The 85,569-nt window shown below is 63.8% G+C and carries 83 protein-coding genes, 1 tRNA gene and 3 pseudogenes; 34 read left to right on the top strand and 53 right to left on the bottom strand.

What is annotated here, in order from left to right; all coding sequences use genetic code 11:
- Nucleotides 1-48: 48 nt before the first annotated feature.
- The 4 genes from D1Y85_RS16930 to D1Y85_RS16945 form a co-directional block, all read right to left on the bottom strand.
- Nucleotides 49-465, bottom strand: a complete 417-nt coding sequence (locus D1Y85_RS16930; RefSeq protein WP_124152235.1) for a hypothetical protein — start codon at nucleotides 463-465, stop codon at nucleotides 49-51.
- Complete coding sequence (locus D1Y85_RS16935; protein WP_185219024.1) at nucleotides 458-1,654, bottom strand: site-specific integrase; 1,197 nt, start codon at nucleotides 1,652-1,654, stop codon at nucleotides 458-460. Before D1Y85_RS16935 ends, D1Y85_RS16930 begins: the two co-directional genes overlap by 8 nt.
- Before the next feature lie 158 nt (nucleotides 1,655-1,812).
- Nucleotides 1,813-2,337, bottom strand: a complete 525-nt coding sequence (locus D1Y85_RS16940; protein ID WP_124152237.1) for a single-stranded DNA-binding protein — start codon at nucleotides 2,335-2,337, stop codon at nucleotides 1,813-1,815.
- A gap of 106 nt (nucleotides 2,338-2,443) precedes the next feature.
- Nucleotides 2,444-3,601: an MFS transporter gene (locus D1Y85_RS16945; RefSeq protein WP_185219029.1), complete on the bottom strand. Its 1,158-nt coding sequence runs from the start codon at nucleotides 3,599-3,601 to the stop codon at nucleotides 2,444-2,446.
- Nucleotides 3,602-4,057: 456 nt separating this feature from the next.
- Between D1Y85_RS16945 and uvrA the strand changes: the two genes are divergently transcribed.
- Nucleotides 4,058-6,949 carry an excinuclease ABC subunit UvrA gene (gene uvrA / locus D1Y85_RS16950; protein ID WP_124152239.1) on the top strand — a complete coding sequence of 964 codons (2,892 nt, stop codon included), beginning with the start codon at nucleotides 4,058-4,060 and terminating at the stop codon, nucleotides 6,947-6,949.
- Nucleotides 6,950-7,056: 107 nt separating this feature from the next.
- The gene (locus D1Y85_RS16955; protein WP_124152240.1) at nucleotides 7,057-8,142 is read left to right on the top strand and encodes an AI-2E family transporter; all 1,086 of its coding nucleotides are present in this window, start codon (nucleotides 7,057-7,059) and stop codon (nucleotides 8,140-8,142) included.
- Between the two features lie 80 nt (nucleotides 8,143-8,222).
- Here D1Y85_RS16955 and purU read toward each other — a convergent pair whose 3' ends face one another.
- From purU to D1Y85_RS16980, 5 genes are all read right to left on the bottom strand, one after another.
- The gene (purU, locus tag D1Y85_RS16960) at nucleotides 8,223-9,092 is read right to left on the bottom strand and encodes a formyltetrahydrofolate deformylase (RefSeq protein WP_124152241.1); all 870 of its coding nucleotides are present in this window, start codon (nucleotides 9,090-9,092) and stop codon (nucleotides 8,223-8,225) included.
- A gap of 70 nt (nucleotides 9,093-9,162) precedes the next feature.
- Nucleotides 9,163-10,020 carry an NUDIX hydrolase gene (locus D1Y85_RS16965; protein WP_124152242.1) on the bottom strand — a complete coding sequence of 286 codons (858 nt, stop codon included), beginning with the start codon at nucleotides 10,018-10,020 and terminating at the stop codon, nucleotides 9,163-9,165.
- Nucleotides 10,021-10,044: 24 nt separating this feature from the next.
- Nucleotides 10,045-10,659 carry a LysE family translocator gene (locus D1Y85_RS16970; protein WP_124152243.1) on the bottom strand — a complete coding sequence of 205 codons (615 nt, stop codon included), beginning with the start codon at nucleotides 10,657-10,659 and terminating at the stop codon, nucleotides 10,045-10,047.
- Between the two features lie 10 nt (nucleotides 10,660-10,669).
- Nucleotides 10,670-11,236, bottom strand: a complete 567-nt coding sequence (locus tag D1Y85_RS16975) for an adenine phosphoribosyltransferase (RefSeq protein ID WP_124152244.1) — start codon at nucleotides 11,234-11,236, stop codon at nucleotides 10,670-10,672.
- Nucleotides 11,237-11,299: 63 nt separating this feature from the next.
- Nucleotides 11,300-13,339 carry a monovalent cation:proton antiporter family protein gene (locus tag D1Y85_RS16980; RefSeq protein ID WP_124152245.1) on the bottom strand — a complete coding sequence of 680 codons (2,040 nt, stop codon included), beginning with the start codon at nucleotides 13,337-13,339 and terminating at the stop codon, nucleotides 11,300-11,302.
- Between the two features lie 289 nt (nucleotides 13,340-13,628).
- On the opposite strand from D1Y85_RS16980, the gene kdsD reads away from it, so the two are divergent.
- From kdsD to D1Y85_RS17035, 11 genes are all read left to right on the top strand, one after another.
- Nucleotides 13,629-14,612, top strand: coding sequence for an arabinose 5-phosphate isomerase KdsD (gene kdsD / locus D1Y85_RS16985; protein ID WP_124152246.1), 984 nt, complete (start codon nucleotides 13,629-13,631; stop codon nucleotides 14,610-14,612).
- Nucleotides 14,613-14,614: 2 nt separating this feature from the next.
- Nucleotides 14,615-15,166 carry a KdsC family phosphatase gene (locus D1Y85_RS16990; protein ID WP_124152247.1) on the top strand — a complete coding sequence of 184 codons (552 nt, stop codon included), beginning with the start codon at nucleotides 14,615-14,617 and terminating at the stop codon, nucleotides 15,164-15,166.
- Nucleotides 15,166-15,768 (top strand): LPS export ABC transporter periplasmic protein LptC, encoded by a 603-nt coding sequence (gene lptC, locus D1Y85_RS16995; protein WP_124152248.1) that lies wholly within the window; start codon nucleotides 15,166-15,168, stop codon nucleotides 15,766-15,768. The genes D1Y85_RS16990 and lptC overlap by 1 nt, the downstream gene beginning before the upstream one ends.
- A 31-nt stretch (nucleotides 15,769-15,799) precedes the next feature.
- Nucleotides 15,800-16,519, top strand: a complete 720-nt coding sequence (gene lptA, locus D1Y85_RS17000) for a lipopolysaccharide transport periplasmic protein LptA (RefSeq protein WP_124152249.1) — start codon at nucleotides 15,800-15,802, stop codon at nucleotides 16,517-16,519.
- A complete protein-coding gene (lptB, locus tag D1Y85_RS17005; RefSeq protein ID WP_124152250.1) occupies nucleotides 16,516-17,307 on the top strand; it encodes an LPS export ABC transporter ATP-binding protein in 792 nt (263 codons plus the stop codon). Before lptA ends, lptB begins: the two co-directional genes overlap by 4 nt.
- A gap of 342 nt (nucleotides 17,308-17,649) precedes the next feature.
- On the top strand, nucleotides 17,650-19,170 hold the full coding sequence (locus D1Y85_RS17010) for an RNA polymerase factor sigma-54 (RefSeq protein ID WP_124152251.1): 1,521 nt from the start codon (nucleotides 17,650-17,652) through the stop codon (nucleotides 19,168-19,170).
- A gap of 175 nt (nucleotides 19,171-19,345) precedes the next feature.
- The gene (gene hpf / locus D1Y85_RS17015) at nucleotides 19,346-19,705 is read left to right on the top strand and encodes a ribosome hibernation-promoting factor, HPF/YfiA family (RefSeq protein ID WP_124152252.1); all 360 of its coding nucleotides are present in this window, start codon (nucleotides 19,346-19,348) and stop codon (nucleotides 19,703-19,705) included.
- Nucleotides 19,706-20,049: 344 nt separating this feature from the next.
- The gene (gene ptsN, locus D1Y85_RS17020; protein WP_124152409.1) at nucleotides 20,050-20,505 is read left to right on the top strand and encodes a PTS IIA-like nitrogen regulatory protein PtsN; all 456 of its coding nucleotides are present in this window, start codon (nucleotides 20,050-20,052) and stop codon (nucleotides 20,503-20,505) included.
- Nucleotides 20,506-20,665: 160 nt separating this feature from the next.
- Nucleotides 20,666-21,634 (top strand): HPr(Ser) kinase/phosphatase, encoded by a 969-nt coding sequence (hprK, locus tag D1Y85_RS17025; protein ID WP_124152253.1) that lies wholly within the window; start codon nucleotides 20,666-20,668, stop codon nucleotides 21,632-21,634.
- A gap of 159 nt (nucleotides 21,635-21,793) precedes the next feature.
- Nucleotides 21,794-22,687, top strand: a complete 894-nt coding sequence (rapZ, locus tag D1Y85_RS17030; protein WP_124152254.1) for an RNase adapter RapZ — start codon at nucleotides 21,794-21,796, stop codon at nucleotides 22,685-22,687.
- A gap of 39 nt (nucleotides 22,688-22,726) precedes the next feature.
- Nucleotides 22,727-23,362, top strand: a complete 636-nt coding sequence (locus D1Y85_RS17035) for an LON peptidase substrate-binding domain-containing protein (RefSeq protein WP_124152255.1) — start codon at nucleotides 22,727-22,729, stop codon at nucleotides 23,360-23,362.
- A 19-nt stretch (nucleotides 23,363-23,381) separates the two neighbouring features.
- On the opposite strand, the gene mutY is transcribed toward D1Y85_RS17035, so the two are convergent.
- Together mutY and mutM are read right to left on the bottom strand one after the other, a co-directional pair.
- The gene (gene mutY / locus D1Y85_RS17040; RefSeq protein ID WP_124152256.1) at nucleotides 23,382-24,524 is read right to left on the bottom strand and encodes an A/G-specific adenine glycosylase; all 1,143 of its coding nucleotides are present in this window, start codon (nucleotides 24,522-24,524) and stop codon (nucleotides 23,382-23,384) included.
- Between the two features lie 14 nt (nucleotides 24,525-24,538).
- Complete coding sequence (gene mutM / locus D1Y85_RS17045) at nucleotides 24,539-25,369, bottom strand: bifunctional DNA-formamidopyrimidine glycosylase/DNA-(apurinic or apyrimidinic site) lyase (RefSeq protein ID WP_124152257.1); 831 nt, start codon at nucleotides 25,367-25,369, stop codon at nucleotides 24,539-24,541.
- 111 nt (nucleotides 25,370-25,480) lie between these two features.
- On the opposite strand from mutM, the gene D1Y85_RS17050 reads away from it, so the two are divergent.
- From D1Y85_RS17050 to hisC, 8 genes are all read left to right on the top strand, one after another.
- Entirely contained in the window at nucleotides 25,481-27,325 is a 1,845-nt protein-coding gene (locus D1Y85_RS17050) for a tetratricopeptide repeat protein (protein WP_124152258.1), read from the top strand.
- 10 nt (nucleotides 27,326-27,335) lie between these two features.
- Nucleotides 27,336-27,992, top strand: coding sequence for a lipoprotein insertase outer membrane protein LolB (gene lolB / locus D1Y85_RS17055; RefSeq protein WP_124152259.1), 657 nt, complete (start codon nucleotides 27,336-27,338; stop codon nucleotides 27,990-27,992).
- A gap of 28 nt (nucleotides 27,993-28,020) precedes the next feature.
- Nucleotides 28,021-28,914: a 4-(cytidine 5'-diphospho)-2-C-methyl-D-erythritol kinase gene (ispE, locus tag D1Y85_RS17060; protein WP_124152260.1), complete on the top strand. Its 894-nt coding sequence runs from the start codon at nucleotides 28,021-28,023 to the stop codon at nucleotides 28,912-28,914.
- A gap of 53 nt (nucleotides 28,915-28,967) precedes the next feature.
- A tRNA-Gln gene (locus D1Y85_RS17065) sits at nucleotides 28,968-29,044 on the top strand.
- 83 nt (nucleotides 29,045-29,127) lie between these two features.
- The gene (locus D1Y85_RS17070) at nucleotides 29,128-30,084 is read left to right on the top strand and encodes a ribose-phosphate pyrophosphokinase (protein WP_124152410.1); all 957 of its coding nucleotides are present in this window, start codon (nucleotides 29,128-29,130) and stop codon (nucleotides 30,082-30,084) included.
- A 163-nt stretch (nucleotides 30,085-30,247) separates the two neighbouring features.
- Nucleotides 30,248-30,853 (top strand): 50S ribosomal protein L25/general stress protein Ctc, encoded by a 606-nt coding sequence (locus D1Y85_RS17075; RefSeq protein WP_124152261.1) that lies wholly within the window; start codon nucleotides 30,248-30,250, stop codon nucleotides 30,851-30,853.
- 154 nt (nucleotides 30,854-31,007) lie between these two features.
- Nucleotides 31,008-31,610 carry an aminoacyl-tRNA hydrolase gene (gene pth / locus D1Y85_RS17080; protein ID WP_124152262.1) on the top strand — a complete coding sequence of 201 codons (603 nt, stop codon included), beginning with the start codon at nucleotides 31,008-31,010 and terminating at the stop codon, nucleotides 31,608-31,610.
- Between the two features lie 12 nt (nucleotides 31,611-31,622).
- Nucleotides 31,623-32,690 (top strand): histidinol-phosphate transaminase, encoded by a 1,068-nt coding sequence (gene hisC / locus D1Y85_RS17085; RefSeq protein WP_124152263.1) that lies wholly within the window; start codon nucleotides 31,623-31,625, stop codon nucleotides 32,688-32,690.
- Between the two features lie 75 nt (nucleotides 32,691-32,765).
- On the opposite strand, the gene D1Y85_RS17090 is transcribed toward hisC, so the two are convergent.
- The 3 genes from D1Y85_RS17090 to rsmD form a co-directional block, all read right to left on the bottom strand.
- Nucleotides 32,766-33,023, bottom strand: coding sequence for a YfhL family 4Fe-4S dicluster ferredoxin (locus tag D1Y85_RS17090; RefSeq protein ID WP_124152264.1), 258 nt, complete (start codon nucleotides 33,021-33,023; stop codon nucleotides 32,766-32,768).
- An 88-nt stretch (nucleotides 33,024-33,111) separates the two neighbouring features.
- On the bottom strand, nucleotides 33,112-33,606 hold the full coding sequence (coaD, locus tag D1Y85_RS17095) for a pantetheine-phosphate adenylyltransferase (RefSeq protein WP_124152265.1): 495 nt from the start codon (nucleotides 33,604-33,606) through the stop codon (nucleotides 33,112-33,114).
- Between the two features lie 137 nt (nucleotides 33,607-33,743).
- Nucleotides 33,744-34,388: a 16S rRNA (guanine(966)-N(2))-methyltransferase RsmD gene (gene rsmD, locus D1Y85_RS17100; protein WP_124152266.1), complete on the bottom strand. Its 645-nt coding sequence runs from the start codon at nucleotides 34,386-34,388 to the stop codon at nucleotides 33,744-33,746.
- 226 nt (nucleotides 34,389-34,614) lie between these two features.
- Between rsmD and ftsY the strand changes: the two genes are divergently transcribed.
- Nucleotides 34,615-35,748 (top strand): signal recognition particle-docking protein FtsY, encoded by a 1,134-nt coding sequence (gene ftsY, locus D1Y85_RS17105; RefSeq protein ID WP_124152267.1) that lies wholly within the window; start codon nucleotides 34,615-34,617, stop codon nucleotides 35,746-35,748.
- Between the two features lie 86 nt (nucleotides 35,749-35,834).
- On the opposite strand, the gene maiA is transcribed toward ftsY, so the two are convergent.
- Nucleotides 35,835-36,482, bottom strand: a complete 648-nt coding sequence (gene maiA, locus D1Y85_RS17110; RefSeq protein ID WP_124152268.1) for a maleylacetoacetate isomerase — start codon at nucleotides 36,480-36,482, stop codon at nucleotides 35,835-35,837.
- Nucleotides 36,483-36,519: 37 nt separating this feature from the next.
- The gene (locus D1Y85_RS17115; protein WP_124152269.1) at nucleotides 36,520-37,218 is read right to left on the bottom strand and encodes a fumarylacetoacetate hydrolase family protein; all 699 of its coding nucleotides are present in this window, start codon (nucleotides 37,216-37,218) and stop codon (nucleotides 36,520-36,522) included.
- Between the two features lie 364 nt (nucleotides 37,219-37,582).
- Between D1Y85_RS17115 and ybiB the strand changes: the two genes are divergently transcribed.
- Both ybiB and leuA read left to right on the top strand, forming a co-directional pair.
- The gene (gene ybiB / locus D1Y85_RS17120) at nucleotides 37,583-38,545 is read left to right on the top strand and encodes a DNA-binding protein YbiB (RefSeq protein ID WP_124152270.1); all 963 of its coding nucleotides are present in this window, start codon (nucleotides 37,583-37,585) and stop codon (nucleotides 38,543-38,545) included.
- Nucleotides 38,546-39,082: 537 nt separating this feature from the next.
- A complete protein-coding gene (leuA, locus tag D1Y85_RS17125) occupies nucleotides 39,083-40,729 on the top strand; it encodes a 2-isopropylmalate synthase (protein ID WP_124152271.1) in 1,647 nt (548 codons plus the stop codon).
- A gap of 171 nt (nucleotides 40,730-40,900) precedes the next feature.
- Here leuA and D1Y85_RS17130 read toward each other — a convergent pair whose 3' ends face one another.
- Nucleotides 40,901-41,284 (bottom strand): nuclear transport factor 2 family protein, encoded by a 384-nt coding sequence (locus D1Y85_RS17130; RefSeq protein ID WP_124152272.1) that lies wholly within the window; start codon nucleotides 41,282-41,284, stop codon nucleotides 40,901-40,903.
- Between the two features lie 595 nt (nucleotides 41,285-41,879).
- Between D1Y85_RS17130 and rpoH the strand changes: the two genes are divergently transcribed.
- Nucleotides 41,880-42,809, top strand: a complete 930-nt coding sequence (gene rpoH, locus D1Y85_RS17135) for an RNA polymerase sigma factor RpoH (RefSeq protein ID WP_373322176.1) — start codon at nucleotides 41,880-41,882, stop codon at nucleotides 42,807-42,809.
- A 225-nt stretch (nucleotides 42,810-43,034) separates the two neighbouring features.
- Here rpoH and D1Y85_RS17140 read toward each other — a convergent pair whose 3' ends face one another.
- From D1Y85_RS17140 to D1Y85_RS17205, 14 genes and pseudogenes are all read right to left on the bottom strand, one after another.
- Nucleotides 43,035-43,340 carry an NIPSNAP family protein gene (locus tag D1Y85_RS17140; RefSeq protein WP_124152274.1) on the bottom strand — a complete coding sequence of 102 codons (306 nt, stop codon included), beginning with the start codon at nucleotides 43,338-43,340 and terminating at the stop codon, nucleotides 43,035-43,037.
- A gap of 323 nt (nucleotides 43,341-43,663) precedes the next feature.
- Nucleotides 43,664-46,258, bottom strand: a complete 2,595-nt coding sequence (gene ptsP / locus D1Y85_RS17145; RefSeq protein WP_124152275.1) for a phosphoenolpyruvate--protein phosphotransferase — start codon at nucleotides 46,256-46,258, stop codon at nucleotides 43,664-43,666.
- 38 nt (nucleotides 46,259-46,296) lie between these two features.
- Nucleotides 46,297-47,304, bottom strand: a complete 1,008-nt coding sequence (locus tag D1Y85_RS17150) for an SIS domain-containing protein (protein ID WP_124152411.1) — start codon at nucleotides 47,302-47,304, stop codon at nucleotides 46,297-46,299.
- Nucleotides 47,297-48,400 carry an N-acetylglucosamine-6-phosphate deacetylase gene (nagA, locus tag D1Y85_RS17155; RefSeq protein WP_124152276.1) on the bottom strand — a complete coding sequence of 368 codons (1,104 nt, stop codon included), beginning with the start codon at nucleotides 48,398-48,400 and terminating at the stop codon, nucleotides 47,297-47,299. Before nagA ends, D1Y85_RS17150 begins: the two co-directional genes overlap by 8 nt.
- Before the next feature lie 96 nt (nucleotides 48,401-48,496).
- Nucleotides 48,497-49,231, bottom strand: a complete 735-nt coding sequence (locus D1Y85_RS17160) for a GntR family transcriptional regulator (protein ID WP_124152277.1) — start codon at nucleotides 49,229-49,231, stop codon at nucleotides 48,497-48,499.
- 612 nt (nucleotides 49,232-49,843) lie between these two features.
- The gene (locus D1Y85_RS17165; RefSeq protein ID WP_124152278.1) at nucleotides 49,844-50,395 is read right to left on the bottom strand and encodes a hypothetical protein; all 552 of its coding nucleotides are present in this window, start codon (nucleotides 50,393-50,395) and stop codon (nucleotides 49,844-49,846) included.
- Nucleotides 50,396-50,576: 181 nt separating this feature from the next.
- Nucleotides 50,577-50,708 (bottom strand): annotated as a pseudogene (locus tag D1Y85_RS27675) (DUF3363 domain-containing protein); the annotation flags it as partial.
- Nucleotides 50,709-51,040, bottom strand: a pseudogene (locus D1Y85_RS27680) (Arm DNA-binding domain-containing protein); the annotation flags it as partial.
- A gap of 256 nt (nucleotides 51,041-51,296) precedes the next feature.
- Nucleotides 51,297-52,109 carry a MetQ/NlpA family ABC transporter substrate-binding protein gene (locus D1Y85_RS17180; RefSeq protein ID WP_124152280.1) on the bottom strand — a complete coding sequence of 271 codons (813 nt, stop codon included), beginning with the start codon at nucleotides 52,107-52,109 and terminating at the stop codon, nucleotides 51,297-51,299.
- Nucleotides 52,110-52,251: 142 nt separating this feature from the next.
- Complete coding sequence (locus D1Y85_RS17185) at nucleotides 52,252-52,878, bottom strand: SCO family protein (protein ID WP_124152281.1); 627 nt, start codon at nucleotides 52,876-52,878, stop codon at nucleotides 52,252-52,254.
- An 11-nt stretch (nucleotides 52,879-52,889) separates the two neighbouring features.
- Nucleotides 52,890-53,795, bottom strand: coding sequence for a heme o synthase (cyoE, locus tag D1Y85_RS17190; RefSeq protein WP_124152282.1), 906 nt, complete (start codon nucleotides 53,793-53,795; stop codon nucleotides 52,890-52,892).
- 10 nt (nucleotides 53,796-53,805) lie between these two features.
- Entirely contained in the window at nucleotides 53,806-54,915 is a 1,110-nt protein-coding gene (locus tag D1Y85_RS17195) for a COX15/CtaA family protein (RefSeq protein WP_124152283.1), read from the bottom strand.
- Between the two features lie 38 nt (nucleotides 54,916-54,953).
- Nucleotides 54,954-55,616: an SCO family protein gene (locus D1Y85_RS17200; protein WP_124152284.1), complete on the bottom strand. Its 663-nt coding sequence runs from the start codon at nucleotides 55,614-55,616 to the stop codon at nucleotides 54,954-54,956.
- Between the two features lie 118 nt (nucleotides 55,617-55,734).
- Nucleotides 55,735-56,475 (bottom strand): SURF1 family protein, encoded by a 741-nt coding sequence (locus D1Y85_RS17205; RefSeq protein ID WP_124152285.1) that lies wholly within the window; start codon nucleotides 56,473-56,475, stop codon nucleotides 55,735-55,737.
- A gap of 105 nt (nucleotides 56,476-56,580) precedes the next feature.
- Here D1Y85_RS17205 and D1Y85_RS17210 point away from each other — a divergent pair, with 105 nt between their 5' ends.
- Nucleotides 56,581-56,790, top strand: coding sequence for a twin transmembrane helix small protein (locus D1Y85_RS17210; protein WP_124152412.1), 210 nt, complete (start codon nucleotides 56,581-56,583; stop codon nucleotides 56,788-56,790).
- A gap of 142 nt (nucleotides 56,791-56,932) precedes the next feature.
- Here the strand turns inward: D1Y85_RS17210 and D1Y85_RS17215 are convergent, their stop codons facing one another.
- From D1Y85_RS17215 to D1Y85_RS17245, 8 genes are all read right to left on the bottom strand, one after another.
- The gene (locus D1Y85_RS17215) at nucleotides 56,933-57,790 is read right to left on the bottom strand and encodes a cytochrome c oxidase subunit 3 (RefSeq protein ID WP_124152286.1); all 858 of its coding nucleotides are present in this window, start codon (nucleotides 57,788-57,790) and stop codon (nucleotides 56,933-56,935) included.
- Nucleotides 57,791-57,857: 67 nt separating this feature from the next.
- Nucleotides 57,858-58,085, bottom strand: coding sequence for a DUF2970 domain-containing protein (locus D1Y85_RS17220; protein WP_124152287.1), 228 nt, complete (start codon nucleotides 58,083-58,085; stop codon nucleotides 57,858-57,860).
- Between the two features lie 53 nt (nucleotides 58,086-58,138).
- Complete coding sequence (locus D1Y85_RS17225; protein ID WP_124152288.1) at nucleotides 58,139-58,726, bottom strand: cytochrome c oxidase assembly protein; 588 nt, start codon at nucleotides 58,724-58,726, stop codon at nucleotides 58,139-58,141.
- A gap of 45 nt (nucleotides 58,727-58,771) precedes the next feature.
- Complete coding sequence (locus D1Y85_RS27105) at nucleotides 58,772-58,912, bottom strand: cytochrome oxidase small assembly protein (protein ID WP_185219025.1); 141 nt, start codon at nucleotides 58,910-58,912, stop codon at nucleotides 58,772-58,774.
- Between the two features lie 126 nt (nucleotides 58,913-59,038).
- On the bottom strand, nucleotides 59,039-60,655 hold the full coding sequence (ctaD, locus tag D1Y85_RS17230; RefSeq protein ID WP_124152289.1) for a cytochrome c oxidase subunit I: 1,617 nt from the start codon (nucleotides 60,653-60,655) through the stop codon (nucleotides 59,039-59,041).
- 354 nt (nucleotides 60,656-61,009) lie between these two features.
- Nucleotides 61,010-62,617: a cytochrome c oxidase subunit II gene (gene coxB / locus D1Y85_RS17235; RefSeq protein WP_124152290.1), complete on the bottom strand. Its 1,608-nt coding sequence runs from the start codon at nucleotides 62,615-62,617 to the stop codon at nucleotides 61,010-61,012.
- A gap of 85 nt (nucleotides 62,618-62,702) precedes the next feature.
- Nucleotides 62,703-63,179, bottom strand: a complete 477-nt coding sequence (locus D1Y85_RS17240; RefSeq protein WP_124152291.1) for a DUF2244 domain-containing protein — start codon at nucleotides 63,177-63,179, stop codon at nucleotides 62,703-62,705.
- 282 nt (nucleotides 63,180-63,461) lie between these two features.
- Nucleotides 63,462-64,439: a methyltransferase domain-containing protein gene (locus tag D1Y85_RS17245; protein WP_124152292.1), complete on the bottom strand. Its 978-nt coding sequence runs from the start codon at nucleotides 64,437-64,439 to the stop codon at nucleotides 63,462-63,464.
- Nucleotides 64,440-64,560: 121 nt separating this feature from the next.
- Between D1Y85_RS17245 and D1Y85_RS17250 the strand changes: the two genes are divergently transcribed.
- Together D1Y85_RS17250 and trmL are read left to right on the top strand one after the other, a co-directional pair.
- Nucleotides 64,561-65,346, top strand: a complete 786-nt coding sequence (locus D1Y85_RS17250) for a ComF family protein (protein WP_124152293.1) — start codon at nucleotides 64,561-64,563, stop codon at nucleotides 65,344-65,346.
- 70 nt (nucleotides 65,347-65,416) lie between these two features.
- A complete protein-coding gene (trmL, locus tag D1Y85_RS17255) occupies nucleotides 65,417-65,887 on the top strand; it encodes a tRNA (uridine(34)/cytosine(34)/5-carboxymethylaminomethyluridine(34)-2'-O)-methyltransferase TrmL (protein WP_124152294.1) in 471 nt (156 codons plus the stop codon).
- 18 nt (nucleotides 65,888-65,905) lie between these two features.
- On the opposite strand, the gene D1Y85_RS17260 is transcribed toward trmL, so the two are convergent.
- From D1Y85_RS17260 to D1Y85_RS17280, 5 genes are all read right to left on the bottom strand, one after another.
- The gene (locus tag D1Y85_RS17260) at nucleotides 65,906-66,442 is read right to left on the bottom strand and encodes an O-acetyl-ADP-ribose deacetylase (RefSeq protein WP_124152295.1); all 537 of its coding nucleotides are present in this window, start codon (nucleotides 66,440-66,442) and stop codon (nucleotides 65,906-65,908) included.
- 54 nt (nucleotides 66,443-66,496) lie between these two features.
- Nucleotides 66,497-67,498, bottom strand: a complete 1,002-nt coding sequence (locus tag D1Y85_RS17265; RefSeq protein WP_124152296.1) for an NAD(P)H-dependent glycerol-3-phosphate dehydrogenase — start codon at nucleotides 67,496-67,498, stop codon at nucleotides 66,497-66,499.
- 26 nt (nucleotides 67,499-67,524) lie between these two features.
- Nucleotides 67,525-67,992: a protein-export chaperone SecB gene (gene secB, locus D1Y85_RS17270; RefSeq protein ID WP_124152297.1), complete on the bottom strand. Its 468-nt coding sequence runs from the start codon at nucleotides 67,990-67,992 to the stop codon at nucleotides 67,525-67,527.
- A gap of 200 nt (nucleotides 67,993-68,192) precedes the next feature.
- Nucleotides 68,193-68,456 carry a glutaredoxin 3 gene (gene grxC / locus D1Y85_RS17275; RefSeq protein WP_124152298.1) on the bottom strand — a complete coding sequence of 88 codons (264 nt, stop codon included), beginning with the start codon at nucleotides 68,454-68,456 and terminating at the stop codon, nucleotides 68,193-68,195.
- Nucleotides 68,453-68,878: a rhodanese-like domain-containing protein gene (locus D1Y85_RS17280; RefSeq protein ID WP_124152299.1), complete on the bottom strand. Its 426-nt coding sequence runs from the start codon at nucleotides 68,876-68,878 to the stop codon at nucleotides 68,453-68,455. Before D1Y85_RS17280 ends, grxC begins: the two co-directional genes overlap by 4 nt.
- A gap of 233 nt (nucleotides 68,879-69,111) precedes the next feature.
- On the opposite strand from D1Y85_RS17280, the gene gpmA reads away from it, so the two are divergent.
- From gpmA to D1Y85_RS17295, 3 genes are all read left to right on the top strand, one after another.
- On the top strand, nucleotides 69,112-69,858 hold the full coding sequence (gpmA, locus tag D1Y85_RS17285; RefSeq protein ID WP_124152300.1) for a 2,3-diphosphoglycerate-dependent phosphoglycerate mutase: 747 nt from the start codon (nucleotides 69,112-69,114) through the stop codon (nucleotides 69,856-69,858).
- 407 nt (nucleotides 69,859-70,265) lie between these two features.
- Nucleotides 70,266-71,831: a S41 family peptidase gene (locus D1Y85_RS17290; protein ID WP_124152301.1), complete on the top strand. Its 1,566-nt coding sequence runs from the start codon at nucleotides 70,266-70,268 to the stop codon at nucleotides 71,829-71,831.
- 153 nt (nucleotides 71,832-71,984) lie between these two features.
- Nucleotides 71,985-72,740 (top strand): HesA/MoeB/ThiF family protein, encoded by a 756-nt coding sequence (locus D1Y85_RS17295; protein WP_124152302.1) that lies wholly within the window; start codon nucleotides 71,985-71,987, stop codon nucleotides 72,738-72,740.
- Between the two features lie 66 nt (nucleotides 72,741-72,806).
- Here the strand turns inward: D1Y85_RS17295 and ptsP (D1Y85_RS17300) are convergent, their stop codons facing one another.
- The 7 genes from ptsP (D1Y85_RS17300) to D1Y85_RS17330 all read right to left on the bottom strand — a co-directional run bounded on the left by ptsP (D1Y85_RS17300) (nucleotide 72,807) and on the right by D1Y85_RS17330 (nucleotide 80,600).
- Nucleotides 72,807-74,546 (bottom strand): phosphoenolpyruvate--protein phosphotransferase, encoded by a 1,740-nt coding sequence (gene ptsP, locus D1Y85_RS17300; RefSeq protein WP_124152303.1) that lies wholly within the window; start codon nucleotides 74,544-74,546, stop codon nucleotides 72,807-72,809.
- A gap of 214 nt (nucleotides 74,547-74,760) precedes the next feature.
- Nucleotides 74,761-75,030 (bottom strand): HPr family phosphocarrier protein, encoded by a 270-nt coding sequence (locus tag D1Y85_RS17305; RefSeq protein WP_124152304.1) that lies wholly within the window; start codon nucleotides 75,028-75,030, stop codon nucleotides 74,761-74,763.
- 78 nt (nucleotides 75,031-75,108) lie between these two features.
- Nucleotides 75,109-75,582: a PTS sugar transporter subunit IIA gene (locus D1Y85_RS17310; RefSeq protein WP_124152305.1), complete on the bottom strand. Its 474-nt coding sequence runs from the start codon at nucleotides 75,580-75,582 to the stop codon at nucleotides 75,109-75,111.
- Between the two features lie 437 nt (nucleotides 75,583-76,019).
- Nucleotides 76,020-76,973, bottom strand: a complete 954-nt coding sequence (gene gshB, locus D1Y85_RS17315) for a glutathione synthase (RefSeq protein ID WP_124152306.1) — start codon at nucleotides 76,971-76,973, stop codon at nucleotides 76,020-76,022.
- A 105-nt stretch (nucleotides 76,974-77,078) separates the two neighbouring features.
- Entirely contained in the window at nucleotides 77,079-78,368 is a 1,290-nt protein-coding gene (gene gshA / locus D1Y85_RS17320) for a glutamate--cysteine ligase (RefSeq protein ID WP_124152307.1), read from the bottom strand.
- 290 nt (nucleotides 78,369-78,658) lie between these two features.
- The gene (locus D1Y85_RS17325) at nucleotides 78,659-80,134 is read right to left on the bottom strand and encodes an ammonium transporter (protein ID WP_124152308.1); all 1,476 of its coding nucleotides are present in this window, start codon (nucleotides 80,132-80,134) and stop codon (nucleotides 78,659-78,661) included.
- Nucleotides 80,135-80,261: 127 nt separating this feature from the next.
- Nucleotides 80,262-80,600: a P-II family nitrogen regulator gene (locus tag D1Y85_RS17330; protein ID WP_124152309.1), complete on the bottom strand. Its 339-nt coding sequence runs from the start codon at nucleotides 80,598-80,600 to the stop codon at nucleotides 80,262-80,264.
- A gap of 545 nt (nucleotides 80,601-81,145) precedes the next feature.
- Here D1Y85_RS17330 and D1Y85_RS17335 point away from each other — a divergent pair.
- Nucleotides 81,146-81,403 carry an accessory factor UbiK family protein gene (locus tag D1Y85_RS17335; RefSeq protein ID WP_028227733.1) on the top strand — a complete coding sequence of 86 codons (258 nt, stop codon included), beginning with the start codon at nucleotides 81,146-81,148 and terminating at the stop codon, nucleotides 81,401-81,403.
- A gap of 130 nt (nucleotides 81,404-81,533) precedes the next feature.
- Entirely contained in the window at nucleotides 81,534-83,078 is a 1,545-nt protein-coding gene (locus D1Y85_RS17340; protein ID WP_124152310.1) for a YifB family Mg chelatase-like AAA ATPase, read from the top strand.
- Between the two features lie 347 nt (nucleotides 83,079-83,425).
- Here D1Y85_RS17340 and D1Y85_RS17345 read toward each other — a convergent pair whose 3' ends face one another.
- The gene (locus D1Y85_RS17345) at nucleotides 83,426-84,058 is read right to left on the bottom strand and encodes a hypothetical protein (RefSeq protein ID WP_246024951.1); all 633 of its coding nucleotides are present in this window, start codon (nucleotides 84,056-84,058) and stop codon (nucleotides 83,426-83,428) included.
- Between the two features lie 139 nt (nucleotides 84,059-84,197).
- Between D1Y85_RS17345 and D1Y85_RS17350 the strand changes: the two genes are divergently transcribed.
- The gene (locus D1Y85_RS17350) at nucleotides 84,198-84,743 is read left to right on the top strand and encodes a redoxin family protein (protein WP_124152311.1); all 546 of its coding nucleotides are present in this window, start codon (nucleotides 84,198-84,200) and stop codon (nucleotides 84,741-84,743) included.
- Nucleotides 84,744-85,257: 514 nt separating this feature from the next.
- Here D1Y85_RS17350 and D1Y85_RS27320 read toward each other — a convergent pair.
- Nucleotides 85,258-85,569: pseudogene (locus tag D1Y85_RS27320) on the bottom strand (hypothetical protein); the annotation flags it as partial.

Here is an 85,569-nt window from a genome sequence, read left to right on the forward strand (position 1 = left end):
CCATCGCTTGATGTCTTCTTCCATCTTCACGCTCATCGCCACGTTCCTTCAATTATGACTTGAGCAGGTTTTCACTGGGTCAATACATACCGTTGATGCAGCATATCGGCCCTGCAACAGCGAGCGTACTTTCAGGAAGAGCGCCAAATCAAGCTTCTCTAACCTCGAGCGATCAACACCTCCATCAAATGCCGTCCGAAAGAACTGACACAAAGCATTGAATTCGGCAAGGATGGACGTCGGAGCCCAGGCTGACCTTACGTTCCAAAGGCGTGCGCGCAATGGACGCTCCACGTCACGCCCTACTGGAGGCAAGCGTGCCCAATTTATAAGACTATCTGCATCGAGCCGCCATTGATCTTCATTGATGGAAGCCGATGCGAATTCCTCCGCGCTGGAGATTTGGTCGGTATCAGAAAGGTCTACCTCGTTATCGATCCAATCTAGCTGTTTGCTTTTATTCATTTATCGGATCCTTGTCCTGAAGCGCGAGGATGCGTTTATTCGCCGATTTCGCGATTGCCCGCTTGCCGTAGACCATCGGCATATTCGACTGGTGCGACCAGCCCATCGCATATCGTTGCTGATTTTCCGCTTTCGCCGAGTTGCCCCCGGTGCTTTCGACTAGATCGACCCAGCGGTCATTCCAGTCATGTCGTAACACGTGATGACACAAACTGGTTAGTGAGGGGTATACAGCCCGCAGCCTTTCCACAATCTTTCGATAGCCACGGCCTTCGATCGCATCGCCGTATCTGTTTACGAACACATAAGGATGTCGATGTGCGCGCACCCATTTTTTGCGGTCTTTTCTGTCGATCAACCAGGCACCCATCGCGGCCGCCAATTCTGGGTCTAGATGAAGCAAACGCCCATTCGTTTTTGCCGCAGCAGGATCCAGCCGACGGTCATCCTTATCGTGATATCGCGGGACAATGCACAGTTCTGGCTGCCCGGTGTCGAGATCGATGTCAATCTTCTTCAGGCCACGTATTTCGCCGGACCTTGCACCCAGTTTGTACGCAGTCAAAAGCACGGCGTAATTACGAACCTGATTTCGGGGACTGAACGGATTTCCAGGATCCCCCGGACGAATTACCGTGAGAAACATTTCCCTCTGACCGTCCGTGAGCCCATGCCGCTCGCCATCCACATGGGAATCGTGTCCCCGGCGCTGCGGTGCAACTGTGCGCGCTCGCTTCAGAAAGCGCTCAAAGCTAGTGTTTGCTGATGCTCGTTGGCGGGGATCCGTGATGCGCGATATGACGGGTTCAGCCACCCAACTGACGTAATCCAGGGCGGTCGAATAGCGGACATAGGCGTAATTTGCGCTGACTACAGGTCGGCTGTGATTGGCGCGGGACGGCTCGCGGCAGCGATCGGCCAGTGCAACGAGTTCAGCCTGCGAAAGAAAGTCGTGGCTTGCAGTACGTGCGATCAGGTCAATGTTGCGGCTCGCAAAGAACTGCAGCGCGTGGCCTAAAGCATCGACGCGTTGCCGCATGGAGGTGGGACGCAGACCACGAGCGCGCAATTTCGTCAGACTGTATTCCGTCGTCCCGCGAACCGGAAGGCCGAGCGGATCATCGTGGGTGAGGATTGGGAGCCGCTCACCGTCCTCGAGTTGAACTTCACGGATTGAATAGGGTTTCAATTTGGGCTCCATATCTGGACGCCCTATTTTTGACGGAACACTCAAGTTCCGCTCAGCTTTTTCTCTAACAAAAAAAAATGCCCCGAATATCCACCACCAACCTATTGAATTGATGGAGAAATTCGGGGCAATCTTTACATCCAGTCCTAATATTCCTCCTAGAACGGAATATCGTCGTCCATTTCGTCAAATCCGCCGCCGGCCGGCGCGTTCGAACGTCCACCGCCGCCACCACCGCCGCTGCTCGCGCGCGGCGCACCGCCACCGCCCGACGCACGGCCGCCGCCGCGCTGTTCAGCCGGCTCGCGGCTGTAGCCGCCGTCGTCGCCGCCCATCGACGCGCCGCCGCTGCGGCCGCCTAGCATCTGCATCTGGTCAGCAACGATTTCCGTCGAGTAGCGATCGGTGCCGTCCTGCGCCTGCCACTTGCGCGTGCGGATACGGCCCTCGATGTACACCGACGAACCCTTCTTCAAATACTCCGACACGATCTCGGCCAGGCGGCCGAAGAACGACACGCGGTGCCATTCGGTCATTTCCTTGAAGTCACCTGACGCCTTGTCCTTGTAGCGATCGGTCGTGGCGAGGCGGATATTCGCCACCGCATCGCCGCTCGGCAGATAGCGCACTTCCGGATCGGCACCGAGGTTGCCGACGAGAATGACCTTGTTCACGGATGCCATGAATTTCTCCTGTTGATTCCGTTGCGAGGAGCGGCCGCGCGGCGCACGCATGGCGACTGTCGCCGCTCGCGCGCGGACCGCCTCCGCGAATACTGTTCGACCGATTTCAGGCGCGCTTCGGCGGCGCCTTCATATAGGCCGCGATTATAAGCCAGCACAAGACAAGCCCAGAGCACGTATAGAAGACCGTGCTCGGACCGCCGTGCTTGAGCAGCCAGCCGCCGACCACACCGCCGAGTGCAAGGCCGATCGACTGCGTCGTGTTGTACACGCCCGTCGCAGCGCCCTTGCGCGCACCCGGCGCGAGCTTCGAGACCAGCGACGGTTGCGACGCTTCCAGAATATTGAAACCGAGGAAATAGATGAAGAGCACTGACGCCACGATCGTAAGTGTATGCGACAGCGAGCCGAGCAAAAGCTGGCCAATAAGGATAAGACCGATCGCAGAAACCAGCACCGCCTTCATCTTGCCCCGCTTTTCGGCGGCGATGATGGCCGGGACCATCAGGACGAAGGCGAGGCCCATCACCGGCAGGTAGATCATCCAGTGCGACCTGACCGGGAGGCCCGCATCGACGAGCAGGCGTGGCACGACGAGGAAGAGCGCCGTCTGCGTCGCGTGCAGCACCAGTACGCCGAAATTCAGGCGCAGCAGTTCGACGTTGTGCAGCACCTCAGCGAATGGCGCGCGCACGTGCACGGGCTTCGGTGCGTCGGGCACAACCCAGAGCACGACGCCCACGGCGAGGATCGAGAACACGCCGACGAGCGTGAAGAGTCCGCTCATGCCGACCCAGTGGAACACGACCGGCGCACCCACGATCGCCACTGCGAACGAGACGCCGATCGAGCCGCCGACCATCGCCATGGCCTTGGTGCGGTGCTCTTCGGCGGTGAGGTCGGCGATGAAGGCGAGCACGGCCGACGACACCGCCCCCATGCCCTGAATCACCCGCCCGACGATGATCCACGTGATGTCGTGCCCGAACGCGGCCACGAAGCTGCCGATGGCAAAAATGACGAGGCCCGCGGCGATGACCGGCTTGCGGCCGACCTTGTCGGAAAGCCAGCCGTAGAAGATGTAGAGGAGCGATTGCGTGACGCCATAGGCGCCGAGCGCGACGCCAACGAGCAGCAGGTTGTCACCGCCGGGAATCGTTTTCGCGTAGACCGAAAACACCGGCATGATCATGAAGAGACCCAGCATGCGCAGCGCGAAGATCGCGGCGAGCGACACGGTCGCGCGCAATTCGGGCGCGCTCATGCGTGAGGAAGTGGCGGACGGAATGGACATCGGGAACGTGTTCTGATTGCGCCGCCGCTGTCCGCAGAAGTGGAAGCAGATGAAGGCGGACTTCGTTATTGCCGTAATGGCTTCGTGCTTGACGATCCTGCGACTGTGGCGCCCCCGCGGCCCCGGCGCAACGCGCCTGATAACGCTGGCGCATCCCCGGTACCGTCTTGCAACTGCGCGCGAACGCCCCATCTACGATGCTGGACGGGCAGCCGGCCCTCGCACGCGCTCCGGCCGGCGGCGCATCATCCCCGCAGTGGTCCGCGCAGTGATTCGTGCAATGGCCCGCAGTCGTCCGGCCCAGTGGCCTGAATTCTGCCCGTGGTATGCCTTTCGAGGACCTTCACGGACCGTCAGCAACCCGTAACGGCGGTCTGGAAAAGTCGTTATAGTAGCAGGTTTAGCCTCCCTTTCTCCCGCAGGTTCATGGAACAAATCCGTATCCGTGGGGCCCGAACCCACAACCTGAAAAACGTCAATCTGGACTTGCCGCGCCATAAGCTCGTGGTGATCACCGGGCTGTCGGGTTCGGGCAAGTCCTCGCTGGCGTTCGACACCCTCTATGCAGAGGGCCAGCGGCGCTATGTGGAGAGCCTGTCGGCTTACGCACGCCAGTTTCTGCAACTGATGGAAAAGCCGGACGTCGACCTGATCGAGGGTCTGTCACCCGCTATTTCCATCGAGCAAAAGGCGACGTCGCACAATCCGCGCTCGACGGTCGGCACGGTCACGGAGATTCACGACTACCTGCGTCTTTTGTACGCGCGCGTCGGCACGCCGTACTGCCCCGATCACGAAATCGCGCTCGCTGCACAAAGCGTCTCGCAGATGGTGGACGCCGCGCTAGCGCTGCCCGAAGAGACCAAGCTGATGATCCTCGCCCCCGTGGTCGTAGACCGCAAGGGCGAGCACGCCGAACTCTTCGACGACATGCAGGCCCAGGGCTTCGTGCGCTTCCGGGTGCGCTCGGGCGGCGGCACGGCCAACGAAGGCGCGGCGAAGATCTACGAGGTCGAGTCGCTGCCGAAGCTCAAGAAGAGCGAGCGGCACACCATCGACGTGGTCGTGGATCGCCTGAAAGTGCGCCCCGACATGAAGCAGCGGCTCGCCGAGTCGTTCGAAACGGCGTTGCGTCTCGCGGAAGGCCGCGCGATCGCGCTCGAAATGGATACGGACAAGGAGCACCTCTTCAGTTCGAAGTTCGCGTGCCCGATCTGCTCGTACTCGATCCCGGAACTGGAGCCGCGTCTTTTCTCGTTCAACAACCCGATGGGCGCGTGCCCGGAATGCGACGGCCTCGGCCAGATCACGTTCTTCGATCCGAAGCGCGTGGTCGCGCACCCGTCGCTGTCGCTCGCGGCGGGCGCGGTGAAGGGCTGGGACCGGCGCAACCAGTTCTACTTCCAGATGCTGCAAAGTCTGGCGGTGTTCTACGACTTCGACATCGACACCGCATTCGAGGACCTGCCCGAGAAGGTGCGCAAGATCCTGCTTTACGGCTCGGGCAAGGAGCAGATTCCGTTCTCGTACATGAACGAGCGCGGCCGGACTTCGGTGCGCGAGCACGTGTTCGAAGGGATCATCCCGAACCTCGAGCGCCGCTACCGCGAAACCGATTCGGTTGCCGTGCGCGAGGAGCTCTCGAAGTACCAGAACAATCAGGCCTGCCCGCACTGCGAAGGCACGCGTCTGCGCCGCGAAGCGCGTTTCGTGCGCATCGGCGCGGACGAGCAGGCGCGCGCCATCTACGAGGTGAGCGGCTGGCCGCTGCGCGACACGCTCGGCTACTTCCAGACGCTGCGGCTCGAAGGCTCGAAGCGCGAGATCGCCGACAAGGTGGTCAAGGAGATCGTCGCGCGCCTGATGTTCCTGAACAACGTGGGCCTCGACTATCTCTCGCTCGAACGCAGCGCCGAAACGCTCTCGGGCGGCGAAGCACAGCGCATTCGCCTCGCTTCGCAGATCGGCTCGGGACTGACGGGCGTGATGTACGTGCTCGACGAGCCGTCCATCGGGCTGCATCAGCGCGACAACGACCGGCTCATCGGCACGCTCAAGCATCTGCGCGACCTCGGCAATTCGGTGATCGTCGTCGAACACGACGAGGACATGATCCGCATGGCCGATTATGTCGTCGACATGGGCCCGGGCGCCGGCGTGCACGGCGGCATGGTGATCGCCCAGGGGACGCCGGACGAAGTCGAGCACGATCCGGCGTCTATGACCGGGCAGTACCTCTCGGGCTCGCGTCGCATCGATTACCCTGATGAGCGCAAGGAACCCGACGAGCGCCGCCTGCGCATCGTCGAAGCCCACGGCAACAACCTCAAGCACGTGACCCTCGACCTGCCGGTGGGCCTGCTCACCTGCGTAACGGGCGTCTCGGGCTCGGGCAAGTCCACGCTCATCAACGACACGCTCTACCACGCCGTCGCGCAACATCTGTACGGCTCGTCGGCCCAGCCCGCGCCGTTCGAGGCGATCGAGGGGCTGGATCACTTCGACAAGGTCATCAGCGTCGACCAGTCGCCGATCGGCCGCACGCCGCGCTCGAATCCGGCCACCTACACCGGTCTTTTCACGCCGATCCGCGAGTTGTTCGCGGGCGTGCCGGCAGCCAAGGAGCGCGGCTACGAGTCGGGCCGCTTTTCGTTCAACGTGAAGGGCGGCCGCTGCGAGACCTGCCAGGGCGACGGCGTGCTGAAGGTGGAAATGCACTTTCTGCCGGACGTGTACGTTCCGTGCGACGTCTGCCACGGCAAGCGCTACAACCGCGAGACGCTGGAAGTGCAGTACAAGGGCAAAAATATCAGCGAGGTGCTCGACATGACCGTCGAGCAGGCCTACGAGTTCTTCAAGGCGGTGCCGGTGGTGGCGCGCAAACTGAAGACGCTGCTGGACGTGGGTCTTGGCTATATCCGGCTCGGTCAGTCGGCCACGACGCTCTCAGGCGGCGAGGCACAGCGCGTGAAGCTCTCGCTCGAGCTTTCCAAGCGTGACACCGGCCGCACGCTGTATATACTCGACGAGCCAACGACCGGACTGCATTTCCACGACATCGCGCTCCTGCTGGAGGTGATCCACCGGCTCCGCGATCAGGGCAATACCGTAGTGATCATCGAGCATAATCTCGATGTAATCAAAACCGCCGACTGGATCGTGGACATGGGCCCCGAAGGCGGTGCCGGCGGCGGCCAGATTGTCGCCCAGGGCACGCCGGAGCAGGTCGTGAAGTCGAAGGCGAGCTTTACGGGACGGTATCTGGCGCCGCTGCTCCGGCGGCAGGCGGATGCGCTGGCGGCATCGGCGGGGCAATAAGGCGGTCGCCCGGGGGAACGCGGCAACGCGTGCGGGCAGCATCAGCAATGCAATAAATCTACGGGGAACAGACGTTTCCCCGGGTCTGAATACGGAATACACCTATCATGGTCAAGCGCAGCGAAGCGACCGACGAAAAAGATGTGCGCGACCTCCCGCCGCGGCCGGTCCGGCTGACGAGCAACACGAGTCTGCCGAAACTCCCGGCCGTCGAGATCGGCAGCTACCTGGTAGCCGCCAGCGCGCTATTGGCCGTCCTGTACCTGAACCTGCTCGGCGCACTCCTCGCGGGGATGCTCGTCTACCAGCTAGTCCATATCATCGCGCCGTACATCGAGCGGAGCATGTCGAGCCAGCGTGCGCGGTGGGCGTCCGTCGTGCTGGTATCGATCGTGATCGTGGGGGTGCTGACGGGTCTCACGGTCGGCGTCATCGAGCACTTCGAGGACGACGTGCCGAGCGTCCAGAAGGTCATGTCCCAGATGATGGTGTTCGTCGACCAGGCGCGCGGACACATTCCCGCGGCCGTCGCGGCCTACCTGCCGGTAGACGTCGACCAGTTGAAGGTGAAAGTCGTCGCGCTCATGCACGAGCACGCCGACCAGTTGGGCCAGGGCGGCAAGAACGCCGCGCGCATCTTCGGGCGGATCGTGATCGGCATGATCATCGGCGCCATCGTCGCCATCAGCATGCAGAAGAACGCGCGGCGCCTGCCGCTTTCCAACGCGCTCGTCACGCGCGTGGCGCGATTTGCCGATGCGTTCCGCCGCATCGTCTTCGCCCAGGTGAAAATTTCGGCCATCAACACGGCGTTCACCGGCATCTTCCTCCTGCTCATCCTGCCCATCTTTCACTCGCCGCTGCCGCTCGCGAAGATGCTCGTCGCGGTGACGTTCATAGTTGGCCTGTTGCCCGTGATCGGCAACCTGATCTCGAACACGCTGATCGTCGCCGTGGCTCTCACGGTCGGCCTGCCCGCCGCGATCACCGCGCTCGTCTTCCTCATCGTGATCCACAAGCTCGAATACTTTCTGAATGCGCGGATCGTCGGCGGCCAGATCGAGGCGCGCACGTGGGAGCTGCTCGTCGCAATGCTCGTCATGGAGTCCGCATTCGGCATTCAAGGCGTGATCGCCGCGCCCATCTTCTACGCGTATATCAAGCGGGAGCTGATTTATCTGCGGCTGGTTTGAATGCCGGCACAACAAAAAACCGGCGCCCTTGCGGGAAGCCGGTTTTTTTACGTCTTCAACTTCAACGCAGGGCGCGCGGTCTAGCGGAACACCACCGTCTTGCTGCCGTTGAGCACGATGCGATGCTCGACATGCCACTTCACCGCGCGCGCGAGCGTCACGCACTCCACGTCCCGGCCGATCGCCGTCAGTTGCTCCGGCGTCATGCTGTGGTCGACGCGCTCCACTTCCTGCTCGATGATCGGGCCTTCGTCGAGGTGCGTCGTCACGTAATGCGCGGTCGCGCCGATCAGCTTCACGCCACGGTCGAACGCCTGGTAGTAGGGTTTCGCGCCCTTGAAGCTCGGCAGGAACGAGTGATGGATGTTGATCGCCCGACCTTCGAGCGCGTCGCACAGTTGCGGCGAAAGGATCTGCATGTAGCGCGCGAGCACCACGAGATCGGCGCGCTCGTTATTCACCACTTCGAGTACGCGCGCTTCCTGCGCGGCCTTGTCCGCCGCCGTGCCGCCGAGCAGCGGGAAATGGTGGAACGGAATGTTGTAGCTCGCGGCGAGCTGATAGAAGTCCTTGTGATTCGAAATGATCGCAGGGATCTCGATCGGCAGTTGGCCCGTGCGGTAGCGGAACAGCAGATCGTTCAGGCAGTGCCCGATCTTCGAGACCATGATGACGACGCGCGGTTTCACGTTCGCGTCGTGCAACTCCCAGCGCATGCCGAACGCCTGCGCGAGCGGCGCGAACGCCGCGCGCAACGCTTCGAGACCCGGATCGCCGCCTACCTGCTGGAAGTCGACCCGCATGAAGAACTCGCCCGTATGGCTGTCGCCGAACTGCGCCGAGTCGAGAATGTTGGCGCCGCGCTCGAACAGGAAGCCCGACACGGCATGCACGATGCCCGGACGATCGGCGCACGACAGTTTGAGAATAAAGCTGTGTTCGGTCGACATGACCTTGGTAACTCCCTTCAAATCCCTGGTGTTTCAGTCAGTGGCATTGCTGCGCAAAACCAGCGCCCTTTCACAGCGCAGGCGGTTCGAAAATCTCGCCGATGCCCTCGCACGCATCTTCGTCGATCCAGCGTCGACGCAGCAGACAATCCAGTGTGGCGAGGCTCGCATCCACGGTCATCGCGCCATCTTCGATCCAGCGCGCGACTTCGTCGATGCGCGCGAGCCGGTGCTCGCCGACTTCGCCGTCCTGATTATGCGGAACGAAATCCTCGGGCAACGCGAGATCGTAGACGAAGACCTGCTCGGCCTGCGTGCCCTCGGGCAACGATTGCAGCACGTGCACCGTGCGGCCGGCCTGGGCGTGCTGCGCGATGTCGGCCGGGATACCGGCCTCCTCCCAGCACTCCTTGACGATCGTGGCCTCGATGCCGAAGCCCCAGCCGATGCCGCCCGCGACGACATTGTCGAGCATGCCCGGGTCGGTGGCCTTGGTCTCGCTGCGGCGCGCGATCCATAGCTGCGGCGCGCGAGGCGACGCAGAACGCGCATAGTCTACGACGCCGTTCAGATGCACCGCCCAGGTCATCGTCCCGAAGAAACGCGATGCGGCCCGCTCGATATAGGCGAGCGGCGGCGCATCGAAGGCGTTGCGGATCGCGTAGGTCTCATCGCGCCAGCCCGGAATGCGGCCCTCGGCCGCCAACGCGCCGATCACGGCGCCGAGCGCCGCGCTGCGCGAGGTCAGGTTATCGAACGTGTCGGACATGGCGACGCGCGTTGCCTCGACTTCGAACACGTCGGGCCAGCGCGCAAGCAGCGCCGCGTCGGCCAGGCGGATCCAGCCAACGCGCTCGCCGCCGATCCAGAAGGGCAGATGGGCGCGCACGTCGAATCGGCGCGCGGCGCTGATGCAAGGCAAGGTCATCGTGCAAGGCTCCCGCGAATCCGCTCAGTCGCGCAGCGCGACACGAATGCCGATGGCGATGAACGTGAGGCCCGCGAGGCGGTCGAGCCATACGCCCGCGCGCGGACGGCGCTTGAGCCAGCCGCCGATGGTGCCCGCACACAGGCCGAAGATCGAGAACACCACAACGGTCTGCAGCATGAAGATCAGCCCGAGTTCGAGCATCTGCAGCGTCACGCCCTGCGCGCCGCGCGGATCGACGAACTGCGGCAGGAAGACGACGAAAAAGAGCGTCACCTTCGGGTTCATCATGTTGCCGAGCACGCTCTGGCGAAAAATCGTCCGGAGCGGCTGGCGCTCCCGTTCGCCCGCTGCGGCGAGTCCCTGGCTTCTCAGCGCCTTGATGCCGATCCAGACGAGGTACGCAGCACCCGCGAGCTTCAGGATCTGGAACGCGACGGGCGACGAGCGCAGCAGCGCGGCGATGCCGAGCGCGGCGAGCGTCGTGTGGAATGTCACGCCGGCCGCGAAGCCGAGCGCGGCGACAAGCCCCGCCGCACGGCCTTGCGAAATTCCGCGCGCGAGCACCTGGAGGTTGTCGGGGCCGGGCGCGAAGGTGATGGCGAGCGACGTCGCGAGAAAGAGGGCGAAATTCGGCATGGCGCTAGTATCAGTGGCCGCCGAACGACGTGATCGTGAAAAGCGGCAGGCCCGCATCGGTGAGCAGCTTCGAGCCACCGAGGTCCGGCAGGTCGATGATCGCCGCGCCCTCGACCACCGTCGCGCCAACGCGCTCCAGCAGCAGCTTGCCGGCGAGCATCGTGCCGCCCGTGGCGATCAGGTCATCGACGATCACGACGCGATCGCCCTTGCCGCAGGCGTCTTCGTGAATCTCGACGGTCGATTCGCCGTATTCGAGCTTGTAGGTCTCGGAGACCGTCTTGTAGGGCAGCTTGCCGATCTTGCGGATCGGAATGAAGCCCACGTTCAGCTCATACGCAACGATCGGCCCGATGATGAAGCCGCGCGCATCGAGCCCGGCGATGTAGTCGAGCTTCGCATCGACGTAACGCTCCACGAACAGGTCGATCAATACGCGCAGGCCTTTCGCGTCGCCGATGAGCGGCGTGATGTCGCGGAACTGCACTCCCGGCTGAGGCCAGTCGGGCACCGTACGGATCAGGTTCTTCACGAACTGCGCAGGTTCGGCGCTCGCGTTCGCAGGTGCGTTGGACATGATTTCTCCGGGTGATATCTGGGGTGACTAACTACAAGAAGCGAACGAAAAGCGGCAAAAAAATCAGGTTGCCGGGCCGCCCGGCTCCGGACGCCCGGCCCCCGCTCCGGCCCCGGCACCCGCCTTGCGGTGCCGCGAAAGCCGTTCTTCGGCCTCGGCGAGCTGCTCGGGCAGGCCGCGCAACACGAGAATGTCGTCCTCGCGCAGCTTCGTCGACGGGTCCGGCTCGACGCCGCGAATGCCGTGCCGGCGGATCGCGGTCACCTCGACGCCGAGGTCGTACAGCCCCAGTTCGGCCAGCGTGCGGCCCACGGCGTCGGCGCGCGCGTCGACCGGTACGGATTGTAGCCGCACCTGCTCGTGGCCGTCCTCGTCGACATCGTCGGTGCCGCGGAAGTAGCCGCGCAGCAGGCTGTAGCGTTCATCGCGCAGCTCCTCCACACGCCGCACCACGCGCCGCATCGGCACGCCCATCAGCACCAGCATGTGCGAGGCGAGCATCAGGCTGCCTTCAACGATCTCCGGAATCACCTCGGTCGCGCCCGCCGCCAGCAGGCGTTCGAGATCGGCGTCGTCGACGGTGCGCACGAGCGTCGGCAGCGTCGGTTTCAGTTCGTGGACGTGGTGCAGCACGCGCGTGGCCGATGGCGTGTTTGCGTAAGTGACCGCCACCGCCGCCGCCCGGTGGATACCCGCCGCGACGAGCGACTCGCGCCGCGCCGCGTCGCCGAATACCACCGACTCGCCCGCCGCCGCAGCCGCCGCCACGCGGTCCGGGTCGAGGTCGAGCGCCACGTACGAGAGTCCCTCGTGTTCGAGCATGCGCGCGAGGTTCTGCCCGGCGCGCCCATACCCGCAGATGATCACGTGGCCGCTCTGCTTGATGCTCTGCGTAGCGATGCGCGTCATCTGCAGCGACTGCTGCATCCATTCAGTCGACGACAGGCGCAGCACGATGCGGTCGGCGTTCTGGATCAGGAACGGCGCGGCGAGCATCGAAAGCAGCATCGAAGCGAGGATCACCTGCAGCAGCGTCTGATCGACGAGATGCTCGCTGAGGATGAGGTTCAACAGCACGAAGCCGAATTCGCCGGCCTGCGCGAGGCCTAGACCTGTGCGCATCGAGACGCCCGGCGACGCACCGAAAAGGCGCGTGAGTGCGGTGATCATGACGGCCTTGAGCACGACCGGCCCGATCAGAAACCCCGCCACGAGGAACGGGTGCTGCCAGATCACGTGTGGATCGAGCAGCATGCCCGTGGTCACGAAGAAGAGGCCGAGCAGCACGTCGCGAAACGGCTTGATGTCCTCTTCCACCTGATGCTTGTACGGCGTTTCGGCGATGAGCATGCCCGCGATGAATGCGCCGAGCGCGAGCGAGAGACCGAATTTATCGGTGATGAACGCGGAGCCGATCGTGATGAGCAGCACGTTCAGCACGAACAGTTCCTGAGAGCGGCGCCGTGCGACGACGTGGAGCCAGCGCGTCATGAATTTCTGCCCGACGATCAGCAGCAACGCAAGCGCGACCACGATCTTCACGCCCGCGTAACCGAGCGACTCCACGAGCGACGTCGACGTACCGCCAAATGCCGCAATCACGATGAGCAGCGGCACAACGGCGAGATCCTGGAACAGCAGCACGCCGAGAATGTTGCGGCCGTGCTCCGATTCGAGTTCGAGGCGCTCGGCGAGCATCTTGGTGACGATGGCCGTCGACGACATGGCGAGCGCCCCGCCGAGCGCGACGCACGCCTGCCACGTGATATGCACCCACCGTTCGAGCACGACCCCGAGCAGGAGCGCGATGGCGATGGTTCCGATCACCTGCGACAGCCCGAGCCCGAACACGGCATGCCGCATGGCGCGCAGCTTCGAGAGCGAAAACTCGAGGCCGATCGAGAACATCAGGAACACAACGCCGAACTCGGCCAGATGCTGCGCTCCGTGCGTGTCCGGCACGACGCCGAGCGCGTGCGGCCCGACAAGAATACCGACGGTCAGATAGCCGAGCATCGGCGGCAGATTCAGGGAACGAAACAGCACAACGCCGACCACCGACGCGAGCAGCAGAAACAAGGTCATTTCCAGCGGGGAGATCATCGTGTGAAGCGTCCTCGTGTGTTGCGTTGTATCTGTGGCTGGAGGTTTCTATCGCTGAACCTGAAGGAAACCGGGGTTTGAAACCGGTATGTGAAGCGCAGTATGTGAACCGGTCTCCCGCGTGAGCCGGGTCCATGATCGGCGCGAGGCGAGACAAATGGGAGATGACGGGGAAGCACGGCGAGACCGGGCGGCCTTCGCGCGAACTGTCCGGACGAGCGGTCCGCCGCGGCGCTGCCCGGCTGGGCGCACCGGCGCGGCAAACAAACGCCTTTGCTATACTCCGCGAATGATAGCGAAAATCAATGGCGACCGGGCACTGAAGCTCGCTCGCGACGTGCTCGACATCGAAGCTGACGCCGTGCGCGGGCTTCGCGACCGGCTCGACGACAGCTTCGTCGGCGCGGTCGATCTCATCCTCGGATGCCGCGGCCGTGTGGTCGTATCCGGCATAGGCAAATCGGGCCACATTGGCCGCAAGCTGGCCGCCACACTGGCCTCCACCGGCACTCCCGCGTTCTTCGTCCACCCTGCCGAAGCCAGCCACGGCGACCTCGGCATGGTCACCGCCGACGACGTGTTCGTCGCGCTCTCGAACTCCGGCGAATCGGAGGAGCTGGTCGCGATCCTGCCGCTCGTGAAGCGCATCGGCGCGAAGCTCGTCGCCATGACGGGCCGCCCGCAGTCGACGCTCGGACAGCTCGCGGATGTGCACCTGAATTCCGGTGTCGCGAAGGAAGCTTGCCCGCTGAACCTCGCGCCCACCGCCAGCACGACGGCGGCGCTCGCGCTCGGCGACGCGCTCGCGATCGCGGTGCTCGATGCGCGCGGTTTTGGCGCAGACGACTTCGCACGTTCGCACCCGGGCGGCGCACTCGGCCGACGCCTCTTGACCTATGTGCGCGACGTTATGCGCACGGGCGACCAGGTCCCGGTGGTGCAGGACGACGCAACCGTCCGCGACGCATTGTTCCAGCTCACCGCGAAGCGCATGGGCATGACGGCGATCGCCGACGCCGAGGGCCGCGTGATGGGCATCTTCACCGACGGCGACCTGCGCCGCGTGCTGGAGCGCGACGGCGACTTCCGCGACCTGTCGATCGGATCGGTCATGACGAAGGGTCCGCGCACGATCGGGCCCGATCACCTTGCGATCGAAGCGGTGGAACTGATGGAGCGCCACAGGATCAATCAGATGTTGGTCGTCGATGAAGCGCGCAAACTGATTGGCGCGCTGAACATGCACGACCTCTTTGCGAAGAAGGTGATCTGATTATGGCGGTACCCCAACCCGAAGCGTCCGCACGCGCAACACGCGTGCGACTGATGATTTTCGACGTCGACGGCGTGCTGACCGACGGTGGACTGATGTTCACCGGCTCGGGCGACACGATGAAAGTGTTCAACTCGCTCGACGGCCACGGCGCGAAGCTCCTGCGCGAAGCCGGCATCGACACGGCCATCATCACGGGCCGGCGCTCGGAGATCGTCGCCGTGCGCGCGAAGGAACTGCGCATCACGCATCTGTACCAGGGCGTGGAAGACAAGCGCGTCGCATTCGCGCAGTTGCTCGCCGAAACGGGCACGACGGCCGACGAGTGCGGCTACATGGGCGACGACTGGCCCGACCTCGCGGTGATGCTCCAGTGCGGCTTCGCGGCCGCGCCGGCGAACGCGCATCCCGATGTGCTCGAGCGCGCCCACTGGGTCGCCAGCGCGCGCGGCGGCCATGGCGCCGTGCGCGAAGTCACTGATCTGATCCTGCGTGCGCAGGGCCGCTACGACGCGTTGCTCGCGGCGGCCTGTGCGCCGCATGCGGGGCAGTGATGAACGAGCCGAAGTTCCGCCTGACGTCGCTTGTACCGCTGGTCTGCATGGCCGCACTTGCGGGCTTCACCTGGTGGCTGCTGCAGGCGATCCAGCCGCACGAGAAAGAGGCGCCGCAGCATCAGATTACGCACACGCCGGACTACTTCGCGGACGCCTTTTCGGTATCCGAGCTCGACCAGTCCGGCGCGACACAATACCGCCTCACGGCCACGCACATGGTCCACTACGAGGATGACTCGAGCAGCGAGCTGACGATGCCGGCGGTGCGGGCATTCCAGCCCGGCAAGCCGACCGTGACGGCCACGGGCCTGCGCGGCAAGGTGAACGCCGACGCCTCGATCGTCGATCTCTACGACACCGCTCGCATCGTGCGCGCGGCCGGCGACGGCAACCCCGAGATGCAGGCCGATTCCGAGCATTTCCGCGTGCTCGTGAACGACGACGTGATCGAGACCGAAAAGCCGGTTAAACTTCGTCGCGGCCAGTCGGTCATGACAGCCACCGACGGCATGAATTACAACAACGTGAGCCGGGTCATCCAGCTCCACGGTAACGTCCGTGGCGCGATTGCCCCGGCTGATTCCGGCGGCTCTTCCTGAGCCCCGGGCCGCCCACGCAAGGCTCGATTGCATGAACGAATCGCTTCCCCGTCCTCTGTCCGGCGTGTTGCGCGCGCATTTAGCCGCACCCTTGGCCGCACCACGCGCGAGGCGCGTGCGCGGTGCCCTGCTCGGCGCACTGATCGCGCTCGCGGCGGCGCTGCCGCTTGCCGGCTTCGCGCCCGCCGCGCACGCCGAACGCGCCGACAAGGACAAGCCGCTCAACATTGAAGCGGACAACATGACCTACGACGATCTGAAGCAGCAGACCGTCTTCACCGGCCACGTCGTCGCCACGAAGGGCACGATCCTGATCAAGGCCGACAAGCTCGTCGTCACCCAGGACCCGCAGGGCTACCAGTTTGCGACCGGCACGGTATCGCCCGGCGCCACCACGCTCGCCTTCTTCCGCCAGAAGCGTGAAGGCCTCGACGAATACATCGACGGCACCGCAGAGCGCATCGACTACGACGGCAAACAGGATCTCACCACGCTCACGACGCGCGCCACGGTGCGCCGACTGCAAGGGCTCTCGACCGTGATGGATCAGGTCCACGGCAGCGTCATCACATACGACGGCCAGAACGACTTCTATACGGCGAAATCGGGCATGGACGTCGCGGGCCCCGGCAATCCGGCTGGTCGCGTGCGCGCGATGCTCTCTCCGCGCAGCGGTGGCGGACAGCCGCTCACCGGCGCCCCGGCTACGCTCGCGCCATCGGCCACGCTGAAGGAAGCGCCGCAACAATGAACACCGTGACCCTTCCCCAAAGCCACGGCCGGCAACTCGCTGGCAAGACCAGTTCGCTCGTCGTGCGCAACCTGAAGAAGCGCTACGGCTCGCGCACTGTCGTCAAGGACGTCTCGCTCGACGTGAAGAGTGGCGAAGTGGTCGGATTGCTCGGCCCGAACGGCGCGGGCAAAACCACATCGTTTTACATGATCGTGGGCCTCATTCCGCTCGACGCAGGCGAAATCGACCTCGACGGCCAGTCGATCAGCCTCCTGCCGATCCACAAGCGCGCATCACTCGGGCTTTCGTATCTGCCGCAGGAAGCGTCGGTGTTCCGCAAGCTCACGGTCGAAGAGAACATCCGCGCGGTGCTGGAACTGCAGGTGGACGGTGACGGCAAACGTCTGTCGAAAGACGTCATGACCGAACGCGCCGAAGCGCTGCTCGACGAACTGCAGATCGCGCATCTGCGCGAGAACCCGGCGCTCTCGCTGTCGGGCGGTGAGCGGCGCCGCGTCGAAATCGCACGAGCCCTCGCCACCGACCCGAGCTTCATTCTGCTCGACGAACCGTTCGCGGGCGTCGACCCGATCGCCGTGCTGGAAATCCAGAAGATCGTGAAGTTCCTGAAGCAGCGCAACATCGGCGTCCTGATCACGGACCACAACGTGCGCGAGACGCTCGGCATCTGCGACCACGCGTACATCATCAGCGACGGTTCCGTGCTCGCGGCCGGCGCACCGGGCGACATCATCGAAAACGAAAACGTGCGTCGCGTCTATCTCGGCGAACACTTCCGCATGTAAGTCTCACCCGGGCGCGTCACGCGCGCCCGGGCAGTGCGGCCTGGTGCCGCGCGCTTCTGCTTCTCCCCTTATCGTCTTCTCACCGGCCAGACCAGGCGGTCCGGCCATGCGTCCGCTTGTAGCAGGGTGGTTGGGAGCTCGTCGTGGCTTGTGGCAAATGCCCGCGAAGCGTCGCAAAACGTCCTGAAAACACCGTTGCTGGCGTACCGCCTCGCGGCTCCATTCGGGTGCAGATCTGCACGTCAATTTGAGGGCCGCACCAGCGCTGGGCACGCGCTTTTTTGCCTGGGCGGCGTGGTATCGCGCGCGTGGCAAACTCTTTACAATGAATCGCAGACCGCCATGAAAGCCAGCCTCCAACTCCGCCTCTCGCAGCATCTTGCGCTGACACCACAACTGCAACAGTCCATCCGGCTGCTGCAGTTGTCGACGCTTGAACTGCAGCAGGAGGTTGCGACGGCGATCGCCCAGAATCCGCTGCTCGAGAACGAGGACGACTGGATCGCGAGCCCGTTGCGCGTTGCCGCCGACGGCTCACTGATCGCGCAGCCGCCGCAGCCTTCCAGCGAGTCGATCCAGGGTTCGGGCGCGAGCACGGCGCCGACATCGTCTTCGAACGGCAGCGAGGGGGGCGACGGCGAGCCGCAGAGCGCCGACGAATACGACGGCCTCAGTGCCGAAGCGAACGGCGACGCGAGCCAGTGGAACCTCGAGGACTACGGCCGCCCCGGCGGCGCCTCCGACGACGACGACCTGCCGCCGCTTCAGATCCACGAATCCACCACCACGCTGCGCGATCACCTGATGGCGCAATTGTGCGTGACGCAGGCGAGCCCGCGCGATCGCGCGCTCATCACGTTCCTGATCGAATCGCTCGACGACGACGGCTACCTGAGCGCGACCAGCGACGAAATTCTTGCCGATATCCCCGAAGAGTTCGAAGTCGACGCCGACGAACTGAACGCCGCGCTCGCGCTGCTGCATAGCTTCGATCCGGCGGGCGTCGGCGCGCGCTCGGCGTCGGAGTGCCTGAAGCTCCAGTTGATGCGCGTCAATTCGTCGCCAACTCGCACGCTCGCGCTGGAGATCGTGTCAAAGCATCTGGAGTTGCTCGCTGCACGCGATTTCACGCGGTTGCGCAAGCAACTGAAAACGGGTGACGACGAACTGCGCGAAGCGCATGCGCTGATCCGCTCGCTGGAACCCTTTCCGGGTGCTGCCTACGGCAAGGCCGAGGCGGACTACGTGGTGCCGGACATCATCGTCAAGAAGACGGGACAGAGCTGGCACGCGGAACTCAACCCCGAGGTGGTGCCGAAGCTGCGTATCAACCATCTGTACGCGAACATCCTGCGCAACAACCGCGGGGATCCGGGCAGTGGGTCGCTGCGTCAGCAACTGCAGGAAGCGCGCTGGTTGATCAAGAACATCCAGCAACGTTTCGAAACGATCCTGCGTGTGGCACAGGCTATTGTCGAGCGGCAGAAGAACTTTTTTGTGCACGGCGAAATCGCCATGCGCCCCTTGGTTTTGAGGGAGATTGCTGATACGCTGGGCCTACACGAATCAACTGTCTCGCGTGTGACAACCGGTAAATACATGCTGACTCCATTCGGGACACTTGAATTTAAGTACTTCTTCGGATCGCACGTATCAACCGACACAGGAGGCGCGGCGTCATCAACAGCCATCCGCGCACTCATCAAACAACTGATAGGAGTCGAGAACCCCAAATCTCCTCTTTCAGACAGCCGCATAGCCGAACTGCTGGCGGAACAGGGCTTCGTAGTTGCGCGACGTACCGTCGCCAAGTACCGCGAGGCGCTGAAGATTCCGGCAGTCAATCTGCGCAAGTCTCTTTAGCCTTTTGCCGGGTGTGCCGGCATGGGCGTTTTCCGGCCGCGGCGCCAGTTGGCGGCGATGGCCGGCCGAGGTAGTCCGCCGCGCCGGCCTTTCGGGGAAGCTGCACGCGGTCCAACCAGTCGACCGGCATCACCGCTCTTCACGCGCCAGGCGGCCAATAGCCTGGAGAAGCACTATGAATCTTAAGATCAGTGGACACCATCTCGAAGTAACGCCTGCTTTGCGAGAATACGTGATCACCAAACTGGACAGGGTGCTAAGACATTTCGATCAGGTAATCGATGGCAATGTGGTCCTCTCGGTCGACAACTACAAGGAAAAGGATAAGAGACAGAAGGTTGAAGTGAACCTTCATCTGAAAGGCAAGGACATTTTTGTGGAAAGCGCGAACGGCGACATGTACGCGGCAATCGACCTCCTCGTCGACAAGCTCGACCGCCAGGTCGTCCGCCACAAGGACAGGGTGCAAGGTCATCAGCACGATGCGCTGAAACACCAACCCGCTCCCATTGTCGAAGAAGTCCCGCCGCAATGATGTCCGCGGTCCTCACGCGGTTCTGATGAAGGACCGGTGATCGGACCCTCAGAACAAGCCGCCCTACCCCGGGCGGCTTTTTTCAGACCCGCGAGAACATCGAATCGGTCAACCCGGTGCACCCGGGCGACAAAACGGTGCATTCATGCATGGCGCATCGCACCATCGGCCCGTACGCATGTTCTATAATGGTCCAGTCGTATTCGGGGCGTGACGCCCCCACGGCCCCGGCGCCGGCTTCGTCGCGAGAAGCATATCTGCCAGAAGCGGCACGCGGCAGGGCGTCGGATTTCGCGTCACTTGCCGGGGTGAGGAGCATTCAGGCCACGTTTTCGCCTGCCAATATGAATCGTTTAGCCAAAATACTTCCCATCGAGAACGTGGTCGTCGGCCTGTCCGTTACCAGCAAGAAACGCGTCTTCGAACAAGCTGGCCTGATCTTCGAAAACCAGAACGGCATTGCCCGCAGCACCGTCACCGACAATCTTTTCGCGCGCGAACGTCTAGGCTCCACGGGCCTCGGCGAAGGGGTCGCTATTCCGCACGGCCGCATCAAAGGCCTGAAGCAACCGCTGGCCGCCTTCGTGCGCCTGGCCGAGCCAATCCCGTTCGAAGCGCCCGACGGTCAGCCCGTCTCGCTCCTCATCTTTCTGCTGGTGCCCGAGCAGGCCACGCAACAGCACCTTGAAATCCTGTCCGAGATCGCACAACTGCTGTCAGACCGCGAAACGCGCGAGCGTCTGCACACGGAACAGGACGGTGAAACGTTGCATCGCCTGCTTACACAGTGGCAACCTTGATCTAACGCGCTGCCCTCTGGCGTTGCCTCGCGTGAGACGCGCCCAGGTGGCGCTTTCGCAGGCCATGCCGGCGAGCGTGCGGCAGTCGCGCCCGAACAGCGGCCGCGTCGGCTGAAGCCGTCGCGGACCATAACGGAGTCACTCGCGGAGTCACCGACTCATGGACACTTCCAGCATCAACGCCCAAAGCATCTTCGACGACAACGCCACCACGCTGAAGCTCAGCTGGCTGACGGGGCACGAAGGCTGGGAACGCGGCTTTTCCGCCGAGACCGTGGCGACGGCCACGGCGAGCGCGGACCTCGTCGGCCACCTGAACCTGATTCACCCGAACCGTATCCAGGTGCTGGGCGAAGCCGAAGTCCAGTACTACCAGCGCCAGACCGACGAAGACCGCTCGCGGCACATGGCCGAGCTGATCGCCCTCGAACCGCCGTTTCTCGTCGTCGCCGACGGCATGGCCGCGCCGCCCGAACTCGTCCTGCGCTGTACGCGCTCATCCACGCCGCTCTTCACGACGCCGATGTCGGCGGCAACCGTCATCGACAGCCTGCGCCTCTACATGTCACGCATCCTCGCGCCGCGCGCGACGCTGCACGGCGTGTTCCTCGATATCCTCGGCATGGGCGTGCTGCTCACCGGCGACTCGGGTCTCGGCAAGAGCGAACTGGGCCTTGAGCTCATCAGTCGCGGCCACGGCCTCGTCGCGGACGACGCCGTCGATTTCGTGCGCCTCGGGCCCGATTTCGTCGAGGGCCGCTGCCCACCGCTGTTGCAGAACCTCCTCGAAGTGCGCGGCCTCGGTCTGCTCGACATCAAGACGATCTTCGGTGAGACCGCCGTGCGGCGGAAGATGAAGCTCAAGCTCATCGTGCAACTTGTGCGCCGCCCGGACGGCGAATTCCAGCGCCTGCCGCTCGAAAGCCAGACGGTAGACGTGCTCGGACTGCCGATCAGCAAGGTCACGATCCAGGTGGCGGCGGGCCGCAACCTCGCAGTGCTCGTCGAAGCCGCTGTGCGCAACACGATCCTGCAACTGCGCGGCATCGACACGTTGCGCGACTTCATGGACCGCCAGCGCCTCGCGATGCAGGACCCCGATAGCCAGTTTCCCGGCAAGCTGATCTGACGCACGACGCGTCACGGCGCGCTCGCGTTTCGGGCCGTCCGGCACGCTTCTGGCGTGCATCCGCTGCGCTTATGGCGCTACACACGATACGTCCGGTGTGCCATCATCGCCGGGTGGGTCCAATGCTATGATGACCTAATCGGATCTATCTGCCTCTCCATGCGAATCATCCTGATTTCTGGCATCTCGGGTTCTGGCAAGTCCGTAGCGCTCAACGCGCTCGAAGACGTCGGCTACTTCTGCGTCGACAACCTGCCGCCGCGCTTTCTGCCGCAACTCGCGCAATATCTCACCGACGACGGCTACGAACGCCTCGCCGTCGCGATCGATGTGCGCTCGAGCGCGTCGTTCGACGACATACCGCAGATGATCCGCGACCTCGCGCGTGAGCACGACGTGCGCCTGCTGTTCCTCAACGCGAGCACGCCGTCGCTGATCCAGCGCTTCTCGGAGACGCGCCGTCGCCACCCGCTCTCCGGCTCCGCGGCGCACGACGCAAACGTTGGCATGCTGAAGTCGCTCGAAGAGGCCATCGAACACGAACGCGAACTCGTGTCGAATCTCGCCGAGTTCGGCCACCAGATCGACACGAGCAATCTGAGCGCGAATGCGCTGCGCGCGTGGGTGAAGGCGTTCGTCGAAGGCGAGCGCGGCTCGCTCACGCTCACGTTCGAATCGTTCGGCTTCAAGCGCGGCGTGCCGCTCGACGCGGACTTCGTGTTCGACGTGCGCACGCTGCCCAATCCGCACTACGACAGCCGTCTGCGCCCGCTGACGGGCCTCGACCAACCCGTGATCGACTTCCTTCGCGCGCAACCGGCCGTCCATGAAATGATCGACGACATCTACACGTTCGTGGCCAAGTGGCTGCCGCATTTCCGCGCGGACAACCGCAGCTATCTCACCGTCGCGATCGGCTGCACCGGCGGTCAGCATCGCTCGGTCCATATCGCCCAGACGCTCGCGACGCGCTTCACGGGCGAATCGAACGTGATCGTGCGTCACCGCGATGCACCGCTCGACGTCGGAGAGTCAGCCCGGCTAATCGCCTAACCGGCCGCATCGCGCGGCCTTAACCGAAAGCGTTGCGCCATGTCCTCGTCTCCTGCCGTGCTCTCCGGTTTGCCGCTCTTTCCGTTGCATACCGTGCTCTTTCCGGGCGGCCTCCTGCCGCTGAAGATCTTCGAAGCGCGTTACCTGGACATGGCAAGCGAATGCTTGCGCGAAAAAACGCCGTTCGGCGTGTGCCTGCTCAAGAGCGGCGCCGAAGTCGTGCAACACGACGAACCGGCTGTGCCCGAGACCATCGGCTGTCTCGCGGAGATCGAGCAATGTGACGTCGAGGCATTCGGCATGATGCTGATCCGCGCGCACGGTACGCGGCGCTTCAGGTTACTTTCGCATCACGTTGAAGCCGACGGCCTGCTCGTCGGCGTAGCCGAGCTGCTGCCCGACGATATTCCGCTCGAAGGCGGCGAGCGGCTCGCGCGATTCGGCGCATGTTCGGAGGTGCTGGAGCGCATCATCGCGACGATCCGCGAACGCGATCCGGCCAGCGTGCCGTTCGGAGAGCCGTTCCGCTTCGACGATCCCTCGTGGGTGTCGAACCGCCTCGCGGAAGTCCTGCCGATTGCGCTGCGCGCCCGCCAGAAGCTCATGGAGTTGCCCGACGCGGGCGCGCGCCTCGACGTCGTGCATCACTACATGCAGCAGCATCAACTGCTGTGATTCGTTCTACCCGCGCGCATCAGATCAGCGAACCGCGCAACCCGTCGAGCAACTTGCGCACCGGCGCAGGCACACCATAAGCGTCGATCTCGCGCAGCGCGACCCACGCGGTTTCCCCGTCGGCCAGTTCGAGTGCAGGCGTTGCGTTGACCGCGCGTGCGACTTCGATCACGCGTGGCTCGATATCGAGCTTGAAGTGCGTGAACGTATGCGAGAACGGCGCCAGCGGCAAGACAGCGCCGCTAGCACCGAATGACTGTGCCCGATCCACGACTGCCGCTTCGTCGGTGGCTTCGGGCAGGCTCCAGAGCCCTCCCCAGATACCGGTCGGCGGGCGCTTTTCCAGCATGACTGCGTCGCCGTCGAGCAGCACGAGCATCCACGTGCGGCGCGTGGGCACCGCCTTCTTCGGGCGCGCTGCGGGCAGTTCGCGCTGGCGGCCCGTCGTGTTCGCGACGCAGTCCGCCGCGAACGGACAGCGAGCGCAATCGGGCTTGCCGCGCACGCATAAGGTCGCGCCGAGATCCATCAGTCCTTGCGTATAGCCGCTCACGTCCGCATCGCTTGCGCTCGCGTCGGGCACGATCGATCCGGCAAGCGCCCACATCGCGTTCTCCACGCGCTTCTCGCCCGGGAAGCCTTCCACGCCGAACACTCGCGCAAGCACGCGCTTCACGTTGCCGTCGAGGATCGTCGCGCGCGCACCGAACGCGAACGACGCAATCGCCGCCGCAGTCGAACGGCCGATCCCGGGCAGTTCCGCAAGCGCGTCGACTGTCGACGGGAATCGCCCGCCGTGCTCATTCGCAACGACCTGGGCACAACGATGCAGATTGCGTGCGCGCGTGTAGTAGCCGAGCCCTGCCCAGAGCGCCATCACGTCGTCGAGCGGCGCGGCTGCGAGGGCCTCGACGGTGGGAAAGCGCTCGAGAAAGCGCGCGTAATACGGAATCACGGTGCTGACCTGCGTCTGCTGCAACATGATCTCCGAAAGCCAGATGCGATAGGCATCGCGCGTGTTCTGCCAGGGCAGATCGTGGCGGCCGTGCTCGCGTTGCCACTCGATGAGACGTGGTGCGAAGCTCGCGAGCAGCTCGGTTGCGTAGGTGCCGGAAAGCGCGCCGTCGGGTAACGCGCCGGTGGTAGGCGAAGAGACGTACATGGAGATACCGGTAATCAGCGCTGGCAGCGCGGACAGAAATAAGTGGATCGTTGGCCCTGCACGATCTGCCTGATCGGCGTACCGCACACACGGCACGGTTGACCCGCACGGTCGTACACGAAATATTCGAGCTGAAAATAGCCGCTCTCGCCATTACTGCCGACGAAGTCGCGCAACGTGCTGCCGCCCTTCTCGATCGCCGACGCGAGCACGGCGCGCACGGCATCGGCCAGCAGTTCGTAACGCGCGAGCGACACGCGGCCCGCCGCGGTGGTCGGACGAATACCCGCGCGAAAAAGGCTCTCCGACGCATAAATATTGCCCACGCCCACCACGATATCGCCCGCCAGCAGCGCCTGTTTGACGGAGACCTTGCGGCCGCGCGTCTCGCGGTAGAACAGCGCGCCGTCGAAGGCGGGTGCGAACGGCTCGATGCCCAGATTCGCGAGCAACGGATGGCCGAGAACGTCGCCCGCCTCGCGCGGATGCCAGAGCACTGCACCGAAGCGGCGCGGGTCGCGAAAGCGCAGCGTGAAGTCGTCGAAGAGCCAGTCGACGTGATCGTGCTTCTGGGCGGCAGGCGGCTTCGGGACATTACGTAGCACACGCAACGTCCCGGTCATGCCGAGGTGCACGATGAACCAGCCCTCGTCGACCTCGAACAGCAGGTATTTCCCACGGCGACCCACCGAACGGATGGTCCGGCCGCGCAGCGTGCGCGCGAGCGCTTCCGGAACGGGCCAGCGCAACGCCGGGTTGCGCACGTCCACGCGCTCGACGCGACGGCCCGCAACCCAGGGCTCGATACCCCGGCGGGTGACCTCAACTTCTGGCAGTTCTGGCATGTCTGACGCCTTGAACGGGGCGTAATCGGGGTTGGTTTGAAACTTGCGTCCTCGTTGTGCGCGTATTGTAGCCAGCGCGTTACAATCGACCGAAACATTCGACGGAATTCCATGGAACTGTCTTTCGTAAAGCTCTCTGCGAACCGCCCGCACGCCGCCGCACGGCGCCTGCCTGGTGCCACCGGCGCCCGTCGTCTCATCGGCGCGGCGGTGCTCGCGGCCTGGGCGTTGACCACGTCGAGCGCGTATGCGCAGGATCCGGCCCTCGATACGGACGACACTTCCGTCTCGATGCCGGATGCATTCGGCCCCGCGACCGCGGACGAGAAGAAAGATGTGCCCAACATCGCGCTGTCGAGCCAGATCGTCTATCAGGTGCTCGCTGCCGAGATCGCGCTGCAGCGGGACCAGCCAGCGCCCGCTTTTCAGACGTACCTCGAACTGGCGCGCGACACGCACGATCCTCGCATGGCACAGCGCGCGACCGAAATCGCGCTTGCCGCGCAGAGCCCGTCCGATGCACTGAACGCCGTCCAGCTCTGGCAGCAGTACGCACCCGATTCGGACCGCGCCGCGCAACTCGATGCGTCTCTGCTCATACTGTCCGGCCGCCCCGAAGACGCCCAGCCGCTGCTCGCGCGCGAACTGGCGAACGTTCCGGCGGAAAACCGCGGCGGAGCGATCGTTTCGCTGCAATTGCTGGTCTCGCGCGGCCCGAATCGCGCTGGCGGCCTGACGGTGTTGAAGGATCTGCTGAAGGACGACATGGAGCGCCCCGAGGCGCAACTCGCGATCGGCCGTCAGCAACTGCTCGCCGACGATCTGCCCGGCGCGCGCAAGTCGTTTGAAAAGGCGCTCTCGCTCAAGCCAGACTACCTGCCCGCAGCCCTGATGCTCACGCAGATGGGTCCGGATGAGCGCAAAGAAGGCATCGCAGCGATCGAAAGTTATGTGCAGCGGAACCCGAAGTCGCGCGAAGGGCGACTCGCGCTCGCGCAGACGTACCTCGCGACCGAACGCCTCGACGACGCACAAAAGCAGTTCGAGGTCTTGCACAAGGACAATCCGGGCGACCTGATGCCGCTGATGGCGCTCGCGCTCATCGGCGTGCAGCAGAAGAAGTACGACGTCGCGCAGAAGTATCTGGTGCAGTACACGCAGCTCGCGGACAAGACGCCGGGCGCGGACCCGGGCCAGGGCTACATCTACCTCGCGCAACTCGCGATCGAACAAAAGGACGACGCCGCGGCGCAGAAGTGGCTCGACAAGATCGGCCCGAACAGCCAGCAGTACGTTCCGGCCCAGATCACGCACGCGCAGATGCTCGACAAGTCGGGTAAAACCGACGACGCGCGTCGTCTGCTGGCCAGCATCCAGACCGACGATCCGCGCGACCAGGCGGCGATCGCCCGCACGGACGCCTCGATCCTGTTCGACGCGAAGCGCTTTCCGGAGGCGGAAACGCGGCTCGCGAAGGCAGTAAGCGACTTCCCCGACGACCCCGACCTCACCTACGACTACGCGATGGCGGCTGAAAAGAACAGCCACTTCGACGTCATGGAAACGCAACTGCGCAAGCTCATCCAGACGCAACCCGACAATCCGCAGGCCTACAACGCACTCGGTTATTCGCTCGCGGACCGCAATCTGCGCCTGCAGGAAGCGGACAAGCTGGTGGAGAAGGCATCGTCGCTCGCACCCAACGACGCGTTCATCATGGACAGCGTGGGCTGGGTGAAGTACCGCCTCGGCAACAATGCCGACGCGATCAAGCTGCTGCGCAAGGCGTACAGCATGCAGCCGAACGCCGAAATTGGAGCGCACCTCGGCGAGGTGTTGTGGAAGAACGGCGATCAGGACGCCGCACGTGCGGCGTGGCGTGAGGCGCGCAAGCTCGAACCCGACAATGACACGCTCCTGAAGACGCTCAAGCGCCTCCAGGTAAACGATCTCTGATGTCCCGTTGATGCCTGATTACCGTCAGATTTTGCGTCCCGCCGCTCCGGCTTCTCGTTGCGAGCACCTCGTGTGGCGCACGGCACTCGGCGTGGCGACGGCCGCACTGTTCGCGCTTGCGGGTTGCGCGACGCAGCCGCCACACGAGCCGTCCACTTCGAACGCCACGACTTCCCTCACCACGCAGACGACCCGCGCCTATCATGGCCGTTTCGCCGTGCAGTACGTCGACCGGTACGGCCAGGAGCGCAATGCTTACGGCAACTTCGACTGGCGCGAAACCGGCTCGACAGTGACGCTGCAACTGCTCAATCCGCTCGGGCAGACGCTCGCGATCGTGACGTCTTCGCCCGCGCAAGCGACGCTCGAATTGCCGAACCGGCAGCCGCTCACCGCCGACAACGTGTCGACGCTGATGCAGCAGGCGCTCGGTTTCGCGTTGCCGGTCGAGGGTCTGCGTTACTGGCTTCAGCCGTCTGTCGCGCCCACTTCCAGCGCGCAAACGACGGACGATCCGCAGAATCCGTCGCGTCTCGCGCAGATCGAACAGGATGGCTGGACCATCCACTACACGGCCTACGCCGACGCGCCCGCAACCGGCGTCAGGCTCCTCAACCTCAAGCGCGAAGACCCGCCGCTCCAGATCAAGCTCGTGCTCGACCAATGAACGGGTCGGGTACGTCACACGCATCATGATGACCGAAACTCAAGACTCGCTGCGCGGCTGCCTCGCGCCCGCGAAACTCAATCTTTTTCTGCACATCACGGGCCGCCGCGCCGACGGCTACCACAACCTGCAGACCGTGTTCCAACTGCTCGACTGGGGCGACACGCTGCACTTCAAGCGTCGCAACGATGGTCGCATCACGCGCACGACTGCGGTCGAAGGTGTCAGCGCCGAACAGGACCTCACCGTTCGCGCGGCAACGCTGCTCAAGCAGCACACCGGCACGCAGGAGGGCGTCGAAATCGACATCGAAAAGCGTCTGCCGATGGGTGCGGGTCTCGGCGGCGGCAGTTCCGACGCGGCAACGACGCTGCTTGCGCTCAACCGCCTGTGGAAACTTCACCTCACGCGCGACGAACTGCAGTCGCTCGCGCTGAAACTTGGCGCCGACGTACCGTTCTTCGTGTTCGGGAAAAATGCGTTTGCGGAGGGTGTCGGAGAAGCGCTCGAGGCTGTACAATTGCCCCCGCGTCATTTTCTGGTGGTGACGCCGCAGGTACATGTTCCAACCGCCGCGGTTTTTTGCGAAAAATCGTTGACAAGGGACACGAAGCCCTGCACAATTGCAGTCTTTCTTGCGCAGCAAGCAACGCAGAAGGGTTGGCCGGAAAGCTTCGGTCAAAACGACATGCAAGCGGTTGTCGCAGAGAAATACGCGGAAGTAGCGCAGGTGCTTCGATGGTTTGACCAGAATGTCGAATGCGTCGTGCCAGCGCGGATGACCGGATCGGGCGCGAGTGTTTTTGCAGCGTTTTCGAGTCGGGCCGAAGCAGAAGCGGCGCAAGCCAAACTGCCGGAGTCCTGGCGAAGCGCAGTGACATCGAGTCTGGATACCCATCCACTCTTCGCTTTCGCGGCATAGTTTTAGCGTCGCTGGACGGCCCTACCCGGACAGCTGCGCACAAAGTTGAGTGTAGGGGAGTCGCCAAGTTGGTTAAGGCACCGGATTTTGATTCCGGCATGCGAGGGTTCGAGTCCTTCCTCCCCTGCCAAAGATTTCTGCAGAAACGCCTGCAGTAATTCTCGTAGTTACTCTTGTAGTTCCTCTCGTCCCCAAGTCCGCAGCAGGTGCATGATGAGCAGCCATGACGGCCTGATGGTTTTTACTGGCAACGCAAATCCCGCGCTTGCACAGGAAGTCGTCAAGATCCTCGGTATTCCCCTCGGCAAGGCTATGGTTAGCCGTTTCTCCGACGGTGAAATCCAGGTCGAAATCCAGGAAAACGTGCGCGGCAAGGACGTCTTCGTCCTGCAATCGACGTGCGCGCCGACCAACGACAACCTGATGGAACTGATGATCATGGTCGATGCGCTCAAGCGCGCATCCGCAGGCCGGATCACCGCCGCCATCCCCTACTTCGGCTACGCCCGTCAGGACCGCCGCCCGCGTTCGGCGCGCGTCGCCATCTCGGCGAAGGTCGTGGCGAACATGCTGGAAATCGCCGGCGTCGAGCGGATCATCACGATGGATCTGCACGCCGACCAGATTCAGGGCTTCTTCGACATCCCCGTCGACAACATCTACGCCACGCCTGTGCTGCTCGGCGATCTGCGCAAGCAGAACTACGAGAACCTGCTGGTCGTGTCGCCGGACGTTGGCGGCGTGGTGCGCGCACGTGCGCTCGCCAAGCAACTCAACTGCGATCTCGCGATCATCGACAAGCGTCGTCCGAAGGCGAACGTCGCCGAAGTGATGAACATCATCGGTGAAGTCGAAGGCCGCACCTGCGTGATCATGGACGACATGGTCGACACCGCCGGCACGCTCTGCAAAGCCGCGCAAGTGCTGAAAGAACGCGGCGCGAAGAAGGTGTTCGCTTACGCCACGCACCCGGTTCTCTCGGGTGGCGCGGGCGAGCGTATCGCCGCTTCGGCGCTCGACGAACTCGTCGTCACCGACACCATTCCGCTCGGCTCCGAGGCACGTTCGTGCGCGAAGATCCGCTCGCTGTCGAGCGCCGGACTGCTGGCCGAAACGTTCTCGCGTATCCGTCGCGGTGACTCGGTGATGTCGCTCTTCGCAGAAAGCTAAAGAGATTCGCGCCTGGGCGCGGCATTCGCAAGGATGCCGCGCCCAGGCGCAATTAGCGCAAACGAACGAAGGTTTGCGCTCTATCGCAGGGGGCCTTCAGGCGAAAAATTGCCGAAAAGGCCCCGTTTTACTGCCTGGTCGCGGGCAGTGCATTGGAGAAAATATGAAAGTCATCGCTTTCGAGCGTAACCTGCAAGGTACGGGTGCGAGCCGCCGCCTGCGCAATGCTGGCAAGACCCCTGGCATCGTTTACGGTGTCGGCGCCGAGCCGCAGCTGATCGAAGTCGATCACAACGCGCTTTGGCACGCCCTGAAGAAGGAAGCCTTCCACTCGTCGATCCTCGACCTTGAAGTGGCCGGCAAGTCGCAGCAAGTGCTGCTGCGCGACGTGCAATACCACCCGTTCCGTCAGCTCGTGCTGCACGTGGACTTCCAGCGTGTCGATCCGAGCAAGAAGATCCACACGAAGGTGCCACTGCACTTCATGAACCAGGAAACGAACCCGGCCGTCAAGCTGTCGGGCGCGATCATTTCGCACGTCCTGAACGAAATCGAAGTTGTGTGCCTGCCGGGCGCGCTGCCCGAATTCGTCGAAGTTGACCTCGCGAAGATCGAAGCTGGTCAGACGCTGCACGCCAAGGACATCGCACTGCCCGCCGGCGTGACGCTCGTCGCTCACGTTGAAGTGGAAAACCCGGTGGTCGCTTCGGCGACGGTTCCGGCCGGTGCCGTGGCGGCAGCCGAAGGCGAAGAAGCAGCAGCCGAGTAAGCTGCGGCACACAAGCCGATATCCTCTCGATCCGTTTCAATGAAACGGTCGACGTAACCCGCCGCGGTTCCACCTCGGCGGGTTTTTTTTCGTGTTCTTTCCGTGCGGTATGCACGCATTCTTGCGCGCATTTCTGCATATCGGGCAACCGCACATGATCAAGTTGATCGTCGGACTCGGCAATCCCGGCGCCGAATACACCGCGACGCGCCACAACGCCGGCTTCTGGTTCGTGGACCAGCTCGCGCGCGAAGCCGGCACGTCGCTGCGCGACGAGCGGCGCTTCCACGGCCATTACGCGAAGGCGCGGCTCTACGGCGAGGAAGTGCATCTGCTCGAGCCGCAGACCTACATGAACCGGTCGGGCCAGTCGGTCGTCGCGCTTGCACACTTTTTCAAGATCCTGCCCGATGAGATTCTCGTCGCGCACGACGAACTCGACCTGCCGCCCGGTGCCGTCAAGCTCAAGCTCGGCGGCGGTAGTGGTGGCCACAACGGTCTGAAGGACATTTCCGCGCATCTGTCGACGCAGCAGTACTGGCGGCTTCGAATCGGCATCGGGCATCCGCGCGACCTGATTCCCGAAAGCGCGCGTGCGGGCGCAAAGCCCGACGTCGCGAACTTCGTGCTCAAGCCGCCGCGCAAAGAAGAGCAGGATGTGGTCGACGCGTCGATCGAACGCGCGCTCGCCGTGATGCCGACGTTCGTGAAGGGCGAAACCGAACGCGCAGTGATGCTGCTGCATCGCAATGGTTAATGGGAGAGTGTCTTGAGTCGTTACTGGAGTGACATCGTCCACCGTCTCGTGCCGTACGTGCCGGGCGAACAACCCGCGCTCGCGAAGCCGGTGAAACTCAACACCAACGAGAATCCGTACCCGCCGTCGCCGCGCGTGGTGGAGGCGATTCGCGCGGAACTCGGCGACCACGGCGAATCGCTGCGTCGCTATCCCGATCCGGTGTCGAAGCGGCTGCGTGCAGCCGTTGCCGCGCATCATGGACTGAACACCGATCAGGTATTCGTCGGCAACGGCTCCGACGAGGTGCTCGCGCACGCGTTCCAGGCGCTGCTCAAGCACGACTTGCCGCTCCTCTTTCCCGACATCACCTACAGCTTCTACCCGACTTACGCACGGCTCTACGACGTGCAGTACCGTACCGTGCCGCTCGACGATGCTTTCGCGATCCGCATCGAGGACTACGCGCAGCCGAACGGCGGCGTGATTTTCCCGAACCCGAACGCGCCGACCGGCCACGCACTGCCGCTCGCACAGATAGAAAAGCTCGTCGCCGCGAATACGGAATCGGTGGTTGTGATCGACGAGGCCTATGTCGATTTCGGCGCCGAATCGGCGATCGCGCTGATCGACCGCTATCCGAACCTGCTCGTCGTGCACACGACGTCGAAGTCGCGCTCGCTCGCGGGCATGCGCGTAGGTTTCGCGTTCGGTCACGCCGATCTGATCGACGCCCTCAACCGCGTGAAGGACAGCTTCAATTCGTATCCGCTAGACCGTCTGGCGCAAGCGGCCGCGACGGCCGCGTATGAAGACGCCGACTGGCTGCGCACGACCAGCTCACGCGTGATGGCGAGCCGCGAAAAGCTCACGGCCGCGCTTGTGCAATTGGGCTTCGAAGTCGTGCCATCGGCGGCGAACTTTGTGTTCGCGCGCCATCCGCAGCATGACGCGGTGCTCATCAGCACGAAGCTCCGTGAGCAGGAGATCTTCGTGCGGCACTTCAACGCACCGCGTGTGAACCAGCATTTGCGCATCTCGATCGGTACCGACGCCGAATGCGACACACTCGTCGCAGCGCTAAAGGACATCGTGAAATAGCGTGCCCGCTGCATGCATGGCCAAAAAAAAACGCGCCCATGGGCGCGTTTTTTATACCGCACGCGAAGACGCTGTTCAGCCCTTCTTCGCCGCCATGAGCGCGTGATACTTCTGCATCAACTGCTCGGGCGATTCGAGGTGCTCAGGATCGCGCGGGATGCACTCCACCGGACACACCTGGATGCACTGCGGTTCACCGTAGTGGCCGACACACTCAGTACATTTGTCCGGATCGATCACGTAGATTTCCGGGCCCATCGAAATCGCGTCGTTCGGGCACTCGGGCTCGCAGACGTCGCAATTGATGCACTCGTCGGTAATCATCAGGGCCATGCTTTTCTCACTTCATGCCGGCTCGGGGCCGACGTCGTTGCTGAGCCCTTAAGTTTACGCGGGTTTGCATCGACGCGCTGTCGGACCCTCACGCGCGCGGGGCTAATCCCGAAACCTTGTCCCGCAAACGCTTTTCCACCGACGGGAACACGAATTTGCTCACGTCGCCACCCAACTGGGCGATTTCTCGCACGATAGTGCCGGAAATGAACTGATATTGATCCGAAGGCGTCATGAACATCGTCTCGACGTCGGGCAACAGATAGCGGTTCATACCCGCCATCTGGAACTCGTATTCGAAATCCGATACCGCGCGCAGACCCCGAACGATCACGCGCGCGTTGTTGCTGCGCACGAAATCCTTCAGCAACCCCTTGAAGCTCATCACCTGCACGTTCGCGTAGTGGCCGAGAACCTCGTGGGCAATATCGAGCCGCTCTTCAAGCGTGAAGAAGGGCTTCTTGTTGCGGCTGTCGGCGACGCCTACCACCAGCGTGTCGAAGATGCTCGACGCACGCCGCACGAGATCTTCATGACCGCGCGTGAGCGGATCGAAGGTACCGGGGTACACGGCGACTACCATGAGGCTTCTCCTCTCAACATAAATGGGGCGCAATACATTGATACGCTGCCGGATCGCTCCGTTCGTGCGCGCCGCGATGCTGGCGCACGGACTTGCCTCGCGATGAGTCCGCCCGCCGCTTCGCTATCGAACGCGCATTATTCCTCATTTTCGCGCTGCAGCAAATGATAGAAGACAGCCCCCGCCTTGCCCTCGCGCACCACGCTCCAGCCCGCCAGCTCCGGCCGCGCTGCCGGATCGAGGCGCTCGCCGGACTCGACGTAGAGGCGACCACCCGGCGCGACGAGCGGTGCAGCGACTACCAGCGCGCGCGTGAGGAGCGCGGCGTCGCCGAACGGCGGATCGAGGAACACCACATCGAACGAACCCGCGGCAAGACTGGCGGCGAGCCGCAACGCGTCGGCTTCGGCAATTTCGATCGTTCGCGCCGCGAGGCGCGCCTGATTCGCGCGCAGTTGCGCGGCAGCGCGCGCATTGCGCTCGATCATCACGACGCGCGCGGCTCCACGCGACGCCGCTTCGAAGCCGAGCGCGCCGCTGCCTGCGAAGACATCGAGACAGCGCTGGCCGTCGAGTTGCTGGCCGAGCCAGTTGAAGAGCGTCTCGCGCACGCGGTCGGGCGTGGGTCGCAGGCCGTCGAGATCGAGCACGGGCAGTGGCGTGCGCTTCCAGTCGCCGCCGATGATGCGGATCGCGTGCGCGCCGCCGCGCGCGGCCTTGCCCGGTGCTGCGGGCGAAACGGACCGGGCGCCGGACGGACGTGAAGATGGGGAACGGGGCATGCGTTTTTCTATGCGGCTTTAGAGTATCTGGGCGACGCGACACGCGCGCCACCCCCCTGATGCGCGAACGTTACCACAGCCCTGCATTTACGCCGCACTGGTACCGCAACGACGCGGACCAGGACGCCTGATAAAATGCCATGTTTTCCGCGCGTTGCCGCCTTTTCCCCGACGTCGACGACCGCTCCCCGGTCTGACCCGCAACGCGCCTCCACGACCCCAGATCATGTTCAGTTTCTTCAAACGACTCCGCGGCACAAAGGCCGAAGAGAACGCACAGGCCGAAGCCGCGGACGCCGCCGCGACCGACGCAGCAGCCGAGGTCGAATCCGGGGCACCTTCGCCAGCGGAACAGCTCGCACAAGCAGCCCAGCCCGCGGCGACGCCCCCGCAAGCTGCTACCACCGTTGCCGTCGAGGCCGTTGAAATCGTCCCGCCGCCAGCACCCGAGGCCGCCGCGAAGCAGTCCTGGCTCTCGCGCCTGAAATCAGGCCTCGCAAAAACGAGTTCGAACCTCACGAGCATCTTCGTCAACGCGAAGATCGACGACGAGCTCTACGAGGAACTCGAAACGGCGCTCCTGATGTCGGACGCGGGCGTCGACGCGACCGAATACCTGCTGGAGACGCTGCGCCAGAAAGTACGCGCCGAGCGCCTCACGGACGCGCAGCAGGTGAAGATTGCGCTGCGGCAGTTGCTCATCGATCTGCTGGCGCCGCTCGAAAAATCGCTCATGCTCGGCCGTGCACAGCCGCTCGTGATGATGATCGCGGGCGTGAACGGTGCCGGCAAGACGACGAGCATCGGCAAGCTGGCGAAACATCTGCAGCACTTCGACCAGTCGGTGCTGCTCGCCGCTGGCGACACGTTCCGCGCCGCTGCGCGCGAACAACTCGCCATCTGGGGCGAGCGCAACAACGTGACGGTCGTCGCGCAGGAAAGCGGCGACCCGGCCGCCGTGATCTTCGACGCCGTGAGCGCGGCGCGCGCCCGCGGCATCAACGTGGTGATGGCCGACACGGCCGGCCGCCTGCCGACACAGCTTCACCTGATGGACGAGCTGAAGAAGGTCAAGCGCGTGATCGGCAAGGCGCTCGACGGCGCGCCGCATGAAGTACTGCTCGTGATCGACGCGAACACGGGCCAGAACGCGTTGGCGCAGGTGAAGGCATTCGATGACGCACTCGGCCTGACGGGCCTCATCGTCACGAAGCTCGACGGCACGGCAAAGGGCGGGATCCTCGCGGCAATCGCGCGTCAGCGTCCGGTGCCGGTGTATTTCATCGGTGTGGGCGAGACGGTCGAGGACCTGCAGCCGTTCAGTGCGGAAGAATTCGCCGACGCGCTGCTCGGCAGCTGAGCTGCTGCAACGTCATTACAAAAAGGGCGTCGTTCTCCGGAACGACGCCCTTTTTTCATGCATGCGCGAGGTTCACACCCGGTGTATCACTCCGAGTCGGGCTGCGCGCCCGGCGCGGCTTTCGCGAACGCATCGAGTTGCGACGCGTAGTCGCTAATGCGCTGGATCGTCGGATAACGCGTCGTGTCGATCTTGAAGCGATTCGCGTTGAAGACCTGCGGAACGAGGCACAGATCGGCGATGGTGGGCGTGTCGCCGTAACAAAGCTTGCCCGTGCGCGGATCGTTCGCAAGGCGCTGCTCGAGCGACTCGAACCCCGACTCAACCCAGTGGCGATACCACGCGTCTTTCGCGGCATCGTCGACGCCCAGCGTGTGTTTCACGTACTTCAGCACGCGCAGGTTGTTAAGCGGATGAATCTCGCACGCCACCTGCAGCGCCAGCGCGCGCACGTGCGCACGGTCCGCGAGGGCCTTCGGCAAGAGCGGCGGCTCAGGGTGCGTTTCCTCGAGATACTCGATGATCGCGAGCGATTGCTGGATTGCGTGCTGTTCGTCGTCGATCAGCGTCGGCACGATGCCGTCCGGGTTGATCTGCCGATAGTCCGGCTTCAGTTGCTCGCCGCCATCGCGCAGCAGATGCACCGGCACGTACTCGTATGACAGACCCTTCAGGTTCAGCGCGATACGCACGCGGTACGCCGCCGAACTGCGGAAATAGCTGTAAAGCTTCATGCTCCTCTCGTTCTCCTTATGAATTCTTGCGCTGCGCTCACACCACGCGCACGGCGAACTCGCCGAGCCCTTCGACACCGCCGCGCATCAGATCGCCCTTCACCACTGCGCCAACGCCCTCGGGCGTGCCGGTGTAGATCAGGTCGCCCGCCTTCAACTCGAACAACGTCGAAAGAAACGCGATCGTATCGGCGACCGGCCAGATCATCTGCGAGACGTCTGAGCGCTGCTTGTCCTCGCCGTTCACGGAAAGCCAGATTGCGCCGCGAGCGACCTGCCCGACCTGCGTGACGGGATGAATGGGGCCGATCGGTGCCGAATAGTCGAAACCCTTCGCGATGTCCCACGGACGGCCAAGCTTCTTCGCTTCGGTCTGCAGGTCGCGGCGTGTCATGTCGAGGCCAAGCGCGTAGCCAAATACGTGTTCAAGCGCACTCGCGACGGGGATATCCTTGCCGCCCTTTCCGATCGCCGCGACAAGTTCCATCTCGAAGTGGACGTTCGACGACCGCGCGGGATACGGGAATTCAGCGATCGCGCCAGGGGCGACGTAGAGAATCGCATCGGCCGGTTTTGCGAAGAAAAACGGCGGCTCGCGATCCGGATCGTGGCCCATTTCGCGCGCATGCGCTTCGTAGTTGCGTCCGACGCAATAGATGCGCCGCACCGGGAACTGCTGGTCGCTACCCGCGACCGGCACCGCTGCGGGAGGCGTCGGTTCAAAAGCGTAGGTCATCGGACTCTCCAATCTGCTTGAAACGGCGCGGACCGATCGGCAGCGCGAATTGGCAGTGTAACGCGCGGTGCTTATGCTGCGTGACAGGGCTTGCCTTATGGATAAGGGCGACCTCCGCCGCGCCGAGGCGAGGCGCGGGAAGCACGCCACCGCTGATGCACTCGCGCGCTTGCGGATGCGCAGCCGCGAAAGCGAGCCGTATCGTGAAGGCCTTGGCACGGGACATTCGTCCGCACCTGCGTCGCGCGAGACGCCCTGCCCCCATGCGCGCCTCATGCGATACTTCGAGCATCCCCGCCATTTCAAGACGACCGCAGCCTCCCGCGCATTGCCCGCGCGTGGATGCCAGAGGATCCCGCTTTCCATGAACGCCCCCGATACCCCCGACACCTTTTCCTGCGCCCGATTCATCAAGGAGATCGGCCGCGGACCGAATGGCGCGCGCTCGCTGTCGCCCGAAGACACGCACACGCTTTTCACCGCGATGCTCGATGGCCGCGTGGCCGATCTTGAACTCGGCGCGGTTCTGCTCGCGTACCGGCTGAAGGGCGAAACCGCCGACGAACTCGCCGCGATGCTGGCCGCCGCACACGCGTCGTTCGCGCCGCTGGCATCCCCCGCGTGCGACTATCGCGCGGTCTCGATCCCCAGTTACAACGGCGCGCGCAAACAGCCAAATCTCGTGCCGCTACTCGCGCTGCTGCTCGCGCGCGAAGGCGTTCCTGTGCTTGTCCATGGCGTAAGCACCGATCCGGGGCGTGTCACGAGTGCCGAAATCTTCGCGGAACTGAACCACCCGGCCGCACGCGACCACAGCGACATCGAAACCCAGCTCGCCGAGCGCTGCGTCGCCTTTTCGCCGATCGAAGCGCTCGCGCCGAAGCTCGCACGCCTGCTGGCGCTGCGCCGCCGGATGGGCGTGCGCAACTCGACGCACACGCTCGTGAAGCTGCTGCAGCCGTTCGCGCAGCCGGGACTGCGGCTCGTGAACTACACGCACCCGGCATACCGCGATAGCCTGAGCGCATTGTTCGCGGCGCACCCCGAAGCCGCGACGGGCGGAGCATTGCTCGCGCGCGGTACCGAGGGCGAAGCGGTCGCCGACACGCGCCGCCAGGTGCAAGTCGACTGGCTGCACGACGGTGTCTGCGAAACGCTGATCGAGCCGGAGCGCTCTTCGCCCGATGCCCCCGAAGTCACGCTGCCCGAGGACCGCGATGCGTCCACGACGGCGGCCTGGACCGAAGCGGTGCTGCGCGGCGATGTGCCGGTGCCGACGGCGATTGCGCTTCAGATTGAGACGATCATGCGCATCGCGAAGCGCTGAACGCAGCGGCGCATCAACAACGCCATCGGCACACACCGGCACCTGTTCGCGCCGATCCCCATGATTTTCGAGATCACTCGGCAGTAAATTCGCTGTTGACACAAGCGCCCGTCCGGACTTAAATTGGACAAATGCGTTCCCTCCCGAACACCCTCCGAATTACCTTCGGCCGCCTAGCGGCCCTATCGCTACGTCTAGCGTAAGCCAGGCGTAGCGCTGCGCGTCCACCTCTCCGGAAGCGCAGTCCTCCCAAGCAGTTCCCGCAGTACCTCCAAACCGTAGTTCCTTTTACAACCTGTCTGTCGTCTGCATTCGTCCGTTTACCGTTCGGACGAACCGCGAGGATCAAAATGCACGTTGCATGGGCGGCTTTTGCCACATCGATCACGTTTGCTTCCGGAGCGGCCACCGCCGCCGCGTTTGCATTCGCCATCGTCGCCCGTTCGCTCGATGTTTCGCGCACCGTGCACCGCCGCCAGAGGACCAGCCGCCCGCTGCCGGCCGCCATCGCACACGACAGAACGAACGAGACTCGCCATGTTGCGTAACCCTGCCGAGAAGTACCGTCCCTTCCCCGCCATCCGTTTGAACGGCCGCCGATGGCCGACCCGCACCATCGAGCGCGCGCCGGTCTGGATGAGCACCGACCTGCGCGACGGCAATCAGTCGCTCATCGAGCCGATGAGCATTGCGCAAAAGACCGAATTCTTCGACATGCTGGTCGCGATCGGCTTCAAGGAAATCGAAGTCGGATTCCCGTCTGCCTCGCAGACCGACTTCGATTTCGTGCGCAAGCTGATCGAGGAGATGCGCATCCCCGACGATGTGACGATCGAAGTGCTCGTGCAGTCGCGTGAAGACCTGATCGCGCGCACGTTCGAGGCGCTCGACGGCGCGCCGCGCGCGATCGTGCACCTCTACAACGCGATCTGCCCATCGTTCCGCAAGATCGTGTTCGGGCAATCGAAGGATGAGGTCAAGGCGCTCGCCGTGGAAGGCACGCGCATCGTCCGCGAGCACGCCGACGCGCGCCCCGGCACGCACTGGACCTACGAGTACTCGCCCGAAACGTTCAGCATGGCTGAGCTTTCGTTCGCGCGCGAAGTCTGCGACGCCGTCGCGCAGACCTGGCGCCCGACCCGCGATCACAAGATGATCGTCAATCTTCCGGCCACGGTCGAAGCCGCGACGCCGAACGTCTACGCCGACCAGATCGAGTGGATGGACCGCAACCTCGCGTACCGCGACAGCATCGTGCTCTCCGTGCATCCGCACAACGATCGCGGCACGGCTGTCGCCGCCGCCGAGATGGCGCTGCTCGCGGGCGCGGACCGCATCGAAGGCTGTCTGTTCGGCAACGGCGAGCGCACGGGCAACGTCGACCTCGTCACCCTCGCGATGAACCTCTACACGCAGGGCGTCGATCCGGGCCTCGACTTCTCCGACATCGACGCCGTGCGCCGCGTTGTCGAGCGCTGCAATCAATTGCCGGTGCATCCGCGCCACCCGTATGCGGGCGACCTCGTGTTCACCGCGTTCTCCGGCTCGCATCAGGACGCGATCCGCAAGGGCTTCGCGCAGCAGCAGCCCGGCGCGCTCTGGGAAGTGCCCTATCTCCCGATCGATCCCGCCGACCTCGGACGCAGCTACGACGCGGTGATCCGCGTGAACAGCCAGTCGGGCAAGGGCGGCGCGACGTATCTGCTCGAACGCGGCATGGGGTTCACGCCGCCGCGCCGCGTGCAGATCGAGTTCAGCCACGCCGTGCAGGCGGCCGCCGACGACTCGGGTGAAGAAGTCACCGGCGACGCCATCTGCGCACTCTTCGCGCGTGAATACTTCGAGACACGCGGTCCGGCGGCGCAAGTTGGCGCGGGCCGCGTGCGCTGGCAGGGCCGCGACATCGCGGTGCCGGCGTCGGCCGAGAGCCATGAGGCGTATGCGCAGGCCGTCGTGGCCGCCATTGCGGCGGCATCGGGTGAGGCGATCGAGATCACGTCGTTCGAAACCGCGCGTACGGCGCAGGGCGCTACGGCGATGTTCATCGGATGCCGCGTCGGCGCGCAGGCGATCCGTCACGGCGTGGGAATCGCCGACGACGCCGCACACGCGACGATCGCCGCCGTCGTGAGCGGTGTGAACCGCGCGTCGTGGCCGCCTGTCGATCGGCGCGCCGCGGCCTGACGCGACAAGGCAGGCGTACGCCGCCCGGAACAGTTCAGCGGGGGGCGGCTCAAATCAGGAAGTCCGGCGGGAGATGCAGCAGGTGGCGTAGTTGGGCGCCAGGGGCCAAACAGGTCGCTGGCGCAAGCCCGGAGCGTTCAGAAGACGCTCTGGAAATGGGGCTTACCGGCCTCAGTCGAGCGCACAACGCGTCGCCTGCCAGGCGAGCAGACGCCAGTGGCCGTCCTCCTGGGTCTGGATGGCCGTATAGGCGATCGGAAAAAGCAGCGCGCCGTTGTTGGCTTCCATCTCGATCAGCGCGCGGCCGGAGACGACGCACGTCTCGCGCCCCACCGGCAGCACGTCCTGCGACTGGATCTCGATCTGGCGGTAGCGGCGGCGGCCCGCCGTGATCGCGTCGATGAACTGCTGCTTGGTTTCGCGTTTGCCGTTCGTATGCACGTAGATCACGTTGTCCGACAGCAACTCGTCCAGCGACGTGCCGTCGGCATCCACCATCGCACGAAACCGTTCGCGTTCAAGCCCGCGAATCGCATCGATCACTTTCGCCGCCATTGCTCGAACTCCCTGCGCGAAAATCCGGGCCAGCGCCTCGGACTCGCGCCGATGATGTACCGCACGCGTCTGGCTGAAATTTATACCAGGAATTGCGGCATGGATACTCGCGATGAAACAGTCGTGAGCGCCAACGCGAATCGTTCATGCACGGCAAATCTGGCCCCTTGGTTGATGTGAAAGCCGGCCCGTTTGGCGAACGCGCCCGAACGTCGCAGTGCGGGACTTTCCATCAATTCCGAATGTCTACTCAAGACATTCTGCAGTAAGGCACATCGCGACGCCTGACGGCGGTACAAACGGTGCGCCTTTCACAAACCGGCCCTTATTTCGGTTCTCGCCACTGGCGCTGGAACCTGAATCTAGAGGGTTTACTCGCCATCATCGGGCGCAGGTGCCCCTGAGGGCCGTCAGGCCCGTCGAGTAAGGTTCCGCACAAATCTATCGAAACAAAATATCGATAGCAATCGCGGAACCTATGAACCCTGACAGACTCCAAGTATTAGCACTCGGTGGACCGGAGTGCTAACATCCACCGTGGAGTCGAAGTCTGACTTTTGCAAGATACTGAGGAGATCGCTACGTGAGCAACGCAATGGCAATGACCCTTCCTGGTACGCTGAGCCCGACGCCGGCCAAGGCGGCGGGGTCAGGCGTGCTGGCGCTCGCGAATCAATCGTTGCTGCCCGGCCAGCTGGGCAACATCGACGCGTACATTCAGGCAGTCAACCGGATCCCGATGTTGACGCCGCAAGAAGAGCGCCAGTTCGCAACTGAATATCGGGAACAGAACAGTCTCGAGGGCGCGCGGCGCCTCGTGCTGTCGCACCTGCGTCTCGTGGTCTCGATTGCGCGCAACTATCTCGGTTACGGCCTGCCGCACGCCGACCTGATCCAGGAAGGCAACATCGGCCTGATGAAGGCCGTGAAGCGCTTCGACCCCGAGCAGAACGTCCGGCTCGTGTCTTACGCCATGCACTGGATCAAGGCTGAGATCCACGAATACATCCTGCGCAACTGGCGCATGGTGAAGGTCGCCACGACCAAGGCGCAGCGCAAGCTGTTCTTCAACCTTCGCAGCCACAAGCAGGGCCTGCAGTCGTTCACGCCCGAGGAAATCGAAGGCCTCGCGCAGGAACTGAACGTGAAGCGCGAAGAAGTGGTCGAGATGGAAACGCGTCTGTCCGGCGCGGACATCGCGCTGGAAAGCCAGTCCGACGATGGCGAAGAATCGTTCGCGCCCATCGCCTGGCTCGCCGACTCGCACAGCGAGCCGACCGCCGTTCTGGCCGCGCGTCAGAACGATCGTCTGCAGTCGGACGGGATTGCGAGCGCGCTGGAAGCACTCGACGCGCGCAGCCGCCGCATCATCGAAGCGCGTTGGCTGAACGTCGACGACGACGGCTCGGGCGGCTCGACGCTGCACGAACTGGCCGACGAGTTCGGCGTCTCGGCGGAGCGAATTCGCCAGATTGAAGCGAGTGCAATGAAGAAGATGCGCACCACGCTCGCTGACTATAGCTAAGCGCTTTCAAAGGCCCGCGTGGGCCGTAAAGCGGTATGCGATGGCCCCGCCTCTTTTCAGAGGCGGGGCTTTTTATTGGCTCTTCGCGGATTTCCGGGGGAGACAGCTTGCGGACAAGCTGTGGTCGAGCACGATTAGCCGTTCGATCCCACGACGTCGTTGACACTGAAGAGTCACTAGACGGCCCGAAAGCACCCGCTCAGTTTTAACGACCACCGGTCTCGATCAACCGAGTACGGGACGGAAAAAGCTACGCTCGTAACTAATGACGCATCGTGTCTCATCGGCGTACTTGAAGGCTGCCACGCATTCTGGATCGACCTTGGAGCGATTCCGATATTCCTCATAGGCCGCCAGATTAGGAAACGAAAACAAAGCCAGTGCAATGTTGTTCGCCCCCTCGGCCGGCAAGAAGTAGCCGTGATGCTGGCCGCCGAATTTCTGGACAAGCGGGATCCACATCTTTCCGTAGGTTTCGAATTCATCCAGCTTCGTGGCATCAACGACGTAGCGTACGTAGCAAGTAATCATCGCAAAGACTCAAGTGACCAAAGGGCGAAGCTACGCACTCGCGCGCAGCTCGTCAATATGGGCCAGCAAACCCGTTTGACCGCTGCAGTTCAATTAGCGCCTTTCCTGATGTTGTGTGATGAGCGTCTGTGAAGGAGCGAACAGCGCGCTTCCCCGGACATCTGCAGGAACATCTTTCTTTCCGTGTCTGCAATGGCCACTTGGATCTCGTTGATCCTGCTCGTGCCCCCCAAAAATCGGCACCGAGACGCCGAGTTTTTTACCAGGCATACCTGACTGGCAAGATACCCGCCTGCACGACGGGCTTCTTTTCGCGCTACCGTTTATTCGAGCGGCCAGTTGCCACGACTCGCGGCGCGCACGGCCTGAGCCGATTCGAGTGCGAGCGCCTCCTGCGCGCGCTCGTGGCAAAACTTCCAGTCGAGGGTACGCAAGCGCGCCTTGACGGCCGGCACTGCGCCCGGATCGACGGACAACTCTGTCACGCCGAGCCCAACGAGCAGCGGCACTGCCACCAGATCGCCCGCGAGCGCGCCGCAAACGCCGACCCACTTGCCATGCTTTTCGGCACCTTGCACCGTCGCCGCGATGAGGCGCAACACGGCCGGATGCAGCCCGTCCGCTTGCGTGGCGAGGTCGGGCCGGCCTCGGTCCATCGCGAGGGTGTACTGCGTCAGGTCGTTTGTGCCGAGCGAGAGGAAATCCGCGTGCTCGGCGATCTGATCGGCAAGCAACGCCGCCGACGGCACCTCGATCATCACGCCCACTTCAACGGGCGCGGAGCGACCCAGCTCGCGCGAGATGGTATCGATGCGCTCGCGCACTCGCACGACTTCGCCGGAATCGGTGACCATCGGCAGCATGATGCGCACGGCCCCCTCCGGACGCACAGCGACGAGGCCACGCAACTGATCGTCGAGCAGATCCGGGCGCACTTGCGCGAGGCGGATGCCGCGCAGGCCGAGCGCCGGATTCGGCTCGGGCGGCAGCGTCAGGTAATCGACTTCCTTGTCGGCACCGACGTCGAGCGTGCGGATGATCGCCGTGCGGCCCGCCAACGCTTTGACGATCGCCTGGTAGCTCTCGCGATGCTCTTCGACCGTCGGCGCCGTTTTGCGGTGGATAAACATCAATTCGGTGCGCAAAAGGCCCACGGCGTCCGCGCCGTTTTCGACGGCCGCGTGGGCGTCCTCGAGCGTCGCGATGTTCGCCGCCACTTCGATCGAGCGGCCATCGCGCGTCGTGACCCGCTGTTGTGACGCATGGCGGTCGGCTTCGCGCACTCGCGCAAGACGCTGACGCTCGGCACGCGCACGCTCGATGTCGGCCGGGGTCGGCGCCCACGAAAGGCGGCCCTCGTCCGCGTCCACGATCACCTGCGTGCCCTCGGGAATCGCGCGCAGCCCGTCTCCAATCGCGACGAGCGCCGCAATGCCCGCCTGGCGCGCGATGATCGCTGCGTGTGAGGTCGCACCGCTGTGCGCCATCACGAGCGCCGTGACGCGCTTGCGCTCCAGTGCCGCGAGATCGGACGGCGTGAATTCATCGGCGGCGAGCACGGTTTCTTCGGGCAGCGCGCGCGCCGCCGTGTTCGCGTAGCCGAGCGCGCGCAGCACGCGCTTTTCGATATCGCGCAGGTCGGCGGCACGATCCGCGAGCAGCGGATCGTCGACCTTGCCAAGCACTGCGATCTGCGCGCGGATCGCTTCGTGCAAAGCGTAGCCCGCGCTCTTGCCGAGGCCGATGAGGTGGCGTACGTCGTCGATGAGCGTCGGGTCTTCGAGTAGCACGCGATGCATCGTGAAGATGCCCGCTTCGCCGATTGCACCGCGTTGCGATGCGGCGCGCACGTCGCCGTTCAGTTCGGCGTCGACGGCGGCGATGGCCTTGTCGAGCGCGCCGCTCTCCGACGCTGGGCTGCCGCTCGCGAGTTCGGGCGGCGTGACGGCCGCATCATGCCAGCGCACGAATGTGCCGACCGCGATACCGGGCGACGCGCACACGCCCGAGAGCGTGTGCGAAGGCGCATTCGCGGCCGCTGTCTGAGGTGCGGCAGCGACCGCCGCGCGCGGCACAGGCGAGAGTCGCCTGGCAGGCACTTCGCCGCCCTCGCCCGGCGCTTCGCGCGTCAATTCGTTGGCGGCTGCGTCGACGGCCTTCTGCGCGTCGTGGCCGATGCCGACCAGTTCGACCGTCGCCCCCTCGCCCGCACCGAGAGCGAGCAGGCCGACCACGCTCTCGATAGCGGCCTTACGCTCGCCGAAGCGCACTTCCACGCGCGCGTCGAAACCGCGCGCAGCCTCGCGCGCCCGCGCGGCGGGCCTCGCGTGCAGGCCGCCTGCGTGCGTGAGCGTGACGTTCTTGCGCGCTTCGGTCTCGACGGGGGACGTGTCGCCTGCGGGCGGCTCGGCACCTTCGCGCAGGCGCAGTACGAGCAGCGGCGAGACGCCCGCCTCAACGTTATCCGCTTGCGTGCGCGCAACCACTTCGAACGCATCGGAATTTGCGATTGCCACCACCGAGACAAGACTAGGCGCTTCGTTCGCAATGACGTCGAGATCGAACGCGATCAGCAGATCACCGCGACGCACCTGCGCGCCCTGCGCGACCTTGGGGTGGAAGCCCTTGCCGTGCAGCTCGAGCGTATCGATGCCGATATGCACAAGCACCTGCGCGCCTTCGGCCGTCTGCAGCGTAACGGCGTGGCCGGTGCGAGCGAGGTGCATGACGATGCCGTCACACGGCGCAACCAGCCGCCCGACAACCGGATCGACGGCGACTCCGTCACCGAACAAGCCTTCGGAGAACACCGGATCGGGCACCTCGGCGAGCGGCACGACTCGGCCGGTGAGCGGCGAGACGAGCGCGATGTCACCCGCTGCCGATTGAACCGATTGAACCTGATGAACCGGATTCATCAGACGGAACTCCCAATGCGTTCCAACAACCTCCCAATCTAGCGGGTTTCGGTGATCTTGTTCAGGTAGCGCGGCACATCGGGGTTGCGGCCGCGCGCAGCGGCAAGGCCCGCCGCCATCACGTAGAAGGTCAGGATCGCGGCGACGGGATCGAGTGCAGGATCTGCGGTGCTCACGAGCGGCAGCGTCGCATTGGGCACGTCGGCGGGCGCGGCGAGCAGCACGCGGGCACCGCGCTTCGTCATGTCGTCTGCGAACTCGATCAGACCTGCCTGTTCCGGCCCACGCGGCGCGAACACGAGCAGGGGGTAGTCGCGGTCGATCAATTCCATCGGCCCGTGGCGCACCTCGGCGCTCGAAAACGCCTCGGCCTGGATTCCCGAGGTTTCCTTGAGCTTGAGCGCCGCTTCCTGCGCGATGGCGAGCCCGGCGCCGCGACCGATCACGATCATCTGCGACACGTCGCGCAGTTCGTCCACGGCCCACGACCAGTCGAGCGTGCCCGCGCGGTCGAGCGCGTCGGGCAGCGCGCGCAGCGCGTCGACGAACGCAGCGTCGCGCTGCCAGAACGCAACCAGTTGCGCCGAGAGCGCGAGCATCGCGATATAGCTCTTCGTCGCCGCGACGCTCAGTTCCGGTCCGGCGAGCAGCGGCAGCTCGATACCGGCGGCGTCCGCCAGCGGCGAGCCCGGCACGTTGACCGCGGCGGCCGTAAGCGCGCCGGCTTCGCGCAGCACGCGCATCGTCGCGACTAGATCAGGACTCCTGCCAGATTGGGAGAAAGCAAGGGCAAACTGGCCGCGAACGCGTAAGGGTGCCTGCTGGAGCGTGGCGATTGACATCGGGATCGATGCGACCGGCACGCCGGTGCGGCTCATCGTGAGCGCTGCGAAATAGCTCGCCGCGTGATCCGAACTGCCGCGCGCGACGGTGAGCGCCACCTGGCGCGGCTCGGCGTCGAGCGCTCGCGCGAGCGCCTCGACGCGCGACGTGTCCGCGAGTTGTGCGGCGACTACGCTGGACGCGGCCAGCGCTTCTCTAAGCATATTCGACAATCGATTCTCCTTCGACATAGGTCGCGGTGAGAGCGAATTCACGATCGAACACGACAATGTCGGCCCACGCGCCGCGCGCGAGACGGCCGCGGTCCTCGATGCCGAGATAGTCGGCGGCGTAGCGCGAGAGTCGCGCCGAAACGTCGGCGACAGGAAAGCCGAGTGAAACGAGATTGCGCAGCGCCTGATCCATGGTCAGCGTGCTGCCGGCGAGGGTACCGTCGGACAGACGCACGCCGCCAAGGCACTTGGTGACGTGCTGGCTGCCGAGGCGGTATTCGCCGTCGGGCATGCCGGTCGCCGAGGTGCTGTCGGTGACCACGTAGAGACGCGGAATCGCGCGCATCGCCGCACGAATCGCGCCGGGGTGGACGTGCAGCAGATCGGGGATGATCTCCGCATATTCGGCATGCGCGAGCGCCGCGCCGACGAGACCCGGATTGCGGTGATGAAGCGGCGACATCGCATTGAAGAGGTGCGTGAAGCCGCGCGCACCGTGCTTGAGCGCGGCGACACCTTCGTCGTAGGTCGCGAGCGAGTGGCCGAGTTGCACGCGCACGCCGCGTGCAGCGATCTCGGAGATGATATCGATGTGACCCGCGATCTCCGGCGCGACGGTCACGACGCGGATCGGCGCGATGGACAGGTATTTGAGCACCTCGTCGAGCACCGCCGACACCGCGGCATCCGGCTGCGCCCCGAGTTTGCCCGGGTTGATGTACGGCCCTTCCAGATGCACGCCGAGCACCCGCGCGCCGCCAGGCGTGCGCAAACGCGTCACGTCGCCGAGCGCGGCCACGACGCTCATCAGCTCGTCGCGCGGTGCCGTCATCGTGGTGGCGAGAAGGCTCGTCGTGCCGTAGCGCGCGTGGGTGCGCGCAATCGTTTCGATGGCGTCGCCCGACTCCATCACATCGGCGCCGCCGCCGCCGTGAACGTGCAGGTCGATGAAGCCCGGCAGGATGTACGGCGCGTCGTTGTTTGCGGGATCAGCCGCGTTGCCCACGATCGACGTGATGCGCCCGTTCTCAAACGACAGATCACCGTGGATCCAGCCTTCAGGGGTGAGTATGTTTCCGCTCAGCATGAATGTATTCCGATGGTTTTCGACGAAGCGTAAGGCGTCATCTCGAGGCCTGCGCAAATGATTCGGTCAGTGGCGTGGCGTTCCCGTGGCGAGCGCTCATTGGCGCAGTTCCGCGACGAAGTCGTAGTAGCCGTCACGGCAATAGGTGTCGGTCAGCTCGATCGCTCGCTGATCGGCGCTAAAACCCACGCGCGTAATGACGAGCAACGCCGCGCGCGGCTCGACGCCCATCAGCGCGGCGATTTCGCCTGTCGCGTTGACCGCGCGAAAGTGCTGCAGCGCGCGCACCACGGGCATGCCGCGTTGTTCGAGAAACGTGTAGAGCGATGTGTCGATGGCCTGCGGGTCGGGCACGATCGAAACCGGCAGCGCCGAATATTCGACGGCCATCACCGTGCCGTCCGCGCGGCGCAGCCTTCGCAGGCTCGTCACGGACGCACCCGGCGACAGGCCCAGTTGCACGATTTCCTCGCGATGCGCCGGGCGCACCTCGCGCGCGAGCCACACCGAATCCGGTGTGAAGCCGCGCTGCTGCATCTTTTTCGTGAAACCGGTGAGACGGGAAAGCGGATCTTCGACGCGCGGCGTGATGAAGCTGCCCGCCCCGCGCGCACGCCGGATCAGGCCCTGCTCCACGAGCAGTTCGATCGCCTTGCGAGCGGTGATGCGCGAAACGCCGATGGCATCCGACAACGTGCGCTCCGAAGGAAGCGCCTCGCCGGCCGACCACACGCCGCAATGAATGGCCGTCGCAAGGTTGCGCGCGAGCTGCAGATAGAGCGGCGTCACGTTGCGCGCATCGGGCGTCAGGGCAGACCAACGGGTTTCCATAGGACTCCGGCCAGAGGTGGCAAGATCGTGGGGGCGGCCGGGCGCTGTGTGCGCCGGGCTTCAGCTTAAATTGGAGCCCATTATATAACCACAATAAGACCAGTCCACTCTAGAGTGACGCGCGCTCCAACCGACAAAAATCCCCTTTAAATCAACTGCATACGTGACGAATAGCGCCTTTTATATGGCACGTTCATACACCAGGATTTTCCCTTAACGCGCGCCGGTGGTCTGCATGATGGGACCAGTCTGAAGGGATGCCGCCCCTCAATTGATGACCAGATTGATACCGCCATAGAACCACTGCGATCACAGCAAGCTAAACACCGAAGCCGCCTTGTCACGCGCGCCGGCCTCACACTCTCGCAGACGTGAAGAGCGTCGAACCGGACGGTGATCCGCCTCGCGAGCGTCACGTCTACGCGCAGACGGAAACCGCGCTGAGATTAAAAATGCCTACTGTCAAGCATTGAGTGTAAACATGCCGTGGCGCGAAAGATCTTGTGGGACAACAAATTAAACCAGCGGCTTTCTGCCCCTTCGCTGCAGCAATGCCGTTTTGAGCGACGAATTAGATTGATCCCTCTGCTATTTCTGAAAATAAAACGAACACTAATTTTTGTCAGGCATACGTTTATAAAGCCCGAGATAGGATGAGCTTGTGCCAATTGGAATAACCAAAGCAAGCATTCCGGCACCGCGGCCAATCTCTTTAACCGCAAGGTCATTTTCTTGCGTGCAAGATAGTTCTATATGGGACCAAACACATCCAACGCCCGCTTCACCTGGCTTACATGACGACCACTTATTAATAATGAGCCGGCCTCCCTCTGATTGGTAGCCTTTACCTCCGATTGGTTTACTACCAATAATCTCCTTATCAGCCACATCGTAAAATCGGACCAATAAGTAATTGCCGTTTTTCTGGATTTTTACCTGCTCGATCGATTTGTCATAAACTCCGAACAGGCGACTCAGTCCACCTATGGGCGCATGCTCTTCCCCTTTCGATACATAGTATGGGGTGTTTTGAAACACTGCGCCTTTGTCAAAACCACATTCGCTTTTATTACTTATCGAGGAAATCTTTTGATCATGGGCTGTCATGCAACCGCTTACCAAAACAAGCGGAACTAAAAATTTATACATCTTTCCTGGCTGCATCGAGGTTCCTGACGATTGAGGTAACTGGACACCACGCGAGGCGGGCAGCACGAGCGGCACCAGTTGCCGGCGGTCGGCGTTGTGGAAATCCACCCACCACGGGCGAGTTACCCTCTCTATGTAACGGAAACAATAATTCAGTAAGCAGATCGAATTTCCACGAAATTTCTGGATTTTTCTCGGCGATGTTGCGGTCATCGGTGCGTACGGCAGTTCCCCCTTTCACCTCGACCACCGTGCCGGTCGGGTATTGCTCTAGTTCCGAGCGTGGCGAAAGCGCGATGTAGTACACCTTCCCATCTGTGCCATCGACGGCTGAGCTTGTTGCGAAGCCGGGAGTCGTCCTCCATGAACGTCGTGCGCAACTCGCTGACGGTGGGGGCCTTGCGGGCAGCGGCTTTGTCGGCAGCGGGGTCGCCATCCCGACACACCTAGGCGAGCGAGCGTGGCCTGCTCGACGGTCAACTCCCCGTACTGCCCCAGCGCGGCTTTGCGGCGTTCGCCCGCGTTCATGCGGTACGGGAGCATGAATACCTTACGCCCAGCCGGGGTAACTTTGCGCAAAAACCCCGGCACCAACCTATCGCGCAAGCCCACGGCTTGCGCTACATCAACAACACTCTTGGTCAGCTTGATTTTGACCACGACGACTCCCCGAAAAGACCCGATTTCCGAGACTCAGACAGGGGCCAGTCGAAAGAGAAGCGCGTCAGGGTTGAGAAAGCGCCGTCATATGCTGAACTTGCCTAAGTTATTGATAATCCTTCTATATCGATCTCTGGCGAAGTCCAGCGAATGACGATGCGGACGTAATCGTGAAATAAAAAAACCGCCGCGACACAAATCGCGGCGGTTTATCGACAAAGCTAAATGCAGCGCCAAGCTGCAGATCGAGTACCGATCAGAACGACGGCACCATCGCGCCCTTGAATTCGTCCTTGATGTACTGGCGCACCTCTTCCGACTGGTAAGCCGCGACCAGCTTCTTCACCCAGGGCTTGTCCTTGTCCTGGATGCGCACGGCGATCACGTTCGCGTACGGGCTGCGGATGTCTTCCAGCGCGATAGCGTCCTTGGTCGGCTGCAGGCCAGCGGCAAGCGCGTAGTTCGTGTTCACGATGGCCGCATCGACGTCGCCCAGCACGCGCGGCAGCTGTGCGGCGTCCAGTTCGACCAGCTTGATCTTCTTCGGATTCTCCGCGACATCGAGCGGCGTCGCGTTGTTGCCGTTCGTGCCGGCGCCCGCGCGCAACTTGATGACACCCTTGCTCTGCAGGAGCAGCAGCGCGCGGTTCTCGTTCGACGGATCGTTCGGCACCGCGACCTTCGCGCCTTGCGGCAGGTCGTTCAGCGACTTCAGCTTCTTCGAGTACGCGCCCATCGGCGAGATGTAGGTCAGGCCCGCGGTCACGAGCTTGTACCCGCGCTGCTTGACCTGGCTGTCGAGGTAGGGCTGATGCTGGAAGCTGTTCGCGTCGAGGTCGCCGGCGTCGAGCGCGGCGTTCGGCTGGACGTAGTCGTTGAATTCGATGACCTTGACGTTCAGGCCTTCGCGCTTCGCGACCTTCTGGACGACCGACCAGACCTTGGCGTCCGGACCGGAAACGGTGCCGACCTTGATGAGCTGGTCTTCGGCGCGAGCGCCGAAACTGGCTGCGAGCGTGGTGGCGGCGATGCCGGCGAGAAGGGCTTTAATCAGATTTCTGCGTTGCATGGAGGTGATGTTCCTGCTGGATTTTTTTCGATTTCACGGAATCGGGCGGCATCGTGTGCCACCCGCCGGAGGGAATGAATGGTCTCACAGACCCGCTATTAAGCGAAATACGAAAAACGCATACCGGTATGCGTGAGCGTGCTCAGCCGAGCAGCAGCTTCAGGTCGTGGACCCACGGCGTCGCGCCCTGCCCGTCACGGGCGAAGAGCCGCAGCTTGCCGGTCGTGTCGAACACGTAGCTCGCGGCTGTGTGATCCATCGTGTAGTTGTCGGGGGTGTTGCCCGGCACCTTGGCGTAGTAGACGCGGAAGTCCTTCGCGACCTGCTTGAGCTGGGCGTCGTCGGGGCGCAGCGCGGCGAACGACGGGTTGAACGCACTCACGTACTGGCCGAGGATCTGCGGCGTGTCGCGCTGCGGATCGACGGACACGAACAGCACCTGGACGCGCTTGGCGGCGTCCGGCCCCAGTTGCTGGAGCGCTTGCGAAATCTCGGCCAGCGTGGTCGGGCAGACGTCCGGGCAATGTGTATAGCCGAAGAGCATCACCACGACCTTGCCCTTGTAGTCGGCAAGCGAGCGCACCGTACCGTTCGAATCCGGCAACGAGAAGTCCTTGCCGAACTGCGTGTTGCCGGTGATGTCGAGATTCGAGAACGACGGCGGCTGCTGGCCACAGCCTGCAACCAGTGCGGCGCCGCCGAGGGCGCAGGCCGTGGCGAGCGCAACGAACGTGGTGCGCCCGAAGCGCGCGAGCGATTGACGGGTCATGGGCCTTGTAGCTATACCCCGAGCAGGGCGTGGACGTAGTGATCGACGAGCAGTGCCGCAAACAGCAGCGAGAGATAAACGATCGAGTAGCGGAAGGTCTTGCGTGCGAGCATGTCCGAATACTCGCGGTAGATCTTCCACGCGTAGGCGAGAAACACGACACCGAGCAGCACTGCCGCGGTGAGATAGAGGACACCGCTCATGCCCGAAATGAACGGCATGAGCGTGACCACGAACAGGATCACCGTGTAGAGCAGGATGTGCAGGCGCGTGTAGGCTTCGCCGTGCGTGTTGGGCAGCATCGGCAGGCCCGCGTTTTCGTAGTCCTTGCGGCGGTAGAGCGCGAGCGACCAGAAATGCGGCGGCGTCCACACGAAGATGATCAGCACGAGAATCCACGCATCGCCGGGCACGTGACCGGTGACGGCCGCCCAGCCGAGCGCGGGCGGCATGGCGCCCGAAGCGCCGCCGATCACGATGTTCTGCGGCGTGGCGGGCTTGAGCAAAAGCGTATAGATGATCGCGTAGCCGATGAACGTGCCGACGGTGAGCCACATCGTCAGCGCATTGGTGAACGTGTACAGCGTCCACATGCCGATGCCGCCGATCACGGCCGAGAACAGCAGGATCTGCTTGCTGGAGATCTCGCCGCGCGCCGACGGGCGCCAGGAGGTACGGCGCATCTTTGCATCGACTTTCTGTTCGACGAGGCAGTTGATGGCGAACGCGGCGCCGGACGTGAGCCAGATGCCGATGGTGCCGCCGATCAGCACCCGCAAGGGCACCATACCCGGCACGGCGAGGAACATGCCGATCACGGCACAGAACACGGCCAGCTGGGTGACGCGCGGCTTCGTGAGCGCGACGTATTGGGAAATCCGGCTGCCCGGCGAGTGGGGGAGAGTTGTGCTTTCCATAGGGGGCGGATCAAGCCGGCGCGGTGTCGCGCGCAGGGATAACGGCGCGGCCGGGGCGACTACAGGCAATTCTAAAGTTTAGCATGACGACGAAAAGCAGCAGGATGGCCGCTCCACCGTTATGCGCGACGGCATTGGCCAGCGGCCACTGCAACACGATGTTCGAGAGTCCGGTGAGAAACTGGATCAAAATGACGATCAGAACCCCATTTGCGGGACGTCGCAACGACTCGAAGCGCCGCAATTTGAGGGCGAACCATGCCAGATACGCGACGACCACGAGCGCAAACGTGCGGTGCGTCCAGTGGATCGCGACGAGCGCATCCTGGGTGATGACATCACCGTTGGCATCCATGCCGAGCGCGCGCCACAGATGGAAGCCGTGATGGAAGTCCATCGGCGGAATCCACGCGCCGTTGCAGGTCGGGAAGTCGGTGCAGGCGAGCACGGCGTAGTTCGTACTCACCCAGCCGCCCAGCGCGATCTGGAACACCAGCAGCGCGAGCGCCGCGAGCGCGGCCACGCGCCAGCGCCCCGCCTCCGGTTCGTAAGCAGGCAGCGGCGTGATACGCGCCGCGAGCCAGCCGAGCGTGCCAAGCAACGTAAGCCCGAGCATCAGGTGCGTCGTGACAATGATCGGCTGCAGTTTCATCGTGACGGTCCACGCGCCGAAGATCCCCTGCACGACGATCAGCCCGAGCAGCGCGGTCGGCCACCACGGCGAGACGTGCAACGGCAGGCGCTTGATGCGCGCGCGCCAGGCGATCGCGGTCTGCGCGATGATCAGCACGCCGATCGCCATCGCAAAGTAGCGGTGGATCATCTCGATCCACGCCTTCGTCAGGCTGACGGGACCCGTAGGCATCAATGCATTGGCGGCGGCGATCTGCGCGTGCGCGATAAACGGCGACGACGTGCCGTAGCAGCCCGGCCAGTCCGGACAGCCAAGGCCCGAGTCGGTGAGCCGGGTGAATCCGCCAAACATCACGAGATCGAGCGTCATGAACGTCGTTATCCAGACGAGCTTGCGGAACTTGTTGTCGTCGGCTTTCACCCACACCCAGGAGAGCGGCAGCAGCGCGATGCACAGTCCGATCAGGCCCAGTTCCAGTACAAACATCCCTTAACCTTCCTACTTGTGAATTCTTGCGTCGCGCATCAACCAATGCGCGACCACTTGAGCAGCTTCGTCACATCGCGGTTGATCTTCGACGGGTCCGCGTGCGCAGGGAAACGCATCATCAGGTTGCCGTTTGGATCGACGAGATAGATGTGATCGGTGTCTTTCGTTGCGTCCGTCGCGGGGAACCATTGCGCCAGCGCTGCCGGATCGGCACGCAGCATGCGCGTGTCCGGGTAGACGGTCTTCAAGACGTCCGAAACGCTCGCGCCATCGGTACGCAACCAGACCGTCACGATCCGCTCACGCTCCACACCCTGCGCCGCGCGTACCTGTCGCATGAAGTAGAGCTTCGTCGCGCACGCGTCGCCGCACGCGCCGCCATCCACCGAAATCATCAACCAGCGCCCCTTCAGCGACGCGAGCGGCACTGTATGGCCGTCATCGCCGGTCACCATCAGTGACTCGGGGATCGGGCGCTGCGGCGCGACGAGTTCACCGTAGCTCGTCGTGCCGCCCTTCGGCTTGATCACGTAATACGTGAAGTACGACAGCACGATGGGCGCCGCGCAAATGAGCGCGATCGCGAGCAACGTCCAGCGGCCTCGCTGCCACGAACCCTTCGGGCGGCCGTCGGGCTGCGTCGGCGAAGGCGACGCGCTGCGCCCGGCATCGGTCGAACGGGGTGTTTGCGTGGACACTGCTCGAACCTCTTTCTCTCCGTGACGCGCTATGCAGGCAGCGCGCATGCCCGATGACATCTACGACTTCATGCACCGCTTTTTTGCGATAGCACGCGTCTGCCATTCTGAAGGATCGTCAGGCGTCCTTGGGGGAATGATCAGGACCGCGCTTTTTTGTCGCAGCCTGGCGTGCGGCATAAAGTCCGAATCCGAGCGCCGCAGCCGCCATACCCCACCACTGGAACATGTAGCCGTAGTTGCGGTCGACATCTGTGATTGGCTGGGGCCAGTCGCGCACGAGACCGTCTTTCGACGCCGGTGCGAGGCCGGTCTGCTGGATCACGAACGGCTGTAGCGGCAGTCCAGTTTCAGCCGCATAAGACGCAACCGCGACATTCTGCCGTATCTTTTCGCGCGGTGCAGAGCCGCCCGCACCCAGTTCCAGCACACGCGTGGCGTCTGCACGTGCGATGCCCTCTACCGTGACGATGCCGTCCGGCGTGTTGTAGGGCGCGATCTCGGTGCGCTCGGCGAAATTGCGCGGTATCCAGCCCCGATTCACGAGGACATAGCCTCCGCCCTCAAGTCTGAGCGGCATCACGACGTAAAAACCCGGCTGGTCGTTATACGGCCGATTGTCCAGGTACACGACGAGATCGGGCATGAAGGTGCCGGTCGCGCGCACGCGGTGGAATTCGATGTCCTTGAGCGGCAGCGGCACCGCACCCACGACCTGCGGCGGCGCCGATTCGAAGCGCTCGATCTGCGCTTGCAGCGCTTCCTTCTGATGCGCGCGTTCGCGCTGCCAGAAGCCGAGCCGGATCGTCACGGCCATCACGACGAGAATCAGCAGGGCCGGAACCAGACGGATCTTCATCGGGCACGTCCGGTGCGGTGCAAACCCGCGATCAGTCCCCGCGCACCGGCGCGTGGTGACATAATGAGATAAGCGTTTTCAGGCACGCCAGATACCGTGAACTTCATGCACATCCTGGTTCCCATCGCATTTGCTCTAATCATCGCGAGTTTAATCGCCGCGCTCTATTTCATGATGCACGACCGCGGCCGCACCAAACGCATGGTCTGGTCGCTTGCGACCCGCGTCGGGCTCTCCATCTCGCTCTTTCTCTTCATCCTGTTCGCGCACTGGATGGGGTGGATACAGTCCACCGGCATTCCATACGGCCGTTAGGGCCATTTGGGCCGTTCGTGCCGTTAGGGCCGCCCGGAGCACAGGCGCGCGTCGCGCACGAGAAAAGCGCCTCTCCAGCGAATCCGGCCGAGGCGCTTCAGCTTCAATCAGCCGTCCTCTCTTCTTCTGCTTCGTGCAGCGCTCACAGCCAGTACACGACGACGTAAAGGCCGAGCCACACCACGTCGACGAAGTGCCAGTACCACGCCGCGCCTTCGAACGCAAAGTGATGGTCGGCGGTGAAGTGGCCGCGGATCAGACGCACCATCACCACCGTGAGCATCGTACCGCCGAGGAACACGTGGAACCCGTGGAAGCCGGTCAGCAGGAAGAACGTCGAGCCGTACACGCCCGAGGCGAGCGTGAGGTTCAGTTCGTTGTACGCGTGGATGTACTCGAACGCCTGAAGGCAGAGGAAGGTGAAACCCAGCACGATCGTCGCGGCAAGCCAGGCGATGGCCTTCCTGCGATGGTTCTCGCGCAGCGCGTGGTGCGAAACGGTGAGCGTCGCGCCCGATGAGAGCAGCAACGCTGTGTTGATAGTCGGCACGGGCCACGGTGTCATCGAGCGGAAGTGCGGAACGAGGTCGGCCGGTCCCTGGTTCGGCCACACCGCCGAGAAGTCCGGCCAGATCAGCTTGTAGTCGAGGCTGCCGAGCTGATGCAGCGCGATGGCGCGGGCGTAGAAGAGCGCGCCGAAGAACGCGGCGAAGAACATCACCTCGGAGAAGATGAACCAGCTCATGCTCCAGCGATACGAGGTATCGACGCGTTTGCCGTACATGCCGCCTTCCGATTCGGCGATCGCGTCGCCGAACCAGTGCCAGAGCGTGAAGAGCACCCAGAGCAGGCCCGCCGCCACCCCTATCGGCCCCCACGACTGGCCATTGATCCACGAAGCGAGCGACCCGAGCATGACGAGCAATCCGATGGACGCGCTGATCGGATGCCGCGACGGGTGCGGAACGAAGTAGTACGGGCTGTCGTTTTGGCCGCTCATGCCTGATTCTCCAGTTTCCAGTTGCGCCGGTTGCGTTCCGGCTACCTGTCTTCGTTATTGCTGCGTGCTACCCCGCCACGGCGTGCACGATCAAAAGCAGCACGCCGATGAAGATCGCTGCGCCGACCAGCCCCGCGACGATCAGCGCCGCGGGATGCAAGTGCGCCGCATCGGACTCGAGGTCGGCGCGCTTGCGCACGCCGAGAAACGACCACGCGACCGCCTTGACGAGCTGCAACACGCCGCCCTTCGTTTTCTTCGCCGCCCCGCCTTCACCGTTCGTGCCGCCGTTCATGGGCGTCAGATCTCCGTGCGCCTTGCTGCGTCCCGCCCCCCGGCCGCGCCGGCTTACGCGCCGGCGCCAGCAGTTTTTGCCGGCGGCGGTGTGTTCGCCGCGGTGGGCGTGTTCATTTCGAAGAACGTGTACGACAGCGTGATCGTCTTCACGTCCTTCGGCAATTTCGGATCGATCACAAACACCACCGGCATGCGCCGCGACTCGCCCGCTTTCAGCGTCTGCTGCGTGAAGCAGAAGCACTCGATCTTGTGGAAGTACTCGGTCGCCTGTTTCGGCGCGTAGCTCGGGATCGCCTGCGCTTTCACCGTGCGTCCTTCGTGATTCGACAACTCGTACATCACCGTCATCACTGCGCCCGGATGCACGTCGAGGCTCGACTGCTCGGGCTTGAAGCCAAGCAGTCCGCGCGCGTTCGCGTCGAACTCGACCGACACCGTGCGTGTCATGTCGACCTGCGTGTTGCGCGCGTCGCGCTCGGTGGCGTCGCGTTTTACCAGGTTGTTGACGCCGGTGATCTGGCAAATCGCGCGATACATCGGGATCAGCGCGAAGCCAAAACCGAACATCAGGCACGCCACGACGACGAGCTTGATGAGCATCGAACGGTTGATGGCGCGGTCGCTATCCCTTTGCTGCATGGTCGTCGGCCTTCCTTGAACAGTCTTCGCGCAGGACGTACCGGCTCACTGCGCGCCGAAGTACACCTGCTTGACGATGGCGCTCACAAAAAAGGCGGCGACGATCGCGAGCAGGATCAGCCCGAGTCGTAGATTGCCCGCGCGGATCTGCTCGGGCGTTCGTCTCTTTTGCGGATTCCGGGTCATGCGTGCGTTGCCTTTTACTGGAGCCTGCGGCGCGCTGCCTGATCGTGCCCGTGGCCCCTACGTTCACTCGCCTCGGCCTTGCGGCTGCGCGCGCCACGCATGCAGCCGGACATCACCATCAACGGATCACTCGACCGTCGGCGGATTTTCGAAGGTGTGGAACGGGGCCGGGCTCGGCACGGTCCACTCGAGGCCCGTCGCACCGTCCCACGGCTTGTCCGGCGCTTTTTCGAGTTCGCCTGCGCCGCGATACGCGGGCAGCGCCACGGCGAACAGGAAGTACACCTGAGAAAGTCCAAAGCCGAACGCGCCGATCGTAATCACCTGGTTCCAGTCGGTGAACTGGGCCGGATAGTCCGCATAGCGACGCGGCATACCGGCAAGCCCGACGAAGTGCATCGGCAGGAACGCCAGATTGAAGAAAATCAGCGAGCACCAGAAGTGGATCTTCCCGCGCGTCTCGTTGTACATCCATCCGGTCCATTTCGGGGACCAGTAATACCACCCCGAAAATAGCGCGAATAACGAGCCCGCCACCAGCACGTAATGGAAGTGCGCGACGACGAAATAGGTCCCGTGATACTGGATATCGAGCGGCGCCATCGCGAGCATCAGGCCCGAGAGGCCGCCAAACGTGAACACGATCAGAAAGCCGACTGCGAACAGCATCGGCGTTTCGAAGCTGAGCGAGCCGCGCCACATCGTGGCGATCCAGTTGAATACCTTCACGCCGGTCGGCACGGCGATCAGCATCGTCGCGTACATGAAGAAGAGTTGCCCCGTGACCGGCATGCCGGTCACGAACATGTGGTGCGCCCAGACCATGAACGAGAGAATCGCGATCGAGGCCGTCGCGTAGACCATCGAGCTATAGCCGAACAGCGGCTTGCGCGAGAACGCCGGGATGACCTGCGAGACGATCCCGAACGCCGGCAAGATCATGATGTAGACCTCGGGGTGCCCGAAGAACCAGAAGATGTGCTGGTACATCACGGGATCGCCGCCGCCTGCTGCGTTGAAAAAGCTCGTGCCGAAGTGGCGGTCGAACAGCAGCATCGTGATTGCGCCCGCGAGCACGGGCATCACGGCGATCAGCAGGTACGCGGTGATGAGCCACGTCCACGCGAACATCGGCATCTTCATGAACGTCATGCCCGGCGCGCGCAGGTTCAGGATCGTGACGATGATGTTGATGCTGCCCATGATCGACGACGCGCCCATGATGTGCACCGCGAAAATCGCGAAGTCCATGCCTGGGCCCATCTGCGTCGAGAGTGGCGCGTAGAGCGTCCAGCCCGCGGCGGTTGCGCCGCCCGGAGAGAAGAACGAACCGACCAGGAGACACGCGGCGGCCGGCAGCAGCCAGAAGCTGAAGTTGTTCATGCGCGCGAACGCCATGTCCGACGCGCCGATCTGCAGCGGCACCATCCAGTTCGCGAAGCCGACGAACGCCGGCATGATCGCGCCGAACACCATGATGAGACCGTGCATCGTGGTGAGCTGATTGAAGAACTCGGGACGCATGATCTGCAGGCCCGGCTCGAACAGTTCGGCGCGGATGGCGAGGGCCATCACGCCGCCCGACAGGAACATGATGAACGAGAACAGCAGATACAGCGTTCCGATGTCCTTGTGGTTGGTGGCGAAGAGCCAGCGCCGCCAGCCATGAGGTGTCTCGTGGGCATGGTCGCCATGAACGTGACCGTGGCCGTGACCTGCTACATCGTGTCCGATGCTAGACATGTGTCTCTCTCCTGTCGCTGGCACCTGGCGCATTAGTGCCTGGTGCCATCCCACGCAAAGCGGTCGCTGGCACCTGGCGTTTTAGCGCCTCGCGCCATCCCATGCACAAGCCATCGGAGACACCTGGCGCTTATTCTTGTCCTGTAGCCCTTGGTGCCATCCCATGCGAAAGCTCTCGATCACAGCCAGTCTGTCGACCGGAGTCGGCGCTTTGCCAGTTGGCGCGAGTCAGTGCTTCACTAACTTCAACTCCCCGCCCAGGCAGAACACTCACCGTGGTCCCATTGTGCTTGCTGCGATCCCATACAAGTCAACTGCAATAGCGATTCCCGCCATTAATCCACGATCGACAGTTCAGCCTGCCGCGCTGATTTCCACGCGCCGTGCTTCCTTGGCGTTGCTGCCGCCCGTGATCGTTTCCGGCTTCTTCAGAATAATCCGGTCTTCCGCGATACCCGCCGCCTTCATCGCGTCGCGAACCGCCTGCGCGCGATGCTTCGCGAGTTCCTCGTTAGCGCTGGCGTTGCCGCTCGTGTCGGTATAACCCGAGAGCGTGAACTTCGCATCCGGATGGGCCTTCGCATAGTCGGACGCGGCCGCAATCGCGTCCTTCGCGTCCGCGGGCAGCGTGCTTTTGCCGATGTCGAAATAGATGCTGGCCGGCAGCGACGCGCTCGTCTGCGCCGCACCCGACGCCTCACCGGCACCGCTAGCCGCAGCCCCGCTCGCCGCCGCTTCGGCACCCGCCGCGGCACCGGCAGTGTGATCGCCACCTTCGGGCATCTTGCCGTTGCGCGCGTCCGTGACTTCGCGCGGCTGCAGAACGTCGTTCGTGTGGTTGCCCCACGAATTGCGCTCGAACGTGATGACCGATGCGATCTCGACGTCGTTGAGCGTCGCCCCCCACGTGGGCATCGCGTTCTTGCCGTGCAGCACGATGTCCACGTGCCCCGCGAGCGGACCATTCGCGACCTTGCTGCCATCGAGCGCCGGGAACGCGCCCGCGCCCTTGCCGGTCGGCTGGTGGCAGACCGCGCAGTTCGACATGTACACCTTCTCGCCGCGCTCCTTCAGTTCGGCGAGCGTGTAGGTCTTGTTGGGATCGTCGGCGGCGGAAGCCATCTTCGCCTTCTGCGTCTGAACCCACTTCGCATAGTCTTCGTCCGAGAGGACCTCGACCACGACCGGCATGAACGCGTGCTCCTTGCCGCACAGTTCCGTGCAGAAGCCGCGGAAGGTGCCGGTCTGCTCAGCCTTGAACCAGGTGTCGCGCACGAAGCCAGGAATCGCGTCCTGCTTCACGCCGAACCTGGGCACATACCAGGAATGCACGACATCGTTGGCGGTCGTGATGATGCGGATCTTCTTGTTGACCGGCACCACGAGCGGGTTGTCGACTTCCTGCAGATAGGTTGCTGTGATCGGCTCCTGGCCGTTCACTTGCGCGCGCGGTGTACTGAGCGTCGAAAGGAAGCTGATGCCCTCGCCCGGCCCCTTGACGTAGTCATAGCCCCACTTCCACTGGTAGCCAGTGACCTTGATCGTGATATCGGCGTTGGACGTGTCCTTCATCGCGACGACAGCCCTCGTGGCGGGCAGCGCCATCAGCACGACGATGATAAACGGCACAACCGTCCACATGATTTCGACGGTCGTGCTTTCGTGGAAGTGCGAGGCCTGGTGGCCCTTCGATTTTCGGTGCGCGAAGATCGAATAGAACATGACCCCGAACACACCGACGAAAATCACGGTGCACAGGATCAGCATCATCGTATGGAGGTTGTAGAGTTCCTCGGCGATCTTCGTCGCGGGCGGTTGCAGGTTGATCTGGTTGACCCGCGGACCGCCGGGACTATCACCAACCGCCAGGGCCGCGCCGGCGAACAACAGTCCGCTAAGTGCCAGCACGCCCGAAAGGGCTCGCTTGATTGTTTTCATCGCTTCCTTACCCATAATTTCCATTCAACCCTCGACCCCGCAGGAAGGTTTTGCGCCGTGCGCATGGTCCATGGCGAACGCCCCGCCCCTCCGGGACGATTCGCAGCACTCATACGCCGCACGCGAGCCACACGCGCAGTTCCCGCGCGAACTGCGCACGCCGGTATTGCGGTAAATGCAACCCGACGACAACCGACTGGCCGCGGAACACGAGACGCACCGGATCGCGAGGTGTCACGCCCGGTTCGACCCGGACCCAACGGGGATCGAATTCGAACTGCGAGAGCTTGTCGGCGCTCACCTGTTCGATCACCAGCCGGTTCGGATACAGCCTGATTCGTTCGTAATCGACAGCATGGCGCGCATAGATGGCAAATGCGCCTCCCACTACCAACAGCTCGATGCCGGTGAACGGCAACACCAGCCAGGCGCCGTTGATCAACTGCAGGACGGCGATCGCAATGGATACGATTGCCAGCGATACATAGAAGTACATGAATTGCCTGGGCGAGACCGAACAGTTGCGCTTCATGGTCCAGTCCTTGAGGACCGGCGCCGGACTCGCCAGCAGATCAGACGTCTGCATCGCTGCCTCCTGCCGCCCACCACTGCTACAACCTGAGACTATCGCCGCCCCGCGCCTGGCACAACCTCGCACAACACTGTAGGGATAAGGCCCAGGCGCATTGGAATTGGGGACCCTTCTGCGTGTCAAACTGTCGCATTATAGGCGCGAACCCTGGCCCCCACAAGCCGAGTCAAGACCGCTGAAAACCCTTACCAGACAAGGATTTGCGCGATCTCAATATACTTTGCGGGGCGCTTTTCGGGTGCCGGTTAGCTCCTTGGAGAAAACCCCATTACCGTCTCAGCGACTCCTTGCCGGACCACGGCCAATGTCCTCGATACGGACGATGCCATGACCTTCTGCGGTCGTGCGCGGCACGGCCTTCCAGGCGTGCCCATAGATGATTTCGAAGGTGAGCGGGATCGTGCCGGCATCCGGTCCGTCGTTGCGCTTTCGCGCTTCGAGCGCCGCGGCGAGCGCACGGTGCAGGCGGCGCGCGGCGTGGCCGGTGTGGTCATCGCGCTCGAACGGATAGGCGCCCCAGCGACGCACATCGGCGAGGAGCTTCTCGGCGGACGTGTAGGTGACGGTGATCGTCTCCTGGTCCATCACCGGAATCTCGAAGCCGTTTTCGACGAGCATATCGCCGAGATCGTGCATATCGACAAAGTCGATCACATGCTTGCGCGTGGGGACACCGTGCGCGGCCTCGACTTCGGCCCACGCGCCACGCAGTTCCTTGAGGGTGTCGGGGCCGAGCGTACTGAACATGAGCAGGCCGTTCACCTTGAGCACGCGCTGCCATTCGCCGAACACGAGGTCGGGACGCGGGTGCCAGTGCAATGCGAGGTTCGACCAGAGCAGTTCGAAGGCGCCGTGCGCGAACGGCAGTTCGCCGAAATCGGACTGCGCGAAACGCGGGCCACGCGAGCCGAGCGCCCGGCCGATGGAGGCGGGCAAGAAACGCCGCCAGCTTGTGTCGCCCGCGTCGTGATGCAACGCGCGTTCGAGCATCGCGAAGGAGAGATCCGTGCCGAAGACAGGCGCTTCGGGGAAGCGCTCGCGCAAAGGGGGCAGGTCCTCGCCGGTTCCGCAGCCGACGTCGAGCACGCTCGAAGGATTCACCTTGATGTAGTCGAGCCGCTCGCGCATGCGCTGGGCAATTTCGCGGGGCAGGAAAGAGACCTCATCGAAGGTCGCGGCACGGCGGTCGAAAATGCGCCGCAGATGGCGGGAATCGTAGGCCGGACGGCCGGGTCTGGTAGGAGACAGGGACATGTCGGTCGTATTGGCGAAGTCCGCGAAGTATACTCGGTCACTCGCATCGTTTCAGTTCGCGCGCACGTGCGCGGGCCGTCCGTCAATGTCGCCTGCGCCATCGCCCGCACCGTCGTCTCTTATGCTGTCCGCTATCCGTCGCGCAAGCCGTACTGCTCGTTTGCGCGTCGGTCGTAGCGTGCGGCACACCCCGTGGCAACGGCTCGCCCATTTCGCACTGCCCAATCTGTGCGCATTATGCGGCAATTTGTCGCGCAATGTCCTTTGCAATGGGTGCGATGCAATTTACTGGAACGAGCCACGCACGCGTTGTGCCATCTGCGCGATGCCGCTCGCAGGCACGCGACGCCGCGCAAGCGGGCCGCGTTACCGTTGCGGCGCGTGCATGGAGGCACCGCCAGCGTTCGACGCCACGCTGGCGCTCGGCGATTATCGGGCGCCGCTCGACCTGCTCGCGCGTGGCCTGAAGTTCCGCGCACGCCTCGCAATGGGCGCCGCGTTCGCGCGACGTCTCGCGCAGGAAGCCGATGACGTCCTCGCCCCCTCTGAGCGCCCGGACGTGCTCGTGCCGGTGCCGCTTTCGCGCGAGCGCCTGATCGAGCGCGGGTACAACCAGGCATGGGAGATGGCGCGCCCGCTTGCGCAAGCACTCGGCATACGCGCCAACGTCACACTCGTGCGCCGCGTGATCCACACGGCTGCGCAATCGCGGCTCGATAGCGATACGCGCCGCCGCAACGTGGAACGCGCGTTTGCGCTGACCAGACCGGTACGCGACCTGCACGTAGGCGTGGTCGATGACGTGATGACGTCCGGCGCCACGCTCGACGCGCTAGCGCACACACTAAAGGCCGCAGGCGCGCGGCGTGTGACGAATTTCGTCGCGCTGCGCACGCCGAAAGACTGACGCCCCCTATTGGTACAACCGATACGACCGGCACTACGGGTACAACTGCTTTTCATCGACTGTCATCACCATGTTCAACGTCGTTCTTGTCGAACCGGAAATTCCGCCGAATACCGGCAATGTGATCCGCCTGTGCGCCAACACGGGCGCGCGGCTGCATCTGATCGAGCCACTGGGCTTCCCGCTCGACGATGCAAAGATGCGCCGCGCCGGCCTCGACTATCACGAGTACGCGCAAATGCACGTCCACCGCGACTGGAACGCGTTCCTCGCAGCCGAGACGCCCGATCCGTCGCGCATGTTCGCGTTCACGACGCGCGGCTCCGGGCGCTTTTACGCGCACGCGTTCCTGCCTGGCGACTGGTTCGTGTTCGGCGCCGAGACGCGCGGCCTGCCCGACGCAGTGCTCGGCCAGTTTCCGAACGAACAGCGCGTGCGCCTGCCCATGCGGCCGGACAACCGCAGCCTCAATCTCTCCAATACGGTTGCAGTCGTCGTGTTCGAGGCGTGGCGACAGGCGGGGTTCGAAGGCGGCGAATGAAGGGCGGCGGGGGCCGCATCACGGCCGACCTGTGAGCGCTGCGAGTTCGCGCTGGTAGCGCGCGTGCATTGCGTCGTCGAAGCAGGCGAAGATCACGTATTCGAGTTCCGGATGCGTCGGCAACATGTCGATCACCGTTCGCGTGGCGATGACGACGGCGTCGTCGGCGGGAAAACGGTAGACGCCGCAACTGATTGCCGGAAACGCGATGCTGCGCACGAGCGCGTTGCGCGCGCATTCGAGCGAGCGCCGGTAGCACGAGGCTAGGAGCCGCGCCTCGTCGTGAGCGCCGCCGTACCAGACCGGTCCAACCGTGTGGATCACGTGCTTCGCCGCAAGCTGGTAGCCGCGCGTGATTTTGGCGTCGCCGGTCGCGCAGCCGCCGAGCGTCTCGCACTCGCGCAGCAAATCGGGGCCGGCCGCGCGATGGATCGCGCCATCCACGCCACCGCCGCCGAGGAGCGAGCCATTCGCGGCGTTGACGATCGCATCGACGTCGAGCGTGGTGATGTCCGCCACGCGCGATTCGATCCTGCAGTTTCCGATGGTGAGCATATCGACCTCCATCTGCGTGGCAGCAGCGAGCGCCCGAGATGCCGGATGCGCGCCCTACTCCGCTTTCGCGTCGCGCCTGAGAAGCGCGCTCACGGCGTCGCGCGGCGCGACACCGTCGAACAGCACGGCACACACCGCCTGCGTGATCGGCATTTCGATGCCGTGTTCACGGGCAATCGCCAGCACGGCCTGTGCGCAACGCACGCCCTCGGCGACATGACCGAGCGCGCCGAGAATGTCGTCGAGCGTGCGGCCACTCGCGAGTTGCACGCCCACCGTGCGGTTGCGCGAGAGATCGCCGGTGGCGGTGAGAATGAGGTCGCCGAGGCCCGTCAGTCCCGTGAACGTTTCCGCGCGACCGCCGAGCACCACGCCGAGGCGCGTCATCTCCGCGAGGCCGCGCGTGATGAGCGCAGCGCGCGCGTTCAGGCCGAGCCCGAGACCGTCCGAAATGCCGGTCGCGATGGCAAGCACGTTCTTGACCGCACCGCCCACCTCGACGCCGACCACATCGTCGCCGGTGTAGATGCGCATCGCGCGGTGATGGAACGCGCCGAGCGTGCGCTCGCGGCACGCCGCCGATGCGCTTGCGATGGTCAGCGCCACGGGCAGACCTGCGGCCACTTCGCGAGCAAAGCTCGGTCCCGAGAGCACGCCGTTGCTGCCGTGATCGGGCATCTCAGCGGCCACGACCTGATGCGGCATCAACTGCGACTCCGACTCAAAGCCCTTGCAGAGCCAGACGAAGTGCGCGGGCACACGGCCCATGTCGCGCATCGTCCGCAACATGCCGCGCAGGCCCGCGACGGGCGTCGCGAGAACGACGAGCGCCGCCTCGCCCGACGCATGGTCGAGCGAGGCGGCGAGATCCGTTTCATAGTGAAGCGTTGACGGCAGCGAAACGCCCGCAAGATAGCGGGCATTCTCGTGTGTCTTCGCGAGGGTGCCGATGAGCGCGGCGTCGCGCGCCCACAGCACCGTATCGTCATGCGCGCGGGCCAGATGTCCAGCCAGCGCGGTACCCCACGCGCCGGCGCCGAGAACGGCGACTTTCATTGCGTACTCCGCACCGGTGGCTGGGGTTAGTGCGTGGCGCTGCTTTGTGCGGCGCCGTCCTGCGCGAGCTGCTGCAGGCGTTGCTCGTAGAGCGCCTGGAAGTTGATCTCGGCGAGGTGAATCGGCGGGAAGCCGGCGCGCGTGATCGCATCGGCGATGTTCGAGCGCAGATACGGGAACAGGATCGTCGGGCAAGCAATGCCGACGAGCGGATCGAGCTGCTCAGCCGGAATGTTGCGGATATCGAAAATGCCGGCCTGCTTGGCTTCGATCAGGAACGCGACCTTGTCCTTCACCTTCGCGGTGACGGTGCCGGTAACGAGAATCTCGAAGACGGATTCGGCGAGCCGCTCGGCCTTGACGTCGACTTCCACTTCAACCGACGGCATGTCCTGCTCAAGGAAGATGGCCGGCGAATTCGGCTGCTCGAGCGACATGTCCTTGAGGTAGATGCGCTGGATGTTGAAGAACGGCTGGTTGTTCTCGTCAGACATGGTGATTGGCTTCCCTGATTAAATGGATTGCCGCAGCAAAGTGCGTGCAAACGACTAGCAAACTACCTGCAAACTATGCGGAAACTGCGTGTACAACGTGCGTCACGGTGTCCTGCACGACAACAAGCCCGCGCGGCATTGCGGCTCGCGCGGGCATGACACCCTGAAACGCACAAAGTCTGGCGGCCCGGCGGCCGGACTCAGGCCGCCTTTTCGAGCAGCGGCATCAGGCCACCGGCGCGATCGAGCGCGGAGAGGTCATCGTAACCGCCCACGTGCGTCTCACCGATGAAAACCTGCGGCACGGTCCTGCGGCCGGTGCGAGTCATCATTTCCTCGCGACGGGTCGGGTCCCGGTCGATCAGCACTTTTTCGATGTGCTCGACGCCGCGCGACTTTAAAAGACGCTCGGCCATCTGGCAATACGGGCACACCTGCGTGCTGTACATGACTACCTTGCTCACTTCGACCCTCCTTGTTTCACGACCGGCATGCCGGCCTGTTGCCAGGCGTTCACGCCGCCGTCCAGGACGTGGACTTCGGCAAAACCGGCGTCCTTCACAAGGCGCAGCGCCTTGTGCGATTGCTGGCCCGTCTGGCAGACCAGCAACACCGGATTGCTCTTGTTCTTCCCGATCTGAGCCACCTTGGCCTCGATCTCGCCGAATTCGATGTGGCGAGCCGATGGCAGGTGCCCCTTCGCGAAGTCCTCCGCGGAACGCAGATCGATCACCACCGCGTTGCTGCGGTTGATCAGTTGCGTCGCCTCGGCGGCCGAAACGCCGCCACGCCCGCCGCGCTGGAGCGTCGGCCACAGGAGCAACCCTCCTGAGATGAGGACGATCGCGATGAGTACAAGGTTGATGTAATTGGTGAAGAACGTCACGGAGGGTCCGCCGGAAAAAAGAGAAAGCGAGGGAAAACCAGATCAGGCAATCCACTCATTATAAAATAACCGTTTGTCGCGGGGGTGGCGCACCCCTGCCCGGGTCCGACGGGCGCAAGAATGCCAGCCTGGTGCCGCCCCGGTACTAACCTGGCGCAGGCGCGCAGACCGCCCCGGCGGCACGGCGCGCCCCGTCCCCGATTACCGCTTCCTCACTACCGACCGGCATCCCCATGTACAAACTTGTACTCATCCGCCACGGCGAATCGACGTGGAACAAGGAAAACCGCTTCACCGGCTGGGTCGACGTCGACCTCACCGAACAGGGCAACCTCGAAGCCCAGCAGGCCGGCCGCCTGCTCAAGGAATCCGGCTATACGTTCGACATCGCGTACACGTCGGTGCTCAAGCGCGCGATCCGCACGCTGTGGCACGTCCAGGACCAGATGGACCTGATGTACCTGCCGGTCGTGCACTCGTGGCGCCTGAACGAGCGCCACTACGGCGCGCTTTCGGGTCTGAACAAAGCCGAAACCGCCGCGAAGTTCGGCGACGCGCAGGTTCTCGTCTGGCGCCGCGCCTACGACACGCCGCCGCCCGCCCTCGAGCCGACCGACTCGCGCACGTCGTACAACGACCCGCGCTACGCCAAGGTCCCGCGCGAAGAACTTCCGCTCACCGAATGCCTGAAGGACACGGTCGCCCGTGTGCTGCCGCTCTGGAGCGAGTCGATTGCGCCGGCCATCAAGTCGGGCAAGAAGATCGTGATCGCCGCGCACGGCAACTCGATCCGCGCACTGGTGAAGTACCTCGACAACATTTCGGATGACGACATCGTCGGCCTGAACATTCCGAACGGTGTGCCGCTCGTCTACGAACTGGACGAGAACCTCAAGCCGCTCAAGCACTACTATCTGGGCGATGCCGATGCGATCGCGAAGGCACAGGCCGCCGTCGCAAACCAGGGCAAGGCGGGTTAATTGAGCGTTTGACGGCATTTGCCTGCTGGTTGCAGGCTTTTCCGTTCTCATCCGGCCGGACGATCCGCCAGCCTTGGCGGCCGGCGGGTCCCGGCCGGTCCGCCCGCCGTGCGCTCCGGTGCTTCATCGCCAGAAGCGCCGGCCCTCCTCACACTTGCGCGGTCCTCGGGATTCACCCGTTTCACGCGTTTCCGCCCGCCTTGCTGGCAAAACTGCCAGCTTCGCGCCAGCGCGCGCTTTAAGTCTGATTTCAGTCGAACCGGCTACATTGTCGGGTGTCGAACCCGCATCCCGGGTTCCATATGCGCTGTACGGGCAAGTGTGCAGTTATACTTGTCCGTCATATTTGTCCGTCGTTTTTCCAATAGACGCTGCCCGGCACCTAACGACCGCACGCAACAACCTCTATGCGAAAGAACCTGAAAAACATCGGCCTGATCGCCGCTGGCCTGGCCACTGGCGTATTTGCATCCCTGCAGATTTCCGCCTCGGCCCAGACGACCAACACTGAGCCGCTGCCGCTCGATCAGCTGCGGCTCTTCGCCGAAGTGTTCGGGCAGATCAAGCATGAGTACGTCACACCGGTCGACGACAAGAAGCTGCTCACCGCCGCGATCAAGGGCATGGTGGCAAGTCTCGACCCGCACTCCTCGTATCTCGACAAGACCGACTACCAGGAGCTGCAGGAACAGACCAAGGGCCGCTTCGCCGGCCTTGGCATCGAAATTTCGTCGGAAGACGGCCTGATCAAGGTGATTTCGCCGATCGAGGACACGCCCGCGTTCCGCGCCGGCATCCGTCCGGGCGACCTCATCACGCGCATCAACGACAAGCCCGTGCGCGGCATGACGCTCGACCAGGCCGTCAAGCAGATGCGCGGCGACCCCGGCACGAAGGTCACGCTCACGATCTTCCGCAAGACCGACGACCGCACGTTCCCGCTGACCGTCACGCGCGCCATCATCAAGGTGCAGAGCGTGAAGGCGAAGGTCCTGCAGCCCGGTTACGCGTACGTCCGCATCACGAGCTTCCAGGAGCGCACGGTCCCCGACCTCGCCGCGAAGCTGCAGGACATCGCTCGCCAGGAGCCGAACCTCAAGGGCCTGATTCTCGACCTGCGCAACAACGGTGGCGGCCTGCTGCAGAGCGCCGTGGGCGTCGCGGGCGCTTTCCTGCCGGGCGACTCGGTGGTGGTCTCGACGAACGGCCAGATTCCGGACTCGAAGCAGGTCTATCGCGACACCTACGAGAACTACCGCCTGCCCTCGTTCGATGGCGATCCACTGAAGAACGAAGCGGCCCAGTTCAGGACCGTGCCGATGGTCGTGCTGACGAACGCTTACTCGGCGTCGGCGTCGGAAATCGTGGCCGGTGCGCTGCAGGATCACAAGCGCGCGCTGATCGTCGGCAAGACGACGTTCGGCAAGGGCTCGGTGCAGACGGTCCGCCCGATGACGGCCGACACGGCGCTGCGCCTCACGACGGCGTACTACTACACGCCAAGCGGCCGCTCGATCCAGAACAAGGGCATCCGTCCTGACTTCGCGGTCGACCAGTACGTCGACGGCGACCCGGACGACGCACTCGTCACGCGCGAAGTCGACTACTCGAACCACCTCGCGAACACGCAGGATCCGAACGAGAAGAAGGAGCAGGATCTGCGCGAGCAGGAGCGCATGGACATGCTGCGCCAGCTCGAAGAGGAAAACGACAAGAAGACGCCCGAGCAGCGCCAGAAGGAACGCGACCGCAAGCCGGTCGAGTTCGGCACGCAGGACGACTTCATGCTCCAGCAGGCCGTGAACAAGCTGCAGGGCAAGCCTGTCGTCCAGTCGAAGTCGCCGATGGAGCGCCGCCTCGCGCAAGAGAAGCCCGGTACGTCGGCGTCCGCGCCGATCGCCGTCAAGCCGGCCACGCTGATCATGAAGGACGCTCCCGCGTCGGCACCGGCTGCGGCCCCGGTGTCGAAGTAACCCCTCTCGCAGCACACGCCCCCGGGCCGTCGCAAGGCGGCCCGGGGGCAACTCCTCCCGCGCGGCTACAATAACGAAACCCGGCGAAACCGGAATCACGGCGCGCCCGCGCACTCACGGTCGGTCGCGACGCCTCTCTCCCCGCGCATCGCGATGAACGACGATCAACTCCTCCGCTATTCCCGCCACATCCTCGTCGACGAAATCGGCATCGAAGCACAGCAGCGCTTTCTCGACGCGCACGCGCTCGTAATCGGCGCGGGCGGCCTCGGTTCGCCCGCGGCGATGTATCTCGCGGCATCGGGCGTGGGCACGCTCACGCTCGTCGACAACGACACCGTGGATCTCACCAACCTGCAGCGGCAGATCATGCACGAGACGGGATCGGTGGGTCGCGCAAAGGTGGAATCGGGCCGCGACGCCATTGCGCGGCTCAATCCCGAGGTGAAGGTGAACGTGGTGCAGGCGCGCATCGACGACGCGTGGCTCGACACCCACGTCAGCGCTGCGACGGTCGTACTCGACTGCACCGACAACTTCGCCACGCGCCACGCGATCAATCGCGCGTGCGTCGCGCACCGCGTGCCGCTCGTCTCGGGCGCGGCGCTGCGCTTCGACGGGCAGATCAGCACGTTCGACTCGCGCAATCCCGCCTCGCCCTGCTACGCGTGCGTATTTCCGGAAGATCAGCCGTTCGAGGAAGTTGCGTGCTCGACGATGGGTGTGTTCGCGCCCACGGTGGGCATCATCGGCACGATGCAGGCCGCGGAGGCGCTGCGCGTGATCGGCGGGATCGGCGAGCCGCTCGTCGGCCGGCTCATGATGCTCGACTCCCTGCGCATGGAATGGAACACGATGCGCATCGCGCGGCAGCCGGACTGTCCGGTCTGCGGCGAGCGTCATGCGTGAAAAAGCCCCGGCATGCCGGGGCTTTTTGTTTTCGCTGACACTTGGCTGAAACCAGGCCCGTACGCCTTACGCTTCGACCACGCGCTTTAGCGCCGATTGCAGCTCCTCGGGCTCGTAAGCGGCGAGCACATCGGCCACCGGCTTTTCCAGCGCCTTCAACTGCGAGCGCAAAACCTCCTGCTTCACGATCAGCAACTGGCTCGGATGCATCGAGAACTCGGTGAGCCCCATGCCGAGCAACAGACGCGTGAACGCCGGATCGCCCGCCATCTCCCCGCACACCGACACCGGCACGCCCGCGCGCTTCGCTTCGCGCAGCGTGTGTGCGATCAGCTGCAGCACCGCGGGATGAAGCGGATCGTAGAGATCGGCGACAGCGTTGTCGGCGCGATCGATCGCGAGCGTGTACTGGATCAGATCGTTCGTGCCGATCGAGAGGAAATCGAGGCGCCGCAGGAACATCGGCAAGGCCAGCGCCGCCGCTGGAATCTCGATCATCGCGCCCACCTGGACGTTCGGATCGTAGGCGATACCCGCATCGTCGAGCTGGCGCTTCGCTTCGCGGATCAGGTCGAGCGTCTGGTCGATCTGCTGCGCATGCGCGAGCATCGGAATCAGGATCTTTAGCGTCCCGAACGCCGACGCGCGAAGCATCGCGCGCAGTTGCGTGAGGAACATCTGCGGCTCGGAAAGGCTCCAGCGGATCGCACGCAGGCCCAGCGCCGGATTCGCAGCGGTTTCGTAGCCATCGCCCGAGCTCATCGCGTCGAGCGGCTTGTCCGCGCCCACGTCGATCGTGCGGATCGTCACGGGCAGTCCGTTCATCAATTCGACGGCGCGCCGGTAGGCGAAGAACTGCTCCTCCTCTTCGGGCAACTGGTCCTTGTGGTTCATGAACAGGAACTCAGTGCGGAACAGGCCCACGCCGGTCGCACCGGCGTCGAGCGCGGCCTGCGCGTCGTCGGGCAGCTCGATGTTCGCGTAGAGCTGGATCTTCGTGCCGCATAAAGTTTGTGTGGGCGAAAACTTGAGCCGCTGCAACTTGCGACGCTCGAGGACCATCTCGCTTTGACGGTACGTGTATTCCTCGAGCACGATCGGCGCGGGATCGACGATCACGATGCCGTGATCGCCGTCGACGATGATCAGATCGTCCTGGCGAATCAGCGTGCTCGCGTGCTGCACGCCGACGGCCGCCGGAATGCCGAGGCTGCGCGCCACGATCGCCGTGTGCGAGGTGCGTCCGCCGAGATCCGTGACGAAACCGTGGAAGCTCTGCGTCTTGAACTGGAGCATGTCGGCGGGTGCGATGTCGTGAGCGACCACGATCATTTCCTCGCAGCCGCCATGCAGCACGGCCGGCGACGCGCCCGCGAGCGCCTTCAGCACGCGCTCGACGACTTGCTCGATGTCGGCGCGGCGCTCGCGCAGGTACTCGTCCTCGATCTCGTCGAAGTGGCGCGTCAGCCGTTCGAGCTGCTCGGTGAGCGCCCATTCCACGTTAAAGCGCCGGGTGCGGATGAGGTCAATGGTCTCCTGGACGAGCATCGCGTCCTGCAGGATCATCAGGTGGACGCCGATAAACGCGCCCATTTCAGACGGGGCGTCGGCGGCAAGGTCGCCGCGCAGCGTGTCGAGTTCCTGTTCGACGAACGCAAGCCCCGCGCGAAAACGCTCGATCTCGGCATCGATGTTTTCGTGTTCGATCAGATAGTGGTCGACGTCGAGTGCGGCCGGAGCGATCAGATAGGCTCGCCCGATGGCAATACCGCGTGACACGGGAATTCCATGCAGCGTGAACGGCACGCGCACCTCCTCTTTATGTAATGCCGCGGCAACCCGCTGCAATTCGCTCTCTCAGACCCCGGCACCAATTATAAATTCCGCGCGGCCCGCGTGCCGCCTGGCAAACACCCGATCGCCGGGACACAGCGCCGCGCGATGGCCCATTTCGTGAGCACAAACAAAAACGCCGCGGCAGAACCGCGGCGTTATGACGTTGCGCGACGTCAAGCGCGGATCACTGGCCTTCGCCGAATTTGTCGGCGATGAGCTTGAGCAGCGCGCCCATGGCGTCGGCTTCGTCGGGGCCTTCGGTTTCGATCAGCACTGTGCTGCCGATTCCCGCCGCCAGCATCATCACACCCATGATGCTCTTCGCATTGATCCGGCGGCCGCTGCGGCTCATCCAGATCTCAGACTGAAAATTGCCTGCCAGCTGGGTCAGCTTCGCCGACGCGCGCGCGTGCAGGCCGAGTTTGTTCACGATTGTCGTTTCTTGTTGCAGCATAGGGTCGGTCCGGGCGCAGTGTGTTGGTCTTAGGCTGGTTCGGTTTGCTGGTTCGGGAATAGCTCGCGGGGGCGGCGCTCACGCGCCGGTCGGGTTCGTCTTACTGGTGACAGCCTCGCCGCAGGGTGCCGGCGCGCAGCCGCACTCGTTCTGCGGTGGCGGCACGGCCGGACCGATTAACTGGACACCCTTGCCCGCACCGGTAAGCGCTTTTTCGACCAGCATGTCGAGCGGCGTGGCGCGGTAGCACACGGCGCGCACGAGCATCGGCAGATTCACTCCCGCCAGCACCCGCACCTGCGGGAGCGTCGCGAGCCGTGCGGCGATGTTCGATGGCGTCGCGCCGAACATGTCGGTGAGCACGAGCGCGCCGTTTTCTTCGCGCAGACGCTCGATTTCCGCGTTGGCCTGCTGGACGACCTCAACCGGGTCGCTGTCGGGAAGCACGTCGAGCGCGCCAATGCGCGCGGGACAGCCGCCGTAGATGTGTGCGATGCACTCGCGAAGTGCGGTAGCGAGCGGTGCGTGCGCGATGATCAGAATGCCTGCCATGTCAGTACTCGCCGGGCCGCCTCAAGAGTACTGACACCCCCGCGGGAAGTAGCGACGAGCGGGAGCATGGGGGTAGTCTCATTTCAGCCTGACTGCAAATAAACGGCTTCAATTATCGCCCGGATCGATCCCGTAGATCGTTTCCGGCAGCGCCGAACCTGGGACCAGCCGTGGGCCCACAGGGTCGGAACACGCGCCGCGAGGCGGCGCCATGAACATCGTAACCGACGCCCGGCCGCCTGCCCGGGACGCGGGCTCGCGGCATTGTAGCAGGGACATTTTCGCGCGAGCCGAACGGTTTTGCTCGCGCTGCATCCACGCCACAACAGGAAGCGGCGTGCGCCATCCGGGTTGCCTCGGACGTAGCACCGCGCGCACGTGCGTCGTTCGCTGTCCTGTCCGCCCCTGTGGCGAAGATGATGGCGCGACGGCCCGATTCAAGCCGCCGCGCGCTCCAGCGCGTCGATGAACATCGCGGCCACGTCGAAGCCCGTCTGCTCCATGATTTCGCGGAAACAAGTCGGACTCGTGACGTTGACCTCGGTGAGCCAGTCACCGATCGCGTCGAGGCCGACGAGCAGCAAACCGCGCGCCGCGAGCGTCGGCCCGAGCGTCTTCGCAATCTCCAAGTCGCGCGCCGTGAGCGGCTGCGCGCGGCCAAGACCGCCCGCCGCCAGGTTGCCCCGCACCTCGTTGCCCTGCGGAATACGCGCAAGCGCATACGGCACGGGTTCACCGCCGATCAGGAGGATGCGCTTGTCGCCGTCCTTGATCTCGGGGATGAACTTCTGCGCCATCACGCTGCGCGCGCCGTCGGCGCTCAGCATCTCGATGATCGAACCGAGGTTCATCCCGTCGGACTTCACGCGGAACACGCCCATGCCGCCCATGCCGTCGAGCGGCTTGAGGATCACGTCCTGATGCTCTTCGTGAAACGCGCGCAACCGCGCGGCGTTGCGCGTGACGAGCGTGGGCGCGACGAACTGCCCGAACTCGCCGATGGCGAGCTTCTCCGAATGGTCGCGGATCGCCTGCGGACGGTTGAAAATCTTCGCCCCCGCGCGCTCGGCCATTTCGAGCAGCCATGTCGACGTCACATACTCCATGTCGAACGGCGGATCTTTGCGCATCAGGATCGCGTCGAAGCTCGTGAGTTCACGCGACGCCTTCTGCGCGACGTACCAGCGCTCGCGATGCAGGTCTGCCCCGTCGCCGACAATCTCGAAGTGCCGCACATCCGCCTCGACCTTGCCGTTGACCCATGCGAGGTGCTGCGGCTCGCACGCGTAGAGCTTGTGGCCGCGCCGAGCGGCCTCGGCCATCATCGCGTAGGTCGAGTCCTTGTAGATTCGGAACCGCTCGAGCGGATCGGCGATGAAAAGAATGTCCATGAAATCCCTGTAGCGCCCGTCACGGGCGCTGTTTATCCGTAATGCGAAAGAATGCCCGAAAAGCGTTCAGTGCGTGCACCGGCGGCGCGCACCAGCGCACAGGTCTCAGACCTGGATCGCTTCAGGATCGGTCTTCTCCAGCTCGACCGACGCCGCCAGCAGCCCGAGCCGCGCGACCACGCCATACATGTAGAACCGGTTGGGCGGCGCGGCGCCGGGCTTTGCACGCGTATCGGGCAGCGCCGTGTGCTCGAAACCGAGCGGCACATAATGCATGCCGGGCGCGTTCAGGTTCTCGTCGCGCTCGCGGCTGCCGTGCGCGCGATAGAAACCGCCAACGACATAACGGTCGATCATGTAGACGACCGGCTCGGCCACTTCGTCGCCGATGCGCTCGAACGTGTAGACGCCTTCCTGCACGATCACGTCGCGCACTTCGAGTCCATCCTTGGAGGCGGACATCTTCGCACGTTCGCGCTTCGTGAGCGCGGCGACCTCGGCCGCGTCGTGCACGGTCATCACGCCGCGGCCATCGGTGCCCGCATCGGACTTGACGACGACGTAAGGCTTTTCGGTGATGCCGTACTCGCGATACTTCTTCGCGATCTTCTTGAGCACCGCATCGATCGCCGTGGCGAGCGCATCCTCGCCCGTGCGCGCTTCGAAATCCACACCTTCGACGTGCGCGAAATACGGGTTGATCATCCACGGATCGACGCCGACCATCTTTGCAAATTTCTTGGCCACGTCGTCGTAGCACGAGAAGTGGGTCGATTTGCGGCGGACGGCCCAGCCCGCGTGCAGCGGCGGCAGCAGGTACTGCTCGTGCAGGTTCTCCAGCACGGCCGGAATGCCGCCCGAAAGGTCGTTGTTCAGAAGAATCGAGCACGGGTCGAAGTTCTTCAGCCCGAGGCGGCGCGGCGTGCGTTCGAGCGGTTCGAGCACGATCTTCTGGCCGTCGGCGAGCGAGATCGTCACCGGACCGGCGATGGTTTCGTCGAGCGTGCCGAAGCGCACGTTCAGGCCGGCCTGGCGCATGATCGTCGCGAGCCGCGCGACGTTTTCCAGATAGAACGCATTGCGCGTGTGCTGCTCGGGAATCACGAGCAGGTTCTTCGCGTCGGGGCAGATTTTCTCGATCGCGGCCATCGCGGCCTGCACGGCGAGCGGCAAGACTTCCTGCGGCAGGCAGTTGAAGGCGCCGGGAAAGAGATTGGTGTCGACGGGCGCGAGCTTGAACCCGGCGTTACGCAGATCCACCGAACAATAAAACGGGGGCGTGTGCTCCTGCCATTCGAGCCGGAACCAGCGCTCGATGGCGGGCGTCGCATCGAGGATGCGCTGCTCCAGTTCGAGAAGCGGGCCATTCAACGCCGTAACCAGGTGCGGGACCATAAACTCGTACTCGCGGACTTTGAGCAATGAAAGATTGCAGGGAAACCGGGAGCCTATATGGGGACGATTCCGCGCGATGCAAGACCGAACAACCTTACAAGCCGCAAGGTCTGCAGGCAGGTACGCGCACCGGATCGACATGCCCTGCCCTTTATTGCATTCTGGACCGCGCCAGCCCGCGTGTGCAATGGGCGCAAGCGGCGCCCGAAAAGAAAAAAGGCCCGCCGTGTAAGGCGGGCCAGACTTGGAGCGCTGCTTACCCGTTCAGGTAAACGCTTGAGGGGAGTGCGTTATTCGACACGTTCGCCGTGGAGGATCACGTCGAGGCCTTCGCGCTCTTCTTCTTCCGTTACGCGCAGGCCCATCACCATGTCGATGATCTTCAGAAGGATGAAGCTCACCACGCCGCTGTAGACCAGCGTCGTCAGGACGCCCTTCGCCTGGAGGAGAACGCTGCCATCGGCGCCGCCGATGTCCTTCACCGCGAACACGCCGGTCAGGAGTGCCCCGACGATGCCGCCAATGCAGTGCACGCCGAACGCGTCGAGCGAGTCGTCATAGCCGAATTTGCCCTTGACCCACGTGGCCGACCAGAAGCAGATCACGCCCGCCGCCACGCCGATCACGAGTGCGCCCGTCACGCCGACGAAGCCCGAAGCCGGCGTAATCGCGACGAGACCCGCAACGGCGCCCGAAGCAATGCCGAGCACCGACGGCTTGCCCTTGGCGATCCACTCCGCGAACATCCAGCCGAGCGCGGCGCAGGCGGTGGCGACTTGCGTCGTCAGCATCGCGAAGCCGGCACGGCCGTCCGCTGCGACTGCCGAACCTGCGTTGAAGCCAAACCAGCCCACCCACAGCATGGCTGCACCCATCAGCGTCAGGGTGAGATTGTGCGGAGCCATGACATCCTTGCCGTAGCCGACGCGCTTGCCGAGCACGAGGCAGCAAACGAGGCCCGCGATACCCGCGTTGATGTGCACCACCGTGCCGCCGGCAAAGTCCTGGATGCCAGCGGAGGCGAGCCAGCCGGTCGGTTCCCAGACCATGTGCGCGACCGGCGAGTAGACGATGATCGACCACAGCGTCATGAAGACGAGCATCGACGAGAACTTCATGCGATCGGCAAACGCACCCGTGATGAGCGCCGGCGTGATGATCGCGAACGTCATCTGATAGACGAAGTACACGGTCTCGGGGATGGTCGGCGCGAGGTGGCTCACGGTGAGCGTCGTCGCCTTGTCGCCATGGATGTAGTTCATGCCATGAAGCATGACGCGCGAGAAGCCGCCAATGAACGCGTTACCCGGCGTGAACGCGAGGCTGTAGCCCACCACGGTCCAGATCACCGTGACGAGGCAGGTGATCGCAAAGCTCTGCATGAGCGTCGCGAGCACGTTCTTTTTGCGGACCATACCGCCGTAGAAGAGAGCGAGACCCGGAATCGTCATGAACAACACGAGCGCGGTGGAGGCCAGCATCCACGCGGTATCGCCCGAGTTGATCTTCGACGAATCGAGCGAGAACGGCGCGGTCGGCGCGGCGGGCGCCGCGTCGGAGGCCGCGGCCGCAGCCGATGCGTCAGCGGGGGCGCTGGCTGCGGGCGCGGCAGCGGGCGCGGCAGCGGGAGCCGCCGCCTGTTCGGTGGGACTCGCCGCAGCGGGCGCGGTGGCGGCGGGGGCCGACGCGTCGTCCGCCAGCGCGGCACCGATGCCGCCGGCCAGCAACGAGCCGGCCATCAGCAGGGACATCAAAAATTTACGCATCTTGGTTTCCTCTTTCCTCTTGTGTCTGTCGCTGTCGACCAGCGTTGGCGTGTCGACCTGAGCGGGCGCGCAAGCGTTACTCAGATCCCATGGCGCCTTACCCTGGTCCCATGAACGAAGTCCGGTGTTACAGGGCGTCAGCGCCGGTCTCGCCGGTGCGGATGCGGATCACTTGTTCGACCGCCGTAACGAAAATCTTGCCGTCGCCGATCTTCCCGGTGCGGGCCGCGCGCTCGATCGCCTCGATCGCCTGCTCGACGATTTCGTCCGAGACGGCAGCCTCGATCTTCACCTTCGGCAGGAAGTCGACGACGTACTCCGCGCCGCGGTACAACTCCGTGTGCCCCTTCTGGCGGCCAAACCCTTTCACTTCAGTCACGGTGATCCCCGAGACGCCTATGGCTGACAAAGCCTCCCGCGCCTCATCGAGCTTGAACGGCTTGATGATTGCTGTAATGAGTTTCATGTAGTCCTCGCTGTGGTTGCTTCATCCGTTGTTTGCATATGCAACGGGCGCCGGGTGGGTGGGTCACACCTCGCCGACGCGCCGCGAGCCAACTGCTATTCGGTGCGCGCGGCAGTATTAGCAACACTCGTGCCACCTTCTGACGGCGGCACGTTGACGCGCTTGCCTGCAACAATCGCGCAAGGCGTGGACAATGCGGGTCCGCGGGGCATGCAGGCGCGCCGCACAGGCCCTGGCCTGATGGCCAGTGAAGCGTCTGCGCGGTGGCGTCGCAGGGGGATCGTTGCTACAGTGTCCTCAGGCTGTGCGGGCGCGCAGGCCGCACGACAGGCCCACTGCGGGGCCCACTGCGGGGCTCGGCGCGCGTGCTCGCAGCCCGCTGATTCGCGGCGGACAAGAACACGCGTTTGATGCACTAATGGACGTCGCCGCGAACGCAGGTCCGCACCAAGATCGCTCACAAGCGGGTGCAAACGGGTGCAAGCGGGTGCAACGCACAGGCGAAACGAAACATGCACATATTTTGTGCAGCGAAGGGGAAACGAATGAAACAACCGAACGATGTATTCAATGATCTGCAGAACCGCGTCAGCGAACTGCTGAAGAACTCGCCCGCGCGCGATGTCGAGCGCAATGTGCGCGCAATGCTTTCGCAAGGCTTTTCGAAGCTCGAACTCGTGACGCGCGAGGAATTCGACGCGCAAACGCAGGTGCTCGTGCGCACGCGCCAGCGCCTCGAAGAACTCGAACGCCGCGTTGCCGAACTGGAGCAGAAGCTACCCGTAACTGGCCAGTCATCCTGATCAATTGCGTCTACGCACTCACGGCAAGCGAGCCGTAGCGTAATCGCAATGGAACCGTAAAGGCGCGTCACGGCCTGTTCACGCCGGTGGCAGGCTTGCACTGCCCGGGCGCCTTCCTTCGGAGAATCCCATGTCGCTTGCCGTGGTGCGCTCGCGCGCGCCGGCTTCTGGCCGCGCGCTGGAAGTTACCGTCGAAGTCCATCTCGCCAACGGGCTACCGTCGTTCTCCATCGTCGGCCTGCCCGATCTCGAAGTTCGCGAAAGCCGCGAACGCGTGCGCGCCGCGCTGCAGAACTGCGGTTTCGATTTTCCCGTGCGCCGCATCACCGTCAATCTCGCCCCGGCCGACCTGCCCAAGGAGTCCGGACGCTTCGATTTGCCGATCGCACTCGGCATACTCGCGGCGAGCGGGCAGATCCCCGTCGCTGCGCTCGACCATCGTGAATTCGCCGGCGAACTCTCACTGACCGGTGCCGTGCGGCCGATGCGCGGTGCCTTCGCCATGGCGTGCGGCACGGCGCGAGGGGCTACTGGTGAGACGGGTTCGATACCGCCGCCCCAACTCTATCTACCTGCGGAAAACGCAAACGAAGCCGCGCTCGTGCCCGGAGTCGACGTCTTCGGCGCCGCCGATCTGCGCACGCTCTGCGCACATCTCGGCGGCGTCGAGGGGGCACGGCTCGCACCCACACGCGCGAGCGCACTCGACGCAGGCGCATCTGCCGCTGCACCCGACATGGCGGACGTGATCGGCCAGCGCGGAGCGCGGCGCGCACTGGAAGTCGCGGCGGCGGGCGGACATCACATGCTGATGGTGGGACCGCCCGGCGCGGGCAAGTCGATGCTCGCGGCGCGCTTGCCTGGCCTCCTGCCGCCGATGACGGATGCCGAAGCGCTCGCCTCGGCCGCGCTGCTCTCGGCAAGCGCGATCGGCTTCTCGCCGCAGCAGTGGCGGCGGCGGCCGTTTCGCGCGCCGCATCATTCTTCGAGTGCTGCGGCCCTGATCGGCGGGCGCAATCCTCCGCAGCCGGGCGAGATCACGCTCGCCCATCTGGGCGTCCTGTTCCTCGATGAACTTCCGGAATTCGAGCGTCACGTACTGGAGACGCTGCGCGAACCGCTCGAAGCGGGCTCGATCACGATCTCGCGGGCTGCGTGGCAGACCGATTTCCCCGCCGCGTGCCAGCTCGTGGCGGCGATGAACCCGTGTCCGTGCGGGTGGCGCGGCGATCCTTCTGGGCGCTGCCGCTGCACGCCTGAAGGTGCGGCGCGCTACCTGCGCAAGCTGTCGGGACCGCTTCTCGACCGCATCGACATCCAGATCGAAATCCCCGCGCTGCCGCCCGCCGAACTCGCGGCCCGTGCGAACACGCCCGCCGAATCGAGTGCGGTCATCGCAGCGCGCGTGGAAGCGGCACGCGAACGCCAGTTGTTGCGTCAGGGAAAAACCAACCGGGAATTGAGCGGCCGCGACACCGACGAGGTCTGCCGTCCCGACGCCGCTGGTGAATTGCTGATGCGAGAGGCCGGCGAACGGTTCGGCTGGTCGGCGCGCGCGTATTACCGCGTGCTCAAGGTGTCGCGCACCATTGCCGACCTCGCAGGCGCGTTGATGCCCAGTGCGGCCCACATCGCGGAAGCAATCCAGTATCGCCGCGCGCTTGCCGACCGCTAGTCCGGGCGAAGCATCCCAATTTCGCGAATGTCACCACAACGTCAAAAACACACTGTCAAGACTTGACTTATGCACACTGCGTCATATCGGTCACTAATTTGTGCATAACGCTCATTCACTCGAATCATGCTCCGCAAGTCATTGAATTAAATGAACTTTAAGAATTGCCGAGAAGCCGTGCAAAATAACAGAAAGCCCACAGGGCGGGCCTCTGCGGGCAGTTCGCCGACCTTTTCCACAAAGTTACCCACAGGATCTGTGGGTAACCCGTAAACACCCAATCAAATCCGGGCACTAGCGCAAATAGTTGCGATGGAACTTTCACTTGCGCCGGTAGTCGTCCGCAATTAATAGAGCCTGAACGACCGGAAAAACTGGTCGACCTGCTCGACCGACGGCTCTGCACGGCCCACGATGGCAACCTCGTAAACCCGCGTACCCTTCGCTACGAGGCGGGCGTGGATCGTACGGGTTTCTCCCTTCTCCCCCGCTTTGCCGGTAAGCCGCATTTCGATGCCCCCGATTGCCCCACCCGTCGCCACCGGCACCGCCACGTCGCGAGCATCAGGCGCCACGCCCACGTTCCGCGCCAGCCCGTCGCGCAAGAACGTGAGTGCTTGCCGCTGCGTCTCGGATCGGGCGTCCGGCAGGGCCACCGTTCCAACGACGAAGAGCACGTCGTTCACCTCCGCGGTCTGCATGCGCATGTGCATCGGCGTGCCACCTATCTCGACGTCGCGCTGTTCCGATCTCGGCTTCGCAGGCAGATCCACGCTGTATCCGCTCACGTCGTTCGACACGGTTCGCCAGTCGTAGGTCGGCGAGCAGGCCGCCAGTATCCCCGCCGCGACAGAGAGGCGCACCGCAAGCGCCGCGATGCGGACCGCGGAGGCACGACGGCCGCGCGAAGAAGCGTAGAGGCGCCCCCGGAGCGGGCGCAGCGACGAGCTGCGGCCACGGCGAAAGACGGTCAGTAACATGAGGCGTCAGGATCGGGGCAGTGAAAGGTACGGAACATTATCCGTTGCCGGCCCGATGCATCGAAGGCTGCAAACCCTATACCGGGAAAATCGGCGCTAGAATATTCCGGCTTGCATTTCGGCGTCCGAGATTCCTACCATGACTGCTGCCTCCCCGACTCCCCCGTCTGCCCCGAATACGCGCCGCATGAGCGCGATTTACCGCATTGCCGCTGTGCTGATCGTCGGCGCAGTCGCTATTGCCGGATATTTCGCCTTCTTCGGCAGCCAGCAGCGCGTGCCCGACGCGACGTTCACCCTGCTCTCCGGCCAGAAGATTTCCACCGCCGACCTGAAGGGCAAGGTCTACCTCGTCAACTTCTGGGCGACGAGCTGCGAAACCTGCATGCACGAAATGCCGCAGATGGTTCAGACCTACAACCGCTTCAAGGGCGAAGGGCTCGAATTCGTCGCCGTCGCGATGAACTACGACGCGCCCGTGTACGTCGCGAACTACGCGCAGACGCGCAATCTGCCGTTCAAGGTCGCAATGGACGACGGCTCGGCGGCGAAGCAGTTCGGCAATGTGCAGCTCACGCCGACCACTTTCGTCATCGATCGCAACGGCAAGATCCTGAAGCGGTACGTCGGCGAGCCGCAGTTCTCCGAACTCGACCAGTTGCTGCAGAAGGCGCTTGCTACCTGAGCGCACCTGATGTGTGGTTCACGTCGTGGAAACGGCAGCGGCTTTCCCGCTGCCGTTTTTGTTTTCAGTCGCGCGTTTTCGGGTCGCCGCGCACCGCTGTTCCGTAGCGGCAGACTCTCTCGTTGAGCGCGACCTTCGCCACCTGCAACTGAGCGGCGGCCTGCGCCTCGCTGACCGGGCGTGCGGCGATGTCGCGTTCCGCGTATCGCGACGTGCTGCAGGATCGAGGCGGCGAAAAATAAGTCCTTTTCGGCCCCGCCCTATTTTTTCAAAAGTATTCCGAAATATTATTGAACGTATCGCTAACGCAAATCGCATGACGAAGGCGGCAAGCGCTCACCCGCACCGGCAATCGACACGCGATATAACGAGAAAACCTTGATTCGATTTGAGAGCGACGACGTGCGTCCAAACAGCGTGTTGAGCGGACTCCTCACTTCCACTGCGCGACGTAATGACCGTCCTGTGCATAGAGGCAAGAGTGCCCCTGTCGCCAATGCACGACGTCTCGCGCTCACACCATGAGGGAAATGATTCCGCCCAGCGTAATGCCCGCCGCAATCCATTGGCCCGCTGTATAGGCAAGGTTCGGGTCGGCAGGCCGGTCGGGACGGTCAAGTCCCAGCGCACCACACACGAGCGATTTCACGGGCTGCGCGTTGGCTTCGGCCACAGTCTCGCCGTTCGCGGCGGGATCGCTCCGGGCGTCATCCGTCTGATCCGTCTGATCCGTCTGATCCGTCTGATCCGTCTGATCCGTCTGATCCGTCTGATCCGTCTGGTCCGTCTGGTCCGTCTGGTCCGTCTGGTCCGTCTGGTCCGTCTG

This window comes from Paraburkholderia dinghuensis (assembly GCF_003837865.1).
GTDB lineage: Bacteria > Pseudomonadota > Gammaproteobacteria > Burkholderiales > Burkholderiaceae > Paraburkholderia > Paraburkholderia dinghuensis.

Excerpts from the sequence above, each read along its gene's own strand:
- D1Y85_RS17330 (WP_124152309.1), bottom strand. The coding sequence starts at position 80,600 with ATGAAACTCATTACAGCAATCATCAAGCCGTTCAAGCTCGATGAGGCG.
- leuA (WP_124152271.1), top strand. The coding sequence starts at position 39,083 with ATGTTGCGTAACCCTGCCGAGAAGTACCGTCCCTTCCCCGCCATCCGT.
- D1Y85_RS27105 (WP_185219025.1), bottom strand. The coding sequence starts at position 58,912 with ATGACCCGGAATCCGCAAAAGAGACGAACGCCCGAGCAGATCCGCGCG.
- pth (WP_124152262.1), top strand. The coding sequence starts at position 31,008 with ATGATCAAGTTGATCGTCGGACTCGGCAATCCCGGCGCCGAATACACC.
- lptA (WP_124152249.1), top strand. The coding sequence starts at position 15,800 with ATGAACGAATCGCTTCCCCGTCCTCTGTCCGGCGTGTTGCGCGCGCAT.
- D1Y85_RS17295 (WP_124152302.1), top strand. The coding sequence starts at position 71,985 with ATGAACGACGATCAACTCCTCCGCTATTCCCGCCACATCCTCGTCGAC.
- D1Y85_RS17325 (WP_124152308.1), bottom strand. The coding sequence starts at position 80,134 with ATGCGTAAATTTTTGATGTCCCTGCTGATGGCCGGCTCGTTGCTGGCC.
- D1Y85_RS17345 (WP_246024951.1), bottom strand. The coding sequence starts at position 84,058 with ATGTTACTGACCGTCTTTCGCCGTGGCCGCAGCTCGTCGCTGCGCCCG.
- cyoE (WP_124152282.1), bottom strand. The coding sequence starts at position 53,795 with ATGGAAAGCACAACTCTCCCCCACTCGCCGGGCAGCCGGATTTCCCAA.
- gpmA (WP_124152300.1), top strand. The coding sequence starts at position 69,112 with ATGTACAAACTTGTACTCATCCGCCACGGCGAATCGACGTGGAACAAG.
- D1Y85_RS16930 (WP_124152235.1), bottom strand. The coding sequence starts at position 465 with ATGAATAAAAGCAAACAGCTAGATTGGATCGATAACGAGGTAGACCTT.
- rsmD (WP_124152266.1), bottom strand. The coding sequence starts at position 34,388 with ATGCCCCGTTCCCCATCTTCACGTCCGTCCGGCGCCCGGTCCGTTTCG.
- D1Y85_RS16965 (WP_124152242.1), bottom strand. The coding sequence starts at position 10,020 with ATGACCTTGCCTTGCATCAGCGCCGCGCGCCGATTCGACGTGCGCGCC.
- uvrA (WP_124152239.1), top strand. The coding sequence starts at position 4,058 with ATGGAACAAATCCGTATCCGTGGGGCCCGAACCCACAACCTGAAAAAC.
- D1Y85_RS17310 (WP_124152305.1), bottom strand. The coding sequence starts at position 75,582 with ATGGCAGGCATTCTGATCATCGCGCACGCACCGCTCGCTACCGCACTT.
- D1Y85_RS16940 (WP_124152237.1), bottom strand. The coding sequence starts at position 2,337 with ATGGCATCCGTGAACAAGGTCATTCTCGTCGGCAACCTCGGTGCCGAT.
- D1Y85_RS16945 (WP_185219029.1), bottom strand. The coding sequence starts at position 3,601 with ATGAGCGCGCCCGAATTGCGCGCGACCGTGTCGCTCGCCGCGATCTTC.
- D1Y85_RS17140 (WP_124152274.1), bottom strand. The coding sequence starts at position 43,340 with ATGATTACTTGCTACGTACGCTACGTCGTTGATGCCACGAAGCTGGAT.
- trmL (WP_124152294.1), top strand. The coding sequence starts at position 65,417 with ATGTTCAACGTCGTTCTTGTCGAACCGGAAATTCCGCCGAATACCGGC.
- D1Y85_RS17250 (WP_124152293.1), top strand. The coding sequence starts at position 64,561 with ATGCTGTCCGCTATCCGTCGCGCAAGCCGTACTGCTCGTTTGCGCGTC.
- hpf (WP_124152252.1), top strand. The coding sequence starts at position 19,346 with ATGAATCTTAAGATCAGTGGACACCATCTCGAAGTAACGCCTGCTTTG.
- D1Y85_RS17010 (WP_124152251.1), top strand. The coding sequence starts at position 17,650 with ATGAAAGCCAGCCTCCAACTCCGCCTCTCGCAGCATCTTGCGCTGACA.
- ybiB (WP_124152270.1), top strand. The coding sequence starts at position 37,583 with ATGAACGCCCCCGATACCCCCGACACCTTTTCCTGCGCCCGATTCATC.
- D1Y85_RS17165 (WP_124152278.1), bottom strand. The coding sequence starts at position 50,395 with ATGCAGCCAGGAAAGATGTATAAATTTTTAGTTCCGCTTGTTTTGGTA.
- D1Y85_RS17260 (WP_124152295.1), bottom strand. The coding sequence starts at position 66,442 with ATGCTCACCATCGGAAACTGCAGGATCGAATCGCGCGTGGCGGACATC.
- rapZ (WP_124152254.1), top strand. The coding sequence starts at position 21,794 with ATGCGAATCATCCTGATTTCTGGCATCTCGGGTTCTGGCAAGTCCGTA.
- coaD (WP_124152265.1), bottom strand. The coding sequence starts at position 33,606 with ATGGTAGTCGCCGTGTACCCCGGTACCTTCGATCCGCTCACGCGCGGT.
- D1Y85_RS17185 (WP_124152281.1), bottom strand. The coding sequence starts at position 52,878 with ATGACCCGTCAATCGCTCGCGCGCTTCGGGCGCACCACGTTCGTTGCG.
- D1Y85_RS17115 (WP_124152269.1), bottom strand. The coding sequence starts at position 37,218 with ATGACCTACGCTTTTGAACCGACGCCTCCCGCAGCGGTGCCGGTCGCG.
- D1Y85_RS17075 (WP_124152261.1), top strand. The coding sequence starts at position 30,248 with ATGAAAGTCATCGCTTTCGAGCGTAACCTGCAAGGTACGGGTGCGAGC.
- ptsN (WP_124152409.1), top strand. The coding sequence starts at position 20,050 with ATGAATCGTTTAGCCAAAATACTTCCCATCGAGAACGTGGTCGTCGGC.
- D1Y85_RS17340 (WP_124152310.1), top strand. The coding sequence starts at position 81,534 with ATGTCGCTTGCCGTGGTGCGCTCGCGCGCGCCGGCTTCTGGCCGCGCG.
- ctaD (WP_124152289.1), bottom strand. The coding sequence starts at position 60,655 with ATGTCTAGCATCGGACACGATGTAGCAGGTCACGGCCACGGTCACGTT.
- D1Y85_RS17035 (WP_124152255.1), top strand. The coding sequence starts at position 22,727 with ATGTCCTCGTCTCCTGCCGTGCTCTCCGGTTTGCCGCTCTTTCCGTTG.
- hprK (WP_124152253.1), top strand. The coding sequence starts at position 20,666 with ATGGACACTTCCAGCATCAACGCCCAAAGCATCTTCGACGACAACGCC.
- D1Y85_RS17265 (WP_124152296.1), bottom strand. The coding sequence starts at position 67,498 with ATGAAAGTCGCCGTTCTCGGCGCCGGCGCGTGGGGTACCGCGCTGGCT.
- ftsY (WP_124152267.1), top strand. The coding sequence starts at position 34,615 with ATGTTCAGTTTCTTCAAACGACTCCGCGGCACAAAGGCCGAAGAGAAC.
- D1Y85_RS17195 (WP_124152283.1), bottom strand. The coding sequence starts at position 54,915 with ATGTTTGTACTGGAACTGGGCCTGATCGGACTGTGCATCGCGCTGCTG.
- lptC (WP_124152248.1), top strand. The coding sequence starts at position 15,166 with ATGAACGAGCCGAAGTTCCGCCTGACGTCGCTTGTACCGCTGGTCTGC.
- mutY (WP_124152256.1), bottom strand. The coding sequence starts at position 24,524 with ATGTACGTCTCTTCGCCTACCACCGGCGCGTTACCCGACGGCGCGCTT.
- D1Y85_RS17150 (WP_124152411.1), bottom strand. The coding sequence starts at position 47,304 with ATGCTTAGAGAAGCGCTGGCCGCGTCCAGCGTAGTCGCCGCACAACTC.
- D1Y85_RS16990 (WP_124152247.1), top strand. The coding sequence starts at position 14,615 with ATGGCGGTACCCCAACCCGAAGCGTCCGCACGCGCAACACGCGTGCGA.
- D1Y85_RS17090 (WP_124152264.1), bottom strand. The coding sequence starts at position 33,023 with ATGGCCCTGATGATTACCGACGAGTGCATCAATTGCGACGTCTGCGAG.
- D1Y85_RS17160 (WP_124152277.1), bottom strand. The coding sequence starts at position 49,231 with ATGGAAACCCGTTGGTCTGCCCTGACGCCCGATGCGCGCAACGTGACG.
- D1Y85_RS16970 (WP_124152243.1), bottom strand. The coding sequence starts at position 10,659 with ATGCCGAATTTCGCCCTCTTTCTCGCGACGTCGCTCGCCATCACCTTC.
- kdsD (WP_124152246.1), top strand. The coding sequence starts at position 13,629 with ATGATAGCGAAAATCAATGGCGACCGGGCACTGAAGCTCGCTCGCGAC.
- D1Y85_RS17070 (WP_124152410.1), top strand. The coding sequence starts at position 29,128 with ATGAGCAGCCATGACGGCCTGATGGTTTTTACTGGCAACGCAAATCCC.
- lptB (WP_124152250.1), top strand. The coding sequence starts at position 16,516 with ATGAACACCGTGACCCTTCCCCAAAGCCACGGCCGGCAACTCGCTGGC.
- ispE (WP_124152260.1), top strand. The coding sequence starts at position 28,021 with ATGACCGAAACTCAAGACTCGCTGCGCGGCTGCCTCGCGCCCGCGAAA.
- purU (WP_124152241.1), bottom strand. The coding sequence starts at position 9,092 with ATGTCGACCGAACACAGCTTTATTCTCAAACTGTCGTGCGCCGATCGT.
- D1Y85_RS16980 (WP_124152245.1), bottom strand. The coding sequence starts at position 13,339 with ATGATCTCCCCGCTGGAAATGACCTTGTTTCTGCTGCTCGCGTCGGTG.
- gshB (WP_124152306.1), bottom strand. The coding sequence starts at position 76,973 with ATGGACATTCTTTTCATCGCCGATCCGCTCGAGCGGTTCCGAATCTAC.
- D1Y85_RS17210 (WP_124152412.1), top strand. The coding sequence starts at position 56,581 with ATGCACATCCTGGTTCCCATCGCATTTGCTCTAATCATCGCGAGTTTA.
- D1Y85_RS17245 (WP_124152292.1), bottom strand. The coding sequence starts at position 64,439 with ATGTCCCTGTCTCCTACCAGACCCGGCCGTCCGGCCTACGATTCCCGC.
- D1Y85_RS17180 (WP_124152280.1), bottom strand. The coding sequence starts at position 52,109 with ATGCAACGCAGAAATCTGATTAAAGCCCTTCTCGCCGGCATCGCCGCC.
- maiA (WP_124152268.1), bottom strand. The coding sequence starts at position 36,482 with ATGAAGCTTTACAGCTATTTCCGCAGTTCGGCGGCGTACCGCGTGCGT.
- lolB (WP_124152259.1), top strand. The coding sequence starts at position 27,336 with ATGCCTGATTACCGTCAGATTTTGCGTCCCGCCGCTCCGGCTTCTCGT.
- D1Y85_RS17220 (WP_124152287.1), bottom strand. The coding sequence starts at position 58,085 with ATGAACGGCGGCACGAACGGTGAAGGCGGGGCGGCGAAGAAAACGAAG.
- D1Y85_RS17050 (WP_124152258.1), top strand. The coding sequence starts at position 25,481 with ATGGAACTGTCTTTCGTAAAGCTCTCTGCGAACCGCCCGCACGCCGCC.
- D1Y85_RS17215 (WP_124152286.1), bottom strand. The coding sequence starts at position 57,790 with ATGAGCGGCCAAAACGACAGCCCGTACTACTTCGTTCCGCACCCGTCG.
- ptsP (WP_124152275.1), bottom strand. The coding sequence starts at position 46,258 with ATGAATCCGGTTCATCAGGTTCAATCGGTTCAATCGGCAGCGGGTGAC.
- mutM (WP_124152257.1), bottom strand. The coding sequence starts at position 25,369 with ATGCCAGAACTGCCAGAAGTTGAGGTCACCCGCCGGGGTATCGAGCCC.
- D1Y85_RS16975 (WP_124152244.1), bottom strand. The coding sequence starts at position 11,236 with ATGTCCAACGCACCTGCGAACGCGAGCGCCGAACCTGCGCAGTTCGTG.
- coxB (WP_124152290.1), bottom strand. The coding sequence starts at position 62,617 with ATGGAAATTATGGGTAAGGAAGCGATGAAAACAATCAAGCGAGCCCTT.
- secB (WP_124152297.1), bottom strand. The coding sequence starts at position 67,992 with ATGTCTGACGAGAACAACCAGCCGTTCTTCAACATCCAGCGCATCTAC.
- D1Y85_RS17240 (WP_124152291.1), bottom strand. The coding sequence starts at position 63,179 with ATGCAGACGTCTGATCTGCTGGCGAGTCCGGCGCCGGTCCTCAAGGAC.
- D1Y85_RS17225 (WP_124152288.1), bottom strand. The coding sequence starts at position 58,726 with ATGCAGCAAAGGGATAGCGACCGCGCCATCAACCGTTCGATGCTCATC.
- rpoH (WP_373322176.1), top strand. The coding sequence starts at position 41,880 with ATGGCAATGACCCTTCCTGGTACGCTGAGCCCGACGCCGGCCAAGGCG.
- D1Y85_RS17335 (WP_028227733.1), top strand. The coding sequence starts at position 81,146 with ATGAAACAACCGAACGATGTATTCAATGATCTGCAGAACCGCGTCAGC.
- D1Y85_RS17305 (WP_124152304.1), bottom strand. The coding sequence starts at position 75,030 with ATGCTGCAACAAGAAACGACAATCGTGAACAAACTCGGCCTGCACGCG.
- D1Y85_RS17290 (WP_124152301.1), top strand. The coding sequence starts at position 70,266 with ATGCGAAAGAACCTGAAAAACATCGGCCTGATCGCCGCTGGCCTGGCC.
- D1Y85_RS16955 (WP_124152240.1), top strand. The coding sequence starts at position 7,057 with ATGGTCAAGCGCAGCGAAGCGACCGACGAAAAAGATGTGCGCGACCTC.
- gshA (WP_124152307.1), bottom strand. The coding sequence starts at position 78,368 with ATGGTCCCGCACCTGGTTACGGCGTTGAATGGCCCGCTTCTCGAACTG.
- nagA (WP_124152276.1), bottom strand. The coding sequence starts at position 48,400 with ATGCTGAGCGGAAACATACTCACCCCTGAAGGCTGGATCCACGGTGAT.
- D1Y85_RS17350 (WP_124152311.1), top strand. The coding sequence starts at position 84,198 with ATGACTGCTGCCTCCCCGACTCCCCCGTCTGCCCCGAATACGCGCCGC.
- D1Y85_RS17130 (WP_124152272.1), bottom strand. The coding sequence starts at position 41,284 with ATGGCGGCGAAAGTGATCGATGCGATTCGCGGGCTTGAACGCGAACGG.
- D1Y85_RS17205 (WP_124152285.1), bottom strand. The coding sequence starts at position 56,475 with ATGAAGATCCGTCTGGTTCCGGCCCTGCTGATTCTCGTCGTGATGGCC.